Source organism: Amycolatopsis echigonensis, assembly GCF_002846615.1.
In the GTDB taxonomy this organism is placed as follows: domain Bacteria; phylum Actinomycetota; class Actinomycetes; order Mycobacteriales; family Pseudonocardiaceae; genus Amycolatopsis; species Amycolatopsis echigonensis.
Map to the genome: position 1 here is coordinate 5,874,672 of NZ_PJMY01000003.1, position 114,620 is coordinate 5,989,291.

101 protein-coding genes (2 of these 101 cut by a window edge) are annotated in these 114,620 nt (G+C 69.8%); 67 read left to right on the forward strand and 34 right to left on the reverse strand.

The genetic code is table 11. The features are described from left to right. A protein-coding gene (locus ATK30_RS32945; RefSeq protein ID WP_101438696.1) for an MFS transporter crosses the window boundary here: on the reverse strand, positions 1-1,143 show its 5' portion. 222 nt of this gene lie to the left of the window's left edge; the window shows 1,143 of its 1,365 coding nt (coding positions 1-1,143); the start codon lies at positions 1,141-1,143; its stop codon lies off the left edge, out of view. A gap of 129 nt (positions 1,144-1,272) precedes the next feature. Further along, positions 1,273-1,869, reverse strand: a complete 597-nt coding sequence (locus ATK30_RS32950) for a TetR/AcrR family transcriptional regulator (RefSeq protein WP_376772211.1) — start codon at positions 1,867-1,869, stop codon at positions 1,273-1,275. 192 nt (positions 1,870-2,061) lie between these two features. On the opposite strand from ATK30_RS32950, the gene ATK30_RS32955 reads away from it, so the two are divergent. Next, on the forward strand, positions 2,062-2,976 hold the full coding sequence (locus ATK30_RS32955; protein WP_101438698.1) for a shikimate dehydrogenase: 915 nt from the start codon (positions 2,062-2,064) through the stop codon (positions 2,974-2,976). Continuing rightward, the gene (locus ATK30_RS32960) at positions 2,966-4,777 is read left to right on the forward strand and encodes a sugar phosphate isomerase/epimerase and 4-hydroxyphenylpyruvate domain-containing protein (RefSeq protein ID WP_101441190.1); all 1,812 of its coding nucleotides are present in this window, start codon (positions 2,966-2,968) and stop codon (positions 4,775-4,777) included. Before ATK30_RS32955 ends, ATK30_RS32960 begins: the two co-directional genes overlap by 11 nt. Before the next feature lie 77 nt (positions 4,778-4,854). Here ATK30_RS32960 and ATK30_RS32965 read toward each other — a convergent pair whose 3' ends face one another. Beyond that, entirely contained in the window at positions 4,855-5,523 is a 669-nt protein-coding gene (locus ATK30_RS32965) for a response regulator (protein WP_101438699.1), read from the reverse strand. A gap of 4 nt (positions 5,524-5,527) precedes the next feature. Further along, positions 5,528-6,154 (reverse strand): sensor histidine kinase, encoded by a 627-nt coding sequence (locus ATK30_RS32970; RefSeq protein ID WP_143271454.1) that lies wholly within the window; start codon positions 6,152-6,154, stop codon positions 5,528-5,530. A gap of 208 nt (positions 6,155-6,362) precedes the next feature. Here ATK30_RS32970 and ATK30_RS32975 point away from each other — a divergent pair, with 208 nt between their 5' ends. From ATK30_RS32975 to ATK30_RS33050, 15 genes are all read left to right on the forward strand, one after another. After that, the gene (locus tag ATK30_RS32975; RefSeq protein ID WP_101438701.1) at positions 6,363-7,103 is read left to right on the forward strand and encodes a polysaccharide deacetylase family protein; all 741 of its coding nucleotides are present in this window, start codon (positions 6,363-6,365) and stop codon (positions 7,101-7,103) included. Positions 7,104-7,107: 4 nt separating this feature from the next. Continuing rightward, positions 7,108-8,229 (forward strand): glycosyltransferase, encoded by a 1,122-nt coding sequence (locus ATK30_RS32980; protein ID WP_158242536.1) that lies wholly within the window; start codon positions 7,108-7,110, stop codon positions 8,227-8,229. Positions 8,230-8,260: 31 nt separating this feature from the next. Continuing rightward, the gene (locus ATK30_RS32985) at positions 8,261-9,547 is read left to right on the forward strand and encodes a carboxylate--amine ligase (RefSeq protein ID WP_208637465.1); all 1,287 of its coding nucleotides are present in this window, start codon (positions 8,261-8,263) and stop codon (positions 9,545-9,547) included. After that, a complete protein-coding gene (locus tag ATK30_RS32990) occupies positions 9,544-10,731 on the forward strand; it encodes an FAD-dependent oxidoreductase (protein WP_101438703.1) in 1,188 nt (395 codons plus the stop codon). The genes ATK30_RS32985 and ATK30_RS32990 overlap by 4 nt, the downstream gene beginning before the upstream one ends. Continuing rightward, positions 10,728-12,101, forward strand: coding sequence for a sugar transferase (locus tag ATK30_RS32995; RefSeq protein ID WP_101438704.1), 1,374 nt, complete (start codon positions 10,728-10,730; stop codon positions 12,099-12,101). The genes ATK30_RS32990 and ATK30_RS32995 overlap by 4 nt, the downstream gene beginning before the upstream one ends. Beyond that, the gene (locus ATK30_RS33000; protein WP_101438705.1) at positions 12,098-13,261 is read left to right on the forward strand and encodes a glycosyltransferase; all 1,164 of its coding nucleotides are present in this window, start codon (positions 12,098-12,100) and stop codon (positions 13,259-13,261) included. The genes ATK30_RS32995 and ATK30_RS33000 overlap by 4 nt, the downstream gene beginning before the upstream one ends. Continuing rightward, positions 13,245-14,045, forward strand: coding sequence for a response regulator transcription factor (locus tag ATK30_RS33005; protein WP_244194800.1), 801 nt, complete (start codon positions 13,245-13,247; stop codon positions 14,043-14,045). The genes ATK30_RS33000 and ATK30_RS33005 overlap by 17 nt, the downstream gene beginning before the upstream one ends. Before the next feature lie 106 nt (positions 14,046-14,151). Next, positions 14,152-16,197 (forward strand): hypothetical protein, encoded by a 2,046-nt coding sequence (locus tag ATK30_RS33010; RefSeq protein WP_101438706.1) that lies wholly within the window; start codon positions 14,152-14,154, stop codon positions 16,195-16,197. 14 nt (positions 16,198-16,211) lie between these two features. Beyond that, positions 16,212-17,654 carry a GT4 family glycosyltransferase PelF gene (gene pelF / locus ATK30_RS45150; protein WP_158242537.1) on the forward strand — a complete coding sequence of 481 codons (1,443 nt, stop codon included), beginning with the start codon at positions 16,212-16,214 and terminating at the stop codon, positions 17,652-17,654. Further along, on the forward strand, positions 17,651-19,090 hold the full coding sequence (locus tag ATK30_RS33025; RefSeq protein WP_101438708.1) for a hypothetical protein: 1,440 nt from the start codon (positions 17,651-17,653) through the stop codon (positions 19,088-19,090). The genes pelF and ATK30_RS33025 overlap by 4 nt, the downstream gene beginning before the upstream one ends. A gap of 28 nt (positions 19,091-19,118) precedes the next feature. Further along, on the forward strand, positions 19,119-20,114 hold the full coding sequence (locus tag ATK30_RS33030; RefSeq protein ID WP_101438709.1) for a GDP-mannose 4,6-dehydratase: 996 nt from the start codon (positions 19,119-19,121) through the stop codon (positions 20,112-20,114). 16 nt (positions 20,115-20,130) lie between these two features. Further along, positions 20,131-20,859: a nucleotidyltransferase family protein gene (locus ATK30_RS33035; protein ID WP_101438710.1), complete on the forward strand. Its 729-nt coding sequence runs from the start codon at positions 20,131-20,133 to the stop codon at positions 20,857-20,859. Beyond that, positions 20,844-21,740, forward strand: coding sequence for an NAD-dependent epimerase/dehydratase family protein (locus ATK30_RS33040; RefSeq protein ID WP_101438711.1), 897 nt, complete (start codon positions 20,844-20,846; stop codon positions 21,738-21,740). Before ATK30_RS33035 ends, ATK30_RS33040 begins: the two co-directional genes overlap by 16 nt. Then, positions 21,737-22,402, forward strand: a complete 666-nt coding sequence (locus tag ATK30_RS33045) for a spherulation-specific family 4 protein (RefSeq protein ID WP_158242538.1) — start codon at positions 21,737-21,739, stop codon at positions 22,400-22,402. The genes ATK30_RS33040 and ATK30_RS33045 overlap by 4 nt, the downstream gene beginning before the upstream one ends. Then, positions 22,357-23,190, forward strand: coding sequence for an endo alpha-1,4 polygalactosaminidase (locus ATK30_RS33050; RefSeq protein WP_101438713.1), 834 nt, complete (start codon positions 22,357-22,359; stop codon positions 23,188-23,190). Before ATK30_RS33045 ends, ATK30_RS33050 begins: the two co-directional genes overlap by 46 nt. A 46-nt stretch (positions 23,191-23,236) precedes the next feature. Here the strand turns inward: ATK30_RS33050 and ATK30_RS33055 are convergent, their stop codons facing one another. Continuing rightward, the gene (locus ATK30_RS33055; RefSeq protein ID WP_101438714.1) at positions 23,237-23,767 is read right to left on the reverse strand and encodes a hypothetical protein; all 531 of its coding nucleotides are present in this window, start codon (positions 23,765-23,767) and stop codon (positions 23,237-23,239) included. An 11-nt stretch (positions 23,768-23,778) separates the two neighbouring features. Between ATK30_RS33055 and ATK30_RS44845 the strand changes: the two genes are divergently transcribed. After that, entirely contained in the window at positions 23,779-24,135 is a 357-nt protein-coding gene (locus ATK30_RS44845) for a hypothetical protein (RefSeq protein ID WP_143271456.1), read from the forward strand. 49 nt (positions 24,136-24,184) lie between these two features. Further along, complete coding sequence (locus ATK30_RS33065) at positions 24,185-25,018, forward strand: MFS transporter (protein ID WP_101438716.1); 834 nt, start codon at positions 24,185-24,187, stop codon at positions 25,016-25,018. On the opposite strand, the gene ATK30_RS33070 is transcribed toward ATK30_RS33065, so the two are convergent. Then, the gene (locus ATK30_RS33070; RefSeq protein WP_143271457.1) at positions 25,006-25,608 is read right to left on the reverse strand and encodes a cytochrome P450 family protein; all 603 of its coding nucleotides are present in this window, start codon (positions 25,606-25,608) and stop codon (positions 25,006-25,008) included. The genes ATK30_RS33065 and ATK30_RS33070 overlap by 13 nt on opposite strands. Positions 25,609-26,014: 406 nt before the next feature. Between ATK30_RS33070 and ATK30_RS33075 the strand changes: the two genes are divergently transcribed. Continuing rightward, positions 26,015-26,851, forward strand: a complete 837-nt coding sequence (locus ATK30_RS33075) for a mycofactocin-coupled SDR family oxidoreductase (protein WP_101438718.1) — start codon at positions 26,015-26,017, stop codon at positions 26,849-26,851. A 48-nt stretch (positions 26,852-26,899) separates the two neighbouring features. On the opposite strand, the gene ATK30_RS33080 is transcribed toward ATK30_RS33075, so the two are convergent. Genes ATK30_RS33080 through ATK30_RS33090 form a run of 3 tightly spaced genes read right to left on the reverse strand, consistent with a single transcriptional unit; the run spans position 26,900 to position 28,362 of the window. Next, positions 26,900-27,379 (reverse strand): flavin reductase family protein, encoded by a 480-nt coding sequence (locus ATK30_RS33080; RefSeq protein ID WP_101438719.1) that lies wholly within the window; start codon positions 27,377-27,379, stop codon positions 26,900-26,902. Next, entirely contained in the window at positions 27,376-27,978 is a 603-nt protein-coding gene (locus ATK30_RS33085; protein WP_101438720.1) for a 3,4-dihydroxy-2-butanone-4-phosphate synthase, read from the reverse strand. Before ATK30_RS33085 ends, ATK30_RS33080 begins: the two co-directional genes overlap by 4 nt. Before the next feature lie 6 nt (positions 27,979-27,984). Then, on the reverse strand, positions 27,985-28,362 hold the full coding sequence (locus ATK30_RS33090) for a nuclear transport factor 2 family protein (protein ID WP_101438721.1): 378 nt from the start codon (positions 28,360-28,362) through the stop codon (positions 27,985-27,987). 234 nt (positions 28,363-28,596) lie between these two features. Here ATK30_RS33090 and ATK30_RS33095 point away from each other — a divergent pair, with 234 nt between their 5' ends. The 8 genes from ATK30_RS33095 to ATK30_RS33130 all read left to right on the forward strand — a co-directional run bounded on the left by ATK30_RS33095 (position 28,597) and on the right by ATK30_RS33130 (position 39,203). Beyond that, positions 28,597-31,149, forward strand: a complete 2,553-nt coding sequence (locus ATK30_RS33095; RefSeq protein WP_101438722.1) for an ATP-binding protein — start codon at positions 28,597-28,599, stop codon at positions 31,147-31,149. Between the two features lie 83 nt (positions 31,150-31,232). After that, the gene (locus ATK30_RS33100; protein ID WP_101438723.1) at positions 31,233-32,411 is read left to right on the forward strand and encodes an acyl-CoA dehydrogenase family protein; all 1,179 of its coding nucleotides are present in this window, start codon (positions 31,233-31,235) and stop codon (positions 32,409-32,411) included. A gap of 70 nt (positions 32,412-32,481) precedes the next feature. Then, positions 32,482-34,023: a fatty acyl-CoA synthetase gene (locus tag ATK30_RS33105; RefSeq protein ID WP_101438724.1), complete on the forward strand. Its 1,542-nt coding sequence runs from the start codon at positions 32,482-32,484 to the stop codon at positions 34,021-34,023. 62 nt (positions 34,024-34,085) lie between these two features. After that, the gene (locus tag ATK30_RS33110) at positions 34,086-34,487 is read left to right on the forward strand and encodes an SRPBCC family protein (protein ID WP_101438725.1); all 402 of its coding nucleotides are present in this window, start codon (positions 34,086-34,088) and stop codon (positions 34,485-34,487) included. Between the two features lie 377 nt (positions 34,488-34,864). After that, a complete protein-coding gene (locus ATK30_RS33115; RefSeq protein ID WP_101438726.1) occupies positions 34,865-35,242 on the forward strand; it encodes a PEP-utilizing enzyme in 378 nt (125 codons plus the stop codon). Continuing rightward, positions 35,239-36,441: a hypothetical protein gene (locus tag ATK30_RS33120; RefSeq protein ID WP_101438727.1), complete on the forward strand. Its 1,203-nt coding sequence runs from the start codon at positions 35,239-35,241 to the stop codon at positions 36,439-36,441. The genes ATK30_RS33115 and ATK30_RS33120 overlap by 4 nt, the downstream gene beginning before the upstream one ends. After that, the gene (locus ATK30_RS33125) at positions 36,438-38,036 is read left to right on the forward strand and encodes a PEP-utilizing enzyme (RefSeq protein ID WP_101441193.1); all 1,599 of its coding nucleotides are present in this window, start codon (positions 36,438-36,440) and stop codon (positions 38,034-38,036) included. The genes ATK30_RS33120 and ATK30_RS33125 overlap by 4 nt, the downstream gene beginning before the upstream one ends. 21 nt (positions 38,037-38,057) lie before the next feature. Then, a complete protein-coding gene (locus tag ATK30_RS33130; RefSeq protein WP_208637466.1) occupies positions 38,058-39,203 on the forward strand; it encodes an Rv3169 family protein in 1,146 nt (381 codons plus the stop codon). 51 nt (positions 39,204-39,254) lie between these two features. Here the strand turns inward: ATK30_RS33130 and ATK30_RS33135 are convergent, their stop codons facing one another. After that, on the reverse strand, positions 39,255-40,088 hold the full coding sequence (locus ATK30_RS33135) for a helix-turn-helix transcriptional regulator (protein WP_208637467.1): 834 nt from the start codon (positions 40,086-40,088) through the stop codon (positions 39,255-39,257). Between the two features lie 61 nt (positions 40,089-40,149). Between ATK30_RS33135 and ATK30_RS33140 the strand changes: the two genes are divergently transcribed. Genes ATK30_RS33140 through ATK30_RS33185 form a run of 10 tightly spaced genes read left to right on the forward strand, consistent with a single transcriptional unit; the run spans position 40,150 to position 51,137 of the window. After that, entirely contained in the window at positions 40,150-40,866 is a 717-nt protein-coding gene (locus ATK30_RS33140) for a PEP-utilizing enzyme (protein WP_101441194.1), read from the forward strand. A 3-nt stretch (positions 40,867-40,869) separates the two neighbouring features. After that, a complete protein-coding gene (locus tag ATK30_RS33145) occupies positions 40,870-42,429 on the forward strand; it encodes a hypothetical protein (RefSeq protein WP_101438730.1) in 1,560 nt (519 codons plus the stop codon). Then, on the forward strand, positions 42,416-43,882 hold the full coding sequence (locus ATK30_RS33150) for a class I adenylate-forming enzyme family protein (RefSeq protein ID WP_101438731.1): 1,467 nt from the start codon (positions 42,416-42,418) through the stop codon (positions 43,880-43,882). Before ATK30_RS33145 ends, ATK30_RS33150 begins: the two co-directional genes overlap by 14 nt. An 11-nt stretch (positions 43,883-43,893) precedes the next feature. After that, positions 43,894-44,502 carry a hypothetical protein gene (locus ATK30_RS33155; protein WP_101438732.1) on the forward strand — a complete coding sequence of 203 codons (609 nt, stop codon included), beginning with the start codon at positions 43,894-43,896 and terminating at the stop codon, positions 44,500-44,502. Beyond that, the gene (locus ATK30_RS33160) at positions 44,499-46,223 is read left to right on the forward strand and encodes a pyruvate, phosphate dikinase (protein ID WP_101438733.1); all 1,725 of its coding nucleotides are present in this window, start codon (positions 44,499-44,501) and stop codon (positions 46,221-46,223) included. Before ATK30_RS33155 ends, ATK30_RS33160 begins: the two co-directional genes overlap by 4 nt. Then, positions 46,220-46,732, forward strand: a complete 513-nt coding sequence (locus ATK30_RS33165; protein ID WP_101438734.1) for an acetyl-CoA carboxylase biotin carboxyl carrier protein — start codon at positions 46,220-46,222, stop codon at positions 46,730-46,732. Before ATK30_RS33160 ends, ATK30_RS33165 begins: the two co-directional genes overlap by 4 nt. Continuing rightward, a complete protein-coding gene (locus tag ATK30_RS33170) occupies positions 46,725-48,095 on the forward strand; it encodes an acetyl-CoA carboxylase biotin carboxylase subunit (protein ID WP_101438735.1) in 1,371 nt (456 codons plus the stop codon). The genes ATK30_RS33165 and ATK30_RS33170 overlap by 8 nt, the downstream gene beginning before the upstream one ends. After that, entirely contained in the window at positions 48,092-49,591 is a 1,500-nt protein-coding gene (locus ATK30_RS33175) for a carboxyltransferase (RefSeq protein WP_101438736.1), read from the forward strand. Before ATK30_RS33170 ends, ATK30_RS33175 begins: the two co-directional genes overlap by 4 nt. Continuing rightward, on the forward strand, positions 49,591-50,004 hold the full coding sequence (locus tag ATK30_RS33180; RefSeq protein ID WP_101438737.1) for an OB-fold domain-containing protein: 414 nt from the start codon (positions 49,591-49,593) through the stop codon (positions 50,002-50,004). Before ATK30_RS33175 ends, ATK30_RS33180 begins: the two co-directional genes overlap by 1 nt. Beyond that, entirely contained in the window at positions 50,001-51,137 is a 1,137-nt protein-coding gene (locus tag ATK30_RS33185; protein ID WP_101438738.1) for a thiolase family protein, read from the forward strand. Before ATK30_RS33180 ends, ATK30_RS33185 begins: the two co-directional genes overlap by 4 nt. A 669-nt stretch (positions 51,138-51,806) precedes the next feature. On the opposite strand, the gene ATK30_RS33190 is transcribed toward ATK30_RS33185, so the two are convergent. The 5 genes from ATK30_RS33190 to ATK30_RS33210 are packed head-to-tail and all read right to left on the reverse strand — an operon-like array spanning position 51,807 to position 56,862. Further along, positions 51,807-52,580, reverse strand: coding sequence for an enoyl-CoA hydratase-related protein (locus ATK30_RS33190; RefSeq protein WP_101438739.1), 774 nt, complete (start codon positions 52,578-52,580; stop codon positions 51,807-51,809). Continuing rightward, positions 52,577-53,422, reverse strand: a complete 846-nt coding sequence (locus ATK30_RS33195; RefSeq protein WP_101438740.1) for an SDR family oxidoreductase — start codon at positions 53,420-53,422, stop codon at positions 52,577-52,579. The genes ATK30_RS33190 and ATK30_RS33195 overlap by 4 nt, the downstream gene beginning before the upstream one ends. Before the next feature lie 23 nt (positions 53,423-53,445). Beyond that, positions 53,446-54,993 (reverse strand): acyl-CoA synthetase, encoded by a 1,548-nt coding sequence (locus tag ATK30_RS33200; protein WP_101438741.1) that lies wholly within the window; start codon positions 54,991-54,993, stop codon positions 53,446-53,448. Positions 54,994-55,048: 55 nt separating this feature from the next. Beyond that, on the reverse strand, positions 55,049-55,813 hold the full coding sequence (locus tag ATK30_RS33205) for an SDR family NAD(P)-dependent oxidoreductase (RefSeq protein ID WP_101438742.1): 765 nt from the start codon (positions 55,811-55,813) through the stop codon (positions 55,049-55,051). 23 nt (positions 55,814-55,836) lie between these two features. Beyond that, positions 55,837-56,862 carry a phosphotransferase family protein gene (locus ATK30_RS33210; protein WP_101438743.1) on the reverse strand — a complete coding sequence of 342 codons (1,026 nt, stop codon included), beginning with the start codon at positions 56,860-56,862 and terminating at the stop codon, positions 55,837-55,839. A gap of 106 nt (positions 56,863-56,968) precedes the next feature. On the opposite strand from ATK30_RS33210, the gene ATK30_RS33215 reads away from it, so the two are divergent. Together ATK30_RS33215 and ATK30_RS33220 are read left to right on the forward strand one after the other, a co-directional pair. Next, on the forward strand, positions 56,969-57,808 hold the full coding sequence (locus ATK30_RS33215; RefSeq protein WP_244194801.1) for a TetR family transcriptional regulator: 840 nt from the start codon (positions 56,969-56,971) through the stop codon (positions 57,806-57,808). 67 nt (positions 57,809-57,875) lie between these two features. Beyond that, entirely contained in the window at positions 57,876-59,099 is a 1,224-nt protein-coding gene (locus ATK30_RS33220; protein WP_208637706.1) for an acyl-CoA dehydrogenase family protein, read from the forward strand. A 306-nt stretch (positions 59,100-59,405) separates the two neighbouring features. Here the strand turns inward: ATK30_RS33220 and ATK30_RS33225 are convergent, their stop codons facing one another. Further along, positions 59,406-60,248 carry an aldehyde dehydrogenase family protein gene (locus tag ATK30_RS33225; protein ID WP_208637468.1) on the reverse strand — a complete coding sequence of 281 codons (843 nt, stop codon included), beginning with the start codon at positions 60,246-60,248 and terminating at the stop codon, positions 59,406-59,408. Positions 60,249-60,312: 64 nt separating this feature from the next. Between ATK30_RS33225 and ATK30_RS33230 the strand changes: the two genes are divergently transcribed. The 4 genes from ATK30_RS33230 (at position 60,313) to ATK30_RS33245 (ending at position 64,378) form a co-directional block, all read left to right on the forward strand. After that, a complete protein-coding gene (locus tag ATK30_RS33230; RefSeq protein ID WP_101441196.1) occupies positions 60,313-61,065 on the forward strand; it encodes an SDR family oxidoreductase in 753 nt (250 codons plus the stop codon). Beyond that, positions 61,062-61,835, forward strand: a complete 774-nt coding sequence (locus ATK30_RS33235) for an SDR family oxidoreductase (RefSeq protein ID WP_101438746.1) — start codon at positions 61,062-61,064, stop codon at positions 61,833-61,835. Before ATK30_RS33230 ends, ATK30_RS33235 begins: the two co-directional genes overlap by 4 nt. A 54-nt stretch (positions 61,836-61,889) precedes the next feature. Next, on the forward strand, positions 61,890-63,206 hold the full coding sequence (locus ATK30_RS33240) for an MFS transporter (RefSeq protein ID WP_101438747.1): 1,317 nt from the start codon (positions 61,890-61,892) through the stop codon (positions 63,204-63,206). Between the two features lie 197 nt (positions 63,207-63,403). Next, on the forward strand, positions 63,404-64,378 hold the full coding sequence (locus ATK30_RS33245; RefSeq protein WP_183127871.1) for a chitinase: 975 nt from the start codon (positions 63,404-63,406) through the stop codon (positions 64,376-64,378). 671 nt (positions 64,379-65,049) lie between these two features. Here the strand turns inward: ATK30_RS33245 and ATK30_RS33250 are convergent. The 10 genes from ATK30_RS33250 to ATK30_RS33295 form a co-directional block, all read right to left on the reverse strand. Then, positions 65,050-65,601 (reverse strand): GrpB family protein, encoded by a 552-nt coding sequence (locus ATK30_RS33250; RefSeq protein ID WP_101438748.1) that lies wholly within the window; start codon positions 65,599-65,601, stop codon positions 65,050-65,052. Between the two features lie 125 nt (positions 65,602-65,726). After that, positions 65,727-66,821 carry an acyl-CoA dehydrogenase family protein gene (locus ATK30_RS33255; RefSeq protein ID WP_101438749.1) on the reverse strand — a complete coding sequence of 365 codons (1,095 nt, stop codon included), beginning with the start codon at positions 66,819-66,821 and terminating at the stop codon, positions 65,727-65,729. Continuing rightward, a complete protein-coding gene (locus ATK30_RS33260; protein ID WP_101438750.1) occupies positions 66,818-67,996 on the reverse strand; it encodes an acyl-CoA dehydrogenase family protein in 1,179 nt (392 codons plus the stop codon). The genes ATK30_RS33255 and ATK30_RS33260 overlap by 4 nt, the downstream gene beginning before the upstream one ends. After that, positions 67,993-69,216, reverse strand: coding sequence for an acyl-CoA dehydrogenase family protein (locus tag ATK30_RS33265; RefSeq protein WP_101438751.1), 1,224 nt, complete (start codon positions 69,214-69,216; stop codon positions 67,993-67,995). The genes ATK30_RS33260 and ATK30_RS33265 overlap by 4 nt, the downstream gene beginning before the upstream one ends. Beyond that, a complete protein-coding gene (locus ATK30_RS33270; protein WP_101438752.1) occupies positions 69,216-70,241 on the reverse strand; it encodes a phosphotransferase family protein in 1,026 nt (341 codons plus the stop codon). Before ATK30_RS33270 ends, ATK30_RS33265 begins: the two co-directional genes overlap by 1 nt. Positions 70,242-70,275: 34 nt before the next feature. Continuing rightward, a complete protein-coding gene (locus ATK30_RS33275; protein WP_101438753.1) occupies positions 70,276-70,728 on the reverse strand; it encodes a MaoC family dehydratase in 453 nt (150 codons plus the stop codon). A 5-nt stretch (positions 70,729-70,733) separates the two neighbouring features. Further along, entirely contained in the window at positions 70,734-71,504 is a 771-nt protein-coding gene (fabG, locus tag ATK30_RS33280; protein WP_101438754.1) for a 3-oxoacyl-ACP reductase FabG, read from the reverse strand. Between the two features lie 155 nt (positions 71,505-71,659). Further along, the gene (locus ATK30_RS33285; protein ID WP_101438755.1) at positions 71,660-72,307 is read right to left on the reverse strand and encodes a DUF998 domain-containing protein; all 648 of its coding nucleotides are present in this window, start codon (positions 72,305-72,307) and stop codon (positions 71,660-71,662) included. 39 nt (positions 72,308-72,346) lie between these two features. Further along, positions 72,347-73,426: a J domain-containing protein gene (locus tag ATK30_RS33290; RefSeq protein ID WP_101438756.1), complete on the reverse strand. Its 1,080-nt coding sequence runs from the start codon at positions 73,424-73,426 to the stop codon at positions 72,347-72,349. A gap of 101 nt (positions 73,427-73,527) precedes the next feature. Next, positions 73,528-74,067, reverse strand: a complete 540-nt coding sequence (locus tag ATK30_RS33295; protein WP_101438757.1) for a GNAT family N-acetyltransferase — start codon at positions 74,065-74,067, stop codon at positions 73,528-73,530. Between the two features lie 271 nt (positions 74,068-74,338). Here ATK30_RS33295 and ATK30_RS33300 point away from each other — a divergent pair, with 271 nt between their 5' ends. From ATK30_RS33300 to ATK30_RS33320, 4 genes are all read left to right on the forward strand, one after another. Beyond that, complete coding sequence (locus ATK30_RS33300) at positions 74,339-75,775, forward strand: APC family permease (protein ID WP_101438758.1); 1,437 nt, start codon at positions 74,339-74,341, stop codon at positions 75,773-75,775. After that, positions 75,772-78,642, forward strand: a complete 2,871-nt coding sequence (locus ATK30_RS33305; RefSeq protein WP_101438759.1) for a glycoside hydrolase family 2 protein — start codon at positions 75,772-75,774, stop codon at positions 78,640-78,642. The genes ATK30_RS33300 and ATK30_RS33305 overlap by 4 nt, the downstream gene beginning before the upstream one ends. Continuing rightward, positions 78,639-79,526: an ROK family protein gene (locus ATK30_RS33310; RefSeq protein ID WP_101438760.1), complete on the forward strand. Its 888-nt coding sequence runs from the start codon at positions 78,639-78,641 to the stop codon at positions 79,524-79,526. The genes ATK30_RS33305 and ATK30_RS33310 overlap by 4 nt, the downstream gene beginning before the upstream one ends. A 712-nt stretch (positions 79,527-80,238) precedes the next feature. Beyond that, on the forward strand, positions 80,239-81,516 hold the full coding sequence (locus ATK30_RS33320) for a cytochrome P450 (protein ID WP_167442043.1): 1,278 nt from the start codon (positions 80,239-80,241) through the stop codon (positions 81,514-81,516). A 624-nt stretch (positions 81,517-82,140) separates the two neighbouring features. Here the strand turns inward: ATK30_RS33320 and ATK30_RS33325 are convergent. After that, positions 82,141-82,767, reverse strand: a complete 627-nt coding sequence (locus ATK30_RS33325) for an alpha-ketoglutarate-dependent dioxygenase AlkB (protein ID WP_101438761.1) — start codon at positions 82,765-82,767, stop codon at positions 82,141-82,143. A gap of 41 nt (positions 82,768-82,808) precedes the next feature. Continuing rightward, positions 82,809-83,387 (reverse strand): ArsR/SmtB family transcription factor, encoded by a 579-nt coding sequence (locus ATK30_RS33330; RefSeq protein ID WP_101438762.1) that lies wholly within the window; start codon positions 83,385-83,387, stop codon positions 82,809-82,811. Positions 83,388-83,523: 136 nt separating this feature from the next. Here ATK30_RS33330 and ATK30_RS33335 point away from each other — a divergent pair, with 136 nt between their 5' ends. Next, positions 83,524-84,129 (forward strand): polysaccharide lyase family 7 protein, encoded by a 606-nt coding sequence (locus ATK30_RS33335; RefSeq protein ID WP_167442044.1) that lies wholly within the window; start codon positions 83,524-83,526, stop codon positions 84,127-84,129. Between the two features lie 420 nt (positions 84,130-84,549). On the opposite strand, the gene ATK30_RS33340 is transcribed toward ATK30_RS33335, so the two are convergent. Together ATK30_RS33340 and ATK30_RS33345 are read right to left on the reverse strand one after the other, a co-directional pair. Next, positions 84,550-85,479, reverse strand: a complete 930-nt coding sequence (locus ATK30_RS33340) for an RluA family pseudouridine synthase (protein ID WP_101438763.1) — start codon at positions 85,477-85,479, stop codon at positions 84,550-84,552. Positions 85,480-85,491: 12 nt separating this feature from the next. Next, positions 85,492-85,887, reverse strand: coding sequence for a DUF5313 domain-containing protein (locus ATK30_RS33345; RefSeq protein ID WP_037353431.1), 396 nt, complete (start codon positions 85,885-85,887; stop codon positions 85,492-85,494). A gap of 104 nt (positions 85,888-85,991) precedes the next feature. Between ATK30_RS33345 and ATK30_RS33350 the strand changes: the two genes are divergently transcribed. Both ATK30_RS33350 and ATK30_RS33355 read left to right on the forward strand, forming a co-directional pair. Further along, on the forward strand, positions 85,992-86,435 hold the full coding sequence (locus ATK30_RS33350) for a MarR family winged helix-turn-helix transcriptional regulator (RefSeq protein ID WP_101438764.1): 444 nt from the start codon (positions 85,992-85,994) through the stop codon (positions 86,433-86,435). Between the two features lie 64 nt (positions 86,436-86,499). Then, complete coding sequence (locus ATK30_RS33355; RefSeq protein WP_101438765.1) at positions 86,500-87,384, forward strand: TIGR03854 family LLM class F420-dependent oxidoreductase; 885 nt, start codon at positions 86,500-86,502, stop codon at positions 87,382-87,384. On the opposite strand, the gene ATK30_RS33360 is transcribed toward ATK30_RS33355, so the two are convergent. Beyond that, a complete protein-coding gene (locus ATK30_RS33360) occupies positions 87,381-88,910 on the reverse strand; it encodes an MDR family MFS transporter (protein ID WP_101441200.1) in 1,530 nt (509 codons plus the stop codon). The two genes, ATK30_RS33355 and ATK30_RS33360, sit on opposite strands and share 4 nt — an antisense overlap. A gap of 87 nt (positions 88,911-88,997) precedes the next feature. Here ATK30_RS33360 and ATK30_RS33365 point away from each other — a divergent pair, with 87 nt between their 5' ends. Genes ATK30_RS33365 through ligD form a run of 3 tightly spaced genes read left to right on the forward strand, consistent with a single transcriptional unit; the run spans position 88,998 to position 92,262 of the window. Next, the gene (locus ATK30_RS33365; RefSeq protein WP_101438766.1) at positions 88,998-90,134 is read left to right on the forward strand and encodes a DUF1015 family protein; all 1,137 of its coding nucleotides are present in this window, start codon (positions 88,998-89,000) and stop codon (positions 90,132-90,134) included. A 41-nt stretch (positions 90,135-90,175) separates the two neighbouring features. Continuing rightward, entirely contained in the window at positions 90,176-91,252 is a 1,077-nt protein-coding gene (locus ATK30_RS33370; RefSeq protein WP_208637469.1) for an ATP-dependent DNA ligase, read from the forward strand. After that, positions 91,249-92,262, forward strand: a complete 1,014-nt coding sequence (ligD, locus tag ATK30_RS33375; protein ID WP_101438768.1) for a non-homologous end-joining DNA ligase — start codon at positions 91,249-91,251, stop codon at positions 92,260-92,262. The genes ATK30_RS33370 and ligD overlap by 4 nt, the downstream gene beginning before the upstream one ends. A 560-nt stretch (positions 92,263-92,822) precedes the next feature. Here ligD and ATK30_RS33385 read toward each other — a convergent pair. Further along, complete coding sequence (locus ATK30_RS33385) at positions 92,823-93,863, reverse strand: CobW family GTP-binding protein (RefSeq protein ID WP_101441201.1); 1,041 nt, start codon at positions 93,861-93,863, stop codon at positions 92,823-92,825. 141 nt (positions 93,864-94,004) lie between these two features. Here ATK30_RS33385 and ATK30_RS33390 point away from each other — a divergent pair, with 141 nt between their 5' ends. The 4 genes from ATK30_RS33390 to ATK30_RS33405 all read left to right on the forward strand — a co-directional run bounded on the left by ATK30_RS33390 (position 94,005) and on the right by ATK30_RS33405 (position 97,764). Next, positions 94,005-94,982, forward strand: coding sequence for a nucleoside-diphosphate kinase (locus ATK30_RS33390; protein WP_158242539.1), 978 nt, complete (start codon positions 94,005-94,007; stop codon positions 94,980-94,982). An 82-nt stretch (positions 94,983-95,064) separates the two neighbouring features. Further along, positions 95,065-95,304, forward strand: coding sequence for a hypothetical protein (locus ATK30_RS33395; protein WP_183126303.1), 240 nt, complete (start codon positions 95,065-95,067; stop codon positions 95,302-95,304). Between the two features lie 488 nt (positions 95,305-95,792). Beyond that, positions 95,793-96,992, forward strand: a complete 1,200-nt coding sequence (locus ATK30_RS33400) for a CynX/NimT family MFS transporter (RefSeq protein WP_101438771.1) — start codon at positions 95,793-95,795, stop codon at positions 96,990-96,992. 265 nt (positions 96,993-97,257) lie between these two features. After that, a complete protein-coding gene (locus ATK30_RS33405; protein ID WP_101438772.1) occupies positions 97,258-97,764 on the forward strand; it encodes a flavodoxin domain-containing protein in 507 nt (168 codons plus the stop codon). Between the two features lie 78 nt (positions 97,765-97,842). On the opposite strand, the gene ATK30_RS33410 is transcribed toward ATK30_RS33405, so the two are convergent. After that, positions 97,843-98,412, reverse strand: a complete 570-nt coding sequence (locus ATK30_RS33410; protein WP_101438773.1) for a TetR/AcrR family transcriptional regulator — start codon at positions 98,410-98,412, stop codon at positions 97,843-97,845. Between the two features lie 70 nt (positions 98,413-98,482). Between ATK30_RS33410 and ATK30_RS33415 the strand changes: the two genes are divergently transcribed. From ATK30_RS33415 to ATK30_RS46530, 3 genes are all read left to right on the forward strand, one after another. After that, positions 98,483-98,875: a nuclear transport factor 2 family protein gene (locus tag ATK30_RS33415; RefSeq protein ID WP_101438774.1), complete on the forward strand. Its 393-nt coding sequence runs from the start codon at positions 98,483-98,485 to the stop codon at positions 98,873-98,875. Positions 98,876-99,057: 182 nt separating this feature from the next. Further along, positions 99,058-100,263, forward strand: coding sequence for an MFS transporter (locus ATK30_RS33420; RefSeq protein ID WP_220817909.1), 1,206 nt, complete (start codon positions 99,058-99,060; stop codon positions 100,261-100,263). Between the two features lie 97 nt (positions 100,264-100,360). Next, entirely contained in the window at positions 100,361-101,644 is a 1,284-nt protein-coding gene (locus ATK30_RS46530) for a PadR family transcriptional regulator (RefSeq protein ID WP_244194802.1), read from the forward strand. Positions 101,645-102,023: 379 nt separating this feature from the next. Here the strand turns inward: ATK30_RS46530 and ATK30_RS33440 are convergent, their stop codons facing one another. Continuing rightward, a complete protein-coding gene (locus ATK30_RS33440; protein ID WP_101438776.1) occupies positions 102,024-107,486 on the reverse strand; it encodes an ATP-binding protein in 5,463 nt (1,820 codons plus the stop codon). 442 nt (positions 107,487-107,928) lie between these two features. On the opposite strand from ATK30_RS33440, the gene ATK30_RS33445 reads away from it, so the two are divergent. The 6 genes from ATK30_RS33445 to ATK30_RS33470 form a co-directional block, all read left to right on the forward strand. Then, complete coding sequence (locus ATK30_RS33445; RefSeq protein ID WP_101438777.1) at positions 107,929-109,455, forward strand: sugar ABC transporter ATP-binding protein; 1,527 nt, start codon at positions 107,929-107,931, stop codon at positions 109,453-109,455. Next, positions 109,452-110,441, forward strand: a complete 990-nt coding sequence (locus ATK30_RS33450; protein ID WP_101438778.1) for an ABC transporter permease — start codon at positions 109,452-109,454, stop codon at positions 110,439-110,441. Before ATK30_RS33445 ends, ATK30_RS33450 begins: the two co-directional genes overlap by 4 nt. 22 nt (positions 110,442-110,463) lie before the next feature. Continuing rightward, positions 110,464-111,474, forward strand: a complete 1,011-nt coding sequence (locus ATK30_RS33455; RefSeq protein ID WP_101438779.1) for a substrate-binding domain-containing protein — start codon at positions 110,464-110,466, stop codon at positions 111,472-111,474. Between the two features lie 3 nt (positions 111,475-111,477). Further along, entirely contained in the window at positions 111,478-112,884 is a 1,407-nt protein-coding gene (locus ATK30_RS33460; protein WP_101438780.1) for an L-fucose/L-arabinose isomerase family protein, read from the forward strand. A gap of 823 nt (positions 112,885-113,707) precedes the next feature. After that, positions 113,708-114,001: a hypothetical protein gene (locus ATK30_RS33465; RefSeq protein WP_101438781.1), complete on the forward strand. Its 294-nt coding sequence runs from the start codon at positions 113,708-113,710 to the stop codon at positions 113,999-114,001. Positions 114,002-114,377: 376 nt separating this feature from the next. Then, on the forward strand, positions 114,378-114,620 hold the 5' portion of the coding sequence (locus tag ATK30_RS33470; protein WP_101438782.1) for an SsgA family sporulation/cell division regulator. The gene runs 171 nt beyond the window's last position; the window shows 243 of its 414 coding nt (coding positions 1-243); the start codon lies at positions 114,378-114,380; its stop codon lies off the right edge, out of view.

The following is a 114,620-nucleotide window of genomic DNA, read 5'->3' on the forward strand; positions in this document are numbered from 1 at the left end:
CGTGCCGACCGCGACGCCGGACATCCGGACCCGGGTGCCGAACTGCTCGGTCCACAGTGCGTAGCCGACGCCGCCGTAGGCGCTGTACACGATGCCGGACAACAGGATTCCGACGACGAAGACGAGGGCCAGGTTGTTCTGGCTGACCGCCCAGATGAACGGCCAGATCAGCACGGCCACGCCGAGGGAGCCGAAGAGGAACACGGGTTTGCGGCCGAACCGGTCGCCTGCCTTGCCGAACAGCGGGATGGCCACGAGCGCGACGATGTTCCCGGTCATGATCATCCACAGCAGCGCGGTGCGGGACATGCCGATGGTGGAGGCCCCGTAGGTCAGCGAGTAGATGGTGACGATGGTGCTGGACACCGACACCAGTGCGCTGAACACGATCTTGAGCACGTCCGGCGTGTGGTGGCGCAGCAGCACGGCGAGCGGAGCCCGGGGCGTGGCGCGTTCGTGCTTCGCGGTCTCGAACTCCGGGCTTTCGTGCAGGGACCGCCGGATCCACCAGCCGGCCACCGTCACCGCGGCGCTGAGCAGGAACGGGATCCGCCAGCCCCAGGACAGCAGTTCCTCGCTCGGCATCGCCGAGATCGGCAGGAACACCGCGGTGGCCAGGATCAGCCCGAACTGCGTGCCGGCGAGGGTGAAGCTGGTGAAGTACGCGCGTTTGCCCGGCGGGGCGTGTTCGAGGGTCGTCGAACCGGCGCTCGACTGTTCTCCGGCGACGACGAGACCCTGCACCAGCCGCAGCACCAGCAGCAGAATCGGTGCGGCGAATCCGATCGTGCTGTATCCGGGCAGGACGCCGATGAGGAAGGTCGCGAGGCCCATCCCGGACAGGGTCAGCAGCAGCACTCGTTTCCGGCCGATCGTGTCGCCGAGGTGCCCGAAGAGGAACGAGCCGACCGGGCGCGCCACGTAGGCGACGCCGAAGGTGGCGAGCGAGGCGACGGTCGCGGCGGCCGCGTTGCCGTGCGGGAAGAACACTTTCGGGAAGATCAGCGCCGCGGCCGTCCCGTAGATGAAGAAGTCGTAGTACTCGAGAGCGCTGCCGATCCACGAGGACACGGCGGCTTTGCGCGGGGTGCGGCGAGGGGAGTCCGGCGTGGCCGGATCCGGGCGCAGGACGGCGTCGTCCACGTCTGCCTCCTTGGCGGCCGCGCGCGGCGGCCGGGGTTCGTCCACTCGGAATGTACCGACTGGTTATGTACCGGATGGTGAGTTAGCGAACCCCGTGGTGTCAAGACCCGGCGAGGGATCCGGTGGGTCTCAGGCCCGGCCGACGTGCGCGGTGAGGTACTCCAGGACCAGGTCGCCGAGCATCCGGCGGTAGTGCGCGCGCCGCGCGGGATCCAGCAGGTCGCGGTCGAAGATGGCCTGGAAGGTGTGCTGGTTGGCGGTCCGGAACACGCAGAACGCGCTGATCACCATGTGCACGTCGAGCGCGTCGACGTCCTCGCGGAACAGTCCCGCCGCGCGGCCGCGGTCGAGGATGCCGCCGAGCACGTCGACGGCGGGCGCGGCGAGCCCGGGCAGGATCGGCGAGGTGCGCAGGTGCTCGGCGTGGTGGATGTTCTCGATGCCGACGAGCCGGATGAACGCGGGATGCGATTCGTGGTGGTCGAAGGTCAGTTCGGCGAGCGCGCGCATGGCGCGGGCCGGGTCGAGGTGGTCGACGTCCAGCTGCTGCTCCAGGGCGCGGATCCCCTGGTAGGCGTGCTCGAGGACGGCTACGTAGAGGCGTTCCTTGCTCCCGAAGTAGTAGTAGATCATCCGCTTGGTGGTGCGGGTGCGGGCGGCGATCTCGTCGACGCGCGCGCCGTCGTACCCGCGGTCGGCGAACTCCTCGGTGGCGATGTCGAGGATCTCCGCCCGGGTGCGTTCGGCGTCGCGCTGCCTTTCCGCGGGCTCGGCGGACCCGTTCGCCTCGGCGCGGACCGGGCCGTCCTGCGCTGCTGTGCTCACGCCGCCGAGGATATCCGCCCGCCGGCTTCCCTTCCGCGCTCCGACACGGTACAAGTAACTAACTGGTACATACATCGGAGGCGAGGGAGTTCCATGCCGCAGGACCGCACCACCCGGCCGGCTTCCGGCCCCGGCCGGCTGCTGACCGGCCTCATCGGGGCGGGGATCGGGCCCTCCCTTTCGCCCGCGCTGCACGAGCGCGAGGCCCGCGAACTCGGGCTCGACTGCGCCTACGCCCGGTTCGACCTCGACGAACTCGGCGTGGCGCCGGAGGCCGTCGGCGACCTGCTCGCCCGCGTCGCGGCGGAAGGCCTGGCCGGGGTCAACGTCACCCATCCCGCCAAGCAGGCCGTCCTGCGGCATCTCGACGAGCTTTCCCCGGACGCCGCCGCGATCGGCGCGGTGAACACCGTGGTCTTCTCCGGCGGCCGGGCGATCGGGCACAACACCGACTGGTCCGGCTTCCGGGACGGTTTCGTCGCCGGGCTGCCCGGCGCGCCGCTGGACCGGGTCGTGCTGCTCGGCGCGGGCGGTGCCGGGGCGGCCGCGGCGCACGCGCTGCTGAGCCTCGGCGCCGGTTCGCTCACGGTGCTCGACGTCGACGCCGGCCGGGCGGCGCGCCTCGCGGACGACCTCGCGGCGCGATTCGGCTCGGGCCGGGCGATCGGCTCGCCGGCCAGCGCGCTGGAGCGAACGCTGGCCGCCGCCGACGGGCTCGTGCACGCGACCCCGGTCGGCATGGCCGAGCACCCGGGCCTGCCGCTGCCGGTCTCGGTGCTTCGCCCGGAGCTGTGGGTGGCCGAGATCGTTTACCGGCCACTGGAAACGGCGTTGCTGCGGGCGGCACGCGCGCGCGGCTGCCGGACGCTCGACGGCGGGCGGATGGCGGTGCACCAGGCGGCGGAGGCGCTGCGGTTGTTCAGCGGACGGGAACCCGATCCGGCCAGGATGCTGCGGCATCTCGCCGAGCTGGTCGGCGGCGAAGGAGGTGCCGGCCGTGTCGCGTGATTTCCGGACCGCCATCGCCACCGTGTGCCTTTCCGGTGCGCTGGAGGACAAACTCGCCGCCGCGGCGTCCGCCGGGTTCGACGGGGTCGAGATTTTCGAACCCGACCTCGTGGCGTCTCCGCTGCCGCCGGGCGAAGTGCGGCTGCGCTGCGCCGATCTTGGCCTGTCGGTCGACCTGTACCAGCCGTTCCGCGACTTGGATTCGACCGTGCCGGACCGGTTCGCGGCGAACCTGCGGCGGGCGGAGCGCAAGTTCGACGTGATGGAGGAGCTCGGCGCGGACACCGTGCTGGTGTGCTCGTCGGTCGCCGACGACGCGGTCGAGGACCTCGATGTGCTGGCCGAGCAGCTGCGCGAGCTGGCCGAACGCGCCGGCGCGCGCGGGCTGCGGATCGCGTACGAGGCGCTGGCCTGGGGCAGGCACGTGAACACCTACGACCGCTCGTGGGAGGCCGTCCGCCGGGCGGACCACCCCGCCCTGGGACTGTGCCTGGACAGTTTCCACATCCTCTCGCGCGGTTCGGATCCCGCGGGCATCGCCGGAATTCCCGGCGAGAAACTGTTCTTCCTCCAGCTCGCCGACGCGCCGCACCTGTCGATGGACGTGCTGCAATGGAGCCGCCATCACCGGTTGTTCCCGGGACAGGGCGCGTTCGACCTGCCTGGTTTCCTAGCCCCGGTTCTGGCTGCCGGGTACTCCGGCCCGCTGTCGCTGGAGGTCTTCAACGATGTGTTCCGGCAGGCAGACCCGGCGCGGGCAGCCGTGGACGCGCACCGTTCGCTGCTCGCACTGGCCGAGGCGACCCTGCCGGCGGCCGCGGGCCCGCCGGCGCCCGCGGTGCGCGGGCACGCGTTCGTCGAGCTGTCCGCGGACGACAGTCTGAGCCCTGTCCTGGCCGCGCTCGGCTTCGCGCGCACCGGACAGCATCGGACGAAGCCGGTCGAGCGGTGGGAACAGGGCAGCGCCCGGATTCTCGTGAACCGGTCCGGCTCCCCGGCCGCGGTCGGCGCATTGGCCGTCGAATCCGCCGATCCGTCCGGAGCCGCGCACCGTGCGACCTGGCTCGACGCCACACGGCTGCCGCGGGAACGGGGTCCGGCGGAGGCGGACCTGGCCGCGGTGACCGCGCCCGACGGGACCGCGTTGTTCTTCTGCCGCACCGGGTCCGAAGAGGACTGGACCGGCGACTTCGTCCCGACCGGCGAGACAGCCCCGGGCATCGGCGTGACCGCGATCGACCACGTAGGACTGGCGCAGCCGTTCGACCACTTCGACGAGGCGGTGTTGTTCTACCGCAGCGTGCTCGGACTGGAACCGGCCGCCGACGGCGAATTCGCCGCGCCGTTCGGCCTCGTGCGCAGCCGGGCCGTCGCGGACGCCGACCGTCGCGTCCGGCTCGCGCTGACCGTGTCGCTGCTGCGGCGCGGCGAGTGGGCGCCCGGGGTGTCCGAACCGCAGTACGTGGCCTTGGCGGTGGACGATGTCGTCGCCGCCGCCCGCGCCGCCCGTGCTGCCGGCGCACCCTTGCTGGCGATCCCGGACAACTACTACGCCGATCTGGCCGCTCGGCTGGACCTGCCCGCCGAGCGGATCGCCGAGTACCGCGAACTCGGAGTGCTGCACGAGGAAAACCCGGACGGCGCGTACTTGCAGGTGTGCACGGAGGTACTCGGCGGCCGGGTATTCCTCGCGCTGGTCCAGCGGCTGGGGGAGTACGACGGGTACGGCTGGACGGACGCCCCGGTCCGGATGGCCGCCCATCGGCGCCGGCGGCTGGCGCGGGAGCATGCGCACGCTTGATGATCGCCGCTGTCTCATCGCGCAATGGTGCAGAGGGATGACCTAGGCGCCATCCGGACCGATGCCTGCGCTCGCCGTCAGTGCGGGCCTTCGTGGCTCCCGTGCCGGGCGGGCAGATCCACGCCGTCCACGAGGCCGTGGCGGACCGCCAGCGAAGCCGCTTGCAGGCGCGAGTGGACGCCCAGTTTCGTCAGCACCGCTTGGACATGCGTCCGCACCGTCGTCGCCGACACGCCCAGCCGCCAGGACATCGCGGTGGTGTCCAGGCCCTCTGCCAGCAATGCCAAGCACTGCCGCTCCCGGGTCGTCAGGAACGACGCCAGCCGCACGGCGTCCATGTCTCCTCGGGATCTCGGGCTCGCGGCAGGCAATTCCACGACGATGTCGCCCGCGTAAGCGCGGCGGATGGCGGTGACCAAGGCGGGCAGGCCCAGTGTCTTGTGGACGAATCCGGCTGCCCCGGCGGCCATCGCCAGGACCATTCCGGTCGGATCTCGGTCCGCGGTCAGGATGATGACCTTCGTGTTCCGGTCGGCGCTGCGGACGTCGGCGACCGCGCGGGTTCCTTCGCCGTCGGAGAAGTGGCGGTCCAGCAGGCAAAGATCCGGGTTCAGGTCCGCCACCGCGTCGATCGTGGCGGAGAGGGTGAGCTTGATGGCGAGCACGGTGAAGCCCTGCTGGCCGAGCGCGGTGCCGAGGGCGTCCGCGAACAGCTGGTGGTCGTCGCCGATGACCAGGCTCGCCATCGGGTCAGTCCGCCGGCGTCGCGAACACGAGCCGGACGCAAGTGCCGTGCGGCGTGCGGTCTTCGAACCGCACCTGAGCGCCTCCGGCACCGGCTTGTTCGGACACGATCCGCAGCCCCCGCGCAGCCCAGCCCTGTGGTCCGCGGCCGAACCCGGGGCCGTTGTCGGCGATCGCGACGGTCACCGGCGGACCCGGTTCGGCGGACAGTTCGACCTCTCCGCCCGGGCCCGCCGCTCGCGCCGCGTTGCCGACCAGGTTCGTGATCACACGCCACAGCGACAGTTCGTCGGTCACGAGCAGCACCGGTTCGTCGGCACGCACTTTCACCGCCGCGCCGCCGGTTTGCGTCGCGATCTGCGCCGCGCACTCGAGCAAGGCGACCACGTCCACCGGCTTCGGTGCGCACTCCGCTGCCGACGCCTGCCGGACCAAGGCCAGCAAGCGGGCGGTCTCGTCCGAAATCACCGCGATCCGGCGGTGCGCCCCGGCGGACAGGCGCTCGGAATTCAGCACCGATTCGGTCAAACAGGACAAAGCGAACAAGCCGTGTCCTAAATCGTGCAGCACATCACCGGAGAAGAGTCCCGGGGCAGGCCCGGTATCGGTGTGCCGCAAAAGTTCCGATGACATTGTGCACCTCGCCCCGACGGCCATTCGTAACGCCCTTTAATCGTGCGCCGCGCGAGGAAGGTTACGGCCCTCCTCGACGTGATCTCCGGAAACGGGGCGAGCCGCAATCGTCCTCGTTGCCGATCCGCCGGGATTTCCGGCCGCGTTACCGTCCGATGGTTCTCCGGCTGCGCGGCGTCGCCGGGCCGGATCCGAACCGGGAGGGCCGATGGGCGATCCGCCGGACGAAATGCCGCTCGTGTTCATGTATCACTCGATCGCGAGCTACACCGAAGATCCTTACCTCATCACGGTTCGTCCCGAACGTTTCGAAGCGCAGATGCATTGGCTGTGGCGCCATGGCCGGCGCGGCGTCTCGATGCGGACGCTGCTGGACCGCCGTCGCCGGGGCGAGGGCGGCGACCTCGTCGGCCTGACCTTCGACGACGGGTACCTCGATTTCTTCGACCACGTTCCGCGGGTGCTCGCGCGGTACGGCTTCACCGCGACGGTATTCGCGATCGCCGGCCGCCTCGGCGGCACCAACGAATGGGACGGCGACGGTCCGCGCAAGCGCCTGATGGACGCGAGAAATCTTCGGGAATTGGTCGCCATGGGGATCGAGATCGGTTCGCACGGGATGCGGCATGTCCACGTTCCCGCGCTCCCGCCGGACGGAGTCGAAGACGAACTGCTGCACAGCCGGGAGCTGCTCGAATCCGTGATCGACACGCCGGTGACGGGTTTTTGCTATCCCTATGGCGACGTCGACGGAAAAACGATCACGTCCGTTCGGGAAGCCCGATACGATTATGCCTGCGCGGTTTCGCACAGCGCGTGGGATTCGCGGTTCGCAATTCCGCGAGTCTATGTCGGCGACCGCGACACCGGCCTCCGGCTGCGCGCGAAGCGGCTGCGCCACCGCATCCGGACCGGGGACAGCCGGCTCGAACCCGCGGTCAGGGACTGACCCGGTGCTCTCGGTTCTGCACGTCGTCCAGCCCGCGGACGGCGGCGCGGCGGCTTACGTGGCGGCAGCTGCCGCGGACCAGCGGGCGCGCGGCTGGCGGGTCGCCGTCGCCGGCCCCTCTGCGCTGCGGGAAACGCTTGCGCGCCAAGACATCCTGCTGCTTCCTTGGCAAGCCGGCCGGACCCCGGGAGCCGCCACCGCGGCCGAGGTGCGGCGGGTGCGCCACCTGGTTCGGGCGTTCCGACCCGATCTGCTGCACCTCCACTCGGCGAAGGCCGGTCTGGCCGGGCGGCTGGCGGTGCGGGGTGCCGTGCCGACTTTGTTCCAGCCGCACGGCTGGTCCTGGTTGGCCGCCGCCGGCGGATCTGCCCGCGCGGCACGGGTTTGGGAGCGCTACGGGGTTCGGTGGACGGCGGCGACCGTCTGCGTCGGAACCGGCGAGGCGCGAGCCGGTCGGCGGGAGGGCGTCGGAGGGACGTTCACCGTCATTCGCAACGGAGTGGACCTCGCCCGGTTCCGCCCCGGCGCGATGACGAGAACGGCCGCGCGGCACGCGGTGGGGATCGCCCCGGACGTGCCCGTCGCGGTATGCGTCGGGCGACTGACCCGGCAAAAGGGCCAGGACCGTCTCGTCGCGAGCTGGCCGCGGATCCGGGCCGCATTCCCCGCGGCGCACCTGGTCCTGGTCGGCCCCGGCGAAGCGCCGTCGGCCGCCGGCGTCCGTTCCGTCGGCCGCGTCGACGACCCTCGGCCCTGGTACCGCGCGGCCGACGTCGTCGTTCAGCCCTCTCGCTGGGAAGGTCTCCCGCTGACGGTCCTGGAAGCCATGGCGTGCGGGAGATCTGTGGTCGCCACCGACGTCGAAGGACTGGCCGAGGCGATCGGCCCGGACACCGGGGCCGCGGTTCCGATGGCCGCACTCGCAGGCGAAATCCTCCGGCGGTTCGCGGACCCGGCGCGAGCGGAGCGGGAAGGACAGGCCGGCGCCCGCCGCGCGGGGCGGCTCTTCGATCTGCGGGAGACGCTGGCGCGGTTGGCCGAGGCGAGTGTCCAGTACGCGAAACCGTCCCCTGTGCGTAGGGAACCTCGTCCGGTTGCGCGAGGTTCGATCGATCCCGGCATGTGACCGTCTTCCGAGTCTGCCCCAGGAGTAGCCGATGCGCCGCCAGCCGAATTCGCCGCCCGACGTGGACCGCGCCACGCCCGCGCTCGTGCTGAAGCTCGACGCCAACGTGTTCCACCACGGCGGCCTCGGCGTGATCCGGTCGCTGGGCCGGCTCGGCGTCCCGGTCTACGCGGTGCAAGAGGAACGGTTCACGCCGGCCGGTGCTTCGCGTTATCTCAGCGGCGGATGGCGGTGGCGGCCCGGGACCGAGGACGCCGCACGGGTGCTGGCCGGTCTCTTGCGGATCAGCGAACGGATCGGCAAGCGCGCCGTCCTGTTGCCGACCGACGACGCCGGCGCGCTGTTCGTCGCCGAGTACCAGGCGAAGCTGCGCGAAGCCTTCCTGTTCCCCGAACCGGATCCGGGGCTCCCGGCGCTGCTCGCCGACAAGTACTCGCTGCACGAGATCTGCCTGCGGCTCGGCGTGCCCACGCCGGCGACCGCGCTCGCCCGCTCGTGGGACGAAGCGGAGGCCTTCTGCGCGGCGCACGGCTTTCCGGTGATCGCGAAACTGGTCCGCCCGTGGCGGCCGTCCGGCGCCGGTCGGACGCGGAGCACGAATCTGGTGCGCACGCGCGAGGAACTGCGGGGACTGATGGAGCGCGCCGAGCTGATGCTCCAGGAGTACCTGCCCGGCGGCGCGGAGGCTGACTGGTTCTTCCACGGCTACTGCGACGAGCATTCGGTGTGCCGTCCGGCGTTCACCGGCCGCAAGCACCGGTCTTATCCGGCGGGGGCCGGGCTGACCGCGTTCGGCACCGCCGAGCCGAACGCCGAACTGAGCGACGCCGTCCAGACGATGCTCGAGCGGCTGTCCTACCGCGGGATCATGGACCTCGACCTCCGGCGCGACCCGCGCGACGGCCGGTACCAGCTGCTGGACTTCAACCCCCGGCTCGGCGCCCAGTTCCGGTTGTTCGTCGACGACGCCGGGGTAGACGTCGCGGTCGCCGCCCACCTGCACCTCACCGGCCGCGAGATCCCGGTCGGAAACCCGGTCCGGCGCGGGTTCCTCGTGGAGAACTACGACCCGTTCGCCGCGCTGGGCTCCTGGCGCCGCGGCCAGCTGCGGCCGGGCGACTGGCTGAGGTCCCTGCGCGAAGTCGACGAACTCGCCTGGTTCGCCCGCGACGACCTGGCGCCCTTCGGCCTGATGTGTGCCCGCCTGGCCTGGCGGATCCTGCGCCGTCCGTTCCCGGCCGCGCACCGGCCGGACGAACCGACCCCGAGACACCGCCGCGGCCGTGCCGCGGCGCAGCACCGGAAGGGGAACCGATGATCAGCCAACCCGAAGTCGTCGTAATCGGAGCGGGTCCGTACGGCCTGTCGATCGCCGCCCACTTGCGCGGCAAGGGCGTGCGGTTCCGGCACTTCGGGACGCCGATGCATCTGTGGCGCGATGCGATGCCGGAGGGGATGTTCCTGAAGTCCCAAGGCTTCGCGTCGAATCTGTCCGATCCGGCCGGCACGCACACGCTCGCCGCGTTCTGCCGCGAGACCGGAAGGGAGTACGGCGACTACGGCGTCCCGGTTCCCCTCGACACGTTCGTCGCCTACGGCGACTGGTTCCGGGCCGCGCAGGCCGCCGGCCTCGAAGACCGGACGGTCGAGCGGATCACCGGCACCGGCGGCGGATACGAGCTCAAGGTCGACGACGGCGAGGTCGTCCGGACCCGGCACGTCGTGTGCGCGCCCGGTGTCCAGCACTTCGCGCACCTGCCGGCGGAATTCGCCCGGCTGCCCGAGCAGGTCTGCTCGCACAGCTCGGCGCACCGCGACCTCGGCCGGTTCCGCGGCAAGGACGTGATCGTGGTCGGGGCCGGTCAATCGGCGCTGGAAACCGCGACCCTGCTGCACGAACGCGGCGCCAGCGTCCGGCTCGTGGCGCGGGCCTCGAAGGTGGCGTGGAACGGCCCGCCGCTGCCGCCGGACCGCCCGCTCCTGCGCAAGCTGCGCGAACCCGAGGCGGGGCTCGGTTCCGGGTGGTCCACGTGGTTCTACTCGACGCGGCCGCGCGTGTACCGCTCGCTGCCGCCGCGGGTGCGGATCCGCCGGGCTCGTACCGCGCTCGGCCCCGCCGGAGCGTCGTGGCTGCGCACGCGCGCCGAGGGAGAGTTCCCGACCCTGCTCGGACGGTCGATCGTCGGCGGCGAGCCGGTCGCCGGCGGGGCCCGCCTGCGCCTGCGCGCCGCCGACGGCACGACCGAACAGCTCGAGACCGAACACGTCATCGCCGCTACCGGGTACCGTCCCGCCGTCGCGCACCTTTCGTTCCTCGACGATGCGCTGCAAGTGAAGCTGCGGCGGATCGGGGGAGCGCCGTGGGTCGACGGCGGGTTCCGGTCCAGCCTCCCCGGGCTGTGGTTCGCCGGACCGGTCGTCGCCAGTTCCTTCGGTCCGGTCATGCGCTTCGTTTACGGCGCGGACTACGCGGCCCGGACGGTCGCGAAGCAGTTCGGATGACGACCGAGGCGCCCGTTGCGCGCATCAGCCCGGACCGGCCCGGCATCGCGGAAATCCCGCGGCGCACCCGGCTCCGGACTTCGTTCGCGCGCACGGCCGCGCTGCCCGCGTGCGACGCGGGGGCCCTGTTCGCCGTGCTCGCGGCGACCGGCGGCCCGTGGTGGCCGAAGGTCGCTTACGCCGGCGCGGTGCTGGCGATCCTGCGTCTCGCCGGAACGCAGCGGCAGCGGATCTGCCTGCGCGTGTCCGACGAGCTGCCCTGGCTCGCCTTTGCCGTCGCGGTTCCGGCCGTGCCCTTCCGACTGGACTGGGGCACTGCGCTGATGGCCGGCACCGCGCTCGCCTTGGGGCGGTTCGCCTGCTTCGCGGCGGTGCGAGCGGCGCGACGGCACCGGTGGGTGGCCGAGTCGGCGCTGCTCGTCGGCACCGGCGCTCTCGGTGTCGAAACCGGGCGGATCCTGGCCGCTCATCCCGAATACGGGCTGTGCCCGCTGGGGTTCGCCGACCGGCTTCCGCCCGGGCCGGAGTCGGAGCTCCCGCTGCTCGGCACGCTCGCCGACCTGCCCGGGCTCTGCGCGCGGCACCGGGTGCGGCAGGTGATCGTCTGCTTCCCGGCCGCGACCGACGCCGACCTGGCCGAGCTTTTCCGCACGAACCGGACCAGGCGCACGCGGGTGTCGGTCGTGCCGCGCCTGTACGAACTGGGCACCCGGATTCCCGCCCGGCACCGCGACGAGATCCATGCGATCCCGCTGCTCCCGCTCGCCTCGCCGCGCACCGGAAGGCTCGGCAGGAGGCTGTTCGACGTGGTCGCCGGTGGCGTCCTCTTCCTCGCGACGGCCCCGGTGCTCGCGGTGTTGATGCTCGCGTTGCTGGTGCGCCACGGCCGCCCCGTGCTGTTCCGGCAGGTCCGGCTCAGCCAGGACGGCCGCCCGGTCGCCGTCCTCAAGCTCCGCACCCTCGACGATCCTCGTCCGGACACCAGCTGGGCCGTGCGCGACGACAGCCGCGGCACCTTGCGCCACTGGCTGCGCGCGAGCCATTTCGACGAGTTGCCGCAGCTGTGGTGCGTGCTCCGCGGCAGCCTCTCGCTCGTGGGCCCGCGGCCGGAGCGGCCGTACTTCGCCGACCGGTTCGACCGGAGCGTTCCCGCGTACCGGCACCGCCACCGGGTGCCCGCCGGGGTGACCGGCTGGGCCCAGGTGCACGGACTCCACGGCGACACGTCGATCGCGCAGCGGGTCCGGTTCGACAACGCCTACATCGAACACCGCTCGCTCTGGACCGATCTGGTCATCCTCGTCCGCACCGCGGGCACCCCGTTCAGCGGTCTGCGCCGATCGCGCCGATCCGAAGGAGGAGAACCGTGAGAGTTCTGCACGTCATCACCGGGCTGGATGTGGGCGGCGCCGAACTGCAGGTCCGGATGCTGCTGCAGCACACCCGCAACGACGCGGAGGTGCTCGCGCTCTACAACCCGGCCAAGGTGGCCGCGATGATCCGCGAGGACGGCGGCCGGGTGCGGGACCTGCGGATGCGCCGCAACACCGAACTGTCCGCCGTGCTGCGGCTCGCGCGGCTGATAAGCACCGAGAAGATCGACGTCGTGCACGTCCACCTGTACCGGGCGTGCCTTTACGGCCGGGTCGCCGCGTGGCTCGCCCGCACGCCGGTAGTCGTCACCAGCGAGCACTCGATCGGCGAGACCCACATCGAGCGCCGCCGGATGACCGCGGGCGTGCGCGCGCTGTACCTCGCCACCGACCTGTTCTCCGACGCCACGATCGCGGTGTCGGAAACCGTGCGCGAGCGGCTCGTGAAATGGGGCGTGCGGGAACGCAAGATCGTCACGATTCCCAACGGGCTGGAGTTCGAGGGCCTGGTGTTCGACCCGGTGCGCCGGCGGGACGCCCGCAGCGGGTTCGGAATCGACCAGGACGCGTTCGTGCTCGGCGTGATGGGCAGGCTGGACGCCGCCAAGCGGATCGAGATCGCGATCGAGGCCGCCGCTCCGCTGCTCGGCGAGAAGTGCAAGATGCTGATCGTCGGCCAGGGCGCGGACCGGGAACGCCTGGAAGGGATCGCGGCCGTGGTCGGCGTCGCCGACCACGTGCTCTTCGCCGGCTACCAGGCCGACGGCCTCGCCATGCTGTCCGCGCTCGACCTTTACGTTTCCACCTCCGCGCAGGAGACGTTCGGCCTGTCGGTGCTGGAGGCGCTGGCGAACGGGATGCCGGCGCTGTTCACCGCCTGCCCCGCGCTCGACGGCATCGCCACCGAGCGGGCACGGCAGGTTCCCGGGGGAGTGGCCGACCTGCGGGCGGAGATCCGCAAGGAGATCGAAGCCGGGCCGCGCCCGCGCGAGACGGTGCCCGCGGTCGTCGACCGGTACGGCATGGCCTCGGTCGCGGCTCGCATCGACGACCTCTACGACGACCTCGCCGCCGCGCGGCGCAAGCGGTTCCGGCTGCGCCGCCGGCCCAGCGGTCCCGCGATCGGAGGAGACCGTGCTCATGTCCGTGCACGATGATTTCGGAGTGCGCGCCGCGCATCGTGACGAGATGACTCCCGTGCGGCTCTTCCTCGTCGACGACCACCAGATGCTGCGCGACGCGCTGGCCGCTCGGCTGTCGCTCGCGCCGGGGGTCTGCGTGGTCGGCGGGGCGGCCGTGCACGACCCGGCGCTGCTGGAACGGATGGGCGGGTCGCGCCCCGATGTCGCGACCGTCGAGATCGGGCACTGCGGCGGCGATCCCGGGGAACTGCTCGGCCGGCTGGCCGAGGAATTCCCGCACCTGTCCGTCGTGGTGCTGACCGATCGCACCGAAACCGACCTGGCGGTCGTCGCCGCCAAGGCGGGCGCGATCGCCTGGGTGCCGAAGAACAGCACGATCGAGCATCTCGTGTCGGTCCTGCACGCCGCGGGACTCGGGCAAGGCACCTATCCGGCGGTGCATCTGGGCGAGGTGCTGCGCGCGTTGCGCGACGACGTCCGCCGGGCCCGTGACCGCAGCGGCCCGCTGGACATGCTGAGCCAGCGGGAGCGCGAGGTGCTGGCCAGCATGGTCGACGGCAAGCGGCGCTCCGAGATCGCGCGGGAACTCTGCGTCTCGACCAACACGGTCCGGACCCACACGCACAAGATCCTCACCAAGCTCGGCGTCGGCAGCAGCCTCGAGGCGGTCCGGGTCGCGGTGTCCTCGGGAATGCGGCCCGCGGCGAACGCGCGACCGCGCGGTCACGGAAGGCAGTCGTGCGACGGATCGGCCGACGGGCAACCGGTTCGCGGTCGTAACGGCGCTCGTCCTGCTTGATGAGCCGCGTCGCGCCGGACGCGCCTAGCGTCGCACGGAAGACCGGTTCCCGCGGACCGCGAATGCCGTTCGGCCGACTTTCGACACAGTGGGAGAAGGAGTTGGCGTGAAGTATCTCAGGAAATGGCGCCCGGCTGCCGCTCTGGCGCTGGCGCTCGGATGCAGCTGCGGATTCGTCGTGGCGCCGGGGATCGCGGCCGCGGCGGGTCCGCCGCGGGTCGACTTGAACGTCCTCGTCGTCACCGACGGTTCGCCCTGGGTGGAGGGCCTCCGGCAGCAGATGGCGTCCGAAGGCGTCGCCACCACGGTGGTCGACCTCAACAACAGCTCCCGCCCGGTCATCACCAGCGGGTTCCTCGCCGACACTCTCTCCGACGGCACGCCGCACGCGAAGTTCGAAGGCGTTGTGCTGCCCAGCGATTCGCCGGCCGGGTTGTCCGCGGACGAGCGGACCGCGCTGACGAACTACGAAACCGGGTACGCGGTGCGCGAGGTGGACAGCTACGTCTACCCGACCGCGAACGTCGGCATGAACGCGCCGGCCTACGCCGGGTCGCTCGACGGCGTCAACGCCACGGTCACCGCTGCCGCGCGCGCGGACGCGTTCCGTTACCTCAAAGGAACTTTCGCCTTCGACGGCCAGCCCGGCGGCCCGCTGTCCTACGGCTATCTGGGACAGCCGCTCGCGAACACCGCGACGTCGTCCTTCACGTCGTTCCTGACCGCGCCGATCCCCGGCTCGGCCACCACCGGAACGCTCGCCGGCGTGTACACCACCGGCAACCGGCAGCAGCTGGAGATCAGCTTCGGCTACAACTACTACCAAGGCCAGTTCCGGTATCTGGCGCACGGCATCGTCGACTGGGTGACCAAGGGCGTCCACTTCGGATACTGGCGCAACTACTTCAGCGTCAACATCGACGACGTCTTCAACTACGACGCGATCTGGAGCGACGTCGGGAAGTGCACCCCCGGCGACGGGACCTGCCCGGCCGGCACGCCGGACACCACGCCAGCGCGGATGTCCGCGACCGACGCTTCGTACGCCGCCCAATGGGAGCAGCAGAACACCTTCACGCTCGACATGCTGTACAACGGCGGTGCCTCGGTGCAGTACCTCGCCGACAACGCCGCGCTGCTCGACCCGCTGCTGCTGCAGTTCCAGCTGCAGGGCGTCAACCAGTTCCGCTGGGTCAACCACACCTACACCCACCAATTCCTCGGCTGTCAGCAGGACTTCACGGTGATTCCGTGGCGGTGCGCGACCGATTCCAGCGGGAACATCCTCTGGGTGCCCTCGTCGACCATCAACAGCGAAATCAAGCAGAACATCCAGTGGGCCAAGCAGAACGGGATCCCGGTGCGCGGCGGCGAGCTGGTCGCCGGGGAGCACTCGGGCACGTTCATCCTGCCCCAGCAACCGGTCGACAACCCCAACTTCGACGCGGCGCTGGGCCCGGACGGGGTCAAGTGGCTCGGGCTGGACGCTTCCCGCGAAGCGAATCAGCGGGCCGTCGGCGCGGCGCTCGGCGTGCCGCGGCACCCGGTCAACGTGTTCTACAACGTCGCCACCAAGGCGCAGGAGGTCTCCGAGTACAACTGGATCTACACCTCCACCGCCAACGGCGGCAGCGGAATCTGCCAGAACAGCACGACCAGCACCTGCATCGCACCGCTCGACCCGAGCACCGGATGGGATTCCTACATCCTGCCGCAGTCGATCCAGATCGCACTGAGCACCGTGCTGCAGAACGACCCGCGGCCGTACTACATGCACCAGTCGAACCTGACCCAGGACCGCCTGGCGCTGCAGTTCACGAGCGGCCTGTTGTCGGCTTACCGCACTGTCTTCGCGACGAGCACGCCGGTCGTCAACGCGACGATGACCCAGGAAGGACAGGCGCTGCAGTCCCAGAGCCAGTGGACCGCGACGCAGAACGCCGGCACGGTGACCGGCTACGTCCAGGGCACGTCGGTCGTCGTCACCGGGCCGGCGGGCACGTCGGCGCCGCTCACCGCCCCGGCCCAGACCAAACAGGGCAGCCCGGCCTACGGCAACGCCTATGCCGGGGAACGGTCGGCGTACCCCACGCTCGGCTCCTCCCCGCTGGTGCTGACCCTGCCGTCCACCCCGTTCCCGACCTCGCCGTAAGACAGGAGCCGGCGATGAAGGTCGCGCTGATGACCGAAGGCACTTACCCGCACCAGTTCGGTGGGGTCAGTGTCTGGTGCGACCAGCTCGTCCGCGGCATGCCGGAGCACGACTTCCACGTGGTCGCGCTCGTCGCCACCGGCGCCGAGCAGCCCGCGTGGGAGCTCCCGGCGAACGTCGCGTCCGTCCTCAGCGTCCCGTTGTGGGGAAGCGGTCCGGCCGGGCGGAAGCCCGGCCGGACCGGTCGCCGGCGCTTCTCCGCCCTGCTGGCCGAGCTGGTCGACGTGCTGGCGGACAATTCGCCCGAGGCGCCCGCCCGGTTCGGCGAAATACTGCGGGCGTTCTTCGAATACGCGGAAAGCGAAAGCCTCACCGGCGCCTTCGCGACCGACGAAGCGTTCGAGCAGTTCACCCGGCTGTGGTGCGGGCAGTGGCCGGACACCGCACCGGTGCGGCCGAGCCTGCACGACGCCCTCACCGCGCTGCAACTGCTCGACCATTCGCTCCGTCCGCTCGCGCACCCGCCGGAGCCCGCCGACGTGGTGCACGCGGTCACCAACGGGCTCGGCGTGCTGCCCGCGCTGACCGTCAAGTGGCGCTACGGCATGCCGGTGATCGTCACCGAGCACGGCATCTATTTGCGGGAGCAGTACTTGCACGCCCGCAAGGGCCCGTACCGCTGGCCGGTCAAGGCCTTCTACCTGAGGTTCCTCCACCATCTCTGCGCGCTCGGCTACCGCGAAGCCGCGGTGATCACGCCCGGGAACGTCTACAACACGCGATGGGAACAGCGGCTCGGCGCCGCCGCCGAGTCGATCAAGACCGTCTACAACGGAGTGAACCCGGACGATTTCCCCGCCTTCGAAGAAGAACCCGAGGCTCCGACCGTTTCGTGGGTCGGGCGCATCGATCCGATCAAGGACCTCGAGACGCTGATCCGGGCCTTCGCGCTGGTGCGCGAGGAGATCCCGGCCGCGAAGCTGCGGCTGTTCGGTTCCCCGCCCGGCGGACGCGAAGGATACCTGCGGCAGTGCGAGGACCTCATCGTCGAACTCGGCATCGACGGCGCCGCCCGGTTCGAGGGACGGGTGGAGATCATCCGGGACGCCTACGAGGCGGGGCACGTGGTCGTGCTGTCGAGCCTGTCCGAAGGATTCCCGTACAGCGTGCTCGAGGCGATGACCTGCCGGCGGCCGTGCGTGGCGACGGACGTCGGCGGCGTCACCGAGGCGATCGCGGACACCGGGATCGTGGTGCCGCCGCGGAATCCGCGCGCCATGGCGGACGCGTGCGTGCGCTTGCTGCGCGACAGCGAACTCCGGCTGCGGCTCGGGTCCGCGGCCCGGGCGCGGGCGCTCGAGTTCTTCACCGTGGACCGGGCCGTGGAGACGTTCGACGAACTGTACGAGCGGCTCGGCTCCGGTCTTCCGCTGCGGTACGCGGAGGAATCGGCATGAGCGCGGGGACCCTGTCCGGGCTCCAGCAGGCCGTGCCGCCGCACGCCCTGCTGGAGGCACCGGGCCGCCGAGGGCAGCGGGACGGGGTCGGCGAGCTGTGCCAGGAATTCGCCGCGGTGTGCCGGTCGGCGGTCGACCCGCTGGAGATCGCCGCGGCGCTGGAGTTCGACGGGCTCAACGACCAGGCCGTCCGGGAGAAGTACGGCTACGCCGACGTGTTCGAACTGGCCGAGGAGATGCACCGGCGCGTCCCCGCCGACCCGGTCGAGCCGCCCGGCGCCGAGGATCCGTGGCGGCTGGGGCTGGGCCGCCCGGCGTTGCACGGGCTGATCTACAGCCTGCCCGCGATGTTCTTCCCCGCGGCCACTGGTCTCCTCCGCGGTCCCGGCTCGATCACCGTGCTGCTGGTGTCGATGCTGGTTTCGTGGCCGGTCAGCCAAGGACTGGCCTATCTCGGCTACGCGCGGCTCGGGCGGGGTGATGCCGCCGCGACGAAACTGACGCTGCGGTACGGATTTCTGGGCACCGTGGCGGTCGCCGCACTGGCGATGGCGGTCACCGGGCTGGTGGTCGACGCGCGACTGACCGCGCTGGCCTTCGGCTTCGGCCAGGGGCTGTACATGCTGAGCGCGACCGTGCTCATGGTGCTGGGGGCGGAGCGGCTGCTGCTGCTCGTCCTGACGCCGGGTTTCCTTGCCGGGGCAGTGTTCCTGCTGATGGGGCGTCCGAACGGGTTCGCCGTCCCGGTCGCGTGGGCGCTCGCGGTGACGCCGCTGTGCGGTCTCGCGATGTCGATGTGGGTCACGCGGGGCATCGGCAAAGGCGCGGGCAAGCCGTTCGCGTTCGCGGACCTGGTCGCCGCTCTGCCGAGCGCCTCGTTCGGGCTGGCCGCAGCCGCGCTCATCGCCTTCCCCGTGGTGCCGGGGTGGGGTGCCGGCCGGACCGGCATCAACACGGGCGCGCTGCTGGCCGCCCTTCCTCTCTCGCTCAGCATGGGAGCGGCCGAATGGACGCTGTTCTGGTTCCGGCGGCGAAGCTGGCGGCTGCTGCGCGCCACCGGAAAGCTGCGCGCGTTCGGCCGCCGGGCCCGGCTGATCCTGCTTGCCGCACTGGGGCAGTACCTGATCGCGACGGCCGTCCTCATCGCGGCCGTCTCCGCGATCGCGTGGGCGATCGGGCCGGCGCAGCCCGGCGGGAGCGCCTATCCGCAGATCGCCGCGTACCTGGCGCTCGGCGGCGCGATGTTCCTCGCGCTGCTCCTGCAGACCACCCGACTTCGGGTCGTTCCGCCGGCCGCCTGCGCGGTCGCGTTCGCGCTGGAGTTCGCGGGCCGGGACTTCGGGCTGCGCGCGCAATTGGCCGCCACAGTCGGGCTGCTCCTGTTCTTCGGCGCGTACGCCCTGGCTGTCCTGGGCAAGCCGTCGCGGCACACGTAGCGAAGCCATGCAGAGAAGGGATCGATTCATGACGGGACTTGCCGCCGTCACCGGCGCCGAGGGCTTCATCGGTTCGCACCTGGTGGAGGCGCTGGTGCGGCGCGGGCATCGAGTCCGCGCCATGGTGCTCTACAACATGTACAGCTCGCAGGGCTGGCTCGACACCGTGGATCCGGAGATCCGCGCGAACGTCGACGTGGTGTTCGGAGACGTGCGCGACCCGGGGACCGTCCGGGAACTCGTCGAAGGCGCCGAAACCGTGTACCACCTCGCGGCGCTGGGTTCGATCCCGTATTCCTACGCCGCTCCGCGGTCCTTTGTGGACACCAACACGATCGGCACGCTGCACGTGCTCGAAGCGGTGCGCGCCTGCCGCACGCCGCGACTCGTGCACACCTCGACCAGCGAAACCTACGGCACCGCCCGCAGCGTCCCGATCAGCGAGCAGCATCCGCTGCAGGCGCAATCGCCCTACGCGGCGTCCAAGATCGCCGCGGACAAGCTGGTCGAGTCCTACCACTTGAGCTTCGAAGTCCCCGCGGTCACGCTCCGGCCGTTCAACACCTTCGGCCCGCGGCAGTCCGCGCGCGCCGTGATCCCGGCGGTGATCACGCAACTCGCGTCCGGCGCCCGGCAGCTTCGGCTCGGGGCGACCGAACCCACGCGCGATTTCACCTATGTCACCGACACCGCGCAGGCGTTCGTCACGCTGGGCACCGCCCCGGCGTCGGCGGTGCTCGGCGAGCAGTTCAACGCCGGGTCCGGTTCGGAGGTGTCGATCGGCGACCTGGTCGGCGACATCGCGCGGCTGATGGGCGCCCGCGCCGACATCGTCGAGGAGACGCGGCGGTTGCGTCCCAAGGACTCCGAGGTGATGCGGCTGGTGTGCGACGCGTCGAAGCTGACGCAGCGCACCGGATGGCGTCCTCGGCACACCCGCGAGGAAGGACTGCGCAAGACCATCGAATGGTTCTCCGACCCGGTCAACCTGGCCCGGTACCGGCAGAACGAATACAACCAGTGACTTCGAGGAGGCGATCATGCACGCGGTGATCATGGCCGGCGGCAAAGGCATCAGACTCCGTCCCTACACGACGCGCCTGCCGAAGCCGCTCGTGCCGATCGGGGACGAGTTCTCCATTCTCGACATCGTCCTGACCCAGCTGGCGCAGGCCGGGTTCGACCGGGTGACGCTCGCGATCGGGCATCTCGGCGAGCTGGTCCGCTCCTACGCCGGCGACGGACGGCGCTGGGGCGTGGACATCGACTACCACCAGCAGGGTTCGGCGCTGGGCACGATGGGTCCGGTGGTGGACCTGGTCGACCGGCTGCCGGAGGAGTTCCTGGTGATGAACGGCGACGTGCTCACCGACATCTCCTTCGCGGACCTGCTGGGCCGGCACCGGGAGAGCGGCGCGCCGCTGACCGTCGCGACGTACCAGCGCCAGGTGCAGGTGGACTTCGGCGTACTGTCCACACAGGACGGTGTGGTCGTCGACTTCGTCGAGAAGCCCAAACTGGACTACCGGGTCAGCATGGGCGTCTACGGGCTGTCCCGGGAGACCCTCCTGCCCTACACCCGAGGCCTGCCGCTCGGCTTCGACGAACTCGTCCTGGACCTGCTCGCCCGGGGCGTCCCGCCGCGCGAATACGCGTTCAACGGCTACTGGCTCGACATCGGGCGGCCCGACGACTACGACCGCGCGAACGCCGAGTTCGACCTCCTCAAGAAGACCCTGCTGAAGGGTTCGCCATGCGCGTCCTGGTGATCGGCGCGTCGGGGTTCCTCGGCGGCCACGTCCGGCGCGCCGCGTGCGCGCGGGGCTTCGACGTGGTCACCGCGGGGCGCAGCCCGGTGCGCCCGGCGGACCGGGACTATCTGTTCGACCTCTCCGCGTGCGTGGCCGGCGACCTCGCCGAGTTGCTCGTCGAGGTGGCGCCGGACGCGGTGGTCAACTGCGCGGGTGCGGTCGCCGGCGACGCGGAAACCCTGACCCGGGCGAACGTCGCCGCGACGGAGAACCTGGTGCACGCCGTGGCGCTGGCCGACCGAGGCGTCCGCCTGGTCCACTTGGGATCCGCCGCGGAATACGGCCGCGGTTCGCCCGGCGTCCCGGTCCGGGAGGACGCGAGTCCTCGGCCGATCGGCCCGTACGGCATGACCAAGCTGCTCGGCACCCAGAGCGTCGTGCACGCGCGCGAGCGGGGCCTGGACTGCGTCGTGCTCAGGGTGTTCAACCCGGTGGGCGCCGGCGCGTCGCTCAGCGGCCTGCCCGGTCGCGCCGCCGCCGCGCTGCGCAAGGCCGTCGCCGACGGCAGCGATCTCCGGCTGGGCCCGCTGGACGCGGTCCGGGATTTCGTCGACGCCCGCGACGTCGCCGACGCGGTGCTCGCCGCGCTCGCGGTGCCGGCGCTCCCGCCGGTGCTGAACGTCGGCAGTGGCCGCGGACTGTCGGCGCGAGCGCTGGTCAAGGAACTGCTCGAAGCGAGCGGAGCCGGGTGCGCGGTCTACGAGGACGCGCCGGGCTCCGTGCGGTCGGCGGACGTCCCGTGGCAGGAAGCCGACCTCACGCTCACGACGCGGACGCTGCCGTGGAGCCCCCGGCGGGATCTCGCGGACGCCGTCGCGGACCTGTGGAGCGCGTCGTGATCAAGCTGGTCGTGCCGGCGTACTTCTACCCGACCGTGCGGCCGGGGGACTGGGCCGAGCTGGCCCGGCACCCGGACCGGATCCGGCTCGTCGTGCTCAACCCGGCGAGTGGTCCGGGCGGGCAGTGCGACGAGGCGTTCCTGCGGCCGCTGGAACGGCTGCGCGAGGCCGGGGTCGCGGTCGCGGGTTACGTCGACACCGACTACGGCAGCCGTCCCGCCGCCGAGGTGCTCGCCGAGTTCGACCGGTACGTCGACTGGTACGAGGCGAACGGCGTGATGTTCGACCGGGTCTCAGCGCTGTCCGCCGATCTGCCGCACTACGCGTCGCTCTCCCGCGCGGTGCGCGCGGCGGGCGCGGGGGTCGTCGCGTTCAACCACGGCGCCCACCCGGCCGAGGGCTACGCCGAGCACGCGGATCTCCTCGGCACCTTCGAAGGCCCGTTCCGGTCCTATGTGGACGCGGGAATCCCGCGCTGGGTGCGCCGCTGGCCCGCCGACCGGTTCTTCCACCTGGTCCACGCCGTGCCCGGCAAGTACTTCGCGGACGTGGAGCGGCTCGCGATCCGCCGGAACGCGGCGAACGCTTACCTCACCGACCAAGGGGGCGCCAACCCATGGCAGTGCCTGCCCGGCGGCCTGCTCGCTTCTTCTCCGTCCTAGCGGCTTTCCTGGCGGCTTTCCTGGTGGCGGGGTCGTGCGCGGCAGCCCCGTCCTCCGTCGCGGTCCCGCCGTCGGTCGTGGCCGGGAAACAGCGCTGGATCCCGGCGCCGCGCACGACGTGGCAATGGCAGCTGAGCGGGACGGTCGACACCACGGTGAACGCCCAGGTCTACGACATCGACGGAGTCGACAACAGCGCGGACGTCGTCGCCGCGCTGCACCGGGCGGGCCGCGAGGTCGTCTGCTACGTGAACGCGGGCGCCGCCGAGGACTTCCGTCCCGACGCCGCGGCGTTTCCGCCTGCGGTCAAAGGAAAGAACGACGGCTGGCCGGGCGAGCAGTGGCTCGACATCCGCCGCCAGGACATTCTGGCCTCGATCATGACGGCCCGGTTCCGGCAGTGCCGGGACAAGGGGTTCGACGCGATCGAGGCCGACAACGCCGACTCCTACGCCGAGGACACCGGCTTCCCACTGACCGGAGCCGATCAGCTCTCCTACAACCGGATGCTGGCCGGGATCGCGCACCGGCTCGGCCTGTCGATCGCGTTGAAGAACGATCTGGAGCAGGTCGGCGACCTGCTGCCGGACTTCGACTTCTCGATCGACGAATCGTGCGCGGAACAAGGCCAGTGCGATCTGCTGGTCCCGTTCATCCGGGCCGGGAAAGCGGTGTTCCACGTCGAATACCGGCTGCCGAACGAGCAGTTCTGCCCGGAAACCACGGCGCTGGGCTTCAGTTCGATGCGCAAGAACCGGAGCCTGGACGCGGCTCGCTGGCCCTGTTGAGCGGTCCCGGCGCCCCCGCGGACGGGAACGCCGGGACCGGGGCGCGTCAGTGCGCCGGTTTGAAGGAAACCTGGATCTGCGCGCTCACGCCCGGAGGCGGGGTGAAGCCGAAGATTTCGCTGCTCGAGTAGTGGCCCGGGATCGCCGGGACGCCGATGTCGTCATTGGTGAGCTTGGTGACCGTGGTCTGGCCGCGGCTGGTCGTAGTGTCGGTTTCGTCGGTGAAGAAGGTGTACGGCCCGGCGCTGCCCGGCCCGACCCACCACTTCGTCACGTCGGCGCTGGTGTGCGCCGCGCCGTTGAAGGCGCCGTGGCTGCAGCCGGTGAGCTCCGCGTCCCCGGTGTTGGCTCCGGTCGCCGGGTTGTGGTCGAGTTCGCCCCACCCCCAGAACCCGCCGAGGTTCTGGCTGCCGCAAAACGCGGGATTGTCGCAATTGAACGAAATCGCGAGCTGGTACACGTCCATCGCGCCGTCTCCGCCGTAAGCCGACGCACTGCCGGCCCCGAGAATCGCCGCGGCGACCGCCAGAACCGCGGCACTCGCGGCGGCGATCAATTTCTTGGCTCGTCCATGCATGATATGTCCTGATGCGGATTTCGCCGACCGCGCCCCGATGCGCGGAACGGTCTGAAATGGAGTCGGCGGGAAAAACCACGGTGTTACCAGTTGTTTTTCAGCCACGGGATTCGCTCGACGGCTGCGGCCGGGGTCTCGGCGCGGCTGAGTGTCTGGGGCCGTTGCCGCCCGAGGATGTCGCTGAGCGTATGCAGGAACTCGCCGATCGCATTGTGCGGCTGTGCGACGCGTACTGCCGAAGCTCGTCGCTGGTGGCGGACGCGGAGTGCGACACGGTTGAGAAGGAGTCGCGCTGGTTGGTCGAAGCGAGTCCGGACTGGATCAAGGGCCCGATCTTGGACGCGCACTTCGCCCTCTTCGCAGGCTGAGGAAATCCCGGCGCACTCGCGGAACCGCCTGCGCGTGATGGGGTCAACGATGACTGACCAGATCGAATCGCCCACGGTGCGTAAAGTGTATCATCGGTTGATTCCGTTGCTTTTCCTGATGTTGTTCTTCAATTACCTGGATCGCAGCAACATCGGTTTCGCCGAACTGGACATGGGTGACAAACTGCGTTTGGGCCCCTCGATTTTCGGTTTCGCGGGCAGCATCTTCTTTCTCGGCTACATGGTGCTCGAAGTGCCGAGCAACCTGCTGCTGCACCGGTTCGGGGCGCGGCGCTGGATCGGCCGGATCCTGCTGACCTGGGGTGCGGTCGCGGCGCTGACCGCGTTCGTCTATGACGATACGAGCTTCTGCGTCATGCGTTTCCTGCTCGGCGTGATGGAAGCCGGTTTCCTGCCCGGCATCGCGGTTTACGTCACCAAGTGGTTCCCCGAGCGCTACCGTGCGCGGGCGGTCGGCGGGTACATCATCGGCAATTCGATCGCGGCGGTGCTGGGCGGCCCGAGTTCCACCGCGCTCATGAAGTATCTGGACCGCTTCGCGAGCCTCGCCGGCTGGCAATGGATGTTCATCGTGGCAGGCGCCGCCGCGATGATCCTCGGACTGGTCGCGTTTCGCGCGATGGCCGAGCGCCCCGCCGACGTCAAATGGCTCACCGCGGAGCAAAAGGCGTGGCTGGAGTCCGCTTTGGAATCCGAGCGCGAGGCACTGGGCGGGCAGCGGCACGTGCCCGTTCTGCGCGTCATCCGCGACAGCCGGGTGTGGAGCCTGTCGATCCTCTTCGGCTGCGCGCTGGTCGGTATCTACGGTCTGCTGCTTGCGGGGAGGTTCGAGCCCCTTTCGTTCGGCCATCAACGGTGTTGACTCACGCGGCCTCGCCGCGTCGGCTTCCGCGAGCTGCTCGGGCGTGATCTCGCCCTGGCTGAGCACGGCGTTGAGACCCGGCATCCGGTCCAAGACCCTGCCCGCCTCCCGCATCGGCGCGTGCAGCAGGCGGCACCGATCAGCGCCGGGATCTTCACCGCGCACTCCCGCCCGAATCCGACCATTTCGTCGCGCCCGGGCAGTTCGCCCAGCCCGCGCACGATGATCTCCTCGACCCGCACCCGCATCCGCTTGACTGTCCGCGGCTGGAACGCCGGTGACGCGAGCTCGCACAGCCGGGTGTGCGCGGGCGCGTCCACGTTAGGGAGGGAGAATCGGTAGAACTCCGCCGTCGGCCCGGTCCCGAAGTGGGCGGGAAACTCGCCTGGGTGCGGCTGCACGGTGTTCTTTGCGGACTTGAGAGCCATTTCGACGTCGGCGTAGCCGGTGAGCAGCCACGAATCCTGCCCGTTCACCACGGTGCGGGCGATCGGCGAAGTCTCTCGCAGGCGGCGATAAGCCGTGTGCCGGTCTGCTGTGAAGGCCGGGTCCGACGGATCCAGACGAACGACATCCGCGGCGTTGGTCATCTCGAAATCGCCTTCGAACTCGCTCAGCCCTCCGAGTGCCTGCCCTGCCAATGCTAGGCAGGGACGCCTCTGCGTCTTGGGCGAAATCTTGGGCCGGGCGGGCGGTTCTCGAAGCCGGGCTCTCGACCTCTTTGGTCGGCAGCAGACCGGGCACGCTAACCCGACCAGCATCGCCATGGTCAAGTGCGTCAGTCCAAACAACACGATCGGAGACCGTCGCATTGCCCAGACCCGGAAAGACGTAAGGCCAGCGCACTGGGCGTGAGCAGTGACAGGGGACAGGGGAGCCGTGCGGAGGGCGGACCCCGCACCCGGGGACCGGACCACGTGGTCGCCCGGTCGTGTGCGGACCGGGTTGGCGGGCAGTGTCGCTCCCGGAACCGTTAACGACGACGGGAGTTGGGAAATGGGAAGTCTTGACGGCAAGGTCGCGCTGGTCACCGGTGCGGCCCGGGGACAGGGACGTTCGCACGCGGTGCGGCTCGCCAACGAGGGCGCCGACCTGATCATCGTGGACATCTGCGGCAAGGTGCCGACTACGGCCTACCGCGGCGCGACCTCGGCCGACCTCGCCGAAACCGCCCAGCACATCGAAAAGGCGGGCCGCAGGGCGGTCTCGCGAGAGGTCGACGTGCGGGACCTCGCGGCGCTGACGGAGGCGGTAGCCGACGGGGTGGCCGAACTCGGCCGCTTGGACGTCGTCGTGGCCAACGCCGGCGTGTTCTCCTCGGCGCCGGTGCACGAATTGACCGAAGAGCAGTGGGACACGATGATCGACGTGAACCTCTCCGGCGTGTGGAAGACGGTGCGAGCCACCGTGCCGACGCTGATCGAGCAGGGCACCGGCGGGTCGATCGTGCTGATCAGCTCCACCGGCGGCACCCAGGGCTTCCCGAACTTCGCGCACTACGTGGCCGCCAAGCACGGTGTCATCGGGCTCACCCGTTCCATCGCCAACGAGCTGGGCGCCCAGAACATCCGGTGCAACGCGATCCAGCCGACGTCGGTGCTCACCGACATGATCGACCACGAGGCGATGTACCGGCTGTTCCGGCCGGACCTGGACTCGCCGACGCACGAGGACTTCCGGGAGGCCTGCCAGGCCGGGATGAACGTGCTGCCGATCCCGTGGGTCGAGCCGCGCGACATCTCCGCCGCCGTGGCCTGGCTGGCGTCCGACGAATCCCGATATGTCACCGGCATTTCGCTGCCCGTGGACGCGGGGGCGATCGGCAAGATGTGAGCACACGGGAAAAGCCCGGCCGCGCGCACGGCCGGGCTTTTCCCGGGTTCAGACGAGGTTGAGCAACGCGCCGTCGTGGAATCTGCTGTGGTGGAACACCAGCGGGCCGGTGCCGTGCCCGGTGTCCAGGCCCAGCACGCGCCCGACGACGATCGTGTGGTCGCCGCCCGGGTACTCCCCGGCGATCTCGCAGTCCACATAGGCGTGCACGCCGTCGAGGACCGGGCTGCCGTGCGGGCCGGGCTGATAGCCGACCCCGTCGAACCGGTCGCCCGGTCCCGCGAACTGCCGGGCGAGCGGTTCCTGGCCCGAAGCGAGCACGTTCGCGCAGAACCGGCTGGACTCCCGGATTCTCGGCCACGTCGAGGAACCGTTGCCCGCGCAGAAGAGCACGAGCGGCGGCTCCAGCGACACCGACGTGAAGGAACTGACCACCATGCCCACCGGCCCGGGCGCGGTCACCACGACCACCCCGGTCGTGAAGCGGCTCAGCGCCGTCCGGAACGCGACCGCGTCGAACTCGCTCATCCTGCTCTCCTTTCCGGCGCCGGGAACAGTTCCGTGACGCTCACCGCTGGGATGTCGTGCTGGCGGGCGAAGGCCAGCGCTTCGCCGTGCCCCGCCATCTCGCACGGGGCACGGCGCGAGACGAGTCCACAGAGGACGGCCGCCGGTTCGGCCCCGGCCAGCCGGGCGAGCTCGACCCCGGCTTCGGCCACGCCGGGCTCGTCGAAAACGCCGTCTGTCGGCCAGGCCCGCAACGGGACCGTGTGGCCAGGCCGGCGCAACTGACCGCGCTCGGTGGCCGGATCGGCGAGCAACCGCGCTGTCCGGCACCGGTCTGCCGCGGAGATCCCGGTGCTCACGCCGTCGGCGGCGTCGACCGCGACCGCCTGAGCGCACCGGTGCGGACCTCCTGCGGTGACCGGTGGCAGACCGAGCCGGTCGCACGCTTGCCCGGTCAGCGCGACGCGGACGAACCCGGAGCCGTGCCGGATGAGGAACGCCAGCGAGGCCGTGGTGGCCAGTGCCGCGGCGACCATCAGCTCGGCGGTGCCGTGCTCGTCGAGAAGGATGACCGGGTGACCGTCCGCCAGCGCCCCGGCCACCCGGGCCCGGAAAGTCATCGCGGATCAGCCGTAGTCGTGGTACTCGACGACGAGGCCGTCGCGGACGGTGTAGCGGCTGCACAGGTCGATGCGGGCCACCTCGCCGGCGGTCGCGAACCCGGGCACGTCGGCCTGTGCGGTGCCCACCCACGTGTGCTCGACGACCACGGTGTCGCCGTCGGAGTGCAGGGCGCGGCGGTTCTCGAAGTGCTTGTCCGGGAAAGCCGCCTCGAAACCCTTGATGATGTCGCCGAAGGCGTCGCGGTCGTTCAGATCCACGCCGCGGTTGTGGTGTTCGACGTGGATGTCCTCGGCGCAGAGCGCGAGGAGCGCATCGCGGTCGCCGGAGTTGTACGCCTCGACGAAGCGCTCGGCGACCTTCACCGGGTCCTGACTGCTCATGCTGGATCCTTCCTGATCGGGTTCTGCTGCCGAGGCTTCCCTGCCGTGCGGTGGACCGGTACCGGGAACGCCCGTGATCCGCCACGTGTCCGGCCCGGCGCGCTGACCTGGGCGATCGCCGGGCGTGCCACGACCGAGGGGGTCAACATCCGCCGTCCTTGACACGTAGTCCGCGGGCCTCGCATAGTTGGCCACGCGTCAACCGGGCTGACGCCTCGACGAGGAGGCATCGTGATGAATGCGCAGGACTGGCGGGAGATCCGCCAGCTGCACGCCGACGGGATGCCGATCAAGGCGATCGCCCGGCACCGGGGCATCTCGCGCAACACGGTGCGGCGCGCGCTGCAGCTCGGCGAACCCCCGGGGCCGCCGCGTGCCAGGGGGTCCGTCGCCGACGCCCACGAGCCCGCCATCCGGGCGCTGCTGGCCGAGGACCCGGCGATCACGGTCGCGGCGATCGCCGTGCGGATCGGCTGGGAGCACTCGACGACCGTGCTCAAGGACCGGGTCCGCGCACTGCGCGCCGAGGCGCAGGGGCCGGCCCCGGCCACGCCCGGCCCGCGTACCGAACTTCCCGCGCAGCTCACCGAATTCGTCGGCAGGGAAGGGGAGCTGGCCACGATCCGGCAGGTGCTCGGCTCGGCTCGGCTGGTCACGCTGCTGGGGCCTGGCGGAGTCGGCAAAACCCGGCTCGCCATCCAGGCCGCCGACAAGGTCCGCCGTGCCTTCGCCGACGGCGTCCGCTGGGTCGAACTCGGCGCGTTGCGGGATCCGGCTTTGCTGGCGCAGACGCTCGTCGACGCGCTGGGCATCCGGGACCGCTCCGCGAGCCCGCGGCACCTGCTGGTCGACCATCTGCGCAACCGGCAGCTGCTGCTCGTGCTCGACAACTGCGAGCACCTGCTCGGCGCGTGCGCGGAACTGGCCAGTTTCCTGCTGCACGGCGCGAAAGAACTGCGGATCATCGCCACCAGCCGGGAAGCGCTCGCGATCCCGGGCGAGCACGCGGTCGCCGTGGCACCGCTGGGGGACAGCGCGGTCACGCTGTTCGCCGCTCGCGCCCGGGACATTCTGCCGGAATTCTCCCTGGACGACGCGAATCTCGCGCTGGTGCGGCGGATCTGCGGGCAGCTCGACGGGCTGCCGCTGGCGATCGAGCTGGCGTGCGCGCGGCTGCGGGTGCTGTCGCTGTCCGAGCTGGCCGACCGGCTCGGACATCGTCTGCGGTTGCTGACCGGCGGGAACCGGGCGGCCCCGGAGCGGCACCGGAGCCTGCAGGCCACGGTGGACTGGAGCTTCGAGCTGTGCGCCCCGGTGGAGCGCCAGCTGTGGATCCGGACCTCCGTGTTCGCCGGGAGTTTCTCGCTCGCCGCCGCCGAGGAAGTGTGTCAGGACAGCAGGCTCACCGACGATGACATCGTCGACGGGATCGACGGCCTGGTCGGAAAATCCCTGCTGCTGCGGGAGGAGGAGCACGGCGAGGTCCGGTTCCGGATGCTGGAGACACTCCGCGAATACGGCCAGGCGAAGCTGAACGACAAACAGGCGGCCGAACTGCGCGCCCGCCACCACGCCTACTACGCCCGGATGGTCGGCGACGTCACGAGGCAGTGGTTCGGCGAGCGCCAGCAGCAGTGGTGCGTGAAGCTGCGCCTGGAACACGCGAACCTGCGTACGGCCTTCGAAACCGCGCTGGCGCGGGGCGGCGACGGCGCTCGGCTGATCGGTGCGCCGTGGTTCCTCTGGGCGGCCGGGTTCTCCTTCACCGAACACCGCTATTGGCTCGAACGCGCGCTCGGCCTCGAGCGGGACGCCTCGCCGGACCGGGCGCGGGCGCTCGCCACCCTCGGGCTCGTAGCCACGCTGCAAGGGGATCGTGACGCCGCGAGCCGCGCACTGGCGGAAGGGATGCGGATCGCCGAGGCCGCCGGGGACGCGTTCGGGTTGGCCTACAACCGGCACGAGCAGGGGCTCGTGGCGTTCTTCGGCGGGGACTTCGGCAGCTCGGAACGTATCCTGCTGGAGGCACTGGACCGCTATCAGGGCACCGAGGCGCCCCTCGACCTCCTCGGTTCGCTGCGTGTCCACTTAGGACTGCTTTACATCTTCGCCGGCGACACCCACGAAGCCCTGCGGCATTTCGAGCAGTTGCGCCCGCAGTGCGAGCAACACGGTGAGCGCTGGATGTTGTCCTATGCCGTGTACGGCCTCGGCCTGGCCGCGCTGATGTGCGGGGACCATGACGAAGCCGTCGCGCGAGCGACGGAGAGCCTGCGCATGAAGCAGCCTTTCGACGACACGATCGGGCTTTCCCTGACCACGGAACTGCTGGCATGGAGCGAAGCCGCGCGCGGGGAAGCCGAGCGGGCCGCGGTCCTGCTCGGTGCGGCCGAGACGCTGTGGGCATCGGTCGGGATGCAGCTCTACGGCTCGGAACACTGGCTCGACCAGCGCACCCGGTTCGAACGGCAGGCCCGGAACGGGCTGGGAGACAAGGGATACGACTCCGCGCTCGCGCGGGGCCAGGCGATGTCACGCGATCGGGTTATCGAGTTCGCGCTGGGCGAGCGGAGGGGGGTCAACCGGGTCCGCCCGGGCGGGTCCGGCCTGTCGCGGCGGGAATCCGAAGTCGCCGAACTGGTCGCCGAGGGACTCACGAACCGGGAGATAGCGAGGAAACTGGTCATTTCCCACCGCACTGTCGAGGGCCACGTCGAGCACATCCTGGACAAGCTCGGCCTGTCCCGGCGCGCGCAGGTCGCGCAATGGCGGAAAGCGGGTGGCTGACCACGTGGCGGCCCGGATGTGACGACCCGGTTCCGGCGGGAGTCTCGAAGGCGCCCAACGTGCAGTCAGAGAGGACCAAGCACATGACCGGAACCCTCGCCCGCCCGGCCACGGACGCCCTGTCCCGGGCGAAGGCCGTCGCGCCGCTGATCGAGAGCGAAGCCGACACCATCGAGCGCGAGACCACGATCACCCGGCCCGTCGTCGACGCGCTGATCGAAGCGCGGTTGTTCTGGCTGATGGTGCCCGAGGAGTACGGCGGCCTCGGGCTCGGCATGGTCGACTCGCTGAAGGTCATCGAGGAGATCTCCCGTGCCGACGGGTCCACCGGCTGGGCGCTGATGGCCAACGCGTTCAGCACCGGCATCGCCGTCGGCTTCTTCAGCGAAGAAGGCGCGCGGGAGATCTTCGACCAGCCCAACCCCGGCATCACCGCCGGGATGATCCTGCCGACCGGCAAGGCGAAGCGCGTCGACGGCGGCTATCTCGTCAATGGCCGTTACCAATTCGCCAGCGGTTCCGCGCACGCCAGCTGGATCGGCGCCGGGTTCGTGGTGCACGGCGACGACGGCGAACCCCTGGTGTCCGAGACCGGCGACCCGGTGTGCCGGGTGGCCTTCGTCCCGCGCGAAAAGGTCGAGTTCCTGGGCAACTGGAACGTGATGGGCCTGGTCGGCACCGGCAGCTACGACTACGCGGTGACCGACGTGTTCGTGCCGGAGAAGCACACGATGGACACCTTCTCCACCACCCCGGTGCGGCCGGAGCCGCTGTACAAGCTGGGCCTGCTGGGCATCGGCGTCGGCGGGCACTCGGGCGTCGCGCTCGGGCTCGCGACCCGCGCGCTGCAGGAGATCGTGACCATTTCCTCGGGCAAGGCACGGCCAGGTTACGACACCTTCGTCGGCGACTCGGCGTTGTTCCGGCGCGAATTCGCCAAGTACGAGGCGCTGTTGCAGGCCGCGAGGGCCTACGTATACGACATCCACGGCGAGGCGGAGCAGACCGCCGCGGCGGGCGAGGAGATCACCGCCGAGCAGCGCGCGCGGATGCGGCAGGTCACCACGTGGGTCCAGGAGGTGGCGAGCGAGGTCGTCGGGTTCGCGCACCGGTGGGGCGGCAGCCAGTCGATCCGCAACCCCAGCGCGCTCGGCCGGTGCACCCGCGACGCCGCCGTCGCGACCCAGCACCTGCTGGTCGATCCGATGACCCTGGTGGAGGCCGCGCAGGAGATCCTGCCCGGCTACCTGCGCACCGCCTGAAAACTGCCTCGCGGGCGGCCTGTGGCCGGGCTGCCCGCGGGGTTTCCACAACGGAAGAAGGAGAAATCCCGTGACCGTCGAACGGGCGCGTGCGCACAGCCTCGCCGACATCCCGCGCCGCTCGGCGGCCCGCTTCCCGGACAAGACGGCGGTGGTGCACCGCGACGTCCGGCTCACCTTCGTCGAGTTCGACGGCGTGGTGGACCGGGTCGCCGCGGCGCTGCAGGCGGCGGGGCTGGGCCCCGGCGACACGCTCGTGGTGTTGTCGCACAACTGCTGGCAGTTCCCGGTGCTCGATTTCGCCGCCGCGCGCGTCGGGGTGGTGTTCGTGCCGGTCAACTTCATGCTCACCGGCGGCGAGGTCGGCTACATCCTGCGTGATTGTGGCGCCGATGCCTTCGTGGTCGAGGACGCGCTGCTGCCGGTGGCCGAGAAAGCGTTGGCAGAGCACGAAGTCCGGGTGCGTGCGGTGATCGGTGAGCACGTTCCGTCCGGGTGGCGGGACTTCGCGGAGTGGTCCGGCGCAGACGGGCGACCGCGGCCAGTGGACGTCGGAGACGACGACGTCATCCGCATCATGTACACCTCGGGCACGGAATCCCGCCCGAAGGGCGCGATGCTCACCAGCCGCTCGCTGATGTGGCAGTACGTCAGCTGCATCGTCACCGGCGGGATGGAAAGCAGCGACGTCGAGCTGCACGCGATGCCGCTGTACCATTGCGCGCAGCTGGACAATTTCCTCTCCACGGACCTGTATCTCGGTGCGACCAGTGTCATCCTCGACCGGCCCGACCCGGCCGCGATGCTGCGCGCGATCGAGGCGGAGCGGGTGACGAACCTGTTCGCCCCGCCGACGGTGTGGATCTCGCTGCTGCGCGAGCTCGGCTCGACGGACATCACGTCGCTGCGCAAGGGTTACTACGGCGCTTCCGCGTTGCCCGTGGAAGTGCTGGGGGAGATGAAGAGGCGCCTGCCGGAAATGCGGTTCTGGAACTTCTACGGGCAGACGGAAATGGCGTCACTGGCCACCGCACTCGGCCCGGAGGACCAGGAATCCCGCCCCGGCTCGGCGGGACGCGCGGCGCTGAACGTCGAGACCCGCGTCGTCGACGACGCGGACCGGCCGCTTCCGGCGGGCGAAGTCGGGGAGATCGTGCACCGCAGCCCGCACGCCACCGTCGGCTACCACGGAAAGCCGGAGCAGACCGCGGACGCCTTCCGCGGCGGCTGGTTCCATTCCGGCGACCTCGGGTACCTCGACGAGGAGGGCTACCTGTGGGTGGTGGACCGCAAGAAGGACATGATCAAGACGGGCGGGGAGAACGTCGCCACTCGTGAGGTCGAGGAAGCGTTGTACACAGTGGACGGCGTCGCGGAGGCCGCGGTGGTGGGAGTGCCGCACCCGAGGTGGATCGAGTCGGTGACGGCGGTCGTCGTCGCGGTACCCGGGAGCGGGCTCACCGAACGCGACGTGATCGAGGGCTGCCGCCGGGTGCTGGCGGGGTTCAAGGTGCCCAAGTCAGTGGTGTTCGCCGATTCCCTGCCGAAGAATCCCAGCGGCAAGATCCTCAAGCGCGAGCTGCGGGAACGACTGTCCCCCAGAGCGGACTAGGCGCTCGGCACGCGGGTTCGTAGCGTTCGGCCGCAGCAACCCGACGAGCGTGGAGGACAGCAATGCGAGTGGTCGAAACCCTGGTGATCGCGGCGGCGCCGGCGACGGTGTGGAAGACCGGCGGGGACACCGCGAACATCGCGGACTGGGTGCCCGCGATCGAAAAGTCGAGCCAGGACGGCGATGTGCGGCGCGCGACGTTCGTCGGCGGCGGAGTGGCGAGCGAGCGTATCGTCGAGCACGACGATGCCGCGCGGACTTATGTCTACGAGTACCTGTCCGGCCCGCTGGCGTTGCGCTCGTACCGCTCCCGGTTCACTGTGCGCGACCACGCCGACGGGGCGGAAGTGGTGTGGGAAGCCGATTTCGTGGCCGAGTCCGCCGACGAAGAGCTGGCGCTGGGCGAAGCCATCCGCGGGATCTACCGCGCGGCGCTGGAATCGCTGGCAGTACTGTCCCGCTGAGCCCGCGATGTTCGCACCGTCGTTGGACCTCAGGCCGAAGCCGCCGGGCGTACCTCGCCAACCCGATGGCGAAGCACGGAATGATCCTGGTGACGCGACTCCGGCGTCGCGCGACCTCCTCGTCCGTGAGAGCGGTACTGGCAACTTCTTGGGAAACCCGGCACGAGCGGTACCGCTGAACCACCCCCACCGCAGCCCGGCGCGTTCCTCAACGCGCCGGGCTGTTCGTCCTTCAGCGCCGCCGGGGCCGGCCCGCGGACCAATGTCCCCCTAAGTGCACTGTGGCGCAGTTCACCCCGCTCGTAACGTCCGCTCTGCGCTGGCGCGCGTGTCCGAGACAACCGAACTCCCCAGCGTCGGGGCGGAACGGAGTAGCGATGAGCGGAGAGCTGAACGAGGTCGGCACGGGAGTGAATCTCTTCCCCGCCGGCCGGGTTCGCGGCACCGCGAGGTGGTTCAACGACACCTCGGACGTGCTGTCGATCGACGACGACGACCTGGCCGGCACGATCGCGTTCGTCAGCAAGGGCGGGATGACCTTCCTGTCGCCGATCCTGCCCGATCTCAAGGCGATCGTGTGCACCGCGGGCAGCCGGGAGTCGCACCTGGCGATCCTTTCCCGCGAGTCCGACGTGCCTTGCGTGCTGGCCGCCGAGCTGCCGAGGCCCGTGTCCGACGGCGACACCGTCGTCCTCGACCTCTCCGACGCCGAGACCGCGAAGGTGGCCGTCGTGGCAGGGGCGGTGAGCGCATGACAGCGCAGCTGAGCACTCCGGCCAACGTGGAGGCGATCTGCACCGACCCGTCCTACGAGCCCACGCTCGAGGAATGGAACTGGATCGTGCGCACGGCGGGCGCGGCCTACAAGTCCGAACTGTCGGCCCGCACGGTGTTCGAGTCGGAACTGTTCGGGATGAACACCTACATCCTGATGTCCATGATGGAGGATTACCTCCGCGTGCCGGAGCGCATCCGCGCCATCACCAGGCACGCGAGCGCGACCGAACTCGTGCGCAAGGCACTGCCTATCGGGAACAAGCGCAGCTTCATCAATCTCGCCGCCATGCCACTGCACTACCTGACCGGGCGCGAGCTGTTCGTGGACCTCGGCGAGAACACGCTTTCCGACGGGCTGGACGACCAGCTGGAAGTGCTGCGCTTCTGGCGCGAGGCCACGATAGCCATGCGCACCGACGGAGTGCTGTTCAACATGGACGCCGAACCCGCCGACAGCTCACACGTAGTGGACGACGCGCTGCTGGCCGAAATCCGCGGCAACCTCGTGCCCGCCGACGACGCGACCAAAGCGGGTATCCGCAAGTTCGGGGCGCGGCTGACGGCATACGCCTTCCTGGAGAACTGCGACGCGCGCACCGCGGTGTGCGACACCGGCCCGTACCTGTTGGAGGACGGCACGTTCCTCGCGCTGCGGGAGACCTGTTTGGACGGTGACGGAGACTTCCCGTGGGTCGACGGAATCCGGGAAAGTCTGCCGTACCGCCATTTCGTCCTCGCCTACCGGCTTCCGGGCACGGTCAAGATGGACAACAATGTCTGGGGGACCGCGTGGTTCACCCCGAGCGACTACCAGGCCGACATCCTCGAAACACGCGTCTTCTGCACCGACGGCGGGCAGCTGCGCCCGCTCGGCGCCGACGAGGTCGAGGAAGCCACGAAGGCGATCCGCAAGGCACACCGCGCTCTGTACCAGCGCCTCGCCGAGACCGACCCCAGGGAGCGCAACCTCTACGCGACCCAGATGTACGCGTGGAAACTCAAGGCGTGGGCGCGGCTCGCCGGCTGCTACGACGAAATCGACTGGAGCGTCAGCCCGCGCATCGCGGCATCGTATGGAAAGTTCAGCGACCCGGAGCTGGCGCTGAGTCTCATTGGCGGGGTCTTCGTACCCCAGGACCGGGACGGGTGCTTCCGTCCGATCGGCAGGCAGGCATGAGCATCATCGGCAAGGGAACCCCTTCCTACACCTTCGCCCCGGTGACCGGGACGATCCGCAACTTCCGCTCGCCGGAGGACGTCATCGCGTCGCTGGACAGCGATCTGGAGGACACCGTCGCGCTGGTGGCTTCGGGCGGGACCACGTTCCTGTCCCCGATCCTCGGCAGGCTCGGCGGGATCATCTGCCGCGACGGGACGCTCCGCTCGCACCTGGCGATCGTCTCCCGCGAGTTCGAGGTGCCCTGCCTCGTCGGGACCGACCTGACGGAACTGACGGACGGCACGAGGGTGACCCTGGACATCGACGACGGTGCTGGTGTGGTCCGGGAAAGCGCTTCCGCGGATGTGCGCGAACAGTGGTGGGACTACATCCGGCGGGTCGGCGACGAGATCGCGGTGAAGGACTTCGACCTCACCGTCCCGCCGGCCGCGCTGGACGCCCTGATCGCCGAGGAGCTCACCGACGAGCGGCTCGACGACCTGGTGCAGCACATGGGCCGCGCGTTCAAGCCGGAGATGACCCGCCGCTCGGGCTTCACCTCCGAACTGTTCCCGATGCTGCCCTACATGTCGCTTTCGGTGATCGAGGACTTCCACAGCTACGCCCGCCGGGTCGCGACGATCGACGCCGCGATGCCCGCGGAGGAGCTGGGGCGACGGCTCCGCACGGGCCCGAACCAGGTCAGTCCGCTGTGGATCTGGATGATCGGCTACCACTACCTGTGCGGCCGCGAGTGCCTGATCAACATGGGCAAGGTCCGGCGGGACGAACGACGCGACGAGGTCCGCGCGGTCGTGGACTTCTGGCGCAGGCTCGCGCTCGCGCATCGCGGCGACGGGACGCTCGACTACAAGGACGCGGGGTTCACCAACCGTTACCTGCCCGGCGAGGTCGTCACCGAGCTGACCGACGCCGCGACCGCGCTCGACCCGGCCGGCGCGAAGGCGCTCAAACGGCTCAACGCCACCGTTTCGGGCTATTCGTTCCTGTACTTCTGCGATTCGCGCGTCGGCATCTGCGATTCCGGGCCGTACCCGTACTCCGGCGATCAGCAGACCATCGTGCGCGATTACCTGTCGCTCGGCCCGAGCGCGTGGGCCTACCCCTGGGCAGAAGACCTCGAACCCCCGTACGCCGGGCTCACGATGGCGCTCGTGTTCGACCGTTCGGCGTTCACGGAGTTCGAGATCAACGACTGGGGCACCACGTTCACCGAACCCGACCAGCTGCTCACCGCCGTGCGCAAGGCCGCTGTGTTCGGCTACCGGACGGACGGCACGCGGGAGTTGCTCGACGCGACGGCGTGGCCGGAGGTGGCAGCCGAACTGAGCAAAAGCCACATGAAGCTGTACCAGCGGTTCGCCGCGATGGACCGGCGCGAGCGGATCCTCGCCGCCACCACGATGTACACCTCGGGCCTGCGCCCGTTCGCGGCACTGGCCGGGGTGACGGACCAGATCGACTGGTCCCTGTCGCCGGACACCCTCGCCCTGTACCCGGACCCCTTCGACGACGACGACCAGGCCGCCGCGATCTTCGGAACAGCGTTGGTGGCCAACGACATGCCGGGCTCGTTCTCGCCCGTCCGCTAGTCCTTGGGAAGGAGGCGCGTCGTGCGCCAATCCATGCAGAAGATCGTCCCGGCCGACGAGCTGCTGTGTCATCAGACTCCGGAGACATTCGCGACGATCGCGCACGCCGACATCTCGTGGACCGAGAAGCTCTGGGCGTCGCTGTTCGCGAGGGACGGCTCGCTCCAGGTCGACTGCGGCATCGGGAAATACCACAACCGCAACGTGATCGACATGTTCGCCGGGGTCTCGCGCGGCAAAGAACAGCTGACCGTCCGGGCGAGCAGGCGGCTGGATCGCGAGCCCGACCGGGTCGGGGTGGGCCCGCTCGACTACGAGGTGCTGGAGCCGCTGAAAGCGGTGCGTTTCGTGCTGCGGGAGAACCATTTGCTGCCGATCCGGTTCGATCTCACGGTCACCGGGGTGCTGCCGCCGTTCCTGGAGGCCAAGGACGGCCAGCGTGAGCCGGACGGGTTCCGGATCTGCTCGGATCTGCTGCGCTACCACCAGTCTTCGACCGTGCGCGGGCACATCTGGATCGACGGCGAGCAGATCGAGGTCCGCGACGACGAATGGTTCGGTTTCCGCGACCATTCGTGGGGCGTGCGGATGGACGTCGGAGAGCCGGCTCCCGACGTGTTCCGCAGGCAGCGGCTGGACGGCGACTTCCTGCTCACCTGGAGTCCGATGTGGATGCAGCGGCCCGACGGCAGTGGTTACGAGATCCACCATTACCACCAGTGGGTAGACGGGGAGACCACCTACTTCTCCGGGTTCGTCAACGAACCGGACGGTACCCAGACCCCGTTGCACCATGTCCGGGACGAGCTGAAGTTCGACCCGGTGAACCGGCGGCTGCTGGGCGGGAAGATGACCTTCGACGCCGGCTGGGGCGAGACCCGCACGGTCGAGATCGAAGCGGCCAGCGACACCGGTTTCCACCTGGGGACCGGCCTGTACTTCGGGTTCAAGGGGCACCGGCACGGCACCTGGCTCGGCGAGTCCCATGTGGATGGTGAACGGTACGCGGACGTGTCCGACCCCGAGACGGCGCGGGAGGTGCACCAGCTGCGCGACTGCGTGATCCGGTGCCGCGAAGGCGATGCTGTCGGGTACGGCATTTTCGAATCGATGGTCATCGGGGAACATCCCCGGTACGGACTGACCAAGGAGAGTTCGTTCCTGTAGCAGGAGCGGGAAAAGAAGGCCGCGGATCGGAAAGATCCGCGGCCTTCTTCGTCACGTCCGGCAGGAGCGGGAGAGCAGCGCCAGTTCCATCCGGGACTGGCAGCCGGTGAGACCCAGGATCCGGCTCACGTACTTCTTCACACTGTCCTCGGCCAGCGAAAGGGTTTCCGCGATCTGCGCGTTCGACAACCCGTCCGCCACCAGCCGCACGACCTGTCGCTGCCGCTCGGACAGCCGGCTCACCGCCGCCTGCGAGCGCGACATCGGCAGGCTGCGGCAGATCACCGACAGCTGCCTGCTCAGCAGCCGAAGCGTCGCCAGTTCGTGCGCCCCGAGCTTGTCCGGTGCCGGGTCGAACATCCCGATCAGCGCCAAATGTCCGTCCGGCAGCTCCACGCGGAGCGCGGCCGCGGTCTCCATCCGCCAGGTGGCGACGAGGAAATGCCGCACGTACGCGTCCGCCGAGGCGGGCAGCGCGGCCTGGGACGTGAGTTCGGCCAGGGAAGAAACCCCGCTGGAAACCAGCTGCCGCGTCGCCGCGGGGGTGCCGAACACGTCGTGGCGTGCCCAGCGCTCCTGGTACTCCGGCAGCATCTTCGACGTGTTTCCCTCGGTCAGCGGGGCGACGTCGCCGAATACGTTGTGAAACGTCGCGCCGGCGAAAAAGGACACGTGCTTGAGGGCGAAATGTTCTTGCAGCGCCTCGACGACGCTCTCCTTGAAGTCGACCACCGAAGGTGCGATGTCGCACCGCTCGAGCACGTCGAAGGCGCGCTCGTAGTCATCCCTGGCCAGGGATGCTCGTCTGGGCGAACGAGCCCGGCTCTGCGGGGACGTGGCCGTCATCGTCGACGCCGGACTGTCCACCAACGTGGACTGTGTCACATCGGCCAGCATACCTAGCTTTGGATTTCAGCGAAAGGCAACGAACCACAGCGAGGTGGCGATGTCCGAATCCACGGTGAATCCTCCCAAATGGGGGTCGGCCGAAATCCTGCCGCTGCCCGGCCGCTTCAACGCCGCCGTGCGGGAGCTGGCCGCGCGGCGGTTCGCCGCGACCGGCGCGCGATGGAAGGACGTGGTGTTCGAGCGGCAGTTCGACCTGTTCTCCCGTTCCGACGCCCAAGCGGTGGAGCAGGAAGCGCTCGACGACGGCTATCGGTTCGACTTCTCGGCGACGGTGTCGCTGGAGTCCGAACCGGACAAATACAAGCGGCCCGAACGCGCCGCCAAGTCGTTCGCCGCGGAAGGCGCCGCGGACGGCCGCAGGCAGGTCGGCGTCGGGGACAACGTGATCCGCAAGGCCGAGTCGGTCACCGGCCCCGTCGCGCTGATCTCCAAGATCGAACAGGTCATGGGCTATCTCGCCGACGGGATCCCCGAGGGCACCATCGCCGTCATCGACGACTCCGGCGGCACGCTCACCGCGCCGATCATCGAAGGTTTCGCCGGGGTCGTCTGCCTGGGCGGAACGGTGCGCTCCCACCTGGGGATCCTCGCGCGGGAGTACGACGTGCCCACATTGATGAACTGCAAGATCGACACCCTCTCCGACGGCGACGTCGTCGAGATCGAGGTGACCGCGGCGCCGCCCGCGGCCGACGCGTACGAAACCGGCGACACCGGGCACGCCCGGATCTGGCTGATCGGGAACGAGGGCTGAACGATGACCGAGCTGAACTACCGGTCCCTGCTGGAGACCAACAGCTACCTGCGGAACCTCTCCGACACCACGTACTGGCTGTGCATCACGCGCACCGTGCAGGAGTCGAAGCTGTTCCCGATGAATCCGTACATGCTGCTGAGCTACCTGAACTCGTTCTACCGCCTGCCGACGCTGCTGCGCGAGATCGACGCGGCGACCCCGGCGGAGGAGCTCGGCGACCGCGCCCGCGAGGTCAGCCTCAAAGTGGACACTGTCAACGCGGCGTGGGGGATGCCCGCCTTCTATCTCATCGGCCGGGAAATGCTGATGAACTGGGGGCTGCTGCGCGCGGGCGACGCGGTCGAGGACGTGGTGGACGTACTCGACTTCTCGCGCCGGTTCAACCTGGCGTACCACCGCAACGACGGGCACGCCACCAACAAGGAGTTCGGCGACCGCAGCCAATTCCTGCCCGAGCGGACGCTGCAGGTGTTCGAAGCGGATCTGCACGGCGTGCGACCCGGCGACCGGCTGCACACCGCGGCCACCAAGCTCGTCGCGCAGCTGTCGCAGTACGCGTTCCTGGCCCACTGCGAATGCCGGATCGGGCTGCACAACAGCGGCCCGTACAACTTCGGCGAGAACCGGCAGCTGATCGTGCGCGACTTCTTCGAGCTGACCGAGGGCGACTATCCGTGGCTGGACGGCATCGCGACCCGGCTGCCGTTCGCCAACCTGACGATCCCGATCGTCTTCTCCGACACCAACTTCCACCTCATGGACGACTGGGCGTCGTTCGAAGCCGAGCCGAGCTACGACGTGGCGAACATCGCGGCGGTCGGACTGTACACATCGGACGCTTTGTCCGACGGGTACGTGCCGGTCGGCATGGACAGCGCCGAGACGCTCGCCGAAACCATGGAGCAGTACCGCGAGATCCTCAACGAGGCCACCGCGGATCTGTGGAAGCGGATCGCCACCTGGACCCGCGAGCAGATGATCGACGCCGGCGCGCTCGTGTATTCCTCGGTGGCCAAGGACTTCGCGCATCTGGCCGGCACCTACCGCCAGGAGGACTGGCTGTCCCTGGACGACCGCGTGCAGCGGTTCAAGCCGCTGATGAACGACGAATACGGCCGGGACAACCTGGGCGAAATGGTAGGGCTGCTGGGATTCCCGCACCAGAAGACCAACGAGTACGGCATGGCCCGCTATTCCGGGCTGAACCAGAACATGCTCACCGGGATCCCGTACTCGGTGCTCACCGACGACGACTTCGCGCCCACCGCGGGCGACCGCCTGTCGGGATCCAGCAGCCTGCCCGCGAAGAACGGGCTGTGGACGACCACGGCGGGCCGGATCGACCTCGACGAGTACAACCGCCGGGCCCGCGGCTTCACCCCGGCCGTCTTGGACGGCGCGCATCGGTACCGCGATGAGGAATGGGTCAAATGGCACCACGGGTCGCCGGAAGCCGACGAGCTGTACCGCCTGGCACAGCGGGGATCGCGCACTCTCGAAGGCCGTGGCTCGAGCCTGCGCCGGGCGGACCTGCACGGAGCCGGCGATGCAGATCGGTGACCTGATCCGCCGGGCGGGCCGCCAGTACGGCGACGCGCCGGCGTTGATCGACGGCGAGCGCGTCGTGAGCTTCGCCGAATTCGACGAGTTGACCGATCGCCTCGGCAACGCGCTGCTCGCGCGCGGACTGGAGCCGGGGGACCGGGTGGCGGTGCTGCTGCCCAACGGCATCGACGGTGTGGTCGCGTACTACGCGCTGGCCAAGTCCGGGCTCGTGCGGGTTCCGCTCAATGCCAGGGAAACCGCGCGCGAGCTGGCGTTCAAGATCGAGGATTCCCAAGCCAGGGCGCTGATCCACGCCGGGGAAGCGCCCGCGCCGACGGAAATCGCGATCACCGCGGAAGAACTGCCTGGCCTGATCGAGTCGGCTCCGGCCGAACCCTGCGACGTGCGCCGCGAGCCGGACGAGCCGCTGCGGCTGGCCTACACCGGCGGGACCACCGGGAAGCCCAAGGCCGTCGTGCTGACCACCGCGAGCGAGCTGGCCGAGGTGGCGAACTTCCTGGTGGACCTGCTGCCGAACCTGCACCCGGGGTCGGTCATGCTGCACGCGGCGCCGATCACGCACGGCAGCGGCGCCTTCTTCCTGCCGCATCTGGTGAAGGGCGCGGCCAACGTAGTGCTGCCGAAGTTCTCGCCCGCCGCGTTCCTCGAAGCCGCGTGCGAATACCGGGCCACTGCGACGTTCATGGTGCCGACCATGATCGCGATGCTGCTGGAGGATCCGGCGACGGCGAACGCCGACCTCGCGCTGGAACGCATCTGCTACGGCGGCGCGCCGATCGCCACCACGGTGCTCAGCCGCGGCATCCAGCTCCTCGGGCCGGTCTTCGCGCAGCTCTACGGTCAGGCCGAAGCGCCGCTGGCGATCACGTGCCTGCAGCCGTGGGAGCACACCCCGGAACGCCTGACCGCCGCGGGAAAGCCTTACACCTTCGTCGAGGTGCAGGTGCGCGACACCGACGGAAAGGTGCTCGGCCCCGGTGAGGTGGGCGAAGTGCTGACCAGGGGACCGCACACGATGAGCCGGTACTGGCGTCGCCCGGAGGCCACCGCCGCGACGATCGAGGCGGACGGCTGGCTGCACACCGGCGACATCGGGCGCTGGGACGACGAGGGCTACCTGCACCTGCTCGACCGGCGGCACGACGTGATCATCAGCGGCGGGTTCAACGTCTACCCCCGCGAGGTCGAGGACGCGCTGCTCGCCCATCCCGCGGTCGCCGCGGCCGCGGTCGTCGGCCTGCCGGACGAGAAGTGGGGCGAGCGCGTGGCCGCCGCGGTCGTCACCCGGTCCGCCGTCGGGTCCGATGAGCTCGTCGCGTTCTGCGCGGACCGCCTCGCCGGCTTCAAACGGCCCCGCACGGTCGAGATCTGGCCTGAGCTGCCCACCAGCCCCGTCGGCAAGTCGCTGCGCCGCGAGGTGCGCGACCGGATGACGGCACGATCCTGAAAGGACTGTCCATGTTGGACACATACGAGCTGGCCGTGCACACGCTGACCCTGCGTCAGCTCGGCACAGCCGAACAGCTCGCCGACATCAACGGCCTCGCGGTCGCGGACGTCGAAGCCGCGCTCGAGAAAGCCGTCTCCGAAGGGGCGGTGCTCGCCGCACGCGGGAGCTTCATGATCACGCCGGCCGGGCGAGCGTTCCTGGACGGCGTGTACCCGTCGGCGTTCGCCGCGCTGCGGGCGGACGACGCGGTGACCGAGGCGATGGACGCCTTCGAAACCGGGGTGAACAAGCAGATCCTGAGCCTCACCACGGACTGGCAGACGGTGGAGGTCGACGGCGACCGGGTGCCCAACGACCACGGGGACGCCGGCTACGACGCCAAGATCGTCGGCAAGCTGGGCCGGGTGCACGAGAAGACGGCCAAGGTCCTGCGGCCGCTCAGCGCGGCGGACCCCTTGGTAGAGCGTTTCCTCGACCGGATCGGCACGGCGCTGACCCGGGCCGAGGGCGGCGAGACCGACTACGTCAGCGGAGTCCGCGTGGATTCGGTGCACACGGTGTGGTTCCAGCTGCACGAGCACCTCCTGCGGCTGACCGGACGGGAGCGGCCGGAATGACCGCGACGACGGGATTGCGCTGGCTGGTCGTCCCGCGGGCGGGCATGCCGGAGCCGAGCCGCGACCTGGTCGGCGGCAAAGCGTGGAGCCTGTGGCGGATGCGCTCGCTGGGGCTGCGGGTGCCGCCCGCGTTCGTGGTGACCACCGAGGCGTGCGCGGCGTACTTCGCCGGTGACGGGCTGCCCGACGGCCTCGCCGACGAGCTGACCACCGGGATCCGTTTGCTGGAAAGGGAACTCGGCCGGACGTTCGGCGGGGGCGAACGTCCGCTGCTGGTGTCGGTGCGGTCCGGGGCCGCGGTCAGCATGCCCGGGATGATGGACACCATCCTCGACCTCGGGTGCAACGACACGGTCGAAGCGGCGCTCGCCGCCGAGACCGGTGACCCCGCGTTCGCCGCTGAGGTGCACCGGCGGTTCACCGGCTTCTACGGCCGGCTGGTGCTGGGCTGCACCGAAGAACTCGAGGATCTGCCCGACACGGGCGCGGTGCGCGCGGCTATTGCGGACGACATCGGCGAGCCGGTGCCGGTGGACCCGTGGGAGCAGTTGCACGCCGCCGTCGCCGCGGTGTTCCGGTCGAGCCGGTCCCGCCGCGCGGTCGCGTATCGGAAGCACTACGGCATCCCGGAGGATCTCGGCACCGCGGTCACGGTCCAGGCGATGGTGTTCGGCAACCTCGACGACGATTCGGGTACCGGGGTGCTGTTCACTCGCAGCCCGGTCGACGGCGCGCGGGAACCGTATGGCGAGTACCTGCCGCGCGGCCAGGGGGAGGACGTCGTGTCCGGCCGGGTCACCCCGAAACCCTTGGCGTATCTGGCGGAGCGCTGGCCGCGGGTGCACGCGGAACTGCTCGCCGCGGCGGAATGCCTCGACCGCGAGGGAAGGGACGCGCAGGACATCGAGTTCACCGTGCAGAACGGCGAATTGTTCCTGCTGCAGGCACGTCCGGCCAAGCGCACCGCCCGCGCGGCAGTGCGGATCGCGGTCGAGCTGGTCGACGAGGGCGTACTCGAACCGGAAGAGGCCGTGCGACGGGTGACCGCCGAGCAGGTGCGGACCCTGCTCCGGCCGGAAATCGCACCCGGCGCGGCCGAGACGGCCGAGGCGGTGGCACGGGGCGTCGGTGCGAGCCCGGGCGTGGCCACGGGCGTCGTCGTGGACACGCCTGAAGCGGCGCAGGCGAACCCGGGTTGCGTGCTGGTGCGGAAATCGACCAGTCCGGACGACGTGCACGGCATGATCGCGGCCGCGGCCGTCGTGACCGAGCAGGGCGGGGCGACGTCGCATGCCGCCGTGGTCAGCCGGGCGCTCGACACGCCGTGCGTCGTCGGCTGCGGCGCGGGAACAGTGGATGCGCTTGTCGGCCGCACCGTCACGGTGGACGCGACCTGCGGTGTCGTCTATGCCGGCGAACTGCCGACGCAGGCCGTCGACGAGAGCGAGGACGAGGACCTGCGACGGCTCACGCAATGGGCGCAGCGAGCGACGACGCTGACCGCGAGCACCACCGCCGCCGGTGCGGTGTTCGACGCCGACAGCGTGGCGGCCGGGGACGTCCCGGAAATCCCGTCCGGCACGAAAACCGTGTGCGGCGCGGTGTTCTGCACCCCGGAAGGTGTGCGCGCGGCGCTGGACGCGGGCGTCGAGGAGATCGTGACGCCGCATCGCCTGCCGGTGCTGCTCGCCGCGATTGCCCAGCAGAGGAGCGTTTCATGACCATTTCCGAGCGCGTCACTCACCGGGAAGTCCGGGAGATCCTGCGGTCGTTCCAGGAGTCCGGGTGGACCGCCATGACGCTCGAACTCGACGACATGCGGATCACCGCGGGCAAGGAAGGGCCACCGGCCGCGCCGGCCCGGCCCGCCCCGCCGCCCGCCGAGGCATCCGCATCCGCCGCGGCTTCGGCGGACGCCGAGCCGGCACCTGATCCCGTGCCTTCTCCTGCGTCGGCGGTGCCGGAACCGGTGGACCGGACAGGCTGCGTCGAGGTCCGTTCGCCCGCGGTGGGCGCGTTCTGGGTCGCCCCGAGCCCGGGCGAGCCGCCGTTCGTCGAGCCAGGGCAACCGGTGACGGCGAACCAGCAGCTGGCGATCGTCGAAGTCATGAAGCTCATGAACCCGGTCGTCGCCCCGCGATCCGGCGTCGTGGTCGAAGTCTGCGCCGAGAACGCCGGACTGGTCGAGTACGACCAGCTGCTCTTCGTGATCAGGCCGGACGATGACTAGCGTGCGCCGGGTCCTGATCGCGAACCGGGGCGAGATCGCGGTCCGGGTCGTGCGCGCGTGCCGGAAGCTCGGGATCGGATCGGTGGTCGCGACGTCCACTGTGGACCGCGGCGGGATGGCCGCGCGGCTCGCCGACCGCGCGGTGTGCGTCGGGCCCGGCCCGGCGACGGAGAGCTACCTGAAGACCGACGCGGTCCTCAGCGCGGCGGTGGGCGCGGGTTGTGACGCGGTCCATCCCGGATACGGGTTTCTCTCCGAGAATCCCGAGTTCGCGGCGGCTTGCGTCGCGCAGGGGCTGACGTTCATCGGCCCTCGGCCGGAAGCGGTCGCGCAGGCGGGCGACAAGGCGCGAGCCAGGGAGCTGGCCCGCTCGGCGGGAATCCCGGTGCTGTCCGGTTCGCCGGTCCTGGAGTCCGCGGCGGACGCTGTCCGCGCCGCGGGCGAACTCGGGTACCCGGTGCTGCTCAAGGCCGCGGCCGGCGGCGGCGGGCGGGGCATGTCGGTGATCGAGACCGAGGCGGAACTGCGAGACCGGTGGCCGTCGGCGAAAGCCGAGGCGCAATCGGCCTTCGGCGACGGCCGGCTCTATGTCGAACGGTTCATCCGCAACGCGCGCCACATCGAGGTCCAGGTGCTCGGCGACAAGCACGGGAGTGTGCTGCACCTCGGCGAGCGCGACTGCACGCTGCAGCGCCGCCATCAGAAGGTGGTCGAGGAAGCACCGGCGCCGAACCTGCCGGAGGAGATCCGACAGGACATCCGCGGCAGCGGCGTCCGCTTCGCCGAGGCGCTCGGCCTGGACAGCGCCGGCACCGTCGAGTTCATCTACGACGCCGACACCCGCGACTACGCCTTCCTCGAGTTCAACGCCCGCATCCAGGTCGAGCACCCGGTCACCGAGCTGGTGACCGGGGTGGACCTGGTCGCCGAGCAGATCCGCGTCGCGGCCGGAGAGCGCCTGAAACTCGCCCAGGACGACATCCGGCTCGTCGGGCACGCCATCGAGGTCCGCATCACCACCGAGGACCCGGCCCGCGGATTCCTCCCCCGCCCGGGCACCGTCGCCGAGTGGCGCGCCCCGGACGGAGAAGGCATCCGCGTCGACAGCCACTGCGAAACCGGGTATGTGGTCACGCCGTTCTACGACTCGCTGCTGGCCAAGATCATCGCGCACGGCCCGGACCGGGACGCGGCGGCGGACCGGATGGTGGCCGCGCTCGGCGCCCTGCGGGTCACCGGCGTCCCGACGACGGCGGAGTTCGCCCGCGCCGCACTCGACCACCCCGACTTCCGGGCCGCGACCGTCACCACCGACTGGATCGCCACACGCGGTCTGCCCGACTACCTGGAGAAGAGCGCATGAGCTACTTGGACTGCGCCCCGCGGGGCGCCGATGGAACCCGTCGCCGGATCGAGATCGTGGACCAGACCCTGCGGGACGGTCCGCAAAGCTGGTGGGGGATGCGGCTGCGCAAGGACATGGGCCTGCCCATGGCCGCCGAGCTCGACCGCACCGGGTTCCACACCATCGATCTCGTGGGCAGCTCGATCTTCGAAGTCCTGGTGCGGCACTGCAAAGAGGACCCGTGGGAGCAGCTCATCTCGCTGTCGAAAGCCATGCCGCGGACGACCGTGCGCGCGGGCACCCGCAGCAACGGCATCGTCACGTTCGGCCTGACGGCGGACAGCGTGATGGACCTGTGGGTGCAACGGCTGTGTGCGCACGGCATCGGCAGCTTCTGGATTTACGACGGGCTGTTCAACACCGACAAGATCGGCAGGCTCGTCAAGACGGTGCAAGCCGAAGGGGCGCAGGCACTTCCGTGCATCCTCTACGCCGACAGCCCGTACCACACGGACGAGTACTACGCGGCGCGCACGCGAGAACTCGTCGCGCTCGGGGCCGACGGCATCGAACTCGAGGACGCGGCCGGGTTGCTCACGCCACAACGCACGCGGACCTTGGTCGCGGCGATCAAGGGCGCGGCCGGTGAGCTGCCCGTCGAAATCCACTTTCACAGCAACAACGCGCTCGCCCCGCTGAACTACCTCGAGGGCCTGCTCGCCGGGGCCGACCGGGTGCACACCGCGAGCAGGCCGCTCGCGGCGGGAGTGTCCTTGCCCTCCACCGAGAACACGGTCGCCAACCTGCGCTACGCCGGGTTCGACGTGGACCTCGACGAGTCGCGGTTCGGTCCGGTGGAAGAGCATCTGCTGCGGGTCGCCGAGTACGAGGATCTTCCGGTCGGGCAACCTGCGGAGTACTCGCTTTTCCAGTACCGGCACCAGCTGCCGGGCGGCATGGCGGGCACGTTCAAGGCACAGCTGCGGGACCGCGGGATGGCGGAGCGCTTCGAGGAAGTGCTCGACGAGATGTCCCGAGTGCGCGAAGAACTCGGCTACCCCGTGATGGCGACACCGTTTTCCCAGCTCGTCGGCACCCAGGCGGTGCTGAACGTAGTGACCGGGTCCCGGTATTCGGTCGTCCCGGACGAGGTGATGATCTACGCGCACGGTTTCTACGGCAAGCCCGTCGCCCCGATCGACGAGAACGTGCTCGACACCATCATGAGCTCGCCGAAGGCGGCGAGCTACGAGAACTGGGAACCGCCGCAGCCGAGCCTGCCCGAGCTGCGCGAGCGGTTCGGCCGGTCGATCAGCGACGACGAGCTGATCCTGCGGCTGCTGGTCCCGGAGAACGATATCGACGTCATGCGTGCCACCCCGCGGCGGGACCGGGACTTCTCCCCGACGGGCAGCCAGGTCCGGTTCATCCGCGAGCTGGTGGAGACGTCGGTAGGGGCCTATCTCCACATTGAAGCGGGCGACTTCTCCCTGACTCTGGAGGGAGACCACTGATGACGGACCTGGGCGTGGGACGGCCGACGAAACGGCGGTCCGGGGCGGCGGCCGGAGGGTTGCCCGTCGCCGACCCGAGGCCGGTGTTCGACGGTACCGCGGTCCTGGGCGTGCGGTGCGCTGCTTGCCGGTACCCCTCGGCGCAGCACGAGATCCCGTGGTGCCCGGTGTGCCAGGGGGAAGTGACACCCGAGCGCTTCGCGCCGACGGGCGCCGTGTGGTCCGCCACCGTCGTCGCGATTCCAGTCGGTGTTCGCCGGGCCCCGTTCGGCCTGGCTTACCTCGATCTCGACGACGGGCCGCGGGTGCTCGTCCACCTCGCGGAGCTGGCCGCGGTGCCGCCGGGTACGCGAGCGCGGATCACCGGGACTGACGGCGGCGACCTGGTGGCCGCGCAGGAGGTGCGCTCGTGAACCAGCCGATGCTGTGGGGCGTGGGCACTTCGGACTACGGCCGGTTCCCCGACCGGCGGGTGGAAAGCCTGGCCTGGGACGCGATCGCCGAGGCGGTACGGGACGCGGAGGTCAGGCCGGGCCAGATCGAGGCGATCGTGGTCGGCTCCGTATTCGGCCCGCCCGGCGTCGCCACGCGTGTGCAGCGCGGAATCGGGCTGCCTGGAATTCCGATGTGGACCGTCGAGAACGCGTGTGCCAGCGGGACAAGCGCGTACCACGAAGCCGTCGAAGCGGTCCGGGCCGGGCGGTTCGGGTGCGTGCTCGTCCTCGGGGTGGACCAGATGTCCACGCTGTTCTCCGGTGCGATCGTGCCCGAGGCGAGCGACCCGGAGGGCGCGGCATCGCTGCCGTTGCCCGGGCTCTATGCCCTGCAGGCGCAGCGTTACGTCGCGGAGTTCGGTGTGACGCCGGAGCAGCTGGCGGCGATCGCGGTGAAGAACAAGGCCAACGGGATGGACAATCCGCGCGCGCAGCTGCGGTCCTCGGCGCCGACCGTCGCCGAGGTGCTGGAATCGCGGATGATCGCCGAACCTCTGACGTTCCTGCAGTGCTGCCCGACCTCTGACGGCGCCGGGGCGGCGATTGTCGGCGGTGCGCGCGGGAACCCCCGCGACCTGCGGGTCGAGGCGAGTGCGATGGTCTCGGGCGCGCTGTGGGACCACCGGAGCCCCGACGTATGGGGGTTCGCCAGCGTGGCGCGGGCCGCGGAACAGGCGTTCGCGCAAGCGGGCCGCTCGCCGGAGGAAGTCGATGTGCTCGAAGTGCACGACGCGTTCACCATCGGCGAGATCGTCACGCTGGAGGCGCTCGGCCTCGCACCGCGGGGAAAGGGCGCGGAACTCGCGCCGTCCGGCCACACGGCGCGGAACGGAGCGCAGCCGGTCAACCCGAGCGGCGGCCTGCTCTCGCGCGGCCACCCGCTCGGTGCGACCGGAATGGCGCAACTGGCCGAGATCGCGTGGCAGTTGCGCGGGGACGCCGGTGACCGGCAGGTGGCCCGGCACCGAGTGGGGCTGGTCGAGACGATGGGCGGGGGAGCCGCGGGCATGGACGGGAACGCTTGTGTCGTAACGATTCTTTCGGCGGAGTGACGGAGGCGGCGGCGGGCGGCGCGCTCGACCGGATCCGGGCGGCCCGGAAACAGGAACCGGGGCAGGAGCTGGTTCGGTCCGAGCAGGAATCGTCCGGGCCTGCTCTTCGCTCAGGCCATTGAACCGGAGGCTGTCGGGGCCTGCCCGCTCGTGCGAGCGAAGGCGGTGCGCACGAGTTGCGTATTGGTAGGGAACAACAGTACGGCACCTGCGTGGACTAGCGCCTGGACTCGGCCGCCGTCGCACGCTCGGCCTGGAAGCCCGCGCTCGGCGATCACGCGCGTCATCTGGCACCGGTCGCGCGACGGGAAGAATTCCGCGGTGCCGAAGGATGATTCTGGTTGACGCAACGTGCTTGCTGATCCTAGCCTCGCAGGCGAACGCACAGCACGATCGCATGAGACGCGAGGCGCGAGCATCGATCTGATCCGGTCGGGCGATCGCTCTCGGGCGGCCCGCGAATCCGACGACACGCCGCTTGCCTGCCCGGCGCGCACCCCAAGTGGCATCTCGACTGCGAGCACCCCCGCTCGGCCATTCCAGGCTTTACGACCTCGCGCGCGGGCCGGAAGTGAGCGGGCGCGAATTTCCTGCGGGACACGGATGTGCCTGAGGGCCGCCGTCTTGCGGTGGCGTCGAGCGGCAGCAACGCAGCGTGTCCTAGCCCGGCTAGTTCGAGGGAAATTCGGGCGTGCGCTTCTCCGCGAACGCAGCCACGCCTTCACGGCCGTCCGGGGAAGCCGCCCGTGCGCGGATCGACAGAGTTTCCCGGCGCAGCAGCGTTTCGGCCGCTGGAGCAGCCGCCTCCCGGAGCAGTCGCTTGGTTGCGACCTGTGCCGCCCTCGAGCCCGCAGCGAGTTGTCGGACGACCTGTTCCGCCGCCGCCGCGAGTTCGTCGTCCGGGTGGACCTGGGCGACCAGCCCGAAGGCGTGGGCTTGCTCCGCGGTCAGCACCGGATTCAGGAGTGCGAGGTGCAGCGCGCGGTGGAGCCCGAGCGAAGCTGTGAGCAGCGAGGTCCCGCCGTCGGGAGTGAAGCCGAGTTTGGTGTAGGCCAGGGTGAATCGGGCTGACGCTCCGGCGAGGACCAGGTCGGCGGCCGCCGCGAGTGCCAGGCCGGCGCCGGCGGCGGCGCCGTGCACGACCGAGACGACCACGGCGTCCATCCGGTGCAGTTCGCTGATCGTGCGATGCAGGGCTTCCGCCAGGTCGTCAATGGCCTGTTCGACGTCGTCGGCGCTCGCGAATGCGGACACGTCGCCGCCGACGCTGAAGGCGCGACCTTCCGCGGCGAGGACGACGACCCGGGCGTCGTCGTGCCGGGCTTGCCGGACCGCGGTGGCCAGTTCGTCCACAATGGCCTGGCTGAGCGGGTTGCCCCGGCTGCTGTCGGTCAAGCGGATCCAGGCGGCGCCGTCGCGGCAGGTGTACGACACGAGGCTCATTGGCCGTCTCCGATCGGGTCGAGGAAGAGGTCGGCGTCGAGTGGCTGGCCGCTTTCGCCGGCGCGGTAGCGAGCGAGGTCGGTGACGCCTTCTTCGCGGAGGACGTCCTCGTCGATGAAGAAGTTTCCGGTGCAATCGGTGCTGTCTCGGACGAGGATCGCGTGCGCGGCGTCGGCGACGATCTCAGGGGTGCGGGCTCGGGAAACGCCGTGCTCTCCGCCGAGCAGGTTCGCTACTGCGGCGGTGGCGATCGTGGTGCGCGGCCAGAGCGAGTTGGCGGCGATGCGTTGCTCGCGCAGCTCCTCGGCGAGTCCGAGGGTCACCAGGCTCATCCCGTACTTGGCCATCGTGTAGGCCAGGTAGCTGCCTGCCCATTGCGGACGAAGGTCCAGCGGCGGGGAAAGGGTGAGGATGTGCGCGCGGTCGCTCTTGGCCAGATGTGGGATGGCGAGCTTGCTGAGCAGAAACGTCCCGCGGGCGTTGATGCTCTGCATGAGATCGTAGCTCTTCATCGTGATGTCCGCGGTGCTGCGCAGGTCCAGCGCGCTGGCGTTGTTGACGACGATGTCGATGCCGCCGAAGCGATCCACCGCGGTCCGGACGGCGCGCTCGGCGTCCTCGTCCCGCCGTACGTCCCCGACCACTGCCACCGCCTGCCCGCCGGCGTGTTCGATGTCGGCGACCGCGGTGTGCACGGTGCCGGGGAGGCGAGGGTGCGGCTGGTCGGTTTTGGCGAGGATCACGACGTTGGCCCCGTCGCGCGCGGCGCGCACCGCGATCGCGAGGCCGATTCCGCGGCTCCCGCCGGACATGAGCAGGGTGCGGCCCTGGAGGGTGGTCATGGTGGTCGTCCTCCGACGAGGGGTCAGCGGGCAGCGGCCCGGTAGCGGTCCCGGAGCGGGCCCTTGACGAGTTTTCCGGTGGGGGTGCGGGGCAGGCTGTCGACGAAGTCGACGGTCCGCGGGGTTTTGAACGCGGCGAGCCGGGAACGGACGTGTGCGATGAGTTCCGCCTCGAGCTCCGGGCTCCCGGCCTTTCCTTCTGCGAGCTGGACGACCGCCTTCACTTGCTCGCCCATCTCCGGGTCGGGCACGCCGACGACAGCGACGTCCGCGACTGCCGGGTGCATGGTGAGGGCGTCCTCGATCTCCTGCGGGTAGATGTTGACCCCGCCGGAGATGATCATGAACGCCTTGCGGTCGGTGAGATGGAGGAAGCCCGCGTCGTCGACGTAGCCGAGATCGCCGACAGTGGTCCAGTTCGCGTGCTGGGGGTGCTGGGCGGTGCGGGTTTTCTCCGGATCGTTGTGGTATTCGAAGGGGCATTCGTCGCGTTCGAAGTACACCGTTCCGACGGTTCCCGTCGGGACTTCGTGACCTTCCTCGTCGCAGATGCGGAGGATGCCGAGGATCGGCCGGCCAACCGACCCGGGGTGGGCGGCCCATTCGTCCGGACTGATCCAGGTCATTCCGGCGACTTCGGTCGACGAGTAGTACTCGTGCAGGATCGGGCCCCACCACTCGAGCATCTGCTGCTTGGCCTCCGGCGGGCAGGGCGCGGCGGCGTGCACGGCGATCTTCATGCTCGAGAGGTCGTAACGACGACAGACCTCGAACGGGAGCTTGAGCAACCGCACGAACATCGTCGGCACCCATTGGCTGTGGGTCACGCGATATTTTTCGATCGCGGCCAGCGCCGCTTGCGCGTCGAACTTCTCCATCACGACGACGGTGCCGCCGAGTGCTTGCACAGTGGCGCACAGCCGCAGCGGCGCGGCATGGTACAGCGGCGCGGGGGACAGGAACACCGTTTCGGCGTCCAGCCCGATCCGGTCGCCGAACACCGCGACCATGCTGTCGCCCGGTTCGCCGACCTGCCGATCGGGCAGCGGAGGCCGGATTCCCTTCGGCCGGCCGGTCGTGCCCGACGAGTAGAGCATGTCGCCGCCGCGCGGCTGGTCGGCGAGCGGCGTGCCGGGCGCCGACGCGATTTCGGCGGCGTAGTCGAGCCAGCCGTCCTCGCCGTTCGGCGGACTGCCGAACGCCACCGCGTAGCGGACCGTGTCGCGGGCGACGAGCCCGGTCGCGGCGTCGGCCGTGCCCGGCCCGAGGAAAAGGGCCTGGGCGCCACTGTCTTCCAGGATGTAGCGAAGTTCGTCAGGACTGGCGAATTTGTTGATCGCCGTGACGTACAGCCCGGAACGCTGGGCGGCCCAGTACACTTCGAAGACGCGCGGATCGTTTCCGGACAACAGCGCGATTACGTCTCCGCGTCGAAAGCCCTCGGCCCGCAGCCGGTGTGCGAGCCGGCGAGAATTCCGTTCCAGCTCGCCGAAAGTGAGCCGTTCCCCGCTGCCGGCCATGATGACAGCTGCTCTGTCCGGATCGGTTTCCGCGTAAGTTCCGGGATACATCGGTACTCCTGTGGATTCTTCCTTGAATTGCCGGGAGCGGGCGGTGCCGGAGGGATCAGCGCGGGGCCATCCGGATCGCGCCGTCGAGCCGGATGACCTCGCCGTTCAGCATCGGGTTGGCGACGATGTGCCGGACCAGCGAAGCGTATTCCCGGGGATCGCCCAGCCGGCTGGGATGCGGCACCTGGGCGCCGAGCGAGACCCGTGCTTCCTCGGGAAGGGTGGCCATCAGCGGGGTGTCGAAAAGGCCGGGTGCGACGGTGACGACCCGGATCCGGTGCTGCGCCAGGTCCCGGGCGACCGGCAGGGTCATCCCCGCGATCCCGCCCTTGCTGGACGAGTAGGCGGCTTGCCCGACCTGGCCGTCGAATGCCGCGACGCTCGCGGTGTTGACGACGACTCCGCGTTCCTCGCCTTCCGGGTCCGCGTGCAGCATGCGTTCCGCGCCGAGCCGCAGGACGTTGAACGAGCCGACCAAGTTGACGTCGACGATCTTCCGGTAAGCGGCCAGCGGCGCGGCCTTGCCCTCTTTGGTCAGCACCCGCGCCGGGGTGCCGATGCCAGCGCAGTTCACGACCACGCGGACGGGGCCGAGAGCTTCCGCGGCGTCGAACGCGGCCGACACCGCGACCTCGTCGGTGACGTCGGCCGCGGCGAACACCGCCGATCCGCCGAACGCGGCGGCGACCTGTTCGCCGTCGCTGGTCGGCAAGTCCAGCAGCACGACCTGTGCGCCTGCGTCAGCCAGTTCGCGGGCGGTGGCGAGGCCGAGCCCGCTCGCGCCGCCGGTGACGACAGCGGATGCGCCAGTGATGTCCATGGATGTCCTTTGCGTTCTTCCGGTCAGGAGCCGAGTGCGGAGTGGCCGCGTTCGACGAGTGCGGGCACCAGCGCGCCGAGTCGTTCGAACCCGTCGCCGACAGTGAGGCCCTGAATGCTGCGGTAGTGGATGCCTTCGAAGATCGCGGCGATCTTGTAGAAAGCGAATCCGAGGTACCACGGCAGAGCAGACAGGTCGTGGTCGCTGCGGCGTGCGTAGGCGTCGATCAGGAACTGCCCGTCGGGGAAGCCGGGCGTTTCCCCAGGCACGGCGGCGACGGGGCTGTCCAGGCCGTTCATGCCGTCCCACCACACCACCGCGGAGGCGAGGTCGGTCAGCGGGTCGCCGAGGGTGGCCATTTCCCAGTCGAGGACGGCCGTCACGCTCCCGGTCCCGGGGTCGACGACGAGGTTGTCCAACCGGTAGTCACCGTGCACGATCGCTGCCGGGCCGCTGTGCGGAATCCGGCGGCCGAGCCGCTCGCCCAATGCGGTCAGCCGGGGCAGGTCCCGGCTGTGCGACGCGGCTAGCTGGCGTGCCCAACGGCGCAGCTGGCGTTCGAGATAACCGTCCGGCCGTCCGAGGTCGGCCAGCCCGACGGCGGCGGGATCGGTCCGGTGCAGGCGGACCAGAACCTCGACGAGGGAGTCCGCCAGCTGCGCGGCCGCACCGGGTTCGAAAGCTTCCAGCTGCGCACGTTCGCGCAGGATGTCGCCGTCGGCGAAGGCCATGACGTAGAACGGGGACCCCAGCACCTCCGGCCCGCCTCGGACGACCGGTTCGGGCACCGGCACCTCGCTCGGGTGCAGTGCATTGAGGACCCGGAACTCGCGGTCCATGTCGTGCGCGGTGGCGAGGACATGCCCCAGCGGCGGGCGGCGCAGCACCCACCGGCCCGAGCCGTCGGTCAGCAGATAGGTCAGATTCGACCGGCCTCCCGACACGAGCTGGGCCCGGAGCGGCCCGGTGAGAAGCCCGGGCACCGCCCTCGCGAGGAATTCCTCGAGCGCGGACACGGACACCCCTGGCGGGCTGACTTCAGTCGGCATGCGGCCAATCCTTCAATCCCGAGCGGTCGAACGGTAAAACTGAACACGTTGTCGAGTACGATCCCCGAGCAGTGCTTCACTGTCAAGCGGCGAGAGGGCGAATGCGGTGGCAACACGGGGGATCTCGGCCGAGGACCACGACGCGCGGCGGGAGCTGGGTGCCCGGCTGCGCGCCGCTCGGACCGCGGCAGGGCTCACGTTGCGCGAGGCGGCCAAAGCGCTCGGCGTCAGCGCCGGGACGTGGAGCGCGGTGGAGAACGGGCGCACGAAGGTCGACGACGTCCGGCTCGGCAAAGCGGCGGAGCTTCTGGGCGTCGACGAGGCGCGGCTGCGGGGCGTCCCGGTCCTCGCTGAGGGAGGATGGCGCGAGTTCCCGCCGTTGCGGCTGGATCCGCCGCTGGCCGGTGCGCTCGAAGCGTTCGTCGAGCTCGGTTATCACGGGGCGACCATCCGCGACATCGCCGCGCGCGCCAGCCTGTCCGTGCCCGGCGTCTACCATCACTGGCCGACGAAGCAGGATCTCCTTGTCGCCCTCTTGGACCTGACGATGGACGACCTGCTCAGCAGGGCCCGGGCGGCGCGAGCGGAAGCGGACGGACCCGTCGACCGGTTCACCCGCCTTGTCGAATGCCTGGCGCTTTACCACACCCACCGGCGTGAACTCGGCTTCATCGGCGCCAGCGAGATGCGCAGCCTGGAGGAGCCGAACCGGATCCGCATCGCGGCCGTCCGCCAGGAGATGCAGCACATGGTCGACGACGAGGTGGTCGAGGGTTGCCGGCGAGGGCTGATGGCCACGCCGTTGCCGAAGGAGGCGGCCCGCGCGGTGGTCACGCTGTGCACCGCCCTGCCGCAATGGTGGTCGCCGAAGGGTCCGTCGTCGCCGGAAACGGTCGCCCGCCAGTATGTCGGCTTCGCGTTGGACGTCGTCCGCTGCGTCCGTTGACACTCGGCCGACTTGACCGTACGGTCGGACCGACCAATTGCTCGGTAATGTTCAGAGGAGTGCTGTGCTGGACTACGATCTTCCCGCCCCGTCCGCTCGCGCTCGCGAACTGCACGAGCGGATGACGGTGTTCATGCGGGAGCGAGTGCTCCCCGCCGAAGCCGAGTACGTCGCCTGCCGCCGTGCCGCCGGACCGGACGACCACACCGTGCCGCCGGTCGTCGAGGAACTGAAACGGCAGGCGAAAGCCCAGGATCTCTGGAATCTGTTCCTGCCCGCCGCATCGGGCCTCACCCAGCTGGAGTACGCGCCGATCGCGGAGCTGTCCGGCTGGAGCCTGGACCTCGCGCCCGAGGCGATCAACGGGCAAGCCCCGGACACCGGCAACATGGAACTGCTGCATCTGCTGGGCAGCGCCGAGCAGAAGCAGCAGTGGCTCGCCCCGCTGCTGGCCGGCGAGATCCGCTCCGCTTTCGCGATGACCGAACCGGAGGTCGCCAGCAGCGACGCCACGAACATCGCCACCCGGATCGAGCGCGACGGCGACACCTACGTGATCAACGGCCGCAAGTGGTGGACCAGCGGGGCGATGGACCCGCGATGCGCCGTCTTCATCGTGATGGGCAAGACCGATCCCGCGGCGGCCGCCCACCGGCAGCAGACAATGGTGCTCGTCCCGCGCGATACGCCCGGGATCACCGTCGTGCGCGACTATCCCGTGCTCGGCCACCATGATCAGCACGGTCACGCCGAGGTGCGCTTCACTGACGTACGGGTGCCGGTGGAGAACGTGATCGGCGAAGAGGGCGGCGGATTCGCCGCGGCACAGGCCCGGCTCGGGCCCGGGCGCATCCACCACTGCATGCGCGCGCTCGGGGCGGCCGAACGAGCCCTCGCGCTGATGGTCGAGCGAGCGAAGGGGCGGGTCGCGTTCGGCGGGCCGCTGGCGGACCAAGGCGTCGTGCGGCAGCAGATCGCCGAATCGCGGCTGGAGATCGACCAGGCTCGGCTGTTGTGCCAGCGCGCCAGCCACGTCATCGACGTAGCTGGCAACAAAGCCGCGCGCGACCTGGTCGCGATGGCGAAGGTCGCGGTGCCGCGCGCGTCGACCCGCGTGATCGACCGCGCGATTCAGCTGCACGGCGGAGCCGGGGTCACGGACGTGACGCCGTTGGCCGCAATGTATGCCTGGCATCGGGCGATGCGTCTGTTCGACGGACCGGACGAGGTGCACCTGCGCTCGATCGCCAAGGCGGAACTCAGGCGCGACCCGGTGTTGCCGCCGGCCTGACCGGGATCATGAGATCGAGCCCCGAATCGCAGGCATCGCCGGGCGATTCGCCCAGGTGCGCAAGGGCCGCAGGAACGCCGCGACGCCAGCAGCGCGGAGCACGCGGTCACCACGGCGCGCCCGCTCGTGGATGATCAACCCGGAACTGCTCGGTCCGCACTGCCTCGTCGACCTCTTCACCGACGACGCGTTGCTCGGCAGTCGCTGGGCTCGAGGCTGCGTTTTTCCTCGACTCCGGCGAACCTCAGCTCGACGCGACGAGTGCGGTAGTCGCCCGCACAGCTCCGGCAGGCCGGGACCGGCGTCTCACCCGGTCCGGCGGTGGATCGATTTGTAGCTGACGTACTGTGCCAGACCCTCGACTCCGTACTCCACGCCGATGCCCGAGTCGTGCCTGCCGCCGAAGGGCGCGTTGTGGTTGGAACCGAAGAAGTTCACGTCGACCGACCCGGTGTCCATCCGGTTCGCGACCGCTTGTGCCGCCGCCGGGTCGGCCGAGAAGACCACTCCGCCGAGTCCGTAGGCGGTGTCGTTGGCGAGTGCGACCGCCTCGTCGACGTTGTCGTACCGCAGGACGCACACCACCGGGCCGAAGATCTCCTCCCGGGCGATGCGCATGTCCGGCGTGACATCGGCGAAAACAGTGGGTTCTATGAACCAGCCCCGGTCGGTGGCGAGCGGGTGGCCGCCGGTCGTGGCGCGGGCTCCTTCGTCGTGGGCGGAGACGAGGTACTCGCGGACTGTTTCGTACTGGGCGCGCGAGGCCATCGGCCCGAAGACCGTCTGTTCGTCGAACGGGTCGCCTTGCGGGGCCGAAGAAACGGTGCGCGTCACCACGTCGAGCACCTCGGCGTAGCGCGACGACGGCGCGAGGATGCGGGTGGCGAGGTAACAGGTCTGGCCGGTGTTGCGCAGGCAGGTGCGGATCAGGACCGAGGCCAGCTGGTCGAGGTCGGCGTCTTCGAGCACCACCGCCGAGGACTTGCCGCCTAGTTCCAGGGTGACCGGGCGCAGCCGTTCGCCGCAGGCGGCGGCGATGCGGCGGCCGACCGGGGCGACTTCCAGTGGACACGCAGGGTTTGGGCATTGGTAACCCGCGGTGTTGTGACGGCCGCTGCAGCGGCTTGAGGTTGCGTGGCGAGGTATCACCGATATTCTCTGCTAAGCGGTCGCTTAGCAGTGGCTGTCCAGCGGCGGACAAGGAGACGGTGTGGTGGAGTCGTTCAAGGACCGGGTTGCCCTGGTCACAGGGGCCAGCCGGGGGATCGGGCTGGCCATCGCGAAGGGGCTCGTCGAGCGCGGGGCGAAGGTGTGCATCACGGCGCGCAAGCCGGAACCGCTCGCGGAGGCCGTCGAGCAGCTCGGCGGTCCGGACGTCGCGATCGCGGTGCCCGGCAAGGCCGACGACGCCGCGCACCAGCAGGAGGCGGTCGCCGCCGCGGTCGAGAAGTTCGGCAGTCTCGACATGCTGGTCAACAACACCGGCATCAACCCGGTTTTCGGTCCGATGGTGGATATCGACCCGGCCGCCGCGAGCAAGATCTTCGCGGTGAACGTGGTCGCGCCGCTGTCGTGGATCCGCGCCGCGCGCGACGCGTGGATGGGCGAGCACGGCGGGGCGGTCGTCAACGTCGCCTCGATCGCGGGCATCCGCACCTCGCCGGGCATCGGCATGTACGGCGTCAGCAAGGCCGCGCTGATCCGGCTCACCCAGGAACTCGGGGCCGAGCTCGGTCCGAAGATCCGGGTGAACGCGGTGGCTCCGGCGGTGGTCAAAACGCAGTTCGCGACCGCGCTTTACGAGGGGCGCGAGGAAGAAGTCGCGGCGGCGTATCCGATGAAGCGGCTCGGTGTGCCGGAGGACATCGCGGGCGCGGTGGCGTTCCTGTTGTCCGGCGAAGCGGGCTGGATGACCGGGCAGACAGTCGTTCTCGACGGCGGCGTGACGCTCGGCGGCGGTCTGTGAGCGCCGGGGTCGTCATCACGGGCGGTGGCGGCGGAATTGGGGCGGCGCTGGCGCGGCGATTCGCTGCGGACGGGGCTCGCGTCGTCGTCGCGGACCTCGACGGCGACCGTGCTGCCGAAGTCGCGGCGGAGGTGGGCGGTACGTCGTTCGCCGGTGACGTGGCAAGCGAGTCCGGGGTGGCTGACCTGATCAACGCCGCCCGCGAAACGCTCGGCGAGATCGACGTTTTCTGTGCCAACGCCGGGGTCGCGCCGTTCGGTGACGCCCGTGCGGACGAGGATGCGTGGTCGCTGGCGTGGGACGTGAACGTGATGGCGCACGTCCGCGCGGCGCGGTTGCTGCTGCCGGCGTGGCTGGAGCGCGGCGAGGGCCGGTTTGTCGCGACGGTGTCCGCAGCCGGTGTGCTCACCAGCCTCGGCTCTGCTCCGTATTCGGTGACCAAACACGGCGCGCTGGCGTTCGCGGAATGGCTGTCCGCCACCTACCGGCACCGCGGGATCACCGTCCAGGCGATCTGCCCGCAGGGCGTGCGCACCGCGATGCTGGAGGAAACCGGCGAACGCGGAAAACTGCTGATGGGCGCGTCCGCGATCGACCCGCCGCAGGTGGCCGACGCGCTGTTCGTCGCGATGGCGGAGAACCGGTTCCTGGTGCTGCCGCACCCCGAGGTCGCCGACTTCTATGCGCTGCGCGCCACCGAAACCGATCGCTGGCTCGGCGGGATGAACAAGCTGCAGCGGAAAATGGAGGAGCTGCCCGGCGACGCGTGACCCGATATTCTCCCCGGGGCGGCACGGGGCCGCAGGGGAGAACAGGGAGCCGGAATGACCGCACCCGCGCGGGCCGACATGTCGCGCATCGCCACCGCCAGTCTCATTGGCACGGCCATCGAGTTCTACGATTTCTACATTTACGGGACCGCGGCGGCGCTGGTGTTCGGGAAGGTGTTTTTCCCGACGTTCTCCTCGGCCGCCGGGGTGCTGGCCTCGCTCGGCACGTTCGCGGTGGGGTTCGTCGCGCGTCCGGTCGGGGCGATCCTTTTCGGACACTGGGGCGACCGGATCGGCCGCAAGTCCATGCTGGTCACGTCCTTGCTGGTGATGGGACTGTCCACAGTGGCCGTCGGGCTGGTGCCGGACTACGGCACGCTCGGCATCTGGTCGCCGATCCTGCTGGTGGTGCTGCGTTTCGTGCAGGGCATCGGCCTCGGCGGCGAATGGGGCGGCGCGGTGCTGATGTCGACGGAGTACGCGCCGCCGGGCAAACGCGGGCTGTACTCGGCTTTCCCGCAGCTCGGCCCGGCGATCGGCTTCGTGCTGGGCAATCTGCTGTTCCTGCTGCTGGACGCCGTGCTCCCGCCCGCCGAGTTTCTGTCCTGGGGCTGGCGGCTGCCGTTCCTGTTCTCCGCGGTGCTGCTGGCGGTCGGGTTCTACATCCGGATCAAGATCGCCGAGACGCCGGTTTTCCAGGCCGCGTTGGACAAAGCCGAACAGGTGAAAGTCCCGCTGTTTGAACTGCTGCGGAAACAACCGCGGGTTTTGGTGCTGTCGACGTTGTCGTTCGTGCTCGCGCACGCGCTTTTCTATACCGTCACGACATTCTGTCTTTCGATGGCGACGACCACGCTCGGCATCCCGCGCACGACTGTCCTGATCAGCCTGCTCATCGCGGCCACCGTGATGGGTGTCGCGACGCTCGTGTTCGCGATGAAATCCGACCGATGGGGCCGTCGGCGGCTGAGCGCGGCGGCCGCGGTTTCCGTTGTGGTGTGGGCGTTTCCGCTGTTCACTTTGCTGCGGACGGGGAACCCGGTGCTGCTGACGCTCGGCTTCGTCGGCGGCCTGGCGTGCTTCGCGATGCTGTACGGGCCGATGGGCGCGTTTCTGCCCGAGCTGTTCCGGGTGCGGTACCGGTATTCCGGCGCGTCGATCGCGTACAGCGTCGCCGGGGTGATCGGCGGCGGGATCGTGCCGTTGATCTCGACCGATCTGTGGGCGTCGACCGGTTCGACGGTTCCGGTTTCGCTCGTGCTGGTCGCGCTCGGGGTGCTCAGCTTCCTGTGCGTGCTGGCCTTGCCGGAGACCCGCGACCACGACTTCTCCGACGGACTCGGCGAGGGGGCCGCCGCCGGCCGCTCCTGACTTTCGGCCTCGCCCGGCCGGGGGAAAACGGGCCGGGCGCGCCCTTTCCGGTCCGGTGCGCCGTTCGGGCAGTGGCTCTTGACACGCTGATTTGGTCTAGTCCACTGTGTGACGGCACCCTTCCGGGTGCACTCCTCCCGGGTTGATCCCGCCGCCTCAAACCGGAGGTGTTCCGTGGTGCTCGTGGGAGGAACACGATGAAATCAGTGCGTCGGCTGGCCGCGCTCGCGGCGGCGGCAGGGGCGGCTCTCGCGACCGCGGCCGGGGTGGCCACGGCCGCGCCCGGTCCGCGGCTCGCGGCCGCTCCGGACCCGGTGCTCGCTTCGCCGTATCTGTACCAGTGGGCGGGGCAGACCAGTGCGTCGGCGGCGATGTCCGCGACCGGGATCAAGACGTTCACGCTCGCGTTCATGCTGTCGGACGGTTCGTGCACCCCGAAGTGGGACGGCGACCGTTCGCTGACCGGCTCGGACCAAACCCTGATCAAGAGCATCCGCGACGCGGGCGGCGACGTCATCCCGTCCTTCGGCGGCTGGTCCGGCACGAAACTCGGCGCGAAATGCTCGTCGGCTTCCGCGCTGGCGGGGGCGTACCAGAAGGTGATCGACGCGTACGGCCTCAAGGCGATCGACCTCGACATCGAGAACACCGACGAGTTCGAGAACGCGACTGTGCAGGACCGGATCCTGAACGCGGTCAAGATCACCAAGCAGAAGAACCCCGGGGTGCGCGTCGTGATTACGATGGGGACCGAAACGTCCGGCCCGAACGACTGGGGCAAGCGGCTGATCAAGCAGGCGAAAGCGATCGGCGCACCGGTGGACGTGTGGTCGGTGATGCCGTTCGACTTCTCCAGCGGCGGCGACATGGCAGGCAAGACGAAGTCCGCGGTGGACGGTCTCGTGGGACAGCTGAAGTCGACGTTCGGCTGGGACAGCGCCACGGCGTACCGGCACGCGGGCCTGTCGTCGATGAACGGCAAGACCGACAATCCCGGCGAGGTCGTGTCGGTGGCCGACTTCACCGCGATCCGCGACTACGCCGCCAGCCACCACCTCGCCCGCTTCACCTTCTGGGCGACCAACCGGGACTGCTCGGGCGGCGGCGAGTGCAGCGGAATCTCGCAGCCGAAGTACGCGTTCACGAAGATCGTGGCGGGGTATCACGGCTGATCGGGCCGGGGCTCGAGTCCGGGCCTGAGCTTGGCGACGAGGCCGCCGTTCCGAGGGGTGCGGCCTCGTCGCCACCTCGCGGGTTGGGCGGCAGAGGAGCCAGCGGCGGATTCTGGCACGGCCGGTTGGTGACCTGGGGGAGTTTGCTTTGCGGTCTGACAGGGACGACCGTGTTGCGTTCTGGGCGAGGGGGCTGCGCCGTGGTGGATCTTTTGGGCGCGGAAAGTGCCCGGCCAGCAGCCGGGATGCGCCTTGGCCTATTGAGGGCTGTGGCCGGGTTCAGGGCGGGATCTGGGTGGCGATCGGTCCGTGTGGGGCCGGGAGCGGGCGGGGTGGTCTGGCCGAGCTTTGGTCGGTCGAGGGCGGTGGCCGGGTTCAGGGCGGGGTCTGGGGCGCGGTCAGTCTGAGTGGGCCTGAGTGAACGGTGGGGTGTGGCCGAGAGCCTTGGTCGGTTGAGGGGTGTGGTGGTTGCGGGCGGCTTGGGTGAGCCGGGCACGGTCGCACGGTGGGGGAGCGACCGCGCCAGGTTGTGGAGGCGAAATCCGTCCTGGCGATGGCGGACAGCCCCTCAACCGACAGCCCCTCAACCGACAGCCCCTCAACGGCCAGCCCCGACCGCCCAGCCCCTCAACGGCCAGCCCCTCAGCCGACAGCCCTGACCGCCCTGCCCCTCAGCCGCCCAGGACCCGCCGTACGAACTCCGTTTTTCCCGCCGTGTACTCCTCCCGATCCGTGACCTCCCCAGCCAGCCGCCGCTTCACCTCGGCGTACTCCTCAGCCAACCCAGGATCCGCCCGCAGTGCGTTCCGGAATTTCAGCTGTGCCCGCCACCTCGGATGTCCCTCCGGCAGCAGATGCAGATGCGCCACCCGCCGCCGACCCGCCGCGTCTGGGAGCACGAAGAACCGTCGCCACGGCGCCGCAACGTCCAGTACCGGCGGCACGAAACACCACCCCTCAGCGGAAAGCACCGGTACCACCGCCGAAACCGTCTCCGCCGACAGATCCCGCATCGGGGCCATCACGTCGAGCACCGGTTTGGCCGCCAACCCGGGGACCGCTGTCGAGCCGACATGCTCGACCCGCCCAGGCGCGAGCCACAGTGCGAGCAGCCGCGAGAGTTTCGCGCACAATGCGGAACCCCGCGACGCCCACGCCGGATCCGGGGGATGGATTTCCGGTGGCTCATAAGCCCAAGCCGGAGCGTCGGGCAGATCAGCCATAGCGCAGCCTCCGAAACAACGGCCGCGCGTGCCGGAAAATCGGTGAAGCCGGGGTCTCGTCCATGCCAACCACGCTAACCCCGGCCACCGACAAAAACCTCAGCCAAAAACCTCAGGCAAAAACCTCAGGCAGGCAGATCCACCAGATCAGCCAGCCGTGCCCGATGCCGCCCCGGCGTGCCGAAGGCGAGCTGATCGCTCTTGGCCCGCTTCAGGTAAAGATGCGCCGGATGTTCCCACGTCATCCCGATCCCGCCGTGCAGCTGAATCGCCTCCTCAGCCGCGTGCACCGCGATCGGCGACACTCGGGCCTGCGCGACCGCCACCGCGATCGGCACGTCGTTCCCGGTCGCCAGCGCATCGGCCGCGTACCGAGCCGTCGCCCGCGCGTTGACCAATTCCGTGTACAGGTTCGCCAACCGGTGCTTCAGAGACTGAAAACCCCCGACCGGACGGCCGAATTGGTACCGCCCCTTCAGGTACGTCACGGTCTCCGTCAGCGCCCACTCGGTGATCCCAGTCTGCTCCGAAGCCAGCAGCCCCGCCGCAGTCGTCAGGGCGCTGTCCAACGCCTCCGCCGCTGCGGTACCCGTGCAAATCACTTGCGCGGCAGCGGAATCCAGGGTCACGTCGGCGATCCGCCGGGTGTGGTCCAGCGACACGGCCTCGGTCACCGTCGCCGCGGAAGCGTCCACGGCGTAAAGGCCAGGCCCGTCCGGACCGACCGCCGGAACGACCAGCAGATCCGCGACCGAAGCATCGACCACTGTGGACACTCGCCCGGTCAAGGTTCCGTCCAGAAACGAAACCGCAGAAGGGAAAGGCGAACCCGGAGCGGTCGACAAAGGCACCGCCAGAGCGCCGATCACCGAACCGGAAGCGAGCTGGGGGAGCAGATCCGAGCCCGCCGCCAGCAGCGCGGCCGTCGCGAGCACCGCGCTGCCGAGATACGGCACCGGCGCGACGCTTCGGCCCAGTTCCTCCATGACGACCGCGACCTCGCGCGTCGAAGCCCCGTGTCCGCCCAGGGATTCCGGCACCATCAGGCCCGCCGTGCCGAGGTCGGCGGCCAGCGTCTTCCACAGGGAGAGGTCGTACGGCGTGTCCGTTTCGACCCGCGCCAGCAGCGCGGCCGGCCCGGCGCGGTCGGCGAGCAGCGCCCGCACCGACGACCGCAGATCCTCTTCCACCTCCGAGTACAGCAGGTCCGGGGTGCTCATCGCGGCAGGTCCTTCCAGGCGACGTCCTTGTCCACCCGCGGCTCGGACGGCAGCCCCAGCACGCGTTCGGAAATGATGTTCCGCAGCACCTCCGAGGTGCCGCCCTCGATCGAATTCCCCTTGGCGCGCAAGTACCGGTACCCGGCGTCGCGGCCGAAGAAGTCGACCTGTTCCGGACGGCGCATCGTCCAGTCCTCGTAGCGGAGGCCCTCTTCGCCGAGCAGCTCCAGCTCCAGGCCGGACAGCTGCTGGTTGAGCTCGGCGAACGCCACCTTCATCGCCGAACCCTCCGGGCCGGGCGCGCCCACGGCGAGCTGCTGCCGCTGCCTTTCTCCGGCCAGCCGCAGCGATTCGGCTTCGACCCAGTGCTGCACGAGCCGGTCGCGCAGTTCCGGCGTGCGCAGCTCCGGACGGTCCCGCCACGTCTTCGCGACGAGCCCGATCATGCCGCCCTCGCGCGGCATCGCGGTGCCGCCGATCGCGACGCGTTCGTTCATCAACGTGGTCTGCGCGACCTTCCAGCCCTCGCCGACCGCGCCGAGCCGCTGGGAATCCGGAATCCGCACGTCGGTCAGGAAGACCTCGTTGAACTCCGCCTCGCCGGTGATCTGCCGCAGCGGCCGGACCTCGACGCCGGGCGCGGTCATGTCGCACAGGAAGTACGTCATGCCCTGGTGCTTCGGCACGTCCGGATCGGTGCGGGTGACGAGGATGGCCCACTGCGCGAGATGCGCGCTGGACGTCCACACCTTCTGCCCGGTCACGACCCAGTCGTCGCCGTCGCGGACCGCGCGCGTCGCCAGCGCGGCGAGGTCGGAGCCGGCGCCCGGTTCGCTGAACAGCTGGCACCACACTTCCTCGCCAGTCCACAGTGGACGGAGGTAGCGCTTCTTCTGCTCCTCGGTGCCGAACGCGAGGATGGTCGGCGCGGCCATGCCGAGCCCGATCAGGATCCGGCGCGGGTTGTTGTCCGGCGCGCCGGCCGCGGCGAAAGCGGCCTCGACCTCGCCCTGCAGCGCGCGCGGAGCACCCTGTCCGCCGAGCCCCTCGGGGAAGTGCACCCAGGCGAGCCCGGCGTCGAAGCGGGCCCGCAGGAAGTCCACAGTGGACATCGTCGCGGGATCGTGCGCCGCCAGGAACTCCGCGACCTGCGCGCGCAGCTCTTCGGCGGTCATTTGCCCGCCTCCGTCCGGTACTTCTTCAGCTCGCGCCGCGCCAGCGAACGCTTGTGCACCTCGTCCGGACCGTCGGCGAGCCGCAGCGTGCGCACCCCGGCCCAGATCTCCGCGAGCGGGAAGTCCTGCGAAACACCGCCCGCGCCGTGCGCCTGGATCGCCTTGTCCAGGATCCATTCGACGGTCAGCGGGGTGGAGATCTTGATCGCCTGGATCTCGGTGTGCGCGCCCTGGTTGCCGACGGTGTCCATCAGCCACGCGGTCTTGAGGACCAGCAGCCGCTGCTGTTCGATCCGCACGCGAGCCTCGGCGATCCAGTCCTGCACCACGCCGGAATCGGCGATCGGACGGCCGAACGTCTCGCGCGACAGCGTCCGGCGGCACATCGCCTCCAGCGCCCGCTCCGCCATGCCGATCGCGCGCATGCAGTGGTGGATGCGGCCCGGCCCGAGGCGGGCCTGCGCGATGGCGAACCCGGAACCCTCGTCGGCGATCAGGTTTTCCGCGGGCACCCGGACGTCCTCGAAAAGCACCTCGGCGTGCCCGCCGTGGTCGCTGTCGGTGTAGCCGAACACCTGCATGCCGCGCACGACGGTCAGCCCCGGCGTGTCGCGCGGGACGAGGATCATGCTCTGCTGCTTGTGCGCGGGCGCGTCCGGATCGGTCTTGCCCATCACGATGAAGATCTTGCAGTTCGGGTTCATCGCGCCGGTGATGTACCACTTGCGCCCGTTGACGACGTACTCGTCGCCCTCGCGGCGGATGCTCGTCGCGATGTTGCGCGCGTCCGAAGAAGCCACGTCGGGTTCGGTCATCGCGAACGCCGAGCGGATCTCCCCGGCCAGCAACGGTTCCAGCCACTGCTTTTTCTGCTGCTCGCTGCCGAACATGGTCAGCACTTCCATGTTCCCGGTGTCCGGCGCGGCGCAGTTCACCGCGGCGGGCGCGAGATGCGGGCTGCGCCCGGTGATCTCGGCCAGCGGCGCGTACTGCAGGTTGGTCAGGCCCGCGCCGTGGTCGCCGGGCAGGAAGAAGTTCCACAGCCCGCGTTTGCGCGCCTCGGCCTTCAGCTCGTCGACGACCGGCGGCGGCGACCACGGGTCGGTGCGCGCGGCCAGCTGCTCGTGGAAAACAGCCTCGGCCGGGTAGACGTGCGAATCCATGAATTCGAGCAGCTGCCCGCGCAGTTCCTCGGTGCGGGCGTCGAACGCGAAGTCCATCAGTTCTCCTTGGTGAGCGTCTTGCTGCCCTGCTCGATCAGGGGGGCGACGGCGGCACCGATCTGGTCGAAGCCCTCGCCGACGGTTTTTCCTTGCTGGAAACGGAAGTAGATGCCCTCGAGGATCACCGCGAGCTTGAAGAACGCGAAGCTCACGTACCAGTCCAGCGCGGACAGATCGCGGCCGGACCGCTGCGCGTAGCGGGCGATCGTCTCGTCGGTGTCCGGATAGCCGGGCGCGCTGCTGGCGTTGGACACCATCGGCAGCGAGAGCTGGTCGCGCTGCGCGTAGGTGACCATCAAGCCGAGATCGGTGAGCGGGTCGCCGAGCGTGGACATCTCCCAGTCCAGCACCGCGGTGATCCGGTCGTCCCCGTCGACGAGCACGTTGTCCAGCCGGTAGTCGCCGTGCACGATGGCGGGCGGGCCGGACGCCGGGATCGCCGCGGCGAGCTGGTCGTGCAGCCGGTCCGCGCCCGGCAGGTCGCGGCTGCGCGAACCGTCGAGCTGCTTCTTCCACCGGCGCAGCTGGCGTTCCAGAAAGCCCTCCGGACGGCCGAAATCGCCCAGCCCGACCGCTTCCGGATCGACCGAGTGCAGGTCGACGAGCGTGTCCACCAGCGAATCGGCGATCGCCCTCGTCCGCTGCGGGCCGAGCCGCTCCAGCTCCTCGGCTGTCCGGTACGGCGTGCCCTCGACGTACTGCATCACGTAGAACTGCGCGCCGAGCACGTCCGCGTCCTCGCACAGCAGCACGGTTTCCGGCACCGGGACCGGGGTTCCGGCGAGGCCGCTCATCACGCGGAACTCGCGGCGCATGTCGTGCGCGGTCGGCAGCACGTGGCCGAGCGGCGGACGGCGCACGACCCAGCGCTGCTCTCCGTCGGAGACGAGATAGGTGAGGTTGGACCGCCCGCCCTGCACCACTTCCGCGGTGAGAGCGCCGGAGACGAGCCCGGGCCGCTCGCGGTCGAGATGGGCGCGCAGCCTCGCCAGATCGAGGCCGGGCGGGTCGGTTTCGGTCATCGGAGGGACTCCAGTTTCGTGCGAGGTCAAGGGTTCAGAGGATGAGCCGGGAAACCATCTCGGCGACGCAGGCGGGTTTGTCCTCGCCGTCGATCTCGACGGTCCAGCGCACCACGGCCTGCTTGCCGCCGGGCACGTCGGTCAGCTCGACCAGCTCAGCGGTCCCGCGCACCCGCGAGCCCACCTTCACCGGCTGCGGGAACCGCACCTTGTTGAGGCCGTAGTTGATGCCCATCTTCAGGCCCTCGACCCGGTAGATCTCCGGGAGGAACGCCGGGATCAGCGACAGCGTCAGGAACCCGTGCGCGATCGTCGTGCCGAACGGGCCGGCCGCGGCCTTTTCGGTGTCGAGGTGGATCCACTGGTGGTCGCCGGTGGCGTCGGCGAACAGCTGCACCTGCTCCTGGGTGACGGTGTGCCATTCGCTCGTGCCCAAGGGCCCGCCCACTGCTTCGGCGAGTTCGGCGACATCGGAGAACACGCGCATCGCGATCAGTCCTTCGGTCCGCCGGCGACGTAGATGACCTGGCCGGACACGAATCCCGCGCCCTCGCTGACCAGGAACGACGCGACGTTCGCGATGTCCTCGGGCGTGCCGACGCGCTGCACCGGGATCTGCGCCGCGGCCGCGGCCTTGAAGTCCTCGAAGCTCATGCCGACGCGCTCGGCGGTCGCCGCGGTCATGTCGGTGGCGATGAAGCCGGGCGCGATCGCGTTGGCGGTGACGCCGAACTTGCCCAGTTCGATCGCCAGCGTCTTGGTGAAGCCCTGCATGCCCGCCTTGGCCGCGGAGTAGTTGACCTGGCCGCGGTTGCCCAGCGCCGACGTGCTGGACAGGTTGACGATCCGGCCCCACTTCTCCTGCGTCTGGTACTTCTGCACGGCCCGGGTCATCAGGAACGAACCGCGCAGGTGCACGTTCAGCACCGAGTCCCAGTCCTGTTCGGTCATCTTGAACAGCAGGTTGTCGCGGGTGATGCCGGCGTTGTTGATCAGCACGGTCGGCGCGCCCAGTTCCTCGGCCACGCGGGTCACCGCGGCCTCGACCTGCTCGGCGTCGCTGACGTCCAGCGCGACGCCGATCGCCCGGCCGCCGTCGGCGACGATCTCCTCGGCGCCTTTGTTCACCCCGGCCTCGTCGAGGTCCAGCAGGCCGACGGCGAACCCGTCGGAGGCGAGGCGGCGGGCTACGGCGGCGCCGATGCCACGGCCGGCGCCGGTCACGATGGCCACACGGGAAGCGGTCACGGGGGATCTCCTCATCGTCGGGGAAAGCCTGCTCGGGCGGCACGTCCGGACGGGCCTGCGCCTGCTCGGACTGCCTTGCGCAGGATGCCACGGCGCGGCACCCGTCGCTGGCGGCTAAGCGTACGCTTATTACGCGTGCACCGCGAGCCCCTCGTCCGATCGGGGCGGGCTCAGCGGCGGGTGCGCAGCGGTGCGGCCAAGGCGGCCAGTGCGACGAGTTCGGTGAGCGCCATCCCGCGTTCGACGAGACCCAAGGGGATGAGCAGCCACCAGTGCTGGTCGGTCAGCGCGGCGACCGCGACCGCGCCGAGGATGACCGCGAACCAGGCGAGCGACGCCACGGCGAGCGTGCGGGCGAGAATCCGGCGGCGCGGCGAATCCGGAAAGGCTGTGCGCGCCGAGATCAGCACAGCGAGCGGAAGACAGACAAAGGCGATGACGCTGGCGATCCGGTGCAGCGTGCCGCCCGCGCCCGTCGCCGCCGCGTTGGTCCAATCGGTCTTCGGGAACGCGACGATCACCAGCAACCCGGCTGTCCAGAACGCTCCGAGCACGGCCGCGACGACCGGCAGCCGTCCCTGCAGCCGCAGCACGGCGAGTGCCACCGCCGAACCGGCCGCGACCAGCACGACTGCCAGGTCGAAGACCCATTTGTGGTCCGACAGCCCGTATTCGCTGATAGTCCGCCGGGTCGCGCTGATCTCGTCGGTGGGCGGCACCACCTGCAACAGCAGCACCAGAACGGCGCCGAGAGCGAGCGCGGCGATCCCGGCCAGTGCGAACAGGGCGGGACGGCGGTCCGCGGAAACCGTTGTCATGCACAAAGCGTGACAGGTGCCGGATATGTCCCCGGTGAGTCAGGCCGCCCGGCCGGTTCCGGTCACCTGCGCGCGCACCGTGCGGAGCGCGTTGTGGTCCACAGTGGACGGTTCGGCGGACAGCCAGCCGCCGATCTCGTGCAGGAACTGCTCCGGCGTCATCGGCGGCCCGGGTTCGCCGTCCGGTTCGGCGGTGGTGACCTCGCCGTCGCGGCTGGGGTACACGATCATCGCGCCGCGCAGCGCGACCCCGGGCAGCAGTTCGCGGTAGCGCTGCAGGCTTTCTCCCAGCTGGCTGCCGCCGCCGCGGAACGGGCGGCCGTTGCGCAGCAGGCGTCCGTCCTCGGCGGTTTCGTAATGCCCGGGCAGCCACAGCTTCGACTCGATCAGGACCAGGCGTTTTCCGCACAGCACCGCGTGGTCGACGTCGGCGAACACCGAACCGGGCCACGCGAGACCGTGGAAGATGCGCGCGCCGGGCAGCCGGGTCAGATACCGCTCCAGCAGCTCGGCGGTGAGCCGTTCGGCCAGCTCGTCGGCCTCGGCGCCGGGGGAGCCGAACACCGCGCTGCCGCCGAATTCCTCCGCGAACTCGTGCCGGGCGCGGCGCGCGGACAGGTAGCCGCGGGCGAGCCGGTGGACCAGCAACGCGGTGCCCGCGGTGAGCGCGAACCAGGCGACCAGCACCGGCGGCGTGAAGTCGATGTCGGCGACCAGCGGCAGCAACACCAGCACCGCACCGGCGAGCGCCGCGACGACCGGCGTGTGCCCCGGCCCGCGCCGCCGCCCGTGCCGCATCCGCGGGTCGGCCGCGGCGAACGACCACCACTCCAGGCTTTCCGGATCGATGTCGGGTGGTTCCGGGCAATAGCCGGGCTGCTCGCCGAACCGCCGCCGCGGCCGCGGCTTGGGCACCGAGGCGGCCGGAACGCCGGCGTCGTAGCGCGCGCGTTCGTTGGGGTCGGCGAGGGTGTCGTAGGCCTCGCGCAACAGCTGGAACGTGCCGACCGTGCCGCCCGCGTCCGGGTGCAACGTCTTGGCCAGCCGACGGTAGGCGGCCTTGATCTCCGTGGGCGACGCGGTTTTCCCCACGCCGAGTACCGCGTAGTAGTCGGGCACAGTCGGGTTCCACCTCCGGAAGGCTGCCCGCGCAACGATATGGGGTCGCCGGGGCGGCGTGCCATCCGCCTCCGCGGCGCGCCGGGGTGAACCTGTTTCCGCTAGCCCCGGGCCAGCCATTCTTCGCGGCCGACGGCGTACTCGACCGCGTGCAGGTCGTCGCCCGGCGCGAAGTACTCGGGGTCGGCGACGAAGTCCCGGACGTGCCGGAGCCCGAGGGACGCCATCGTCGCCTGGGAGCCTTTGTTGGCGGCTGCGGTCCGGGCGAAGATGCGGCCGAGGCCGACGTCTTGGAACCCGTGCCGGAGCAGTTCGCGCGCGCCTTCCTTGGCGAGTCCTTGCCGCCAATGCGCACGGAGCAGCCGATAGCCCAATTCCGCTTGCCCCGGGAATTCCCCTGGCCGCAGGGACCAGAATCCGGCGAAACCGCCGTCGACGAACCCGGTCCAGCAACCGAGGCCGCCAGCGGCGTACTCGAGGGTCGTCCGGAGCTCTTCCGCGGCCTGCTCCCGGGTCAGCACGCCGCCGAGATAACGCATCACTTCTGGATCGGCGGAGAGCCCGGCCAGGTGCTCGAGATGTCCGGCGGACAACGGGACGAGGCGGATCCGTTCGGTGGGCAAGATCGGTTGGGACTGCACGCGAACGCTCCCCGGCTTGGGCGGATGTGGGGAAGCAGTCTGGCAGCGGCAGGGCCGCTCGTCAGCCGGTTTTCCGCTCGTCCTGCCGGCCCGTTGCCCCGGGGATCCCCGGCCCAGGCCAGCGGTGCTTCCGTCCGGTCCCGCCGCCCGTGCCCCACCGGCCCCTTCTCCCACTCCCGCACCGGTTTCGGCAACTTTCCGGACGCAGCCCTTCCGCACCCCGTTCCTTCTATGTTAAGAAGCTTTACTAACTATTGGATGGAGGCACGACGTGAGCTCACCCACCCGCCCGGGGGACTCCGCGACCCTTCCGGGGAACGGTCTCGAACGCCGGATCGGGCCGCTGCAGGCGACCGCGATCAACATGACGCAGATGTGCGGGATCGGCCCGTTCGTCACCATCCCCGCGATGGTCGCGACCATGGGCGGCCCGCAGGCGATGTTCGGCTGGATCATCGGCGCGATCATCGCGCTCGCCGACGGGCTGGTGTGGGCCGAACTGGGCGCGGCGCTGCCCGGGGCCGGCGGCACCTACATCTACCTGCGCGAAGCGTTCCAGTACCGCACCGGCCGGCTGATGCCGTTCCTGTTCGCCTGGAGCGCGGTGCTGTTCATCCCGCTCATCATGTCCACCGGCATCATCGGGCTGGTCCAGTACCTGGGCTACCTGGTGCCGGGCGTGACCGACGCGGACGGCGTCACCCCGCTGGGCAAGGCCATCGGCGTCGGCCTCGTCGTGCTGATCGTGCTCGCGCTGTTCCGCCGGATCGGCCAGATCGGCAAGCTCACCACCGCACTCTTCCTGGTCATGCTGTTCGCCGTCTTCGCGGTGATCATCGCGGCGTTCACGCACTTCGACGCGCACCAGGCGTTCGCCTTCACCCCGGGAGCCTTCGGCTCGAGCGGCGCGTTCTGGTCCGGTCTCGGCGCGGGCCTGGTCATCGCCGTCTACGACTACCTCGGCTACAACACGAGCGCCTACCTCGGCGGCGAGGTCCGCGACCCGGGCCGGACGCTCCCGCGCTCGATCATCTTCTCCATCCTCGGCATCATGACGCTCTACTTCCTGCTGCAGGTCGGCGTTCTCGGCTCGCAGCCGCTGGAATCGATCAAGAGCGCGACGTCGGTGGCGTCGTCGGTGCTGGAGCAGGCGTGGGGTTCGGTGGCCGCCAAGATCGTCACCGTCTTCATCGTGATCGCCGCGATCGGTTCGGTGTTCGCGGGCCTGCTCGGCGGGTCGCGGGTGCCGTTCGAAGCCGCGCGCGACAAGGTGTTCCTGCCGGTGTTCGGCAAACTGCACCCGAAGCTGCACCTCCCGACCGCGGGCGTGCTCGCGATGGGGCTGATCACCGCGATCGGCTCGCTGTTCACTCTGACTGACGTGATCAACGCGGCGGTCACGGTGCTGGTGATCATCCAGTCGCTCGCGCAGGTCGCCGCGATCGTCGTGCTGCGCCGCCGGCAGCCGCATCTCAAGCGGCCTTACCGGCAGGTGCTGTATCCGGTGCCGACGATCATCGCGCTCCTCGGGTGGGTTTACGTGTATGTATCCGCCAGCTGGCTGTCGATCTGGCTCTCGATCGCCTGGATCGTCCTCGGGGTCGTCGCCTTCCTGATCTATGCCTCGAAGGAAAAGGTGTGGCCGTTCGGTCCCAAGGAAATCCGCGAGGCGTTCGCGGCCCAGCCGGTCTCGGGGGTGGAGTCATGAGGAAACCGCTGATCGCCGGGATCGTCGCGCTGGTTCTGGTTCCTGGAGTCGTTTCGGCCACTGCTTCCGCACAGCAACCGGAAACGGCGGCGACATCCGGTCCGCAAGGCCCGTCGACGATCGGCCTCGGCGGCTGGCAGGTGCTGACGACCGCGCAGGTCAAGGACGACGGCACGGCGGTGTCGAAGCTCGGCTACCCGACGCAAGGCTGGCTGAAGGTGAAGCCGGACGACGCGGGCGCGCCGGGCACCGAGATCAACGCGCTGGTGCAGAACGGCAAGTGCCCGAATGTCTTTTACTCCGACAACATGCGCAAATGCTTCGGCTACCAGACGAAGCGCGGGCCGGTCACCACGAAGCAGTTCATGGACCCGTGGTGGTTCCGCACCGATTTCGACCCCGGTTTCCGGCCGGGCAAGAACGCGAAGCTGACCATCCCGGGCGTCGTCGGCGAGGGCGACGTGTGGCTCAACGGCACGCTCGTCGCGGGCAAGGACGTGATGAGCGGCGCGTACGCGGGCCACACCTTCGACGTCACGAAACTCCTGCGGCCGGGCAAGAACACGCTCGCGGTCAAGATGTACCCGAACGACCCGAATTCGATGTACACGCTCGACCAGGCCGACTGGGCGCAGATCGTGCCGGACAACAACACCGGTCTCCAATTCCCGCCGAGGCTGCAGCTGTCGGACGCGCTGAGCGGCGACAACGCGCACGTCGTGCAGGACAACGCGGCGGACCTGTCGACGTCCTCGCTGACCGCGAAGGTCGACGTCACCAATGACGCGGACACGCCGCAGACCGGCGAGGTCACCGCGACGGTCACGCCGCCAGGCCGCGGCGCGCCGATCGTCGTGAAGCAGAACGTCACGATTCCCGCGCACGCCAAGCAGACCGTGACGTTCACGCCGGCGAAGTTCCCGCAGTTGAAGATCGTCAAGCCTCAGGTGTGGTGGCCGTACTCGATGGGTGCACAGCCGTTGTACACCTTGGGTACGACAGTTTCGCAGGGCGGCGTGGTGTCGACAACGTCGTCGCAGACCTTCGGGATCCGGACGGTGACGTCGAAGCTGATCGGCAAGTCGCCGGCGCTGCCGGACGGTGCACGGAAGTTCGCGGTCAACGGCCGCGACTTCGTGTTCCGCGGCGGTGGTTTCGCGCCGGACCTGTTCCTGCGCTACGACAAGGCCGACATCGCGCACCAGCTCGCGCTGATCAAGAACATGGGGCTGTCCGGCGTCCGCCTCGAAGGCCACGACATGCCCGCGGACTTCTACGAGCAGGCCGATCGCGCCGGACTGCTGGTGCTCGGCGGATTCCTCTGCTGCGACGCCTGGCAGCCGGAACATCCGGAGAAGCTGACCGACCGCGACTACCGGATCATGCACGATTCCGCGTATTCGATCGCGCAGGCCGAACGCGGCCATCCCAGCGTGATCACCTACGGCTGGAGCGACAACGAGCCGATCCCGCGGCAGGAAAGCGAAACGCTGAGCGCGTTCAAGGCAGCCGACTGGGACGTGCCGGTGATCGCGTCGGCGGAGTACAAGAGCACCAAGACGCTCGGCCCGTCGGGGGAGAAGGAAGGCCCCTACGACTGGGTCCCGCCGTCTTATTGGTACGACTCCTCGACCTTCGACAAGACCGACCCGAGCCGCACGAACGCGGGCGGCGCCTGGGGTTTCGCGAGCGAGCAGAGCGCCGGACACACCGTGCCGACGCTGGATTCGCTCCGGCGGTTCCTGTCGCCGGCAGAGCAGACGAAGCTGTGGCAGGACCCGGCGTACAACCAGTACCACGCGAACTACGAACCCGGGCACGGCGGCTACAAGTTCGGCACGCTGTACACCTTGGACGAGTCGATCGCCCGCCGGTACGGAAAATGGGATTCGCTGGAGTCCTATGTGGAGTCCGCGCAGATCGCGAACTACGAGAACACCCGGTCCCAGTTCGAAGCGTTCCTCGCGCACGCCAACGACAAGCAGAACCCGTCGACCGGCGTGGTCTACTGGCAGCTGAACAAGGGCTGGCCGACGCTGTTGTGGGCGCTGTACAACAACGACGGCGACCAGCCGGGCGCGTATTTCGGTGCGCAGAAGGCGAATAAGCCGCTGCACGCGCTGTACACCTATGACACCGGCACGGTCGCGTTGTCCAACCTGGGCGCGGTGCGGCAGAACGGGATTTCCGTGCAGGCCAAGGTGTACGACACCGCGGGCAAGGTCCTCGACGACCAAACCGCTCCGGCGGTTTCGCTGGACAGCCAGGGCGTCGCGACCGGGTTGCTGAAGCCGAAGGCTCCGGCCGAGACGAAGGCGCCGGCGAAGGCGCAGGTGTACTTCGTGGAGCTGCAGGTGCGGCAGGGCGGGAAGGTCGTGGATCGCAACGTCTACTGGATGTCCACGCAGAAGGACGTCGTGGACTGGGCGAAGACGCTGCAGAACCCGCAGGCGACGATGAGCCAGTACGGCGACCTCACCGCCTTGCGGGACCTGCCGAAATCGCAGGTCAACGTGACTGCTGCGACGCGTCCGTCGCGTGGCCCGGACGGCACGGACACCGAGACGACGGTTACGGTCGCCAACACGTCGAAGACGTCCGGGGTCAGCTTCTTCCTGCGCGCGGACTTGCGCCGCTCCACTGACGGGTCCCAGCTGCCAGCTGCGACCTGGGACGACAACGACATCACGTTGTGGCCGGGCCAGTCGCAGACGCTGACCGTCCGCTACCGGGCCGCCGACCTTCACGGCGCGGCCCCGACCGTCAGCGTCGACGGGTTCAACACCGGCCGGGTCGTGGTGCCGGCCGGTCCGCAGCGGGACAGCCAGGGGGCTGTCCCGCCGGTCATCGAGGGGACCCGCGAGTGACATCGGACGACCTGATCCTGGGCATCGACTTCGGCGGCACGAAAGTGGCGCTGGGTCTGTCCGACCGGACCGGCGCCCTGCTGGCGACCCGTCGCCTGGACACCGACGCCGAAGCGGGCGCCGAACAGGTGGTCGCCCGGGCGCTGTCCGCCGCCGCCCAGCTGGTTTCCGGTTCCCGGCTAGCCGCGATCGGCGTGGTCAGCCCGGGAATCGTGCTGCCGGACCGGATCCTGCTGGCCCCGAACGTGCCCGGCTGGGAAAAACTCCACCTGGCCGAGCTGGTGTCCGCGGCTTTCCCAGCGGTCCCGGTCGCGGTGGGCACCGACGCGAAAGCCGCCGCCTTGGCGGAATGGACCTGGGGCACCCTGGCCGGCGCCGACCCGGCGGTCTTCCTGTCTCTGGGCACCGGCATCGCCGCCGCGGTCCTGGTCGGAGGCCGCCTGCTGACCGGCGCGAACGGGGCGGCCGGGGAGATCGGGTACAACCTGCGCACCCCCCAAGACGCCGACGGATTCGCCAGCGGAGCGGCGCCGCTGGAAGAAGCCGTCGGAGGCCGGTGGCTGGGCACGCGGGCGACCGCGCTGCTCGGCCGCCCGGTCACGGCGGGGGAGTTGTTCGCACTGGCGCGGGAAAATACGGAAGCCAAGGAGCTCGTCGCTTCGGCGTTGGACGAGCTTTCCATGCACGTAGCCAACCTGGCGATCGCCTTCGACCCCTCGCGAATCGCGGTCGGCGGCGGACTGGTCCGATCGGCCGATGTGCTGCTGCCCGCCCTGCGAGAACGTTTGGCGGCGGCGGTGCCGTTCCCGCCGGAGTTGGTGCCTGCGCGGTTTGACCAGGACGCTTCGCTGCTGGGCGCGGTGGCGTTGGCGTTGCGGGAATGAGACTCCGTGACCGGCGGGGTTGTCTCGACGCTTCGCCGGTCACGGGTACCACGTCGAGCAGCGCGGGTCGCGTTTGGCGGCGGGTTGGTTCGGTCGGCTGAGGTGCTGGTGCCCGCTTTGCGGTGCCGTTCCCGCCGGAGTCGGTGCCCGCGCGGTCCGACCACGACGCTTCAGTGGTGGGCGCGGTAGCCCTGGCGTTGGAAGAGCTGGCGACGGCCCATTTGTGCAATCTGGCTTCCCGGTGCCTCCCGTAGCCGGGTGCGGCCTCAAACTCCCAGCACGTGCCGCCGAGGACGAGCGCGCCTGGCTCGCGCGCGTCGTCGGCCAGTGCGCTGACCAGCGTGGTTTTGCCGATCCAGGTCTCGCCGGCGGTCAGGGCAAGGCCGCCGTGGCTGGCTGTGGCGCGCGAGAGCTGCGCACGCAAGGTCGCGGCGGCCAGCCCGATCAGCGCCGCAGTCATGTCCGCTTCCTCCCTTTCTCCGCGAGCCACTCACGGGACTCGCACTGTCGTCGCGTACTTTCACCGGCTGCGACCGGCTGGTCACGCAGCTCGATTCCGATGCGGGCCATTCTGTCCGGAGGGTCTGACAATTCCCGGAGGCCGTCACCTGGCCGGGTGACGAAAGTCCACAGTGGATCGGCGCTGGTCGCGGGGTGACGGGCGTCTCCGCCCGGGGCCGGAGGAGGGGATGGTTGCGGTACTGTCGCGGCCATGGGGAGTCTCCGTTCGCGCATCCTCGCTTGGGCCGGCCGCCGGTACATCGCCCGCCAGCAGAAGCGCGGTTTCGATCTCGAGAAGATGGCGCTGCTGCCGGATTCGGCGCTGGAGCCGTTGCGCCGCCAGGGGCTCGACCCGGTTCCGGACCTCGGCCGGCTGCGCGCCGAGGCCCCGATCAGCAAGCTGGACCTGCCGTTCGGGATGAACGCCTGGCTGGTGACCGGGTACGAGGAGGCCAAGGCTGTCCTCGGGAAGGGCACGGAGTTCAGCAACGACTTCACGAACCTCGTCGGCAACGCGGGCGTCACCGAGGACCAGAACCCCGGCGGCCTCGGATTCGCCGACCCGCCGGTCCACACGCGGTTGCGGAAGCTGCTGACTCCCGAGTTCACGATGCGCCGGCTTTCCCGGCTGACGCCGCGGATCGACGAGATCGTCGCGGGCCAGCTGGACGCGATGGCCGCCGCGGACGGGCCGGTGGACCTGTGGGAGCAGTTCGCGCTGCCCATTCCCTCGCTCACGATCTGCGAGCTGCTCGGCGTGTCCTATGAGGACCGGGCGGACTTCCAGCGGCTGAGCACCGCGCGGTTCGACCTGTTCAGCGGTGCCGGCGCGTCGCTGGGGGCGATCTCGGAGTCGCTGGGGTACCTGCTGGAGATCGTGCGCAAGCAGCGCCAGCAGCCCGGCGACGGCCTGCTCGGCATGCTGATCAAGGAGCACGGCGACGAGATCGACGACCGCGAACTCGCCGGTCTCGCGGACGGCCTCCTGACCGGCGGTCTCGAGACCACGGCGAGCATGCTGGCGCTGGGCGCGCTGGTGGTGCTGCGCGACCCGGCCGCGTTCGAAGCGGTCCGAGGCGACGACGATTCGGTGCACCGGTTCGTCGAGGAACTGCTGCGGTACCTGACGGTCGTGCAGATGGCGTTCCCGCGGTTCGCGAAGCAGGACATGGACATCGCGGGCGTGCACATCAGCGAGGGCGACATCGTGCTGGTGTCGCTGTCGGTCGCGGACCGCGACCCGGTGCTCGGCAAGGGCGACATGGACCGCTTCGACCCGACCCGCGAGCCCTCCTCGCACCTGGCGTTCGGGTACGGGATCCACCGCTGCATCGGCGCGGAACTGGGCCGGATGGAGCTGCGAGCGGCCTACCCGGCGCTGGTCCGGCGCTTCCCCAACCTGCGGCTCGCGGTACAGCCGGAGGAGCTGGCGTTCCGGAAGGTGTCGATCGTGTACGGGCTCGACTCGCTGCCGGTGCTGGTGGACTGACGCCGGACCTCCTCTAGGCCGGGGTGGTTGCGGTGATTGCTCCGGATCGGGGCCGGTGAAAGGTCGGTTGGTGCGCGGGTGTGCGCGCATGGCTGTGGCTGGGACGGAATTGACCACGGGACGCGGCGGACACGCCCGGTGGGACGGCTTAGGGCAGCGGCCGCACGGCTGGCGAGGTCACCTCGACAGCACGCTCGTCGGCACAGCCGGACCGACAGCGCGCTCGTGGCGCGCGAGGCGGTCTAGCCGCGCTCGCAGCTTGGTGGCGGTGGGCTAGGCGGTCTAACCGCGCTGGCAGCGTGGTGGCGGTGCGCGAGGCGGTCTAGCTGAGCCGACGGAGCGCTGGTGGTGGGGCGGCCTTGCCGAGTCGATGGCGTGGTGGTGCGCGAGGTGATCTAGCCGTACCGGCAGCGCGCGCTCGATGGGCTCGAGGAGGTCTAGCCGAATCGAGGGTGCGCTGGTGATGGGCGAGTCGGCCTAGCCGCCCCGGCAGCGTGCTGGCGGCGCGATCGAATCCTTGTACGCGAAGCGGGCTCGAACCCGGGCAGGTGATCGGACCCCCTCCACAGCCCCGCCCGGCCCCGTCCTCACCGGCATCTTCCTCACCGCACTTCCCGGTTCACCTCATCGCACTCCTCGAGGCCGGAACTGGATGCTGATCCGCGGCCCCACCGCCCGGGCCGTTTTCGGGATGGCGTGTTCCCATGTCCTCTGGCACGACCCGCCCATCACGATCAAGTCTCCGTGGCCCAATGGGTACCGCACCGATTCCCCGCCGCCTCTCGGGCGCAGCGCCAGATGGCGGGCCGCGCCGACGGACAGGATCGCCACCATGGTGTCCTCGGTCCGGCCGCGGCCGAGGTCGTCGCCGTGCCAGGCGACGCTGTCCTGGCCGTCGCGGTAATAGCAGAGCCCGGCGGTGCGGAACGGTTCGCCCAGTTCAGCCGCGTAGTGCGCGGACAGCGCCTCCCGGGCCTCGGTGAGGACTGGATGCGGCAGCGGCGCGTGCTCGCGGTAGAAGCACAGCAGCCGCGGCACGGCGACCACCCGGTCGTACATCTGCCTGCGTTCCGCGTACCACGGGACCTCCGCCGCCAGGTGCTCGTACAACTCATCCGAGCCGTCGAGCCATCCGGGCAGCACGTCGATCCACGCGCCTTGCCCCAATTCGGTGCGCTGCGCTCCGGACAACGGGCCCAGCGTGGCCGGCCCGCTGGCACCGAACAGCGAGCCCTGAAATGCCTGACTCATGCCTCCAAGCTACACGACAATCGAACACCTGTTCGGATGAACTACTCGGCGGGTTTGGGATGCGCGGTGACGATGAGCCGGTGCAGACGTGCGTCGGGGGCGGATTCGTTGTGGTAGCGGGACACGAGGTCGGTCACGAGGGCGGTCAGTTCGTCGGTGAAGGCGGACCGGTCGCGCGCCGAGGCGAAGGCGATTTCCGTGTCCAAGGTCAGCGTCGAGAGCGGTTTGCCCGCGCGGGCGGCGCGGCGGGCCAGTCCGGCGACCTCGCGCAGCGTCCGGCCGGCGACCGCCAGCAGGTAGCTCACCGATAGGCGGTCCGGCTTCACCCGTGCGGAACCGGCGGCCCCGAGGGCGGCGGGGGAGACCAGATAAGCGCCGGCGGTGGCGGCGAAAAGCCGTTCGGTGAGGCCTCCCCACTGCCGGGTTCCGGCGGGTTCGACCAAGCCGTGCGATTCGAGCGCGCGGAGATGGTAGTTGACCTTTTGCCTGGTCAGACCCACTCGGGAGGCCAGCGCCGCGGCGGACGCCGGTTCGGTCAGCGCGGCCAGCAGGCGGGCGCGCACCGGGTCCAGCGCGGCCGCCGCGACGGCGGGGTCCTCGATCACTTCGACGTCCTGCATTCCCTGAGCCAAGCAGTGACAAACAAAGTCGTCAAGGATGCCGCCCTTGTCCGCGACCGGCCGGGGACTTACAGTGATCGGCAGTGGTCTGGACCTGTACCGCTACCGCCGCCCTGAGTTCCACGGAGGTTGGCACGTGCGCACGAGAACCCGGATCGGCGGAGCACTGGCGGCGGCGGTGTGCGGGATCGCGATTCTCGCCCCGGTCGCGGACGCCCAGGTCGGCGGCGGCACCTGGAAACCCTGGTCGCCGGGGTACAAGGAACAGCAGAAGGGCTGCGGCCAGGTCAGCGGGCTCACCTTCAAGCTGACCTGCTCGGACGGCAGCGGCGAGCAACGGGCCGAGCGCCGCTACGAGACCTACACCGGCGGCACGCACCAGTTCGAGGGGTCGTTCAAGATCACCAGCATGGGCGGTTCGCGGATCAGCCTGAAACAGACGTTCCGCGACGGTTCGAACGCCGGGCCGTATTTCCTGCTGGCGGTGGAGAAAGGCGGGCGGCTCTACACCGTGGAGAACGGCCAGACGGTGGCCACCGGCGCGACGGTGGGGACTTCGGTGCGGGTCAATACGATCAATGAGGTCGGCAGTACCCACAAGGTGTACATCAACGGCTCGCTGAAGCAGACGGACGACAGCCCGTCGGGTAGTTATTACGATAAATTCGGCTCGTATCGTACGGCGAGCGGGGCGGGACCGATTACCGTGGAGTGGAGCGGGATCAAGTTCTGGACCAGGTGATCGCTTGCCGCCGGACGGGTGCCTGCCGCCGCCTGGCATCCTTCCGCGCTGAAAGCACTCGGCTCGTCCGATCACCCGCACGGAAGCCTGGAAGCGCCCGGGCGAAGAGCCCTCGACGTCTGCGGGGCAACGGGATGCACGCCCGATGGCTGGCAGCGGACGGACATTCGGCCTACGTAGTCGAGCCAACGGCTTCGGAGGTCAACGAGGCAGCCGAGATCGAAGGTCGCACGGCCGAAATGGTGACCCCCGAGCCGTGACCTGGCCGGATAATAAGTGCGGATGTCGTGCTGTTAATGGGTCCGCTCCACCGCCAGACCGCACGCATGCGCTTGCTGAAGTGTGCTTCGCCCTGATGTCGTTTTGCTCGCCACCGCGATCAGCAGTTATCACTCGCTCTTGGAGATCGGAACCACGCTGTCAGCTAGCCCATTCTTCCAGCGAATCCCAAGCCGCGAGTGTCCGGCCGCTGGTGAACCGGCGGTGCTCGCCGGTCAGCGGATCCTCGAATTCCAGCACTTTCGCCAGCAGCTGCAACGGTTTCGTGAAGTCGTCGAGCGGTTTCTCGTGCAGCTCCGGATAGAAATCGTCGCCCAGGATCGGGATTCCCAGGGAACACATGTGGACCCGCAGCTGATGCGTGCGTCCAGTGGCGGGCGTGAGGCGATAGCGGCCCAGCCCGTCCCGGTGTTCCAGAAGCTCCACTGTGGACTCGGCATTCGGCGGTCCGGGTACCTCCTGCGCGGCCAGCACGCCGCGTTCCTTCACGATCCTGCTGCGCACCACCCGGGGCAGTTCCACAAGCGGGTCATAGGGCGCGATCGCCTCGTATTCCTTGTGTACCAACCGATCGCGGAACATCGTCTGGTACGCGCCGCGCGCGGACGGCGTGATCACGAACATCACCAGCCCCGCCGTGACGCGGTCGAGGCGGTGGGCGGGGGACAGGGCGGGCAGGTCCAGCGAGCGGCGAAGGCGCACCAAGGCGGTTTCCAGGACGTGCCGCCCACGCGGGATGGTCGCCAGGAAGTGGGGTTTGTCGACTACGAGCAGGTGTTCGTCGCGGTGCAGGACGGTGACGTCGAACGGCACCGGGACCTCGTCCGGCAGATCGCGGTGGAACCAGATGAACGAACCCGGAACGTACGCCGCGTCAATCCCCAGCGGGCCGTTCTCGCCGTGGATCCGCTGCTCGTGCAGCATTTCCTCGATCCGCGCGGGGGCGACGCGGGGCAGGCGTTCGACCAGGTGCTCCAGCAGGGTCGTCCACGGACCCTCTTCCGGCAGCCGCAGCCGTGCGGGGTCCAGGCCGTGCCGGGGCGGGATCGGGGCCGGGCGCTTGCGTCTCATCGGCTCCCGAGTCTAGTCGGCCGGGTCCTGCCGATAGGCCGCGATGTAGCGGGCGGTCGCCTCGGCGTTGGCCTCGGCGGCTTTCTCCCGCCGGATCCGCTTGCCCGTTCCGGGCGGGAAACCGTTGCGGGACAACCGGTGGTCGATGCTTTCCTCCATGTACGCGCACGAGTAGAAGTACGACACCAGCGCGGCCATCAGCACGATCGCCAGCCGCAGCCCGAGCGGGGCCGGCAGCAGGAGCCAGACCAGGCACAGCGGCGCGATGCCCACCGTCGCGCGCAGGACGTGCCGGGCCTTCCAGTGCTTGGACGTCGCGTCGTGCAGCAGCCAGTCGCGGTAGCGCTCCGGGAGCCGTCCGCTCACGGCGTACCAGAACCAGCGGAGAACGCCGGGCCGGTCGGTCATCGTTCCTCCTCGGGGTCTGCGGCCACAGTACCCTAATGATTAGTACACTAACTATTAGTGTGGTGCAGCCCGCGCTAGAGTGGGCGCGAGCACGAGGAGGACGAGTGGCCGAGATCGACCTTGGCGAGGACCCGCTGAAGCTCGACCGGCAGGTGTGCTTCGCGCTGTCGGTCGCGTCGCGCAGCGTGATCGCGATTTACCGGCCGCTGCTGGAGCCGCACGGGCTGACCCATCCGCAGTACCTGGTGATGCTGGCGCTGTGGGAGCAGTCGCCGCGCTCGGTCAAGGACCTCAGCACGGCGTTGCGGCACGAGCCCGCGACGCTGTCGCCGCTGCTCAAACGGCTGGAAGCGGTCGGGTACGTGACGCGGGGCCGCAGCCGGGCCGACGAGCGCCAGCTGACCGTCGAGCTCACCGAGAAGGGCCGGGAGCTGCGTGCCGAGGCGGAGAAAATCCCGTATCGCGTCGTGGAGCGGCTCGGCATGGAGGTCTCCGAGCTGGAGGCGCTGCACGCCGCGCTGGGCCGGGTGATCGAAGCGACCGCTTAGCGGGAAGAACTCGCGCCCGGATCAGGTTCTGCCGAGGAGTACGTGCCGACAGAGCGGAGCGAGCGTGGACAAGATCCGGGTGGGGGTGGCTCCGGGACTCGGGACCGGGCCAGCGGAATTCACCGGTTTGGCCGAGCTGACCGAGGCGGCGGGCGTCGACTCGCTGTGGCTGTCCGAAGTGGTCTATTCGCCGGATGTCGATCCGTTGATCGGCATGACGCACGCGCTGGCCCGCACCGAACGGCTCAAACTGGGCACCGGCGTGGCGATCCTGCCCGGACGCAATCCGGTGCTGGTCGCGAAACAGCTGGTCACGCTGGCGGGGCTGGCTCCGAAACGCGTCCTCCCGGTATTCGGCTTATTGCCCGCGCAGCCCGCGGAACGCGCGCTGTTCCAGGTGCCGGACGGGCGGCGCGCGGCGGTGTTCGACGAGTCGCTCGCGTTGCTGCGTTTGCTGCTCGAACAGGACAACGTGTCCTTCGACGGCGAGTTCTTCCAGGTCGACAACGTGACGATCGGGCCGCGTCCGGCGAAGCGGCTCGACGTCTGGGTCGGCGGGTCCGCTCCGGCGGCGTTGCGTCGCGCGGGCCGGTTGTCCGATGGATGGCTCGGCAGCTTCCACACGCCGGATCAGTCCCGTGCGGCGCGACTGGCGATCCAGGAAGCCGCTGCCGAAGCCGACCGCGAGATCGAATCGGACCACTTCGGGTTGAGCATGGTCCTCGCGCTGCACGGGATCCCGGAAAGGCTGCGGGCGGTGGCGCAGCAGCGCAATCCGGGCCGTCCGGCCGCTGACCTCGTGCCAACCAGTTGGGCCGAGGCGCGCCGGATGATCGAGCAGCACATCGAGGCCGGACTCACCAAATTCGTGGTCCGGCCTGGGTACTCCGGCGATTACCGGCAGTTCCTCGACGATTTCGTGCGCGAACTCGGGCCGCTCCAGAACTAGAACGTCAGCTGCTCGGTCTTGCGGGGCATGAGCAGCAGCCCGACGACACTGACCAACGATACGGCGACGATCGCGAGGAACACGTTGTGCGTGGCTCCGGCCAGCGATTCGCGCACGTACGCTGTCGCCGGTGAGTTGTCGTGCGCGCCGCCGAGGATGCGGCTGGTGGCGTCGACGCTCGCCGGAAGATGCCCGGCGACCTCCGCGGGCGGGTTCGCGAATCGTCCCGCGAGGGTGGCGTTGGCGATCGCGCCGAAGATGGCGGTGCCGACCGCGCTGCCCAGCGAACGGCTGAACATGTTGGTCGCGGTCACCACGCCGCGGCGCTCCCAGCCGACGGTGGACTGCACGGCCACCACGGTCGGGCTCGACGAAAGCCCGAGCCCGATCCCCCCCACCACGAACACGGACGCCGCGGCCATCCAGACGACCGAGTCCAGACCGAGGAACGTCGCCAGGACGGCCCCGACGAGGAGGAATCCGGTGCCGATCAGCGCGGTGTCGCGGAATCCGATCCGCAGGTAGATCTTTCCGGACAACGACGCCGCGATCGGCCAGCCGATCGTCAGCGCGGCCAGAGCGAAGCCAGCGGTGAGCGCGTCCGTTCCGAGGACGCCTTCCGCGTACGTGGGCAGGAACGAGCTGAAGCCCAGCAGCACCGCGCCCGTGACCAGCGCGACCAGGTTTCCGCCGATCAGCGTGCGGCGCGTGAACACCCACAGCGGCAGCACGGGTTCGTCCGCGCGGCGCTCGACCAGCACGAACGTGACCAGCATCAGAACGCCGACGGCGAAGATCGCCAGACTCGGCGCGGACGTCCAGCTCCACGCGACCCCGCCTTCCAGCAGGGCGAGGATCAGCAGCGCGCAGCCGACCGTCAACAGGGTCGCGCCGGTGTAGTCGACCTTGTGCCGCGTGCGTTTCACCTGCTCGGTGAACTTGCGGTAGAGCATCCACGCGGCGAGCGCGCCGAGCGGCAGGTTGACGAAGAAGATCCACCTCCAGCTGAGGTATTCGGCGAACACGCCGCCGAGCGTCGGCCCGATCACCGAGGCGACCGCCCACACCCCGGCGAGGTAGCCCTGCACCCGGGCGCGTTCCTCGACCGTGTACAGATCGCCGACCATCGTCATGCTGATCGGCTGGACCGCGCCCGCGCCGATGCCCTGCACCGCGCGCGCCGCGATCAGCACCGGCATGCTCCACGCGACCCCGCACAGCACCGAGCCGAGCAGGAACGCGGCGATGCCGAAGAACATCACCGGGCGGCGGCCGAGGACGTCGGCGAACTTGCCGTACAGCGGCACGGTGACCGCCTGGGTGAGCAGGTAGATCGAGAACAGCCAAGGGAACTGGGAAAACCCGCCGAGGTCGCGGACCACCGACGGGACCGCGGTGGCGATGATGGTGCTGTCGAGGGCCACGAGGCCGGTGCTCAGCATGACGGCGGCGAGGACCGGACCCCGCTCGGAACGAAGGCCCACGGCGGCGCGTTTCGCCGCGGGCGGACTGCTCGTGCTACCCATGTTCGGAATGAACTCGTTCGCCTCGGCAAGCATTCCCCAGCCGATCGCTCGGTGCCCGAGTGTTCGCCCGACCGTCATCATGGGGGGATGGACAGGTGGGTGCGGCCGATCGGCCGGGGCTGGGTCGTTCAGGGCGCGGTGCCCGGACCGGACGTCGACGAGTTCGCCGAACCGGAGGCCGTGAAGAGGGCGCTCGCCGCGGCGGAGGGCGACACGCTGCTAGCGGCGCAGCATCCGGCGCGGACGCCGGCGGCGCTGGCGGCCGGACTGGACGTCGAGGCCGCGCTGCCGGAGGCCCGGGCGACCCTCGAACGGCTGCTGACCGGGCATTACCGGCCGGAGACCGAGTTCGTCGCGGCTTACCGGATCGGCGAAGCGATCGCGGGCGTGCTGTGCCTGGTCGACGTCCGGGAGCTGACCTCGGCCAGTTCGCACGTCAAGCACACCGAGGAGGTCTATCCGGAGGTGGTCGCCGAGCGCGCGGCCGTGCTGGACGGCCTGGGCTGCGCGACGAGCGCCGCGCTGCTCGTGCCGGTCGGCGACGGTGCGGAGCTGACGGCGGCGGTCAAGGAGGCGGCGAGTTCGGCCGACCCCGATGTGTCCACTGTGGACCGTGCGGGACTGGCACACGAGCTGTGGGTGGTGCGGCCGGGGGAGATGCAGGAACGGCTGTTGGAGGCCGCGTCGGCGAGCGATCTGCTGGTGGCGGACGGAAACCACCGGGTCGCGGCCGCGGCCGGAAGCGGGCAGCTGCTGGCCTTGATCACCGCGGGGTCGCAGCTGGAGATCCGGGCGATCAACCGCGTGCTCCTCGGAACCGGGCGCTCTGCCGAAAGCCTGTTCGCGGCCTGGCAGGAGGCGGGACTCGAGGTGGCCTGGTCGGATGACGCGACCCCGCCGTCCTGCCCCGGCACGGCGGTAGTGCTGGCCGGCTCGCGCGTCCTGCGGGTGCGGCTTCCCGGAACGGATCCGCTGGTCATCGACCACGAGGTGGTGGAACAGACGCTCCTCGGCTCGGCGCTCGGTCTCGACCCGGATGGCCCGCACATCCGCCCGCTGCTGCCGGGCAGTCCCGTCCCGCCGGACGCGGACGCGGTGGTGCAGCTGGCCCCGGTGCCGTTCGAGACAGTGCGGGCCGTGCACGCGGCGGGACGGCGGATGCCCCGCAAGGCCACGTACTTCACGCCTAAGCCGCGAGGCGGGCTTGTGCTGGCGCGCTGGTAAAAAGGTGCAGGTCAGCGTCTGTTCCGCTTAGGATCGCGCAGGTGGAGCTACCCCTGATGCCGCCGGTGCGGCCGATGCTCGCCAAAGCCGTGCACGAGGTGCCGCGCGACGGCGGGTTCTGGTACGAGCCGAAGTGGGACGGCTTCCGCTGCGTCGTGTTCCGCGACGGCGACGAGGTCGAACTCGGCTCGCGCAACGACCGGCCGCTCACCCGGTACTTCCCGGAGCTGGTCGAGCTGCTGCGGGAGGCGTTGCCGGACAAATGCGTCGTCGACGGCGAGATCGTGCTGGTCACGCCGCGCGGGCTGGACTTCGGGGCGTTGCAGCTGCGGCTGCACCCGGCGGCCAGCCGCGTCCGGAAGCTCGCGGAGGAGACGCCGGCCAGCTTTGTCGCGTTCGACCTGCTCGCGCTGGGGGAGCGGGACCTGACCGAGGAACCGTTCTCCGAGCGGCGGCGGGCGCTGGAGGGGATTTTCGCGCCCGCGATCGGCTTGCAGCGGGTGCACCTGACCCCGCTCACGACGGATCCGGACATCGCGCAGGACTGGTTCACCCGGTTCGAGGGCGCGGGTTTCGACGGGGTCATGGCGAAGCCTGCCGACCTGCCGTACGAGCAGGACAAACGCGTGATGCTGAAGGTGAAGCACGAGCGCACCGCGGACTGCGTCGTCGCCGGATTCAGGTGGCACAAGGACGGCAAGGGCGTCGGATCGCTGCTGCTGGGGCTGTACGACGAGGACGGGGCGTTGCACCACGTCGGCGTCGCGAGCAGCTTCACGGCGGCGCGGCGGCGGGAGCTGGTCGAGGAGCTGGCCCCGTGGCGGGAGAACGCGCTCGACGGGCATCCGTGGCGTACTTGGGCGGAATGGCAGGCCGACGAGGTGCGTCGACCGGGTGCCAACAGCCGGTGGGCACCGGACAAGGACCTGTCGTGGGAACCGCTGCGCCCGGAACAGGTCGCCGAAGTGCGCTACGAACACCTGCAAGGCGGCCGCTTCCGCCATGGCGGGCGATTGGTGCGCTTCCGTCCGGACCGGACTCCGGAATCATGCACTTACGCGCAGCTGGAAGAGGCCCCGCCAGCCGAACTGGCGGATCTGTTCGGGGAGGCCCGATGAGCGGCGTGACGCTGGAACTCGACGGCGTGGAACTGACGATTTCCAGCCCGGACAAGGTGTATTTTCCGGAACGGGGCGAGACGAAACTCGATCTGGTCCGCTATTACCAGGCTGTCGCCGGGCCGCTATTGGCTCGGTTGGGCGGACGGCCGTTGTTGCTGGAACGTTATCCAGACGGCGCGGGCGGAAAATCGTGGTTCCAAAAACGCACGCCCAAGAACGCGCCTGCCTGGTTGACCACCGCCGTCGTTTCCACACCGAACGGCACCACCAGCGACGCCTTGGTGGCCGCGAACCTGGCGCACGTCCTGTGGGCGGTCAACCAGGGCTGCCTGGGCTTCCACGTATGGCCAAACCGCGCGGCAGCACTGGATATCGCGGACGAACTGCGCATCGACCTGGACCCGTCGCCGGGGATCGGTTTCCCGCAACTGCGCGAGGCAGCGATACTGGTACGGGAATTCCTTGCCGAGCTGGGAATCGAGGTCTACGTGAAGACCTCGGGCTCGCGGGGCCTGCACCTGTATTCGATACTGGAACCGCGCTGGGACGGCTACGAAGTGCGGGCTGCTGCAGTGGCGCTGGCGCGAGCTTTGGAACGGCGGCATCCAGACCTGATCACCGCGCAATGGTGGAAAGAAGAACGCGGCTCTCGGGTATTTGTGGACTTCAATCAGAACGCGCCGCATAAAACGGTCTTCGGAGCTTGGTGCGTGCGGCCAAGAATCGGCGGACAGGTTTCGACCCCGATCGCCTGGGACGAGCTGGCGACGGTGGAGCCGGACGCCTTGACGCTGTCGACAGTCCCGGCGCTGGTCGCGGAGCGAGGAGACCCGTGGGCGGGAGCAAACGATCGCCCGCAGTCGATCGAACCACTGCTGGAGATGTCCCAGGAAGACCTGGCGCGCGGCCTGATGGACGCACCCTGGCCGCCGGTCTACCCGAAAATGCCGAACGAACCGCCCAGAGTCGCCCCGAGCCGCGCAAAGAAAGTAACCGCCGAAGACTAACTCGAACAAACCGCAGCCGCCGCACCCTCACCTCCAGGCGGCCAGCCCCCACCCCGCACCCCGATACGAAGCCTCCTCTGCGGTTCGGGGGTGCTTGTCAAGGCATCTTTCCCGCCTTGACAAGCACCCCCGAACCGTCAGCACAATCAGCTTCGGGGTGCCCCACCGCACCACCCACCTGCAATGTCGCCGCCAGGCGACGAGCAACCCGCGACCTCACCCCAACGGCAGATCAAACGCCAACTGCTCCTCCGCGCCAACCCCCACCGGCACCCCAGCCAAAGTAGCCGCGCACCCAGGACAAGGCGTCACATGCCCAGTCCCCGGCGCGGTCAAATCGATCGGCGTCCAAGTCCGCGAATCCCGCTCCCCGCAAGCGGACCGCCGATACCGCAGATCGTCCGCGCGAGTCATCAGATGCGCGACAGGATCGTCCTCCGGCAGCGCACCCACGAGGTACCACCGGGCAGTCATCGTCTTCGCCATGGAACTCGTCCTCCAAAGAGGCTGGTTCGAGCTACCACGACATAGTGCGACCGAAAGCCCGCCAATCCGCGCGTTTACGCTTCTTCGGCGTGGCGCGCCGAGTCCTCGTCAGGCTCATTCAGATACCGGAGAAACCGCAAAAGCCCCCGCTCGTCAGGCACCTCGTCCTCGGCCACACAAGCACTGAGCTGCCGTTCGATCTCAGCGGCATCAATCCCGGCGCCAATCAGCACGAGCTCGGTCCGGCGCGGCCCGGACGGCCAAGCCGACCGCTCCACCTGCACAAACGCCCCGACCGTATGCAATCCGAACCGAGACCGAGACTCCGGCGAAGCGAGGTCGACGTGCCCCTTCACCCGGTACAACCCGGCCGGTCGGCTCTCCAGAAACGCAAGGAATCGCCGGGGCGAAAGCGGCCGATCGGACGTGAACGTCACGCTCTCGTACTGTGCGTGCAAATGCTCGGAATGATCATGCTCTCGCAGATCGTCAAATGACAACTGCCCGTAACTCTCCCGAGGCCGAGGATCGAAAAACAACCCCGGATCAACCCGCCCCCGCTCGGTCGTCAGCACCGGGACCCCAGGCGCGTGCTCCTCGACGACCGCACGAACTTTCGCCAGGTCATCCGCCTCCACCCGGTCGACCTTGTTCAGCACCACCAGGTCGGCGACCCGCAGGTGCTCGGTCAACTCCGGATGCCGAACCCGCGCGGCCTCGAACTCCACGGCATCGACGACCTCGACCAGCCCGCCGTACCGGATGTCCGGGTTCTCACTGGCGATCATCAGCCGCAGCAGATCGCGGGGCTCGGCGATTCCGCTGGCCTCCACCACGATCACGTCGATCCCGGCCTCGGGTCGCGACAGTTTGCCCAGCATCGCGTCGAGCCCGCTGGCGTCGACTGCGCAGCACAGGCAGCCATTGCCGAGCGACACCATCGTGTCGACCTGCCCGGCGACGGCGAGCGCGTCGATGTTCACCTGGCCGAAGTCGTTGACCACCACCCCGACCCGGACGCCCTGACGGTTGGCGAGCAGATGGTTGAGCATCGTGGTCTTCCCCGCACCGAGAAAACCCGCGACGAGCACTACCGGAACCCGCTGCCTGGCCACGCCTCACCCCTCCTGTCGTCCGGGTCGCCGACGATACCTCCAGCGGGCACCCGGACAGCGGCAGCCCGGCTCGGTTCGCCGGGGCATTGCCGCCCCGGCGAAAGCGGTTGGCAGAGTGTGCCGTTGTGGCAGCATGAACGGATGATCTGGACGCCAGGCAGCCCGGACCGGGTCGACGGCATGCCGACGGCCGCGGAATGGCGGCAGTTGTCGGTTGTGCCGGAGAAACGGGAGGTGTTCGGCTACGACCTGTATTTCCGCGAGGGCTGGGCGGATTTGCTCGCGGTGTTCGGCGACGACGCGGCCGACGTGCTCGGCGGGCTGGCGATGCTGGTGGTCAAGCCGGACGCGGTGGTCGGCCGCAGGCTCGGCCCGATCCTGGAATACCTGGGGGACAACGGTTTCGTCCCGGTCGCCACCACGCGGTTCGGCTACACCCGGCATTCGATGCGCGAGGTGTGGCGCTACGACTGGCACATCTACACCGTCGACCGGCTGCAATTGTGCACTTTCTGGTATCTCACCAACGATGTGCTGCTGTTTCTGGCGCGCGACGCCCGCCCGGTCGCGGGATTGCCCGCGACGGTCCGGCTGTGCGAACTCAAGGGCGTCGGTGATCCGGTGCAGCGCCGGCCGCACCATTTGCGCACGAAGCTGAACCCGCCCAACCGGATCCTGAACTTCGTGCACGTCGGCGACGAACCGTCGGACATCGTGCGCGAGCTGGCGATTTTCCTGGACCGCCCGGAACGGCTGCGGTTCCTCAAGGAGCTGCGGGAACATTTCGCCGAGGACCGCACGGCCCAGGCGCGGGCCGAGATCGCCGCCATCGAAGCGGATTGCCCGGCGCACGACCTGGACATCGATGCGACGTTGGCGCGGCTGGTTCCGGTGGCGGGGGAGGAGGCGGTCGGGCGGTTGCGGGAGGTGGTCGCGGGCGCGGACCGGATCACCTGGGACGACCTGGCCCAGCTGGTCCCGTTCGACAAGGTCGACCGGTGGGATGTGATCGTCACAGCGTCTTTCGTGGTACACAACGAGCGTCCGGTGCCGCATGCGTTGCTGCCAGCCGTTTCACCGGAAGCGTGGACCGCGCAGGCAGTAGGCCACCCGTTGTAGATGCTCGGCCTGGCGTTGGTCCCATGGGTGAAGCACCGATGAGCAGTCGGCCAAGAAACGCCAGCCGAGCCGTATGGGACGGGTGAGCGGTCCGTCTATTGTGGACACCAAACCGGCCCTCGCCGAACGCGCGCGGTGGGTCCTGCTGGGCGCGAAGATCGAAACCCTGACCGCGGACGATCTCTTCTCCGGAGACGGCGTTTTCGTCGCGTCGTCGGGTCGCGAACTGACCCGGGTGCACGCTCTAGGCGGCAATGAACTGCCCGACTCGACCGAATCGCACCGCGAAGTGAGTGCGGCTTACGAATCGGCTTACCGGTGAGGATCTTGCCGACCGAGCCCGGGAGCGGGCAATATCGGAAGCGGTTCCGCCGCCGGACGTCGGTGCGTTCCGGTGCCGGACGGGCGATGCGGGCAGGGAATATTCGAGGGGATCCGATGATCGACGACCCGGTTCTGCAGGCCGCTTCCGGTGCGCGGGGAAGGCGATGACGGCGCGGCTCGGCTGTCCTGGTCGCGGTCGGGCGGGTGGCGTTGCGGGGTCGATTGCTGACGTTGGCCGGTGGGTCGGTCTTGTCGGTGGTTTCTTGCGTGGGGCTTGGTTCCGGGCTGGCCCTGCGGTCCCGGGGTTCGCTGAACGGGAGGTTGTGGTGCACCATCAGCCGATCGTGGGCGTCGGTCCTGTTTCGCGGACCGTATCCGGCTTGTGGGCGGCATCGTGAGCAGCCGCCTGGTCGTTGCGGCATCCGAGGTCGCGAGTCTGTGGTGTCTCGGTCGGGTCCGGGAGCCTGTCGGTGCGGAGGCCGCCGTATGACCGCTCGCCCCGCTCCCGCCGCTCCTGAGCGCGCGACCCCGTTGCGTCCCGCGCTCGTTCTCATCGGCGTCTTGCTGATCGCCACGAACCTGCGCGCCGCGATCACCACCCTCGGCCCGATCCTGAGCCTCGTCCAGGCCGACCAGGGGCTTTCCTCCGTAGCCGCCTCGGTCCTGGTCAGCGTGCCGCTCATCGCCTTCGCCGTGTGCTCGCCGATCGCGCCGAAGGTCGCCGCGAAGCTCGGGCTCGAGCGGGCGCTCGGCGCGGCCGTGGCGCTGCTCGCGATCGGGATCCTGCTCCGCTCGACCCCGCCGCAGTTGTTGCTGTGGACCGGAACCGTGCTGCTCGGGGCCGCCATCGCGATCCTGAACGTCCTGCTCCCCGCGTTCGTCAAACGCGATTTCCCCACTCGCATCGGGCCGATCACCGGCACGTACACCGCGGTCCAGTCCGGCGTCGCCGCGGTCGCCGCCGGGGTCGCGGTACCGCTGGCCGGACAGCAGGCCGGCGGATGGCGGCTCTCACTGGGCGTCTGGGCCGGGCTCGCGCTCATTGCCCTCGGGGTTTTCCTGCCGCAGCTGCGCCGTTCCGCCGCCGCACCGGCACTCGCGCCGACGACCGGTGCCGCGCGCCCGTGGACAAACGCGCTGGCCTGGCAGGTCACCCTCTTCATGGGCCTGCAATCGCTCGCCTTCTACGTGCTCGTGACGTGGCTGTCCTCGATCGAGCACGCCGCGGGCATCAGCTCGGTGACCGCCGGGTTCCACCAGTTGCTGTTCAACCTTTCCGGCCTGGCCGGCAGCCTGTTCTGCTCCGCGCTCATCCACCGGCTGCCCGACCAGCGCGCGGTCGCCATCACCGGGTCGCTGCTGCTGACGACCGCGCTGACCGGACTCCTGGTCGCTCCGGGGATCGCCGTGCTGTGGGCCGTCTTCGCCGGGCTCGCGGGCGGGAGCACGCTGGCGCTGGCGTTGTCTTTGTTCGGCTTGCGCACCAAGAATTATTCCGACGCTGGGGCGCTGTCCGGGATGGCGCAGTCCGCGGGGTACACGCTCGCCGCGCTCGGCCCGATCGCCATCGGTGCGATCCACGACGCCACTTCGTCGTGGACGCCTGCGCTCTGCGTGCTGATTGGGCTCGCGCTGGTTCAGGCGGTGTTCGGGGGGTTGGCTTCGCGGCCGAAGACGATTGCTTGATCGTCGACGGGTGGGGCACCCCGAAGCTGATTGTGCTGACGGTTCGGGGGTGCTTGTCAAGGCGGGAAAGATGCCTTGACAAGCACCCCCGAACCGCAGAGGAGGCTTCGTATCGGGGTGCAGGGGCGGGGGCTGGCTGCCTGGGTGAGTTGGGTGCGGCGGCTGCTGGTTTGGCGGAAGGTCCGTGAGGAAATCAGAGTTCCTCGAGGTTCCCCTCACGGAGTTTGGCCGGGCGAGGTCCGGCGACGGGGTGGACAATAAGGACATGATCAAGGTCCTCGTCGCGTACGCGGGCAAGCACGGCGGCACCCGCGAAATCGCCGAAGTCGTCGGCGAGGAGTTGCGCGCCGCCGGGTTCGCTGTCGACGTGCGCGACGCGGGCGAGGTCGACAGCGTCACGGAGTACGCCGCGGTGGTGGTCGGCAGCGCGCTTTACTACGCGCGGTGGCGGCCCGAAGCGGTGCGGCTGCTGGAACGCAACACCGAAGCGTTGCGGGCACGTCCGGTCTGGCTATTCCACAGTGGACCTTGCGGCCCGGGAGCGAACCTGACGCGGGTCAGCTTGCCCGCGCGGGTGACGCTGCTGGCTGCCGCGATCGACGCGGGCCGCACTGAGACGTTCGGCGGGCGGCTCGATCCGGCGCTCGCGGGCGGCGTGCTGGAAAAGCTGATGGCACGCGGCAGCCGGGTCGGCGATTTCCGCGACTGGGACCGGATCCGGGCGTGGGCGCGCGACATCGGCCGCCGGGTGCACTCCCGCGTCCCGATCTGAGCCGGGGGCGCCAAGCCTGAGCCGCGTCAGGAGTGTCGGCAAATCTGAGCCGGACCGGGAAGGGTCGCGCTCCGGGCGTCAGGACGCGCCGAGCACCCGCAGCACCGTGGCGGACAGCTCTTTTTCGGCTTCGTCCGGGGAAAGCCGCCCCGCCTCGGCCTCGCCCGCGGCGGCGTGGCCGAGTTGGATGATCACCGTGACCAGCCAATCCACGGGTGGCTGCCGGTCGAACTCCCCGGCGAGCTGCCCGCGTTCGACAATCCGGCGCAACCTTTCGGCGACCGGCTCGTGCTGCTCGCGCCCGTCGTCGGCGGAGGACGCCGTCGAGCCGAACCGGTGCAGCAACTTCGGATAGCGCGAGGACGCCCGGCGCGCGGCGTCGAGCACGCGCAGGATCGCGTCCGCCGCGGGCCCGGTGTCCGGACCCGCGGCGTCCATCGCGTCGACGGCTTCCTCGGTGAGCCGGTCGAGCACCGCGGCCAGAAGCCGTTCGCGGGAAGGGAAATGGGCGTACACGGTCTGCCGGGTCACGCCCGCCGCCGTGGCGATGCCTTCGACGCTCGCGTCCGGATCGGCTTCCAGCACGCTGAGCGCCGCGTCGAGGATCGCGGCGCGGCTGCGCTGGGCGTCGGCGCGGAGTTTCGCCATCTCTTACACCTTGTCAAGATTAGCCGGAACGGGTATCTTACAGTGTGTCAGAGTTCAGCTGGGAGGGTTCATGAACACGCTCGAACGCGCCGATCCGAAGGAGTTCATCGCGCGCTTCTTCACGTCGTTCACCGACGATCTGGTGCGCACCGACGAGGACGCGGCGACGGTGGTCGACCGCTATCACACGCCGGACGTCGTGCAGATCGCCGACGGGCTGCGGATCGACCGCGATCGGCTGGTCGCGCACTGTCGTCCGATACGGAAAAACCGACCGGAGAGCCGGATCGAAGTCCACGAGGCGATGGCCGACGGCGACCGCATTGCCGCGCGGTACACCCTGCATGTTCGCCAGCGCGGGAAGGAACTCGAGATCGAGGTGTCCTTCTTCGGACAGTTCGCTTCGGACGGCCGGATGCGGCAGGCGCACCTGCTGACCCGCTCGGCGAAACCGTCCGAGTAGACCGATTCATCCAGTTTCGCTGGTATGTCGGGGATCGGCGGAGTCCACATGCGACTGTTGCCTCGCCGCCGCACCGGGTGTAGACCAAGCCGGTGACCGAAAGCGCAGCCGGGGGCAAGGAAAAACGCAAGCTCAACGCCGACCAGCGGAACTCGTTCCTCGCCGCGTGGCTCGGCTGGAGCATGGACGCGTTCGATTACTTCCTCGTCGTGTTCGTCATCGCGGACATCGCCAAGGACCATTCGTTCGGAGCCACCGCCACGCAGCTGGCGTTCATCACCACCGCGACGCTCGTCATGCGCCCGGTCGGCGCGCTGCTGTTCGGCCTGTGGGCGGACCGGTCCGGACGGCGCATCCCGCTGATGGTCGACGTCCTGCTGTACTCGGCGGCGGGCGTGCTGTGCGCGATCGCGCCCAACTTCACCGTGCTGCTGATCCTGCGGTTCATCTACGGCATCGGCATGGGCGGTGAATGGGGCCTGGGCGCGGCGCTCGCGATGGAGAAGATCCCGGTGGAGCGGCGAGGGTTCTTCTCCGGGCTGCTGCAGGCCGGCTACTCCGCCGGATACCTGATGGCCGCGCTCGCGTACCTGCTGTTCCACAGCGCGCTCGGCCTGGAGTGGCGGTGGATCTTCGTGCTGAGCATCTTCCCGGCGCTGATCAGCCTGCTGATCCGGTCGCGGGTCAAGGAATCCGAGGTGTGGGAGGCGGCGCAGGAGAAGATGCGCGTCACCCGCACGTCGGTCAAGGACGTCCTGTTCAACCCGAAGGTGCTGCGCCGGTTCGGGTACCTCGTGCTGCTGATGACCGCGTTCAACTGGATGTCCCACGGCACCCAGGACGTGTACCCGACGTTCCTCAAGGCGACCGACCACGGCGGTGCCGGTCTGAGCGCGGCGACCAGCACGTGGATCGCCGTGCTGTACAACGTCGGCGCGATCATCGGCGGCCTGCTCTTCGGCTCGCTCTCGGAACGCTTCGGCCGCCGGATGACGATCGTCGGCGCCGCGGTGCTGGGCTTGCCGATCATCCCGATCTTCGCCGTCGACCACGGAGCCGGGATGCTCGCGCTCGGCTCGTTCCTGATGCAGGTCATGGTGCAGGGCGCGTGGGGCGTCATCCCCGCGCACCTGACCGAAATGTCCCCGGACGCGATCCGCGGTTTCTTCCCCGGCGTCACGTATCAGCTCGGCAACCTGCTGGCCGCGCTGAACCTGCCGATCCAGCAGAGCATCGCGCAGTCGCAGGGCTACACGGCCGCCCTGCTGTGGACGGTGATCCCGGTGCTGATCGCGGTCGCCGTGCTGACCTCCCTGGGCAAGGAAGCGAAGTCCATCCGCTTCGGCGGCGAAGGCGCGACCACCGCGCCCGCTGGTACGTCCGGCTGACCGCTTCCCTCCCGCCTGCTCGGGCGACCTTGCCGTCGAACACTCGCCGATATATCGTGGCCATATCGGCGATCGTTCGACGATGGAGGAGGACCACATGACCAGCACGGCAGGCGAAGAACATCTGTTCCGGGGCTTCGGCGGCCCGGAACGCTTCGGCGGAGTGCCGTTCGGCTTCGGCCGCCCCGGCCCAGTTCACCCAGGCGATGGGGGCCGAGGAATGCCGTTCGGCAGGCCGGACGCACGCGGCGACGGGCCGGGCGAGGGGAGAGGGCGACATCCGGGCGGACCGGGGGAAGGACACGGCTGGCCTGGGGGCGGAGGGCTGGGCGAGCAACTCGGCTGGCCGGGTGCGCCGGGGGAGCACCATGCGCATCCTGGCCATTCGGGTGGGCACGCGGACGAGTTTGACCATCACGGCTGGGAGCACCACGCGCACCTCGGCCATGCGAGCGGGCATGCGGGAGAGCCCGGTGACCATCACGGCTGGCGGTGGGGGCTGGGGGAGCATCACGCGCACCCCGGCCATCCGGGCGGCCATCTCGGCCACCTGGGCGGCCATCACGGCTGGCGGTGGGAGCTGGGGGAGCATCACGCGCACCCTGGCCATCCGGGCGGCCATCTCGGTCACCTGGGCGGCCATCCGGGCGAGCGCCCCGGCCACCCCGGCCACCCCGGCCAGCACGGCCAGCACGGCCAGCACGGCCACCCCGGCGGCGAGGAAGGCTGGGGCGACATCGTCTTCGAAGCCCGTGGCGGCTTTCCTCCGGGGCCTCCCGGTCCGCCTGGACCGCCCGGGCCGCCGCATCGGCCCGGACCTGGATTTCCCGGTTTCCCGGGCTTCCCCGGGTTTCCCGGTGGTCCAGGAGGCCCCGGCGGGCCCGGCGGGTTCTTCGGCGGACCGCCCCGCGGCGGACGGGGTCCGGCGCGGCCGGTGCGTCCGGCGGTCCTCGCCCTGCTGGCCGAGGAACCCCGCCACGGCTACCAGTTGATGCAGGAGATCCGCCGCCGCACGAATGACGAGTGGCGGCCCAGCCCGGGCTCCATTTACCCGATTCTGCAGCAGCTCGAGGACGAAGGTCTCGTCCGCACGGCGGAGGAGGGCGGCCGCCGCGTCGCGCATCTCACTGAGGCTGGACGGGAGCACGTCGCTGGGCGCGAGGAGGAGTTCGCCGCGCTTTGGGAGTCTCCGGCTCGCGACCAGGAGCCCGCAGCGGACCGGTTCGCCGCGCTGTATCAGCAGATCGGCGAGCTGGCCGGGGCCGCGGCGCAGGTCGCGCACACCGGCAGCGAGGCGCAGTGCGCGGAGGCGCGCAAGATCCTCCGCGAAGCCCGCCGCCGGCTGTACGCGTTGCTCGCGGACGACGACTCCGAAGAATAAAACCGCCGGTTGGCGAGTCCGCAATGGACTCGCCAACCGGCGGCCATCATGGGGCACAACCGGAGGTGGTCCGAGCGCGCGTGTCGGTTGTGGGACGACGGCGCGATGCGACGGGTCCAATGCGGCCATGCCATCGTTCGTCCACCTGCACGTTGCTGCACACACGGGCGGAGAAGGCGACGCTGCCGGTGGTGCTGGAACTCAAGCAGATTTTGCGGGCGCACCAGGGAAACACGCCGGTGCACCTGCACGTGGGGAGCAGCGCTACGCCCCGGACGGCTACTCGGTCGAGGTGACCCCGCCGCTTCTGGACGGGATCACCGCGGCCTCGTGAGTGCAGATCACGGTTCTAACCGGGACGAACACTCACGAGGACCCCTCAGCGCTTCAGCCCGTGCTCGATCGCCTCGATGATCCGCGGCCGAAGCTGCGCCGTGCTGACGATCGCGTCCACCGACCCGACCTCGACCGCTCGCTGGATGCTGTGCACCCGGTCGAATTCCGACGCCACTTCGCCGAGCTTCTCCGCCCGCACCGACGACGTCACCTCGGCCAGTTCCGCCGCGCACGCCGCCCGCTCGGCTCCGCTCAGCTCGCCGAGCCGCTTCTGCAGCTCAGCCACCCGCGGGTCGTTCGCCGTCCGGGTCTTGACCTCGCCCGCGAACACCACCGCGGCCGCCGGGGCGCCGCCCAGCACGGAGGCGAACGAGCCCTCCAGCGCCAGCACCGTCATGTTCGGGTTCAGCGCCTTCGAGAACACCACGAACGCCCCGCCGTGGTAGCGCGAGATCACCGTGAACACGATCGGGCCCTCGAAGTTCACGATCGCGCGGCCGATCTCGGCCCCGTACTCCAGCTGGAGTTTCTTCATCGACTCCGGCGAGCCGTCGAAACCGGACAGGTTCGCGAGCACCACCAGCGGACGGTTGCCGCTCGCCGCGTTGATCGCGCGGGCCGCCTTCTTCGACGACTTCGGGAACAGCGTGCCCGCGGTGAACGTGTCCGGGCCGTCGGTGGGCGGGAAGCCGCGGCGGGGCACCGACCGCGATTCGATCCCCAGCAGGCACACCGGGTGGCCGCCGATGTGCACGTCCTGCACCGCGGCGGTGTCCGCGTCCGCCATGCCCGCCCAGCGTTCCAGCACCGGGTGGTCCTGGTCGGACAGGGCGCGCATCACCGTGCGGATGTCGAACGGCTTCTTGCGGTCCGGGTTGTGCTCGGCGGAGAAGATCTGGCCCACCGTGGTGAAGTCGCTGCCGACGACGGCGTGCGGGTAGTCCGACACGTCCCGAGCCACCGGGTCCGTGGTGACCGCCTGGCGCGGGCCCGCTTCGCCCGGCACGACGTAGGTGTGCGCGTAGTGCGCCATCAGCACGTCGCGCGCCCCGGCGAGGTTCGGCGCCCAGTACTGCGCCTGCCCGTTCGGGCCCATCACGCGGTCGTAGCCGCCGATGCCGAAGTTGTCCTCGGCCGACACGCCGCCGGAGAAGTCGAGCGACTGCTTGCCGGTGAGCACCATCGCCGAATCCGGCGTCATCACCAGGATGCCCTTGGTGTGCATGAGCATCGTGGCCTCGGCGTTCCAGTACGGCTGCGCGCCCACGGTGATCCCGGCGACCACGATGTTGATCTCGCCGCCGTCCTGGGTGAACTCCACGATCCGCTTCAGCGCGGCCGCGACCCAGTCCATGTTCTCGGTGCCGGACTCCATCGAGATCCGCGCGCCGGACGACAGCGCGAACCATTCGACCGGAACCTTCAGCTCCTGCGCCAGGTTCAGCGCCGCGATCACCCGCGTGCACTCCGGTTCGGCCAGCGCGCCGAGCGACTTCGTCGGGTCGCCCAGCAGCACCACGCGCTTGACGCCCTCGGGCACCAGGTCGGTCGGCGTGCTGACCACGCCCGCCACGAGCCCGGCCTTGTTCTGTCCGCGCGGCCGGTCGACCGGGACCAGCGCGCCGGTGTCGTCGAGGTCGTGCTCCACAAAGGACCCGCCGCCGGCCAGCAGCTCGGTGAGCTCGTACGGGTACACCGTGTCGCGGCGCGCCGCGCGCAGCACCTTCTGCCGGTAGTCGTCCAGCGGCTGCACCGGTTCGGTGCTCGGGGCCCCGACCGTCAGCCGCACGCCCGCGCCGACCTCGTTGCGGATCGTCACCGCGATGTCGGTCAGCTCACCGGTTTCCGCGTTCCGCTGCCGGGCGAGGAACTGGATCTCCTCCAGGCCCGCACCGGCGGTGGTCGGCAGGACGCGGCGCGCGAGCAGGTTCAGCTCGTCCATCGTCAGGTCGCTCGGCGGCCACACGTAGATGACGATCCGGTTGGTGTCGAACCGGTTCTTCGCCGGGCGCTTCGCCTGCGCGTTGCGGACCGCGTCGAGGCACGCGGCGAGCGTGTCCTCGGCCGAGGGCAGCGACACGAGCCTGCCGTCCGCCTCGCGCAACGGCGTGAGGTCACGGACCTGCGCCATCGCGATCAGCCGCTCGTCCGCCGGGTTGGTCCGGGCGGTGCCGGTGAACAGGTATACCTCTTCGTCCGCCGACGGCAGCCGCGTCAGGTCGAATTCCTGCAGCCGTTCCAGCTGCAGCCGCTCGGCGACGCGCGGGTGCAGCCCGCGGATCACGCGGTCCTCGGCGAACCCGGATTCGGTCCGGCGGAAGGTGAAGTGGTGGTGCATCACCGCGCCACCGCCGCCCGCGACGGTCGTGACGACCCGGTCGACGTCGTCCGGAAGCGGTTGCGCCGCAACGATTTCGCCGAGCTTCTCGGCCATCGCGTCGCTGTCGGGCTGGTCGGTCCACTTCAGATAGACGTCCGCGGCGACCGGAACGCCGGCGCCGGCGGACAGCTCGGCCACCGCGCGCATCGCGTCCGGCAGCTGCGGGAAGTCGACCGCGGTGGTGACCACGCGCGCCGGTTCGGGATGCTCCGCGGTGACGAACGAGCAGCCCGCGACCTCGCGCACGCGCACGTCGGTGAGCGCCTTGTTGCCGTAGTAGCGCCGGGTCAGCACCTCGAGCATCGCGGCCGGGTCCGCGCCCGGGCGTCCGATCCGCTGGCCGAGCAGCCGCACCAGCGGCTCGTTGCTCGACACCATGCTGGAGATCCGCTCGGCGCGGTCGGCCGCGTCCGGGTTGCGGTCGAGATAGCGCAGGTGGCCGCGGATCTCGGCGTACACCTCGGCGCGGGCCCGGCGCAGCAGAGGCTGCGCGAACCAGCGGAACACCACGCCGCGGGCGAGGTCGCTGACCACGGGGAAGCGCAGCTGGGTGGCGGCGATCAGGTGCTCCAGCGCCAGCCCGGCCGCCTCCCGCAGCTCGGCCGACGGCGGGGCCTCGGTGAGCCATTGCCGCAGCAGCGCGGAAACGATCGCGCTGTCGCTCGAGGATCGTTGCTGGGCAAGGAAAATCCGGAAGACCGCTTCTTCCAGCTCCGGGGTGCGCTCCAGGTCGCCGACGCCGTAGTGGCCGAGCACGCGGCGCAGCCTGCCCTGGAATTTCTCCGGTAGCCCGGCCCGTTCGACGTCGAGGCTCTGCAGGTAGGTGTGGAAGTACTCGCGGGCGCTGTGCACCGGGCTCGACGCGCTGAGGTCGTCCGCGGCCGGCTTGTTCCGGCTCAGCTCGGACAGGTCGGCGAACACGTCCAGCAGCTCGAGCTCGCCCTCCAGCGGACGCGCCGGCAGCTCCGCGCGCGCCGCGAGATAGCCGCTGAGCACGCGGCCCTGGTCGTGCGGGTCGACGTCGAATCCGAGCAGCAGGCTGCGCAGGTCCTGCCTGCCGCGCTCGACCCGGTCGGCCGCGCTCGTGCCGTCCTGCTCGGCGGGCAGGTCGATCTCGGCGGTCTCGATCCGCGCGGCGGCCTCGTCCTCGGCGCCGTCGGCCAGCGGTTCGAGGCGCAGCAGCGGCGCCCCGGTCTCCACCTGGCTGCCGATCGACACCGGGAGTTCCTTGACGCGGGCCCGGAACGGCGCGCGCAGCACCGTCTCCATCTTCATGCTTTCCAGCACGAGCACCGGCGCGCCGGACTCGACCTCGTCGTCCACCGCGACCGGCGTGGCGACCACGAGCGCGGGCGCGGGGGAGCGGACGACGCCGCCCTCGTCGCGGCTGATCCGGTGCGTGACGGCGTCCACCTCGACCAGGTGGATCGGCCCGTGCGTGCCGGTGACGAGCCGGAACCGCGTGCCGTTGACGGTGATCTGCCCGCTGTGCTCGTCGAACCGCTCGAGTTCGACGTCGGCCGGGTGCACGTCGCCGCCGCCGCTGACGCCGATCCGGAACCGTTTCGGCCCGGTGCGCGCGACGGTGACGCGGTAGGACGCGCCGCGCAGCTTCAGGTCCAGCGGACGGGTTTCGTGGCGCACCTGCGGACGGCCGCCGAACGCGGTGGACAGCAGGCGCTGCCGGCCGACCTCCTCGTCGTCCTCGTAGGCCTCGATCGCCGCCGCGGCGAGCGCGACCGCGGAATGCCGCGTGGTGACGAGACGGCCTTCGGCGCGGACGCGGTCGATCCAGCCGGTGTCCGCGCTGGCGTCGATCACCTCGGGCTGGTCGAGCAGGTCGAGCACGAAGCTCTTGTTCGTGGCGCCGCCCTCGATGAGCACGGAGGTCTCGGACATCGCCCGGCGCAGCCGCGCGAGCGCCTGGTCGCGGTCGCGGCCGTAGGCGATGATCTTGGCGATCATCGAGTCGAAGTCGGCGGGGATCGTGTCGCCCTCGCTGACGCCGGTGTCGACCCGGATGCCGGGGCCGGCGGGCAGCAGCAGCCGCGCGATGCGGCCCGGCGACGGCGCGAAGTCGCGGTCCGGGTCCTCGGCGTTGAGCCGGGCTTCGACGGCGTGCCCGGACTCCTCCGGCTGAGTGCCTTCGAGCTTGCCGCCGGACGCGACGTGCAGCTGCAGCCGCACCAGGTCGGTGCCGGTGGTGATCTCGGTGATCGGGTGTTCCACCTGGAGCCGGGTGTTGACCTCGAGGAAGGCGAACATCCGGTCGCCGGGGTGGTAGAGGAACTCGACGGTGCACGCGCCGCGGTAGCCGACCGCGACCGCGAGCCGTTCGGCCGACGCCTTCAGCTCGGCGGTCTGGTCCGCCGCGAGCACCGGCGACGCGGACTCCTCGATGATCTTCTGGTTGCGCCGCTGCACCGAGCAGTCGCGGACGCCGAGCGCCCACGCGGTTTCGCCGTCGGAGATCACCTGGACCTCGACGTGCCGTGCGCCGGTGACCAGGCGCTCCAGGAACACGACGCCGCTGCCGAACGCGCGCAGCGCTTCCTGGCTGGTGCGCTCGTACGCCTCGGTGAGGTCGCCCGCCGACTCCACCTTGCGGATGCCGCGCCCGCCGCCGCCCGCGGTGGCCTTGAGCATCAGCGGATAGCCGATCTTGTCGCCCGCGGCAAGGGCTTCCTCGAGCGTCGCGACCTCGCCGCCGCTCCACGGAGCGACCGGAACGCCGACCTCTTCCGCGATCAGCTTCGCGCCGATCTTGTCGCCGAGCTTGCGCATCGCGTCCGCGCTCGGGCCGACGAAGGCGACGCCGATCTTCTCGCACAATTCGGCGAACGCCGGGTCCTCGGCGACGAAGCCCCAGCCGACCCACGCCGCGTCGGCCTTGGTCTCGACCAGCGCCTTCTCCAGTTTGGCGAGGTCGAGGTAGGGCCGCGCGGAGGCGGGGCCGAGGGAAAAGGCGACGTCGGCTTCGCGGACGAAAGTCGCGGTGGCGTCCGCGTCCGTGTAGAGCGCGACCGTCTCGATCCGTCGCCCGGTCTCGGCGGACAGGTCCCGGACGGCGTGGATGAGCCGCATCGCGGCCTCTCCCCGATTGACGATGGCGACGCGATTGAACACGGACAAAGCCTCCCAGTGAACCTGACTGCACCCACGCACAGCAGGCGACGCCGGACCTGCCGAACGTCGCCTGTCTTCGTCGTACACACTGCTCCCTTACCGCCGGGTACACCAATGTCGCGGATGACGCATGCCGCGCCTGCCGGTTTGTAGGAACCCGCCAAAAACGGCTCGTGTCACGTCGTCCGGGCCTCGTTTATCGCGAGGTATGCCACAAATCACGCCCGGCTGGCCAGGGACGGCGGCAACTGGACGGCCAGGCGTTTCCAGGGGGTCGGACAGGGGTCACCGGAAGTTCAGGCGGGCTCGGGCCGCGGCGGGCCGCAGCGCGGCGGAGGCCTTCTGGGCACTGGGAAAATGTGACCCTTGACACTCCCTATGGGTGCCCCTACCGTCTCGGGTAATCGATTTCTCGACGTGGGGCGGGCCGAGAGGGCGGGGCATGGGCGACGGCGTCGCGCTGGCCGAGCTGGCCGGCGTCAGCAAGACCTACGGCGGGGTGCGTGCCCTGGGCGCGGTGGATTTCACCGCGGCGAAGGGGGAGGTGCACGCCCTGCTGGGCGAGAACGGGGCAGGCAAGTCCACGCTGCTGAAGATCTTGTCCGGAGAGGTCGCCGCCGGGGAGGGGGCGATCCGGATCGCGGGGGAGGCGGTCCGGTTCGCGCGACCGGCCGACGCGCGCCGCGCCGGGGTCGCGATGATCCACCAGGAACTGGATCTCGTGCCCGCGCTTTCCGTGGCGGAGAACGTCTTCCTCGGCCGCGAACCGCATACGCGCGGCGGAACGATCGACCGGCGGCGGATGGTCGCCGCCACGCGCGAGGTGCTGGAGCGCTCCGGCGTCGACCTCGACCCGCGCACGCCGGTCGAGCGGCTGCGCACCGGCGAGCAGCAGCTCGTCACCATCGCGAAAGCGCTGTCGCTGGACGCGCGGATCCTGCTGATGGACGAACCGACGTCGGCGCTGTCGCCGCGCGAGGTGGAGCGGCTGTTCACGGTCATCGACCAGCTGCGTGCTGACGGCGCGGCGATTGTTTACGTGTCGCATCGGATGGACGAGATCGGCCGGGTCGCGGACCGCGCGACGGTGCTGCGCAACGGCGAGGTCGTCGCGGAATTCAGCGCCGCGGAGCTGACGGCCGAGCGCGCCGCGGAGGCGATGGTGGGCCGTCCGGTGCACCTGATGTTCCGCGCGGACAGCGTGTCCGAGCCGGATCAGGAGGACGTCCTGCGCGTAGAGGATCTCGTGGTCCGGTCGCGCGCCGGGCGGCGGGAACCGGACGGGATCAGCCTGACGGTGCGGGCCGGCGAGATCGTCGGCGTCGCCGGGTTGCTCGGCGCGGGACGGACGGAGTTGCTGGAGACGCTGTACGGCGCGTCCGGCGGCAAGGTGGTCGGCGGGCGGATTTTCCTGCGCGGCAAGGAGTTCCGGCCGCGGTCTCCGCGCAGGTCGCTTCGGTCGGGCATGGCGTTCGTGCCCGAGGACCGGCGGATCGCGGGGCTGGCGCTGGAGCATTCCGTCGTGGCGAACACCGTGTTGTCCATTGTGGAGCGGCTGGCCCGGTTCGGGGTCGTTCCCGGCCGGCGCGAACGTGCGGTGGCCGGAGAGGAAGCGCGGCGGCTCGGGGTGAAACTGGGGTCGCTCGCCGATCCGGTGGGCTCGCTGTCCGGCGGGAATCAGCAGAAAGTGGTGCTGGGCCGGGCTTTGCTGACCGAACCGGTGTTGCTGCTGCTGGACGAGCCGACGCGCGGTGTGGACGTCGGGGCGAAGGCGGAGATCTACCGGCTGCTCGGCGAGGCCGCCCGAAGCGGCGTCGGGGTGCTGCTGGCGTCGTCGGAACCGGCCGAACTGGTCGGCGTGTGCGATCGCGTGGTGGTGCTGCGCGGCGGGCGCAGCGTGCATGAACTGGACACGGCGAGCGCGGGCGAGGCGGAGCTGCTCGCCGCGTCGATGGGAGACGTCCGGTGAAGGGGCGCGCGGTGCTGGCCGCGGTGTTCCGGTTCCAGAGCGTCTTCGGGCTGGTGCTGGTGTTCGCCGCCGCGATCGTCTTCTCCCCGCACCGCGGCGGGGAGCTGGTGTTTCTCGGCAGCGGCAACCTGTTCAACGTCGTCCGCGCGATCTCCGAGATCGGCATCATCGCGGTCGGCATGACGCTGGTGATCCTGGTCGGCGGCATCGACCTGTCGGTGGGCTCAGTGATGGGGCTGGCCAGTGTCGGCGTTGCGCTGCTGCTGACCAGCGGCGGCTGGGGGCTCGTGCCGGGCGTGCTGATGGTTCTCGCGCTGGGGTTCGGTTTCGGGCTGCTGCAAGGGATCGCGAGCGCGCGGTTCCGGATCCAGTCGTTCATCGTGACGCTCGCCGGGATGCAGATCGCCCGCGGGATCGCGCGGATGTGGTCTGGCGGCGAGGGCGTTTCGATCACCTACGGCGACGGCCCCGGCCAGGCTCCGGTGCCGTTCTCGCTGCTGGGCGAGCGGACGTTCGGCGGCGTGGTGCCGATCCCGGCGCTGTTCTTCGTGGTCGTCGCCGCGCTGGCGGTTCTCGTGCTGCGGGCGAGCGCGTTCTCCCGGCACGTGTACGCGATCGGCGGCAACGAGAAGGCCGCGGTGCTGTCCGGAGTGCCGGTGATCCGGGTGAAAGTGCTGGTCTTCGGCCTGTGCGGGCTGCTCGCCGCGCTGGCCGGGATCGTCCACGCGGGACAGTACAACTTCGGCGGCCCCAACGACGGCACCGGCTACGAGCTGAACGCCATCGCGGCCGTCGTGATCGGCGGGACCAGCCTGTCCGGCGGGCGCGGGTCGGTGTCCGGCACCGTCGCGGGCGCCCTGCTGGTCGGCGTGCTCGACAACATTCTCCAGCTCAACGACATCGATTCGAACGTCCAGCTGATCGTGGTCGGCGTGGTGATCGTGCTCGCCGCCGGCCTGCAGCGGCTGCGCCCGGCCACGGTCTAGGCGTTCGGGAAAAGAGGAGCAGATGTCCGGCATCCTCCGCGGCGGAGCGGTACTGGCGGGGCTCGCCCTCGTCTCGGCTGTCACCGCTTGCGGCACTACCCACGAGAACGCGCCGGGCGCGGCGTCCGGCGCCGCGCCCGCCGCGAAACAATGCCACGGTCCCAGTGGCAAATACAAAATCGGGATGAGCCAGGCGAATCTCGCCGAACCGTATCGCGTCCGGATGGACGACGACATCCGCAAAGCCGCGGCAGGCGTGCCGCAATTCAGCGTCAGTTACGCGGATGCCGCGCAGGACAACGCGAAACAGGTCGAGCAGGTCAATACTTTTCTTACCCAGGGAATCGACCTGCTGATCATCAGCCCGAACGAGGCGACGCCGCTGACCGGTGTCGTGAAGAAGGCGTACGACCAGGGAATTCCGGTGCTCGTGCTGGACCGGAAGGTCGACGGCGACGGGTACACGTCCTTCATCGGTGCGGACAATGTGGACATCGGCCGTCAGGCGGGCAAGTTCTTCGCCGAGAAATTGCTGCCGCACGGCGGGAAAGTCGTCGAACTGAAGGGGCTCGCCGGATCGACGCCCGCCAAGGAACGCAGCGACGGATTCAACGAGGGCATCACGGACCGCAACATCACAGTGGTGGGCAGCGCGGACGCGGACTGGTTGCGGGACAAGGGACAACAGCAGGCGGACGCGTTGCTGAAAGCCCATCCGGACGCGCAGGCGATGTTCTCCGAAAACGACCCGATGGCCGAGGGCGCGCGCATCGCCGCGCAGAACGCGGGGCGCGCGGACCTGCCGATCGTCGGCATCGACGGCCTGCCAGTGCCGGAAGGCGGCATCAAGGCGGTGGAGGCCGGCCGGCTGTCGGCGACGTTCATCTATCCGACCGGCGGCAAGGAAGCGGTCGCGGCAGCGAAGAAACTGCTCATCGACTGTCAGACCGTGCCCAAGACGCAGACCCTGCCCACCCGCCTGGTGACGCGCGAGAACGCGGCCCAGGTCTACGCCGAGCTGAACCGGAGCTGACCTATGGCACGAATCGGTGTCCTCGCCGTCTCCGACGGGCGCGACCACGTGCACCGGCGGAACACCGGCTTCATCCGGTCCAAAGTGGACGATTTCACCGCCGCGCTGACCGCGGCGGGCCACGACGTCGTCACCGGCGGGCTGGTCGCCACGAACACCACCGCGACCGCCGCGGCGCGCTCGGTCGCCGCGAGTTCGGTGGACGTGACGGTGCTGTACTACGCGGTGTGGGCGTTCCCGCACTTCACGATGCTGGCCGCGGACGCGACCACCGGCCCGCTGCTGCTGGTCGCGAGCACCGACCCGACCGAGCCCGGCCTGGTCGGGATGCTCGCCGCCGGGGGCGCGCTCGACCAGATCGGCCGCGCGCACACCCGGTTGTGGGGCGGGCCTTCCGACCCGGAGCTGATCGCCGAAGTCGGCGCGCACGCGAGCGCCGCGGCTGCCGTCGGTTCGCTGCGCGGTTCGACCTTCGGCCGCTTCGGCGGGCGGCCGATGGGCATGAACACCGCGGTGGCCAATACTGATCAGTGGATGCGCGAATTCGGTGTGGACGTCGAGGAAATCGACCAATACGAACTCGTCCGCCGCGCTGATTCCGGTGCCTCGGGCGAAGCCGTCAGCGGTCGGAAATGGCTGGAACAACACGCTTCCGTGCACTACGATGGTGATCGGCTCACACCGGAATTGTTGGAACGCCAACTGCGTCTTTACCTTGCCGTGCGCGATGTCGCGGCCGAACGGCACCTGGATTTCTCCGGCATCAAAGCACAACCGGAACTGACCGAACATTTCGCGACCGCCGACGTCGCCGAGGCGCTCCTCAACGATCCTTACGACTGGAACGGCCCGAAGGCGGTGCACGTCACCGCGACCGAGGCGGACATGGACGGCGCGCTGACGATGCAGCTGATGCACCGGATCACCGGGACGCCGGTGCTGTTCGCCGACGTCCGGCACTACCACCCGGACCGGGACGTCTGGGACCTGTGCAACTCCGGCCAGCACGCGACGTGGTTCGCCGCGCGGAGCGAAGACCCGGCGGAGAACCTGGCCCAGGTGCACCTGTACCCGGAAGTGTTCTTCTTCCCCGCAGGCGGGGCTTCGGTGCAGCACATCGCCGCCCCCGGTCGGATGACCTTGGCGAGGTTGAGCCGGTTGGACGGGGAGTACCGGTTGCAGCTGGTGCTGGGGGACTTCGAGGCCTACGACGAGCGGACGACGGAGGAACTGGTCTCGCGGTCGACGCGGGAGTGGCCGCACGCGTTCGCGCGCCTGGACGTGGCCCCGGAGACCTTCCTGTCGCGCTTCGGGGCGAACCACGTGCACGCGGTGCCGGGGGACCGCCGAAGGGAACTCCGCGCGGCGGCCGGGCTGATGGGGGTGCGGGTGGAGGAGTGGAGCCGGTGACCGGGTGACCTGATGGTGGGGTGCCGTTGGGTTTTCCGGCGCCTCCCTGTGGCTGTCCCTGGTTGGCCTCGTTGCGTCGTGCCTGGTGGATTGGGGGTGGTGTTCGTGGAGCCTCGTGACGGGTGCGCTTAAGCGACGTGGCCGTGCCGGAGCGGTGCCCGGTGTGCTGGCGGGTGCGCGGCGGGTTTGGGTGCAGTCGTATTGAGGCGGTGCCAGCGGGGCTCGATGCGGGCGGGTATGAGCGAGGTGGCTGTGTCGGAGTGCCGTCCGGTGTGCCGGTGTAGCGCGCGGCGGGTTGGGGTGCGGTCGAATTGAGGCGGTGCTCGCAGGGCTCGAGGCGGGTGTGCTTCAGCGTTGTGGCCGTGCCGGAGCGGTGCCTAGCGTGCTGGCGGGTGCCTGGCGGGTTGGAGTTGCTGGGGTCGCAGCGCTGCGGTGTTCGTGGGCCTTGATGCGGATGCACTCCAGCGATGTGGTCGTGTCGGAGCGGTGCCTGGTGTGTTCGGTGTGGTGTCGGGCGGATTGGGGCGGTGGTCGCCGGGCTTGGTACGGGTGCACTCAAGCGACGCGGCCATGCCGGAGCGATGCCCGGCACCCTGAGGTGATGGCGGATTGCGCACGGGTCTCGATGCTGGCGTGCTGGAGCGGGGCCGCGCGAGGCCGGTCGCGGGTGCGCTCAGGCAAAGTGACCGTGCCGGAGTCACGCCCGGCGTCATGGAGTGATGCGGGCCAGCCAACGGACTCCCGCTGTCGCGGCGGTCCGGTCCCAGGCGGGCGCGGAGTGCGGTCGGGGACCGGTCCCGGTCTGGCTGGCTAGCTTCGCGGCATGGGTGAACAGCCGTCGACCAGGGCAGCTACCGCGGCGCTGGTGCTCAGCATCGTCAGCTGGCTCGCGTTCATCGGGACCTACCCCAGCCACAGCAGCAGTTTCGGCGACGCGCTCTATTACCAGCCGGTCACGGTTCTGGGGCCCTTGGTGCTGCCTCTGCTCGCGATCGTCTTCGGCCACCTCGGGCGCCGAGCCGGGGGCCGCGGCCGGTCGTCCGCGGCCTTGGTGCTCGGGTACCTGGCGCTTGCTCTCGAGGTGGCCCGGCTCATGGGCATGGCGACGGCTCACTGAACCCGCGTTGAATTTCGGGGCTGTCGCGAACCGAGTCGCTTCTCGGTCTTGACCCGATTCTGCCCGTCCCGCATTCGCCGTCGTTTTCGCGGGAAGAGCGGTCCTCTCCGCCGGGCCCGAACCTGTCCGGCTCCCCGATCGTGGCGATCCGTTTGCGCAGGTCGAAGCCGCCCGGTCCGGCTCGGGCAGGGACGGGTGCGCTGCCCGTTCCTGCGGTCAATGCTGCCCTTGCGTAGCCAACTGAGACGTAGATCTCCACCGTTGGAGTGAAATCTGCCCGGTCGGGCAGCTTAGGCTCTTACGGCGCGTTACCTATTGAGAAACATTCACTTCGGTCCGGACAGGTTCGCGACCGGATTACGAAGGAGGCGCCGTCGTGGAAACCGAACCGCAGGTCGTCCGCGCGACGATCATCTTCGGGCTGCGCACGTTCGGGTCCGTCCCGCTGCCGGTGCGCGCCGATCTCGAGTACGACCCGGCGGATCCGTTCGCGGTGTCGGTCGGCTACCACGCCGGCGGCGGCGTCGTGCGCTGGCTGTTCGGGCGAGACCTCCTCGCCGACGGCCTGCTCGCCCCCGCGGGCGACGGCGACGTCCAGGTGCGTCCCGCCTCCGACGAC

What these genes read in the sequence shown, in the direction of transcription:
- ATK30_RS33285 (WP_101438755.1), bottom strand. Translation starts at nt 72,307, where the DNA reads ATGACAACGGTTTCCGCGGACCGCCGTCCCGCCCTGTTCGCACTGGCC.
- ATK30_RS33210 (WP_101438743.1), bottom strand. Translation starts at nt 56,862, where the DNA reads ATGCCGACTGAAGTCAGCCCGCCAGGGGTGTCCGTGTCCGCGCTCGAG.
- ATK30_RS33410 (WP_101438773.1), bottom strand. Translation starts at nt 98,412, where the DNA reads ATGGCGAAACTCCGCGCCGACGCCCAGCGCAGCCGCGCCGCGATCCTC.
- ATK30_RS33265 (WP_101438751.1), bottom strand. Translation starts at nt 69,216, where the DNA reads ATGGACTTCGCGTTCGACGCCCGCACCGAGGAACTGCGCGGGCAGCTG.
- ATK30_RS33195 (WP_101438740.1), bottom strand. Translation starts at nt 53,422, where the DNA reads ATGACCACCCTCCAGGGCCGCACCCTGCTCATGTCCGGCGGGAGCCGC.
- ATK30_RS33070 (WP_143271457.1), bottom strand. Translation starts at nt 25,608, where the DNA reads ATGACCAACGCCGCGGATGTCGTTCGTCTGGATCCGTCGGACCCGGCC.
- ATK30_RS33260 (WP_101438750.1), bottom strand. Translation starts at nt 67,996, where the DNA reads ATGACCGCCGAAGAGCTGCGCGCGCAGGTCGCGGAGTTCCTGGCGGCG.
- ATK30_RS33365 (WP_101438766.1), top strand. Translation starts at nt 88,998, where the DNA reads ATGGACAGGTGGGTGCGGCCGATCGGCCGGGGCTGGGTCGTTCAGGGC.
- ATK30_RS33040 (WP_101438711.1), top strand. Translation starts at nt 20,844, where the DNA reads ATGCGCGTCCTGGTGATCGGCGCGTCGGGGTTCCTCGGCGGCCACGTC.
- ATK30_RS46530 (WP_244194802.1), top strand. Translation starts at nt 100,361, where the DNA reads ATGACCAGCACGGCAGGCGAAGAACATCTGTTCCGGGGCTTCGGCGGC.
- ATK30_RS33110 (WP_101438725.1), top strand. Translation starts at nt 34,086, where the DNA reads ATGCGAGTGGTCGAAACCCTGGTGATCGCGGCGGCGCCGGCGACGGTG.
- ATK30_RS33415 (WP_101438774.1), top strand. Translation starts at nt 98,483, where the DNA reads ATGAACACGCTCGAACGCGCCGATCCGAAGGAGTTCATCGCGCGCTTC.
- ATK30_RS32995 (WP_101438704.1), top strand. Translation starts at nt 10,728, where the DNA reads ATGACGACCGAGGCGCCCGTTGCGCGCATCAGCCCGGACCGGCCCGGC.
- ATK30_RS33405 (WP_101438772.1), top strand. Translation starts at nt 97,258, where the DNA reads ATGATCAAGGTCCTCGTCGCGTACGCGGGCAAGCACGGCGGCACCCGC.
- fabG (WP_101438754.1), bottom strand. Translation starts at nt 71,504, where the DNA reads ATGAGGAGATCCCCCGTGACCGCTTCCCGTGTGGCCATCGTGACCGGC.
- ATK30_RS33095 (WP_101438722.1), top strand. Translation starts at nt 28,597, where the DNA reads ATGAATGCGCAGGACTGGCGGGAGATCCGCCAGCTGCACGCCGACGGG.
- ATK30_RS33160 (WP_101438733.1), top strand. Translation starts at nt 44,499, where the DNA reads ATGACCGCGACGACGGGATTGCGCTGGCTGGTCGTCCCGCGGGCGGGC.
- ATK30_RS33330 (WP_101438762.1), bottom strand. Translation starts at nt 83,387, where the DNA reads ATGCAGGACGTCGAAGTGATCGAGGACCCCGCCGTCGCGGCGGCCGCG.
- ATK30_RS33150 (WP_101438731.1), top strand. Translation starts at nt 42,416, where the DNA reads ATGCAGATCGGTGACCTGATCCGCCGGGCGGGCCGCCAGTACGGCGAC.
- ATK30_RS33145 (WP_101438730.1), top strand. Translation starts at nt 40,870, where the DNA reads ATGACCGAGCTGAACTACCGGTCCCTGCTGGAGACCAACAGCTACCTG.
- ATK30_RS33400 (WP_101438771.1), top strand. Translation starts at nt 95,793, where the DNA reads ATGACCGCTCGCCCCGCTCCCGCCGCTCCTGAGCGCGCGACCCCGTTG.
- ATK30_RS33075 (WP_101438718.1), top strand. Translation starts at nt 26,015, where the DNA reads ATGGGAAGTCTTGACGGCAAGGTCGCGCTGGTCACCGGTGCGGCCCGG.
- ATK30_RS33125 (WP_101441193.1), top strand. Translation starts at nt 36,438, where the DNA reads ATGAGCATCATCGGCAAGGGAACCCCTTCCTACACCTTCGCCCCGGTG.
- ATK30_RS33120 (WP_101438727.1), top strand. Translation starts at nt 35,239, where the DNA reads ATGACAGCGCAGCTGAGCACTCCGGCCAACGTGGAGGCGATCTGCACC.
- ATK30_RS33050 (WP_101438713.1), top strand. Translation starts at nt 22,357, where the DNA reads ATGGCAGTGCCTGCCCGGCGGCCTGCTCGCTTCTTCTCCGTCCTAGCG.
- ATK30_RS33445 (WP_101438777.1), top strand. Translation starts at nt 107,929, where the DNA reads ATGGGCGACGGCGTCGCGCTGGCCGAGCTGGCCGGCGTCAGCAAGACC.
- ATK30_RS33460 (WP_101438780.1), top strand. Translation starts at nt 111,478, where the DNA reads ATGGCACGAATCGGTGTCCTCGCCGTCTCCGACGGGCGCGACCACGTG.
- ATK30_RS33165 (WP_101438734.1), top strand. Translation starts at nt 46,220, where the DNA reads ATGACCATTTCCGAGCGCGTCACTCACCGGGAAGTCCGGGAGATCCTG.
- ATK30_RS33455 (WP_101438779.1), top strand. Translation starts at nt 110,464, where the DNA reads ATGTCCGGCATCCTCCGCGGCGGAGCGGTACTGGCGGGGCTCGCCCTC.
- ATK30_RS33465 (WP_101438781.1), top strand. Translation starts at nt 113,708, where the DNA reads ATGGGTGAACAGCCGTCGACCAGGGCAGCTACCGCGGCGCTGGTGCTC.
- ATK30_RS44845 (WP_143271456.1), top strand. Translation starts at nt 23,779, where the DNA reads ATGCGGATTTCGCCGACCGCGCCCCGATGCGCGGAACGGTCTGAAATG.
- ATK30_RS33090 (WP_101438721.1), bottom strand. Translation starts at nt 28,362, where the DNA reads ATGAGCAGTCAGGACCCGGTGAAGGTCGCCGAGCGCTTCGTCGAGGCG.
- ATK30_RS33360 (WP_101441200.1), bottom strand. Translation starts at nt 88,910, where the DNA reads ATGGGTAGCACGAGCAGTCCGCCCGCGGCGAAACGCGCCGCCGTGGGC.
- ATK30_RS33245 (WP_183127871.1), top strand. Translation starts at nt 63,404, where the DNA reads ATGAAATCAGTGCGTCGGCTGGCCGCGCTCGCGGCGGCGGCAGGGGCG.
- ATK30_RS33155 (WP_101438732.1), top strand. Translation starts at nt 43,894, where the DNA reads ATGTTGGACACATACGAGCTGGCCGTGCACACGCTGACCCTGCGTCAG.
- ATK30_RS33055 (WP_101438714.1), bottom strand. Translation starts at nt 23,767, where the DNA reads ATGCATGGACGAGCCAAGAAATTGATCGCCGCCGCGAGTGCCGCGGTT.
- ATK30_RS33205 (WP_101438742.1), bottom strand. Translation starts at nt 55,813, where the DNA reads ATGGACATCACTGGCGCATCCGCTGTCGTCACCGGCGGCGCGAGCGGG.
- ATK30_RS33190 (WP_101438739.1), bottom strand. Translation starts at nt 52,580, where the DNA reads ATGAGCCTCGTGTCGTACACCTGCCGCGACGGCGCCGCCTGGATCCGC.
- ATK30_RS33320 (WP_167442043.1), top strand. Translation starts at nt 80,239, where the DNA reads ATGGGGAGTCTCCGTTCGCGCATCCTCGCTTGGGCCGGCCGCCGGTAC.
- ATK30_RS32965 (WP_101438699.1), bottom strand. Translation starts at nt 5,523, where the DNA reads ATGGCGAGCCTGGTCATCGGCGACGACCACCAGCTGTTCGCGGACGCC.
- ATK30_RS33065 (WP_101438716.1), top strand. Translation starts at nt 24,185, where the DNA reads ATGACTGACCAGATCGAATCGCCCACGGTGCGTAAAGTGTATCATCGG.
- ATK30_RS33255 (WP_101438749.1), bottom strand. Translation starts at nt 66,821, where the DNA reads ATGAGCACCCCGGACCTGCTGTACTCGGAGGTGGAAGAGGATCTGCGG.
- ATK30_RS33420 (WP_220817909.1), top strand. Translation starts at nt 99,058, where the DNA reads ATGGACGCGTTCGATTACTTCCTCGTCGTGTTCGTCATCGCGGACATC.
- ATK30_RS33140 (WP_101441194.1), top strand. Translation starts at nt 40,150, where the DNA reads ATGTCCGAATCCACGGTGAATCCTCCCAAATGGGGGTCGGCCGAAATC.
- ATK30_RS33175 (WP_101438736.1), top strand. Translation starts at nt 48,092, where the DNA reads ATGAGCTACTTGGACTGCGCCCCGCGGGGCGCCGATGGAACCCGTCGC.
- ATK30_RS33390 (WP_158242539.1), top strand. Translation starts at nt 94,005, where the DNA reads ATGATCTGGACGCCAGGCAGCCCGGACCGGGTCGACGGCATGCCGACG.
- ATK30_RS33100 (WP_101438723.1), top strand. Translation starts at nt 31,233, where the DNA reads ATGACCGGAACCCTCGCCCGCCCGGCCACGGACGCCCTGTCCCGGGCG.
- ATK30_RS33305 (WP_101438759.1), top strand. Translation starts at nt 75,772, where the DNA reads ATGAGGAAACCGCTGATCGCCGGGATCGTCGCGCTGGTTCTGGTTCCT.
- ATK30_RS33345 (WP_037353431.1), bottom strand. Translation starts at nt 85,887, where the DNA reads ATGACCGACCGGCCCGGCGTTCTCCGCTGGTTCTGGTACGCCGTGAGC.
- ATK30_RS33275 (WP_101438753.1), bottom strand. Translation starts at nt 70,728, where the DNA reads ATGCGCGTGTTCTCCGATGTCGCCGAACTCGCCGAAGCAGTGGGCGGG.
- ATK30_RS32975 (WP_101438701.1), top strand. Translation starts at nt 6,363, where the DNA reads ATGGGCGATCCGCCGGACGAAATGCCGCTCGTGTTCATGTATCACTCG.
- ligD (WP_101438768.1), top strand. Translation starts at nt 91,249, where the DNA reads ATGAGCGGCGTGACGCTGGAACTCGACGGCGTGGAACTGACGATTTCC.
- ATK30_RS33035 (WP_101438710.1), top strand. Translation starts at nt 20,131, where the DNA reads ATGCACGCGGTGATCATGGCCGGCGGCAAAGGCATCAGACTCCGTCCC.
- ATK30_RS33080 (WP_101438719.1), bottom strand. Translation starts at nt 27,379, where the DNA reads ATGAGCGAGTTCGACGCGGTCGCGTTCCGGACGGCGCTGAGCCGCTTC.
- ATK30_RS33030 (WP_101438709.1), top strand. Translation starts at nt 19,119, where the DNA reads ATGACGGGACTTGCCGCCGTCACCGGCGCCGAGGGCTTCATCGGTTCG.
- ATK30_RS33325 (WP_101438761.1), bottom strand. Translation starts at nt 82,767, where the DNA reads ATGAGTCAGGCATTTCAGGGCTCGCTGTTCGGTGCCAGCGGGCCGGCC.
- ATK30_RS33340 (WP_101438763.1), bottom strand. Translation starts at nt 85,479, where the DNA reads ATGAGACGCAAGCGCCCGGCCCCGATCCCGCCCCGGCACGGCCTGGAC.
- ATK30_RS33170 (WP_101438735.1), top strand. Translation starts at nt 46,725, where the DNA reads ATGACTAGCGTGCGCCGGGTCCTGATCGCGAACCGGGGCGAGATCGCG.
- ATK30_RS33250 (WP_101438748.1), bottom strand. Translation starts at nt 65,601, where the DNA reads ATGGCTGATCTGCCCGACGCTCCGGCTTGGGCTTATGAGCCACCGGAA.
- ATK30_RS33085 (WP_101438720.1), bottom strand. Translation starts at nt 27,978, where the DNA reads ATGACTTTCCGGGCCCGGGTGGCCGGGGCGCTGGCGGACGGTCACCCG.
- pelF (WP_158242537.1), top strand. Translation starts at nt 16,212, where the DNA reads ATGAAGGTCGCGCTGATGACCGAAGGCACTTACCCGCACCAGTTCGGT.
- ATK30_RS32955 (WP_101438698.1), top strand. Translation starts at nt 2,062, where the DNA reads ATGCCGCAGGACCGCACCACCCGGCCGGCTTCCGGCCCCGGCCGGCTG.
- ATK30_RS33240 (WP_101438747.1), top strand. Translation starts at nt 61,890, where the DNA reads ATGACCGCACCCGCGCGGGCCGACATGTCGCGCATCGCCACCGCCAGT.
- ATK30_RS33115 (WP_101438726.1), top strand. Translation starts at nt 34,865, where the DNA reads ATGAGCGGAGAGCTGAACGAGGTCGGCACGGGAGTGAATCTCTTCCCC.
- ATK30_RS33270 (WP_101438752.1), bottom strand. Translation starts at nt 70,241, where the DNA reads ATGACCGAAACCGACCCGCCCGGCCTCGATCTGGCGAGGCTGCGCGCC.
- ATK30_RS32970 (WP_143271454.1), bottom strand. Translation starts at nt 6,154, where the DNA reads ATGTCATCGGAACTTTTGCGGCACACCGATACCGGGCCTGCCCCGGGA.
- ATK30_RS33200 (WP_101438741.1), bottom strand. Translation starts at nt 54,993, where the DNA reads ATGTATCCCGGAACTTACGCGGAAACCGATCCGGACAGAGCAGCTGTC.
- ATK30_RS32990 (WP_101438703.1), top strand. Translation starts at nt 9,544, where the DNA reads ATGATCAGCCAACCCGAAGTCGTCGTAATCGGAGCGGGTCCGTACGGC.
- ATK30_RS33180 (WP_101438737.1), top strand. Translation starts at nt 49,591, where the DNA reads ATGACGGACCTGGGCGTGGGACGGCCGACGAAACGGCGGTCCGGGGCG.
- ATK30_RS33005 (WP_244194800.1), top strand. Translation starts at nt 13,245, where the DNA reads ATGTCCGTGCACGATGATTTCGGAGTGCGCGCCGCGCATCGTGACGAG.
- ATK30_RS32985 (WP_208637465.1), top strand. Translation starts at nt 8,261, where the DNA reads ATGCGCCGCCAGCCGAATTCGCCGCCCGACGTGGACCGCGCCACGCCC.
- ATK30_RS33025 (WP_101438708.1), top strand. Translation starts at nt 17,651, where the DNA reads ATGAGCGCGGGGACCCTGTCCGGGCTCCAGCAGGCCGTGCCGCCGCAC.